This window comes from Maribellus mangrovi (assembly GCF_037646455.1).
Taxonomy (GTDB): Bacteria; Bacteroidota; Bacteroidia; order Bacteroidales; family Prolixibacteraceae; genus Draconibacterium; species Draconibacterium mangrovi_A.
Window position 1 is genome coordinate 230,685 of sequence record NZ_JBBIXN010000005.1, and the last position, 115,343, is coordinate 346,027.

The 115,343-nt window shown below is 42.0% G+C and carries 98 protein-coding genes (2 of these 98 cut by a window edge); 48 read left to right on the top strand and 50 right to left on the bottom strand.

Annotated features, from left to right (window positions below):
- From WFY05_RS18775 to WFY05_RS18800, 6 genes are all read right to left on the bottom strand, one after another.
- Window positions 1-790 carry the 5' portion of a DUF1735 domain-containing protein gene (locus tag WFY05_RS18775; protein ID WP_340114457.1) on the bottom strand. The gene continues 143 nt to the left of window position 1, outside the view, so the window shows 790 of its 933 coding nt (coding positions 1-790); its start codon is at window positions 788-790; the stop codon falls past the left edge of the window.
- Between the two features lie 28 nt (window positions 791-818).
- Window positions 819-2,396, bottom strand: a complete 1,578-nt coding sequence (locus WFY05_RS18780) for a SusD/RagB family nutrient-binding outer membrane lipoprotein (RefSeq protein ID WP_340114458.1) — start codon at window positions 2,394-2,396, stop codon at window positions 819-821.
- Window positions 2,397-2,415: 19 nt separating this feature from the next.
- A complete protein-coding gene (locus WFY05_RS18785; RefSeq protein WP_340114459.1) occupies window positions 2,416-5,556 on the bottom strand; it encodes a SusC/RagA family TonB-linked outer membrane protein in 3,141 nt (1,046 codons plus the stop codon).
- A gap of 509 nt (window positions 5,557-6,065) precedes the next feature.
- Window positions 6,066-6,788, bottom strand: coding sequence for a YjjG family noncanonical pyrimidine nucleotidase (locus WFY05_RS18790; protein WP_340114460.1), 723 nt, complete (start codon window positions 6,786-6,788; stop codon window positions 6,066-6,068).
- 30 nt (window positions 6,789-6,818) lie between these two features.
- Window positions 6,819-7,505 (bottom strand): 16S rRNA (cytidine(1402)-2'-O)-methyltransferase, encoded by a 687-nt coding sequence (gene rsmI / locus WFY05_RS18795; protein ID WP_340114461.1) that lies wholly within the window; start codon window positions 7,503-7,505, stop codon window positions 6,819-6,821.
- Window positions 7,498-8,349 carry a DUF8457 domain-containing protein gene (locus WFY05_RS18800; protein ID WP_340114462.1) on the bottom strand — a complete coding sequence of 284 codons (852 nt, stop codon included), beginning with the start codon at window positions 8,347-8,349 and terminating at the stop codon, window positions 7,498-7,500. Before WFY05_RS18800 ends, rsmI begins: the two co-directional genes overlap by 8 nt.
- A gap of 66 nt (window positions 8,350-8,415) precedes the next feature.
- Here WFY05_RS18800 and WFY05_RS18805 point away from each other — a divergent pair, with 66 nt between their 5' ends.
- Window positions 8,416-8,991: a thymidine kinase gene (locus WFY05_RS18805; protein WP_340114463.1), complete on the top strand. Its 576-nt coding sequence runs from the start codon at window positions 8,416-8,418 to the stop codon at window positions 8,989-8,991.
- 2 nt (window positions 8,992-8,993) lie between these two features.
- Window positions 8,994-11,462 carry a bifunctional UDP-N-acetylmuramoyl-tripeptide:D-alanyl-D-alanine ligase/alanine racemase gene (locus tag WFY05_RS18810; protein WP_340114464.1) on the top strand — a complete coding sequence of 823 codons (2,469 nt, stop codon included), beginning with the start codon at window positions 8,994-8,996 and terminating at the stop codon, window positions 11,460-11,462.
- Window positions 11,463-11,684: 222 nt separating this feature from the next.
- On the opposite strand, the gene WFY05_RS18815 is transcribed toward WFY05_RS18810, so the two are convergent.
- A complete protein-coding gene (locus WFY05_RS18815; protein ID WP_340114465.1) occupies window positions 11,685-12,386 on the bottom strand; it encodes a Crp/Fnr family transcriptional regulator in 702 nt (233 codons plus the stop codon).
- Between the two features lie 129 nt (window positions 12,387-12,515).
- A complete protein-coding gene (locus WFY05_RS18820) occupies window positions 12,516-14,159 on the bottom strand; it encodes an NAD+ synthase (protein ID WP_340114466.1) in 1,644 nt (547 codons plus the stop codon).
- A gap of 148 nt (window positions 14,160-14,307) precedes the next feature.
- Here WFY05_RS18820 and gldB point away from each other — a divergent pair, with 148 nt between their 5' ends.
- A complete protein-coding gene (gene gldB / locus WFY05_RS18825; RefSeq protein ID WP_340114467.1) occupies window positions 14,308-15,327 on the top strand; it encodes a gliding motility lipoprotein GldB in 1,020 nt (339 codons plus the stop codon).
- A gap of 57 nt (window positions 15,328-15,384) precedes the next feature.
- On the opposite strand, the gene WFY05_RS18830 is transcribed toward gldB, so the two are convergent.
- The gene (locus WFY05_RS18830) at window positions 15,385-16,143 is read right to left on the bottom strand and encodes a 3-keto-disaccharide hydrolase (RefSeq protein ID WP_340114468.1); all 759 of its coding nucleotides are present in this window, start codon (window positions 16,141-16,143) and stop codon (window positions 15,385-15,387) included.
- Between the two features lie 204 nt (window positions 16,144-16,347).
- On the opposite strand from WFY05_RS18830, the gene WFY05_RS18835 reads away from it, so the two are divergent.
- Window positions 16,348-17,391 carry an ATP-dependent 6-phosphofructokinase gene (locus WFY05_RS18835; protein WP_340114469.1) on the top strand — a complete coding sequence of 348 codons (1,044 nt, stop codon included), beginning with the start codon at window positions 16,348-16,350 and terminating at the stop codon, window positions 17,389-17,391.
- A gap of 58 nt (window positions 17,392-17,449) precedes the next feature.
- Here WFY05_RS18835 and rsmG read toward each other — a convergent pair whose 3' ends face one another.
- From rsmG to WFY05_RS18850, 3 genes are read right to left on the bottom strand one after another with little or no spacing between them, the layout of a single operon-like run.
- Window positions 17,450-18,070 (bottom strand): 16S rRNA (guanine(527)-N(7))-methyltransferase RsmG, encoded by a 621-nt coding sequence (gene rsmG / locus WFY05_RS18840; RefSeq protein WP_340114470.1) that lies wholly within the window; start codon window positions 18,068-18,070, stop codon window positions 17,450-17,452.
- Window positions 18,071-18,077: 7 nt separating this feature from the next.
- Window positions 18,078-18,686 carry an RNA polymerase sigma factor gene (locus WFY05_RS18845; protein WP_340114471.1) on the bottom strand — a complete coding sequence of 203 codons (609 nt, stop codon included), beginning with the start codon at window positions 18,684-18,686 and terminating at the stop codon, window positions 18,078-18,080.
- Entirely contained in the window at window positions 18,668-19,834 is a 1,167-nt protein-coding gene (locus WFY05_RS18850; RefSeq protein WP_340114472.1) for a glycosyltransferase, read from the bottom strand. The genes WFY05_RS18845 and WFY05_RS18850 overlap by 19 nt, the downstream gene beginning before the upstream one ends.
- Before the next feature lie 186 nt (window positions 19,835-20,020).
- Here WFY05_RS18850 and tgt point away from each other — a divergent pair, with 186 nt between their 5' ends.
- The 4 genes from tgt to WFY05_RS18870 all read left to right on the top strand — a co-directional run bounded on the left by tgt (window position 20,021) and on the right by WFY05_RS18870 (window position 24,333).
- Entirely contained in the window at window positions 20,021-21,148 is a 1,128-nt protein-coding gene (tgt, locus tag WFY05_RS18855; protein WP_340114473.1) for a tRNA guanosine(34) transglycosylase Tgt, read from the top strand.
- A gap of 4 nt (window positions 21,149-21,152) precedes the next feature.
- A complete protein-coding gene (locus WFY05_RS18860) occupies window positions 21,153-22,232 on the top strand; it encodes an LptF/LptG family permease (RefSeq protein ID WP_340114474.1) in 1,080 nt (359 codons plus the stop codon).
- A 215-nt stretch (window positions 22,233-22,447) separates the two neighbouring features.
- Window positions 22,448-23,992 carry an acyl-CoA carboxylase subunit beta gene (locus WFY05_RS18865; protein ID WP_340114475.1) on the top strand — a complete coding sequence of 515 codons (1,545 nt, stop codon included), beginning with the start codon at window positions 22,448-22,450 and terminating at the stop codon, window positions 23,990-23,992.
- 17 nt (window positions 23,993-24,009) lie between these two features.
- Window positions 24,010-24,333, top strand: coding sequence for an acyl-CoA carboxylase biotin carboxyl carrier protein subunit (locus WFY05_RS18870; protein WP_340114476.1), 324 nt, complete (start codon window positions 24,010-24,012; stop codon window positions 24,331-24,333).
- A 130-nt stretch (window positions 24,334-24,463) separates the two neighbouring features.
- On the opposite strand, the gene WFY05_RS18875 is transcribed toward WFY05_RS18870, so the two are convergent.
- From WFY05_RS18875 to WFY05_RS18895, 5 genes are all read right to left on the bottom strand, one after another.
- Window positions 24,464-24,802, bottom strand: a complete 339-nt coding sequence (locus WFY05_RS18875) for a hypothetical protein (RefSeq protein WP_340114477.1) — start codon at window positions 24,800-24,802, stop codon at window positions 24,464-24,466.
- Window positions 24,803-25,001: 199 nt separating this feature from the next.
- The gene (gene ispE, locus WFY05_RS18880) at window positions 25,002-25,805 is read right to left on the bottom strand and encodes a 4-(cytidine 5'-diphospho)-2-C-methyl-D-erythritol kinase (protein WP_340114478.1); all 804 of its coding nucleotides are present in this window, start codon (window positions 25,803-25,805) and stop codon (window positions 25,002-25,004) included.
- Window positions 25,806-25,870: 65 nt separating this feature from the next.
- Complete coding sequence (gene gcvP, locus WFY05_RS18885; protein ID WP_340114479.1) at window positions 25,871-28,750, bottom strand: aminomethyl-transferring glycine dehydrogenase; 2,880 nt, start codon at window positions 28,748-28,750, stop codon at window positions 25,871-25,873.
- Window positions 28,751-28,846: 96 nt separating this feature from the next.
- Window positions 28,847-29,485, bottom strand: coding sequence for an MBL fold metallo-hydrolase (locus WFY05_RS18890; protein WP_340114480.1), 639 nt, complete (start codon window positions 29,483-29,485; stop codon window positions 28,847-28,849).
- Between the two features lie 2 nt (window positions 29,486-29,487).
- A complete protein-coding gene (locus tag WFY05_RS18895; protein ID WP_340114481.1) occupies window positions 29,488-30,141 on the bottom strand; it encodes a protein-L-isoaspartate(D-aspartate) O-methyltransferase in 654 nt (217 codons plus the stop codon).
- A 160-nt stretch (window positions 30,142-30,301) separates the two neighbouring features.
- Between WFY05_RS18895 and WFY05_RS18900 the strand changes: the two genes are divergently transcribed.
- The gene (locus tag WFY05_RS18900; RefSeq protein WP_340114482.1) at window positions 30,302-31,162 is read left to right on the top strand and encodes a Gfo/Idh/MocA family oxidoreductase; all 861 of its coding nucleotides are present in this window, start codon (window positions 30,302-30,304) and stop codon (window positions 31,160-31,162) included.
- Window positions 31,163-31,368: 206 nt separating this feature from the next.
- Window positions 31,369-32,790, top strand: a complete 1,422-nt coding sequence (locus WFY05_RS18905; protein ID WP_340114483.1) for a sugar transferase — start codon at window positions 31,369-31,371, stop codon at window positions 32,788-32,790.
- 199 nt (window positions 32,791-32,989) lie between these two features.
- Here WFY05_RS18905 and WFY05_RS18910 read toward each other — a convergent pair whose 3' ends face one another.
- From WFY05_RS18910 to WFY05_RS18920, 3 genes are read right to left on the bottom strand one after another with little or no spacing between them, the layout of a single operon-like run.
- Window positions 32,990-33,307 (bottom strand): antibiotic biosynthesis monooxygenase family protein, encoded by a 318-nt coding sequence (locus WFY05_RS18910; RefSeq protein WP_340114484.1) that lies wholly within the window; start codon window positions 33,305-33,307, stop codon window positions 32,990-32,992.
- A complete protein-coding gene (gene thpR / locus WFY05_RS18915) occupies window positions 33,304-33,870 on the bottom strand; it encodes an RNA 2',3'-cyclic phosphodiesterase (protein WP_340114485.1) in 567 nt (188 codons plus the stop codon). The genes WFY05_RS18910 and thpR overlap by 4 nt, the downstream gene beginning before the upstream one ends.
- On the bottom strand, window positions 33,870-34,454 hold the full coding sequence (locus WFY05_RS18920) for a DUF4294 domain-containing protein (RefSeq protein ID WP_340114486.1): 585 nt from the start codon (window positions 34,452-34,454) through the stop codon (window positions 33,870-33,872). The genes thpR and WFY05_RS18920 overlap by 1 nt, the downstream gene beginning before the upstream one ends.
- A gap of 123 nt (window positions 34,455-34,577) precedes the next feature.
- On the opposite strand from WFY05_RS18920, the gene WFY05_RS18925 reads away from it, so the two are divergent.
- Genes WFY05_RS18925 through WFY05_RS18940 form a run of 4 tightly spaced genes read left to right on the top strand, consistent with a single transcriptional unit; the run spans window position 34,578 to window position 38,783 of the window.
- Window positions 34,578-35,837 carry an arginine deiminase gene (locus WFY05_RS18925; RefSeq protein WP_340114487.1) on the top strand — a complete coding sequence of 420 codons (1,260 nt, stop codon included), beginning with the start codon at window positions 34,578-34,580 and terminating at the stop codon, window positions 35,835-35,837.
- Between the two features lie 6 nt (window positions 35,838-35,843).
- A complete protein-coding gene (locus WFY05_RS18930; protein ID WP_340114488.1) occupies window positions 35,844-36,383 on the top strand; it encodes an RNA methyltransferase in 540 nt (179 codons plus the stop codon).
- A 48-nt stretch (window positions 36,384-36,431) separates the two neighbouring features.
- Window positions 36,432-37,718 (top strand): DUF2851 family protein, encoded by a 1,287-nt coding sequence (locus WFY05_RS18935; RefSeq protein ID WP_340114489.1) that lies wholly within the window; start codon window positions 36,432-36,434, stop codon window positions 37,716-37,718.
- 15 nt (window positions 37,719-37,733) lie between these two features.
- Window positions 37,734-38,783, top strand: coding sequence for a potassium channel family protein (locus tag WFY05_RS18940; RefSeq protein WP_340114490.1), 1,050 nt, complete (start codon window positions 37,734-37,736; stop codon window positions 38,781-38,783).
- Window positions 38,784-38,870: 87 nt separating this feature from the next.
- On the opposite strand, the gene WFY05_RS18945 is transcribed toward WFY05_RS18940, so the two are convergent.
- Both WFY05_RS18945 and WFY05_RS18950 read right to left on the bottom strand, forming a co-directional pair.
- Entirely contained in the window at window positions 38,871-39,884 is a 1,014-nt protein-coding gene (locus tag WFY05_RS18945; protein WP_340114491.1) for a dihydroorotate dehydrogenase-like protein, read from the bottom strand.
- A 227-nt stretch (window positions 39,885-40,111) separates the two neighbouring features.
- Window positions 40,112-42,406, bottom strand: coding sequence for a sodium-translocating pyrophosphatase (locus tag WFY05_RS18950; RefSeq protein ID WP_340114493.1), 2,295 nt, complete (start codon window positions 42,404-42,406; stop codon window positions 40,112-40,114).
- 724 nt (window positions 42,407-43,130) lie between these two features.
- Between WFY05_RS18950 and WFY05_RS18955 the strand changes: the two genes are divergently transcribed.
- The 4 genes from WFY05_RS18955 (at window position 43,131) to WFY05_RS18970 (ending at window position 45,211) form a co-directional block, all read left to right on the top strand.
- Window positions 43,131-43,832 carry a hypothetical protein gene (locus WFY05_RS18955; RefSeq protein ID WP_340114494.1) on the top strand — a complete coding sequence of 234 codons (702 nt, stop codon included), beginning with the start codon at window positions 43,131-43,133 and terminating at the stop codon, window positions 43,830-43,832.
- Between the two features lie 168 nt (window positions 43,833-44,000).
- Window positions 44,001-44,324: a hypothetical protein gene (locus tag WFY05_RS18960; RefSeq protein WP_340114495.1), complete on the top strand. Its 324-nt coding sequence runs from the start codon at window positions 44,001-44,003 to the stop codon at window positions 44,322-44,324.
- 90 nt (window positions 44,325-44,414) lie between these two features.
- Window positions 44,415-44,768 (top strand): DUF3088 family protein, encoded by a 354-nt coding sequence (locus WFY05_RS18965; protein WP_340114496.1) that lies wholly within the window; start codon window positions 44,415-44,417, stop codon window positions 44,766-44,768.
- 62 nt (window positions 44,769-44,830) lie between these two features.
- Complete coding sequence (locus tag WFY05_RS18970; RefSeq protein WP_340114497.1) at window positions 44,831-45,211, top strand: hypothetical protein; 381 nt, start codon at window positions 44,831-44,833, stop codon at window positions 45,209-45,211.
- Window positions 45,212-45,271: 60 nt separating this feature from the next.
- On the opposite strand, the gene WFY05_RS18975 is transcribed toward WFY05_RS18970, so the two are convergent.
- The 6 genes from WFY05_RS18975 to gcvT form a co-directional block, all read right to left on the bottom strand.
- Window positions 45,272-48,247, bottom strand: a complete 2,976-nt coding sequence (locus WFY05_RS18975; protein WP_340114498.1) for a PEP/pyruvate-binding domain-containing protein — start codon at window positions 48,245-48,247, stop codon at window positions 45,272-45,274.
- 114 nt (window positions 48,248-48,361) lie between these two features.
- Window positions 48,362-49,612 carry a DUF1015 domain-containing protein gene (locus WFY05_RS18980; RefSeq protein ID WP_340114499.1) on the bottom strand — a complete coding sequence of 417 codons (1,251 nt, stop codon included), beginning with the start codon at window positions 49,610-49,612 and terminating at the stop codon, window positions 48,362-48,364.
- A gap of 89 nt (window positions 49,613-49,701) precedes the next feature.
- Window positions 49,702-50,088 carry a four helix bundle protein gene (locus WFY05_RS18985; RefSeq protein ID WP_340114500.1) on the bottom strand — a complete coding sequence of 129 codons (387 nt, stop codon included), beginning with the start codon at window positions 50,086-50,088 and terminating at the stop codon, window positions 49,702-49,704.
- 79 nt (window positions 50,089-50,167) lie between these two features.
- A complete protein-coding gene (locus WFY05_RS18990) occupies window positions 50,168-51,088 on the bottom strand; it encodes an NAD(P)-dependent oxidoreductase (protein WP_340114501.1) in 921 nt (306 codons plus the stop codon).
- A gap of 129 nt (window positions 51,089-51,217) precedes the next feature.
- A complete protein-coding gene (serC, locus tag WFY05_RS18995) occupies window positions 51,218-52,285 on the bottom strand; it encodes a 3-phosphoserine/phosphohydroxythreonine transaminase (RefSeq protein WP_340114502.1) in 1,068 nt (355 codons plus the stop codon).
- 379 nt (window positions 52,286-52,664) lie between these two features.
- Window positions 52,665-53,750, bottom strand: coding sequence for a glycine cleavage system aminomethyltransferase GcvT (gene gcvT / locus WFY05_RS19000; RefSeq protein ID WP_340114503.1), 1,086 nt, complete (start codon window positions 53,748-53,750; stop codon window positions 52,665-52,667).
- 120 nt (window positions 53,751-53,870) lie between these two features.
- Here gcvT and WFY05_RS19005 point away from each other — a divergent pair, with 120 nt between their 5' ends.
- Together WFY05_RS19005 and WFY05_RS19010 are read left to right on the top strand one after the other, a co-directional pair.
- The gene (locus WFY05_RS19005; RefSeq protein ID WP_340114504.1) at window positions 53,871-54,224 is read left to right on the top strand and encodes an Hpt domain-containing protein; all 354 of its coding nucleotides are present in this window, start codon (window positions 53,871-53,873) and stop codon (window positions 54,222-54,224) included.
- A 10-nt stretch (window positions 54,225-54,234) separates the two neighbouring features.
- A complete protein-coding gene (locus WFY05_RS19010; protein WP_340114505.1) occupies window positions 54,235-54,522 on the top strand; it encodes a PQ-loop domain-containing transporter in 288 nt (95 codons plus the stop codon).
- Between the two features lie 39 nt (window positions 54,523-54,561).
- Here the strand turns inward: WFY05_RS19010 and clpB are convergent, their stop codons facing one another.
- Entirely contained in the window at window positions 54,562-57,150 is a 2,589-nt protein-coding gene (gene clpB, locus WFY05_RS19015; protein WP_340114506.1) for an ATP-dependent chaperone ClpB, read from the bottom strand.
- A gap of 629 nt (window positions 57,151-57,779) precedes the next feature.
- Here clpB and ppdK point away from each other — a divergent pair.
- A complete protein-coding gene (ppdK, locus tag WFY05_RS19020; RefSeq protein ID WP_340114507.1) occupies window positions 57,780-60,482 on the top strand; it encodes a pyruvate, phosphate dikinase in 2,703 nt (900 codons plus the stop codon).
- A gap of 415 nt (window positions 60,483-60,897) precedes the next feature.
- On the opposite strand, the gene WFY05_RS19025 is transcribed toward ppdK, so the two are convergent.
- The 5 genes from WFY05_RS19025 to WFY05_RS19045 all read right to left on the bottom strand — a co-directional run bounded on the left by WFY05_RS19025 (window position 60,898) and on the right by WFY05_RS19045 (window position 65,200).
- Complete coding sequence (locus WFY05_RS19025; RefSeq protein ID WP_340114508.1) at window positions 60,898-61,560, bottom strand: response regulator transcription factor; 663 nt, start codon at window positions 61,558-61,560, stop codon at window positions 60,898-60,900.
- Complete coding sequence (locus WFY05_RS19030; RefSeq protein WP_340114509.1) at window positions 61,547-62,335, bottom strand: sensor histidine kinase; 789 nt, start codon at window positions 62,333-62,335, stop codon at window positions 61,547-61,549. The genes WFY05_RS19025 and WFY05_RS19030 overlap by 14 nt, the downstream gene beginning before the upstream one ends.
- A gap of 103 nt (window positions 62,336-62,438) precedes the next feature.
- Window positions 62,439-62,942, bottom strand: a complete 504-nt coding sequence (locus WFY05_RS19035; RefSeq protein ID WP_340114510.1) for a hypothetical protein — start codon at window positions 62,940-62,942, stop codon at window positions 62,439-62,441.
- Between the two features lie 153 nt (window positions 62,943-63,095).
- On the bottom strand, window positions 63,096-63,758 hold the full coding sequence (locus tag WFY05_RS19040; protein WP_340114511.1) for a hypothetical protein: 663 nt from the start codon (window positions 63,756-63,758) through the stop codon (window positions 63,096-63,098).
- A 284-nt stretch (window positions 63,759-64,042) separates the two neighbouring features.
- Complete coding sequence (locus tag WFY05_RS19045) at window positions 64,043-65,200, bottom strand: hypothetical protein (RefSeq protein WP_340114512.1); 1,158 nt, start codon at window positions 65,198-65,200, stop codon at window positions 64,043-64,045.
- Window positions 65,201-65,413: 213 nt separating this feature from the next.
- On the opposite strand from WFY05_RS19045, the gene ruvX reads away from it, so the two are divergent.
- From ruvX to WFY05_RS19070, 5 genes are all read left to right on the top strand, one after another.
- The gene (ruvX, locus tag WFY05_RS19050) at window positions 65,414-65,839 is read left to right on the top strand and encodes a Holliday junction resolvase RuvX (protein ID WP_340114513.1); all 426 of its coding nucleotides are present in this window, start codon (window positions 65,414-65,416) and stop codon (window positions 65,837-65,839) included.
- A gap of 5 nt (window positions 65,840-65,844) precedes the next feature.
- Entirely contained in the window at window positions 65,845-66,402 is a 558-nt protein-coding gene (gene def / locus WFY05_RS19055) for a peptide deformylase (RefSeq protein WP_340114514.1), read from the top strand.
- Between the two features lie 52 nt (window positions 66,403-66,454).
- A complete protein-coding gene (locus WFY05_RS19060) occupies window positions 66,455-68,485 on the top strand; it encodes a ComEC/Rec2 family competence protein (protein WP_340114515.1) in 2,031 nt (676 codons plus the stop codon).
- A 192-nt stretch (window positions 68,486-68,677) separates the two neighbouring features.
- Complete coding sequence (trkA, locus tag WFY05_RS19065) at window positions 68,678-70,012, top strand: Trk system potassium transporter TrkA (protein WP_340114516.1); 1,335 nt, start codon at window positions 68,678-68,680, stop codon at window positions 70,010-70,012.
- A 56-nt stretch (window positions 70,013-70,068) separates the two neighbouring features.
- Entirely contained in the window at window positions 70,069-71,514 is a 1,446-nt protein-coding gene (locus WFY05_RS19070; protein ID WP_340114517.1) for a TrkH family potassium uptake protein, read from the top strand.
- Here WFY05_RS19070 and WFY05_RS19075 read toward each other — a convergent pair whose 3' ends face one another.
- Window positions 71,515-72,129 (bottom strand): L-threonylcarbamoyladenylate synthase, encoded by a 615-nt coding sequence (locus tag WFY05_RS19075; RefSeq protein ID WP_340114518.1) that lies wholly within the window; start codon window positions 72,127-72,129, stop codon window positions 71,515-71,517.
- A 70-nt stretch (window positions 72,130-72,199) separates the two neighbouring features.
- Here WFY05_RS19075 and mnmC2 point away from each other — a divergent pair, with 70 nt between their 5' ends.
- The 11 genes from mnmC2 (at window position 72,200) to WFY05_RS19130 (ending at window position 83,120) form a co-directional block, all read left to right on the top strand.
- Complete coding sequence (gene mnmC2, locus WFY05_RS19080) at window positions 72,200-72,868, top strand: tRNA (5-methylaminomethyl-2-thiouridine)(34)-methyltransferase MnmC2 (RefSeq protein ID WP_340114519.1); 669 nt, start codon at window positions 72,200-72,202, stop codon at window positions 72,866-72,868.
- Between the two features lie 314 nt (window positions 72,869-73,182).
- Window positions 73,183-73,698 carry an IS1096 element passenger TnpR family protein gene (locus WFY05_RS19085; RefSeq protein ID WP_340114520.1) on the top strand — a complete coding sequence of 172 codons (516 nt, stop codon included), beginning with the start codon at window positions 73,183-73,185 and terminating at the stop codon, window positions 73,696-73,698.
- A 106-nt stretch (window positions 73,699-73,804) separates the two neighbouring features.
- On the top strand, window positions 73,805-74,716 hold the full coding sequence (miaA, locus tag WFY05_RS19090; RefSeq protein ID WP_340114521.1) for a tRNA (adenosine(37)-N6)-dimethylallyltransferase MiaA: 912 nt from the start codon (window positions 73,805-73,807) through the stop codon (window positions 74,714-74,716).
- Window positions 74,709-75,188 (top strand): NUDIX hydrolase, encoded by a 480-nt coding sequence (locus WFY05_RS19095; RefSeq protein WP_340114522.1) that lies wholly within the window; start codon window positions 74,709-74,711, stop codon window positions 75,186-75,188. The genes miaA and WFY05_RS19095 overlap by 8 nt, the downstream gene beginning before the upstream one ends.
- Window positions 75,163-75,744 carry a D-sedoheptulose-7-phosphate isomerase gene (locus tag WFY05_RS19100; RefSeq protein WP_340114523.1) on the top strand — a complete coding sequence of 194 codons (582 nt, stop codon included), beginning with the start codon at window positions 75,163-75,165 and terminating at the stop codon, window positions 75,742-75,744. Before WFY05_RS19095 ends, WFY05_RS19100 begins: the two co-directional genes overlap by 26 nt.
- Entirely contained in the window at window positions 75,734-76,216 is a 483-nt protein-coding gene (locus WFY05_RS19105; RefSeq protein ID WP_340114524.1) for a D-glycero-alpha-D-manno-heptose-1,7-bisphosphate 7-phosphatase, read from the top strand. Before WFY05_RS19100 ends, WFY05_RS19105 begins: the two co-directional genes overlap by 11 nt.
- Before the next feature lie 29 nt (window positions 76,217-76,245).
- A complete protein-coding gene (locus WFY05_RS19110; RefSeq protein ID WP_340114525.1) occupies window positions 76,246-78,468 on the top strand; it encodes a RelA/SpoT family protein in 2,223 nt (740 codons plus the stop codon).
- A gap of 67 nt (window positions 78,469-78,535) precedes the next feature.
- Entirely contained in the window at window positions 78,536-78,979 is a 444-nt protein-coding gene (locus WFY05_RS19115) for a Fur family transcriptional regulator (protein ID WP_340114526.1), read from the top strand.
- Window positions 78,980-79,146: 167 nt separating this feature from the next.
- Window positions 79,147-80,424 (top strand): adenylosuccinate synthase, encoded by a 1,278-nt coding sequence (locus tag WFY05_RS19120; RefSeq protein WP_340114527.1) that lies wholly within the window; start codon window positions 79,147-79,149, stop codon window positions 80,422-80,424.
- A gap of 161 nt (window positions 80,425-80,585) precedes the next feature.
- Window positions 80,586-82,013: a nicotinate phosphoribosyltransferase gene (locus WFY05_RS19125; RefSeq protein ID WP_340114528.1), complete on the top strand. Its 1,428-nt coding sequence runs from the start codon at window positions 80,586-80,588 to the stop codon at window positions 82,011-82,013.
- Window positions 82,014-83,120, top strand: coding sequence for an alanine racemase (locus WFY05_RS19130; RefSeq protein WP_340114529.1), 1,107 nt, complete (start codon window positions 82,014-82,016; stop codon window positions 83,118-83,120).
- Window positions 83,121-83,179: 59 nt separating this feature from the next.
- Here the strand turns inward: WFY05_RS19130 and WFY05_RS19135 are convergent, their stop codons facing one another.
- On the bottom strand, window positions 83,180-83,989 hold the full coding sequence (locus WFY05_RS19135; RefSeq protein ID WP_340114530.1) for a hypothetical protein: 810 nt from the start codon (window positions 83,987-83,989) through the stop codon (window positions 83,180-83,182).
- Between the two features lie 87 nt (window positions 83,990-84,076).
- Here WFY05_RS19135 and WFY05_RS19140 point away from each other — a divergent pair, with 87 nt between their 5' ends.
- Window positions 84,077-84,499: a VOC family protein gene (locus WFY05_RS19140; RefSeq protein WP_340114531.1), complete on the top strand. Its 423-nt coding sequence runs from the start codon at window positions 84,077-84,079 to the stop codon at window positions 84,497-84,499.
- A 66-nt stretch (window positions 84,500-84,565) separates the two neighbouring features.
- Here WFY05_RS19140 and WFY05_RS19145 read toward each other — a convergent pair whose 3' ends face one another.
- Complete coding sequence (locus WFY05_RS19145; RefSeq protein ID WP_340114532.1) at window positions 84,566-86,029, bottom strand: aminoacyl-histidine dipeptidase; 1,464 nt, start codon at window positions 86,027-86,029, stop codon at window positions 84,566-84,568.
- A 215-nt stretch (window positions 86,030-86,244) separates the two neighbouring features.
- On the opposite strand from WFY05_RS19145, the gene WFY05_RS19150 reads away from it, so the two are divergent.
- Window positions 86,245-87,774, top strand: coding sequence for a peptide MFS transporter (locus WFY05_RS19150; RefSeq protein WP_340114533.1), 1,530 nt, complete (start codon window positions 86,245-86,247; stop codon window positions 87,772-87,774).
- 236 nt (window positions 87,775-88,010) lie between these two features.
- Here the strand turns inward: WFY05_RS19150 and WFY05_RS19155 are convergent, their stop codons facing one another.
- Window positions 88,011-89,120, bottom strand: a complete 1,110-nt coding sequence (locus WFY05_RS19155; RefSeq protein WP_340114534.1) for a DUF4831 family protein — start codon at window positions 89,118-89,120, stop codon at window positions 88,011-88,013.
- Window positions 89,121-89,236: 116 nt separating this feature from the next.
- On the opposite strand from WFY05_RS19155, the gene aat reads away from it, so the two are divergent.
- On the top strand, window positions 89,237-89,905 hold the full coding sequence (aat, locus tag WFY05_RS19160) for a leucyl/phenylalanyl-tRNA--protein transferase (protein WP_340114535.1): 669 nt from the start codon (window positions 89,237-89,239) through the stop codon (window positions 89,903-89,905).
- A gap of 17 nt (window positions 89,906-89,922) precedes the next feature.
- On the opposite strand, the gene WFY05_RS19165 is transcribed toward aat, so the two are convergent.
- The 4 genes from WFY05_RS19165 to WFY05_RS19180 all read right to left on the bottom strand — a co-directional run bounded on the left by WFY05_RS19165 (window position 89,923) and on the right by WFY05_RS19180 (window position 94,755).
- Entirely contained in the window at window positions 89,923-91,182 is a 1,260-nt protein-coding gene (locus tag WFY05_RS19165) for a radical SAM protein (protein WP_340114536.1), read from the bottom strand.
- 306 nt (window positions 91,183-91,488) lie between these two features.
- Complete coding sequence (locus WFY05_RS19170) at window positions 91,489-92,055, bottom strand: hypothetical protein (RefSeq protein ID WP_340114537.1); 567 nt, start codon at window positions 92,053-92,055, stop codon at window positions 91,489-91,491.
- 36 nt (window positions 92,056-92,091) lie between these two features.
- Entirely contained in the window at window positions 92,092-93,627 is a 1,536-nt protein-coding gene (locus WFY05_RS19175; RefSeq protein ID WP_340114538.1) for an NAD(P)H-hydrate dehydratase, read from the bottom strand.
- Between the two features lie 81 nt (window positions 93,628-93,708).
- Entirely contained in the window at window positions 93,709-94,755 is a 1,047-nt protein-coding gene (locus WFY05_RS19180) for a DUF481 domain-containing protein (RefSeq protein WP_340114539.1), read from the bottom strand.
- Between the two features lie 194 nt (window positions 94,756-94,949).
- Here WFY05_RS19180 and WFY05_RS19185 point away from each other — a divergent pair, with 194 nt between their 5' ends.
- From WFY05_RS19185 to WFY05_RS19195, 3 genes are all read left to right on the top strand, one after another.
- Window positions 94,950-95,759 (top strand): alpha/beta hydrolase, encoded by an 810-nt coding sequence (locus tag WFY05_RS19185; protein ID WP_340114540.1) that lies wholly within the window; start codon window positions 94,950-94,952, stop codon window positions 95,757-95,759.
- 16 nt (window positions 95,760-95,775) lie between these two features.
- A complete protein-coding gene (locus WFY05_RS19190; RefSeq protein WP_340114541.1) occupies window positions 95,776-97,173 on the top strand; it encodes an alpha/beta hydrolase family protein in 1,398 nt (465 codons plus the stop codon).
- A 61-nt stretch (window positions 97,174-97,234) separates the two neighbouring features.
- Window positions 97,235-98,539: an Nramp family divalent metal transporter gene (locus tag WFY05_RS19195; protein WP_340114542.1), complete on the top strand. Its 1,305-nt coding sequence runs from the start codon at window positions 97,235-97,237 to the stop codon at window positions 98,537-98,539.
- A gap of 107 nt (window positions 98,540-98,646) precedes the next feature.
- Here WFY05_RS19195 and WFY05_RS19200 read toward each other — a convergent pair whose 3' ends face one another.
- The 4 genes from WFY05_RS19200 to WFY05_RS19215 all read right to left on the bottom strand — a co-directional run bounded on the left by WFY05_RS19200 (window position 98,647) and on the right by WFY05_RS19215 (window position 102,943).
- Window positions 98,647-99,159, bottom strand: coding sequence for a hypothetical protein (locus WFY05_RS19200; protein ID WP_340114543.1), 513 nt, complete (start codon window positions 99,157-99,159; stop codon window positions 98,647-98,649).
- Window positions 99,160-99,180: 21 nt separating this feature from the next.
- Complete coding sequence (locus tag WFY05_RS19205; RefSeq protein WP_340114544.1) at window positions 99,181-99,594, bottom strand: hypothetical protein; 414 nt, start codon at window positions 99,592-99,594, stop codon at window positions 99,181-99,183.
- 85 nt (window positions 99,595-99,679) lie between these two features.
- Window positions 99,680-102,001: a glycoside hydrolase family 31 protein gene (locus WFY05_RS19210; protein WP_340114545.1), complete on the bottom strand. Its 2,322-nt coding sequence runs from the start codon at window positions 101,999-102,001 to the stop codon at window positions 99,680-99,682.
- A 273-nt stretch (window positions 102,002-102,274) separates the two neighbouring features.
- Window positions 102,275-102,943 (bottom strand): class II aldolase/adducin family protein, encoded by a 669-nt coding sequence (locus tag WFY05_RS19215; RefSeq protein WP_340114546.1) that lies wholly within the window; start codon window positions 102,941-102,943, stop codon window positions 102,275-102,277.
- 290 nt (window positions 102,944-103,233) lie between these two features.
- Between WFY05_RS19215 and WFY05_RS19220 the strand changes: the two genes are divergently transcribed.
- Entirely contained in the window at window positions 103,234-106,989 is a 3,756-nt protein-coding gene (locus WFY05_RS19220; RefSeq protein ID WP_340114547.1) for a hydantoinase B/oxoprolinase family protein, read from the top strand.
- A 272-nt stretch (window positions 106,990-107,261) separates the two neighbouring features.
- Window positions 107,262-108,545 carry a DUF819 family protein gene (locus tag WFY05_RS19225; protein WP_340114548.1) on the top strand — a complete coding sequence of 428 codons (1,284 nt, stop codon included), beginning with the start codon at window positions 107,262-107,264 and terminating at the stop codon, window positions 108,543-108,545.
- A 33-nt stretch (window positions 108,546-108,578) separates the two neighbouring features.
- Here WFY05_RS19225 and WFY05_RS19230 read toward each other — a convergent pair whose 3' ends face one another.
- Complete coding sequence (locus WFY05_RS19230; protein ID WP_340114549.1) at window positions 108,579-108,782, bottom strand: hypothetical protein; 204 nt, start codon at window positions 108,780-108,782, stop codon at window positions 108,579-108,581.
- 206 nt (window positions 108,783-108,988) lie between these two features.
- On the opposite strand from WFY05_RS19230, the gene WFY05_RS19235 reads away from it, so the two are divergent.
- Complete coding sequence (locus tag WFY05_RS19235; RefSeq protein WP_340114550.1) at window positions 108,989-109,999, top strand: NAD(P)H-dependent glycerol-3-phosphate dehydrogenase; 1,011 nt, start codon at window positions 108,989-108,991, stop codon at window positions 109,997-109,999.
- A 2-nt stretch (window positions 110,000-110,001) separates the two neighbouring features.
- On the opposite strand, the gene WFY05_RS19240 is transcribed toward WFY05_RS19235, so the two are convergent.
- The 3 genes from WFY05_RS19240 to WFY05_RS19250 all read right to left on the bottom strand — a co-directional run bounded on the left by WFY05_RS19240 (window position 110,002) and on the right by WFY05_RS19250 (window position 113,976).
- Complete coding sequence (locus WFY05_RS19240; protein WP_340114551.1) at window positions 110,002-110,574, bottom strand: CDP-alcohol phosphatidyltransferase family protein; 573 nt, start codon at window positions 110,572-110,574, stop codon at window positions 110,002-110,004.
- Window positions 110,575-110,695: 121 nt separating this feature from the next.
- The gene (gene pgi, locus WFY05_RS19245; protein ID WP_340114552.1) at window positions 110,696-112,342 is read right to left on the bottom strand and encodes a glucose-6-phosphate isomerase; all 1,647 of its coding nucleotides are present in this window, start codon (window positions 112,340-112,342) and stop codon (window positions 110,696-110,698) included.
- A 164-nt stretch (window positions 112,343-112,506) separates the two neighbouring features.
- Window positions 112,507-113,976 carry a right-handed parallel beta-helix repeat-containing protein gene (locus tag WFY05_RS19250; protein ID WP_340114553.1) on the bottom strand — a complete coding sequence of 490 codons (1,470 nt, stop codon included), beginning with the start codon at window positions 113,974-113,976 and terminating at the stop codon, window positions 112,507-112,509.
- A gap of 265 nt (window positions 113,977-114,241) precedes the next feature.
- Here WFY05_RS19250 and WFY05_RS19255 point away from each other — a divergent pair, with 265 nt between their 5' ends.
- Window positions 114,242-115,156, top strand: a complete 915-nt coding sequence (locus WFY05_RS19255; protein WP_340114554.1) for a DMT family transporter — start codon at window positions 114,242-114,244, stop codon at window positions 115,154-115,156.
- Between the two features lie 142 nt (window positions 115,157-115,298).
- Window positions 115,299-115,343 carry the 5' portion of an efflux RND transporter periplasmic adaptor subunit gene (locus WFY05_RS19260; protein ID WP_340114555.1) on the top strand. It continues 1,341 nt past the right edge of the window, so the window shows 45 of its 1,386 coding nt (coding positions 1-45); it begins with the start codon at window positions 115,299-115,301; the stop codon falls past the right edge of the window.

Sequence of the window (115,343 nt, forward strand, 5' to 3'; positions counted from 1 at the left end):
AGGCATCTTCTCTACCTTCTACTGTAACAGTAAATTTCATCGCACCTTCATGTCCTTCAATAGTTTGAGGATTATCCATATCAACCGTGATCAGGTAGTTATATCCCCATCCCGGATAAGTATACGATGTAATAATAGTACGTGAAGAAACTGTTCCAAACGCTAAATCATCAGTAGAACACAGGAATGAATAATCCGTTGCACCACCATATAACCAGTATGCATCCAAGGTATAAGAACCATGGAAAATATTGGTTACACCAATCTGTACGTATTGTGTTCCATAGTTTCCACTAATGAGAACATCAGGATTTGATGTAGATACAATCGAAAATGCGATCATGTATTTATCATCGGCCGACAGACCTGCCGGAGAAAAATCAACTGAAAATTCAACCTCCCGCTCACCTGCCGGAATAGTAACAGTAGTCTCTGAAAAATTATGTTTCGAAGCAGAAAGCACCTGGAATTCAGGATCCACATTCGCAATATATTCCTGAACAGCCTGTTCATCAAGTCTAACAGTTACCTGTAAATCTTCGTCCAATTGCCAGGGTGAAGATAAATTCACTCTAAAATTGGCAGAATATGTTACTGAAGGATCTGTAGTACCCTGAAATGACCTTTTTATATACCCGGCAGAATTCGGCAACTCGTTAAAATCAGCAATATAGGGAGAACCGGCAAAGTTCTCTACCTCAATATCAACCATACTATCGTCGAGGCACGAAGTAGTGACCATCAACGCAACAGCTGTCATTGCTATTAGTATTTTATTCAATGTCTTCATTTTATATTTCATTTTTTTTGTTCAATGATTAATTAACATCCCAGAAAATTTTTGCATCCATTATAAATTCTGAGTTATAAGTAACTCCTGTTTTATCGATGGCTGCATTTACATTTTCTGAATTAATATCGAGTTCCCGCTGAGGATAAAGCATCCGAACAGGAACCTGTGCACGTATAATGTTATTATAATAAGAGATCATCGATGTTTCAATTTCATTTGGATCACCTGGTTCAGGATAACCTGTCCGGCGGAAATCGGCATATGCCTCATAATGGTTTATTCCTACCATGGCTATGTATTTCTGATAAATAATAGATCTTATAGGATCTCCATCATTCCAGGCAGCATCACCGACAAGGTTTTCCAGATAAGTTGTAATTAAATCATCCGTTTCAACACCTTTTCTCTCTCCATAATATTCGATAGATGCAACAACTCCAGCTTCCCAGTATTCCTGTGCGGTACCGGTAACTCCTGCCGACGACAGATTGTAACCTCTTGCCAGGGCTTCTGCAATCAGGAAATCAGTTTCCATAATCGAAATCACCATTACATCACCGTTAGTGGTTCCACCGTAGATACCAGGTCCCATACGTACAGAACTATGTCCCCAGTGGTCTTCCGGAGCACCGTTTTGCCCTAACTGAAGCGCATGGTCATAATTTTCAGACTCAACACCCGGTTCCCAACACAGTTCGAGACGTGGGTCGTTTGATGATTTATATAAGGCTGACAAAAATACGTTAAGACCATATTGCTGGTTAGCACTGGTTAAATCGCCACTGGTGTTTTTACCATAGGCTGTATAAATCGGATTCATTTTACCTGATGTATTATCGATATACCCTGGATTTGCAGTTACAGAGCTTGTGATAAATCCTACTTCATCAAAACTCATATTACTGCTAACGTAACTGTCCCTGGCAAGCGACTGACGCATAAGTATACGAAGCTTAAAAGTATTGGCAATTTGCTTCCAGTACTCAAGATCACCACCACCAATAATGTCAGAAGTTTCATCAACGGTCTGTGAATTTTCAGCGGCTAAATTCAAATAAATAATTGCCGAATCCAATTTCATAACCAAATCATTATATACTTCCTGAGCATCGTCGTAAACAGGTGTTACATTACCATCGAAACCTCCAACAGCTTCGCTGTACGGAATATCGCCGTATGTATCAACTAATCTTTGATAAGTTACCGAAGATAATATATCGGCAATAGCCATGTATGCAAAGTTACCTTCTTCCATCGCTGCAGCTTTCACATACTGCAAGCTTTTGAGTTCTGCACGATAAGGATCGTTAAAATCGGCATTGTAATCAGAAGATGTCATATTATAACTTTTAACATTATTCCATCCTGACCATCCTCCGGAGTGCCCATAATATCCGATCCAAGCTCCATAAAGCGCATTGTATCCACCGCTGCTCCCGATTTGCTGACGTTCTGCGAATTGCTTTTCAGCACCGGTTAGCACTAATTCTTTTGTTGAAGATGTCAGGTTGTTTGGATCCTGATTAATATCCAACCAATCATTACATCCCGTGAATCCTGCGAACAGGATCATCATCACTGAGTATATAAGTATTTTTTTCATCTTATTCATTTTTAACTGGTTAGAATGTTACTGTCAAGTTAAAACCGTACGATTTTGTAGGAGGAATAGCTCCTGCAGGAGAATAACCCACTTCATTACCGCTTCCATTATTTGCTTCCGGATCTCCATAAACATTTGATTCTGGCAACCAGGTCCACAAGTTACGTCCAATAAAACCGGCTCTTATACCTTTAATGAATTCGCCGGTATAGTTATTAAGGAATGAACCAGGCACGTCATAATACAAGCTAACTTCCCTAATTTTGAGGAAGGCTGCGTTCACTACAAACGGTCTTGAAATATTACGATAAGTTTGTGTCCAGAAATCAACATTACCTTCAATGGTTGTGATATTGGTATTTTCAACATATTCCGGATTATCGGCTGTTCCAACATTAATGACCGAGTTAGGATAAACAAATCTTTCACGACCGGCTGAAGCAGAAACTGCATCAATTCCCGGGAACATCATGTCGTTACCAAGTCCACTACGCATTACGTGTCCGCCTCGGTATTCTGCTGATAAACCTGCTGTAAATCCGTTCCAACGAAGGTAAGTCTGAACACCTACAATATGTTTTGGTGTGGTTTGACCTGTAATGTGCAGATCGGTACTTTTAGTTGGCATACCAGTGCTGGCATCCACAATAACTCTTCCATAATACGGACTGGATTCATCCATTACACGGTCAAAATCAGATGCTTTATTCACCGGATAAGATTCACCAACAATCGCATATACAAAGTTATTTCCTAAGTACAATTCATCGAAAGCATCGGTTAAAGAAACAACCTCACTTTTTAAGTAGGCATAACTTACGTTAACATCCCAACGTAAATCGTTGGTTGAAACAGGTACTAATCCCAACTCCAGTTCAAGACCACTGTTTTTCATTTCACCAGAGTTAACATTCATGTTACTGTAACCTGATGAATAGGCAATTTCTGCCGGCAGTGTTTGGTTGGTAGTCGACATAGTGTAGTAGGTAGCCTCCAGATTAACTCTTGATTCAAGGAAGTTCAGATCGAGACCAATCTCTTTCGACAAGGTGAATTCAGGCTCCAGGTAACGGTTTTTCAATGAATTACTAATTGAGTGAGCAGTTAAACTTCCGTATGGAAATCCACCTGTGACACCAAATGTATTTTCAAGATCGTAAGGACTGATGTTGATACTACCTACTTTGGCAATACCTCCTCTGATTTTACCGTATGACAAAACTGAGTTGTCTTTTAATCCCGGAATAGCTTCGGTAAAAATAAACGATACATCAACTCCCGGGTAGAAGAATGACCAGTTGCTTGGATCCAAACGAGAATCCCAGTCATTACGGCCTGAAGCGTGCAGGAATAAGAATTCTTTATAACCTAAAGTTAAATCACCAAAAACACCCCAACGTCTGGTTTCGGTATAATATTGATCGCCGGTTAATTCCCCTAATCGGTTTCTGAGGTTGTATACTCCCGGTACTTCAAGTTCAGAAACATCGGTTCTTAAGTAGTTATAATAGGTTGAACGTGTTGAAGCACCGGCAATTGCATTCAGACTAAAATCGCCAAAGGTATGATCAACTGTTAAAAGGAAATCGTTGGTCCAACGCCAGCTCAAAGTAGAACCATCCTGAACATCGGCTTTAATATCGCCGGAGATAGACCTACCTGAATCATGAATAGCCCAATCGCTAAAATCCCAGGCTTCATAAGTCGTTTTCCAAACATTTGTCATCAAGTTCATCGATGTCCTTGCAGTGGCTTTTAACCATGGAGTAATTTGCTGACTTAAATCCAAAGTACCGATCAATTGATCGCGTCTTCTTTTTCTACGATCCTTATCAATTTGCGTATAAGGGTTGTCGTAGTATGCATTGTAATAGTGGTTAATATCGGCCCAGTTGGTCCATTCCGGAGTTGAAAGTGGTCTCCAGTCGGAATAAGAAGTTAATGGGATGTGCTGTGCAGTATTGTATACCGACCACAATACATTGTCAACTGTAACATCATCCTCTATATGCGTAAAGTTAACATTGGCTCTTGCAGTAAAGCCTTTGTATTTGCGGGTACCGTTAAAACGAACCGCATCGCGTCTTAATTCATCTTTTGGAATCAGACCTTTAACAACCGCATCCTGCAATGAAATAAAGAATGAGCCCTTATCATCACCAGCAGAAAACGAGAGGTCGTTCTGCATCGTTAAACCAGTATTAAAAAAGGCTTCTTTCTCTCCGGAAATAGGAGAGTAAGGTACTTCCTGAAAATTTCCATATTCATCATAAACACCAATCATAATGGGTTCGCCATCGAATTCGTGACCATATTGCTGGTTTTCGTACGATTCGTAAACCGGGTTACCATAAGCATCGCTCGATGAGCCTGAACCAAAACGATTCTGCATTTCAGGTAGATAAGCCAACTTGTCGAAGGTAGTTGAATTACTAAATTGAATCTGAATGTTTTGTTTGCTACCTTGTTTTGTTGTAACCATGATAACACCGTTAGCAGCATCAGAACCATAAAGAGCAGAAGCGTTAGCCCCTTTCAAAATACTGATGTCCTGAACGTCATTCGGATTCAACGAAGTTAAATAGCTCAGTGAAACCGGAACTCCATCTAAAACAAGAAGTGCCTGGTTATTACCAGTAAAAGAACGGTTACCACGAAGTGTTACCCTTTGATCGGGATTTACACCAGTACTGGTAGTAGAAATTTGCAAACCTGCAACTTTACCTTGTAAACCTGTTGCCAGAGTTGGCGACTTGGCCATAGTCAGCGTTTCCTCGTCTACTTTACTCATCGAGTAACCAACCTCACGCGCTGAACGCTCAATACCAATTGCAGTTACTACCACTTCATCGATACCAACTAAATCGGGTTCCATAGAAATAGAATAACTTGTTGCTTCGGTCAGAATCACAGTTTGATTCTTCATCCCTACAAAGCTAACAATCAGTTCTTTTGCATCCTCCGGAACTTTCAATTCAAAGTTTCCGTCGATGTCGGTAACTGTACCCAAGGTGGTACCCTTCACTGCTACCGAAACCCCGGGTATTGGCATCTCATCCTCAGAAGATACAACCTGTCCGGTTATGGTCTTCGTTTGAGCATTTACTACCAAATTACCCATGAAAAGGAGCATCGATAAAAAAATCGCAATTTTTTTCATAGAAATAATTTTTAGTTATTAATTAAACAGCTGTAAAAAATGTAAAATGTATTCATTGCATGAATTAATCTGGTTATGTTCTGTTAATCAACTGATTACTACCTATGCAAGGTGATAGAAAATGCCGGGAGGCCAAAATCCTACGAAGGGTAATCGTGAGTATATGTTGAGTGGGATCCTCCCGGCAAAGTATTTTGCCCTGAAAAATTATGATGTAATAAGCTATCAGGAAATAAACAGGTTGTACATATACTACCCCCCATAGAAATAGTTTTAAATTAATAATTAAACAGCATTTATAGTAAATTTCAATATGTCTTAATTTGTGACTGGATTCCCCCAAATCCGTCATGTCACAAATTACCCTTCCGTCATAATTCTTAAAGTTTGTTAAAATAACATTATGCAAATATCGAATAAACTTCAAATCTGCCAAACAAATTGTAAGTTTTTTGCCCTAAAAAGTGACAAACGCCGAATAAAATATCTGTTTGTATTTATTTTTGCTGCTATAATAGTTCTGCAATATCTTTTATATTAACAACCCTAAATGCCCCTTCCGGTGTGCGCTCCAAAGGTTTATGTTTATTACCGTCAGCCTGCCAAAAAGCTTGATAATGCACGGCGTCCATCCCAAAGCGAAGTGCTCCCAAAACATCCACCTCCCAGTCGTCGCCGATCATTAAACTTCTGCTCTTTTTTGCATTGGCCGATTTTAGTGCATATTCGAAGATTTCACGTGAAGGTTTCGGCGTACGAACTTCTTCCGAAATAAATACTTTTGTAAAATAGGACTCGAGCCCCGAACTTTGCAGTTTTTTATATTGCACTTCTTTAAATCCGTTGGTTATGATGAATAGCTTGTAATTTTTTGTTTTTAATATGTTTAGTAATTCAAGTGTTCCGTCAACCAATTGATTTTGCTTTGGCATTTCGTGCAAGTAAAGCTCATTCATTTTATTGGCATCAATTCCGCTTATGTTCAAATCATCGAAAGTGAATTGAAAACGCTGAAAAGTTAGCTCCTTCTTTTTTACCTGATTTTTACGGTAGGCGTCCCACAAGTCTTTATTGTGTCGGGAATAAGCAGCATAAAATTCTTCGAAACTTACATCGCCATTATCGAGCTTCAACAATCTGAATGCCGACTTCATGGCAATTTTTGAATTGGTTTTAAAATCCCAGAGGGTATTATCGAGATCGAAAAAGAGGTGTGTATATTTTCGTTGCATATTTCCTAATTGTGCCCTCTGGCAGCGCGGTTACTTCCCATTATTCCCTTCAACTACAATCACAATTTCGCCCTTTGGCGGATGTTCGGTATAGTAGTTTTCCAGTTCGTTCAGGCTTCCGCGTTTTACTTCTTCGAACATTTTGCTGAGTTCGCGGCAAACACAAGCCTGTCGGTCTTCTCCAAGAAAAGTGGCCAGCTGATTCAACGCTTTAACTAAACGAAAAGGCGATTCGTACAAAATCATCGTTCGTGTTTCTTCTGCCAGAAATTTCAGTCGGGTTTGACGCCCCTTTTTTTGCGGTAAAAATCCTTCGAATACAAATTTTTCGGTTGGGAGTCCGGAAACTGCCAATGCCGGGATCAGTGCCGTAGCTCCGGGCAGACACTCCACTTCAATCTGATTTTCCACACAACTACGCACCAGTAAAAATCCGGGATCGGAAATGGCCGGTGTTCCTGCATCGGAGATCAAAGCTACAAGACTCCCCATTTCAATCTGCTGAACAATGGAATTCACCGTTTTATGTTCGTTGAATTTGTGGTGCGAAACCAGGCGTTTTTCAATTTCGAGGTGTTTCATAAGTTTTGACGACACCCGGGTATCTTCGGCGAGGACCACATCGGCATTTTTAAGCACCTCGATCGCCCGCAAAGTAATATCCTGCAAATTGCCAATAGGAGTTGGTACCAATATTAATTTGCCGCTTTTATCCATTAGGGAAACGACGTTTTACCAGATTAACAAATTTCAGACTGGTTTCATTTTTTTTCCACCTGTAATTTTGCTGAAGATAGCTCACCGCCTCCTGAATGTTATTCAGTTGGTCGAGTTCGGTCACGGTTTTTACAAAATTATCGGCATCGCCATTAAACAATTCGCGAATGTACTGGTAACGATCGTTTATTCCGATGGCGCCCTGAATACTTACCACGGGACTGTTTGACAGTTTATTCTCCAACTTACCGCTGCCATTTGACAGTAGATCGTTCACTGATTTTTCTTTTAAAAAGCTATCACCCAAAGTTCGGCCATTCAGCTCTTCAGTTTCTTCTTCGAGTTCCACATCATCATTCGATACCACTTTATTTTCTTCGGGAGAAGAATCCGTTTCCAGAATCTCTTCTGTATCTGCGTTCTCATCTTCAGGTTCAGGCGCTTCATCCATAATTTCCTCCCTCTCCTCTTTCACTTCTTCAATCTCTTCTACAACAGTCTGAACTTCCGACACTTCTTCGTCCTCAGGCTTTTTTGCTGCTACAGGCTCTTCTATTTCAGGCGCCTGTGTATTTTCCTCCTTCGTGTCTGCTTTTTCATCCGAAGTTTCAATAAGCGTTTCCTGCTCCGACAGTGCATTCACCGGCTCTACCGAAGACGAATGATTCAACGATTTTCCCTCTTTATCTTCCAGAATCTGAATAATTTGTTTGGCTGCTTTAAAGCGACTTTGTAAAAATTCAAGCTCATAATCATCAAAACCCGTACTGCCCTTTTCTGCAAACAGTTCCTCAATCTTGGCAATGTCCTTCAAAAGAAACTTCAGTAGTTTTTTATTTTCCATTATGCGAAGAAAAACGTTTAAATTATACTTTTGTAAAAGTAGTAAAATCTATAAGAGTAACGTTTAATGTTTATTGAAAGGGATGTAAACGGCCACAAAAAAGTTGGCACCATTGAAGTTATAGCCGGTTCAATGTTTTCGGGAAAAACAGAAGAACTGATACGCCGGTTGAGAAGGGCGAAGTTTGCCCGTCAGTCGGTCGAGATTTTTAAGCCAACTGTTGATGTGCGTTACTCGGAGGATGAAGTGGTTTCGCACGACGAGAATACCATTCGGTCCACACCTGTGGAAAATTCAGCAAACATTTTGTTGCTTTCAGGAAATGTTGATGTTGTGGGAATCGACGAAGCCCAGTTTTTTGACAAAGGTCTTATTGATGTGGTTGCCAAACTGGCCAATATGGGCACGCGAGTGATCATTGCCGGTCTCGATATGGATTTTAAAGGTGTTCCTTTTGGCCCCATTCCCGGATTGATGGCCATTGCCGACTACGTAACAAAAGTGCATGCCATATGTGTTCGTTGTGGAAGCATTGCGCAATTTTCGCACCGCTTAACCGAACAGGAACAAGTTGTACTTTTAGGTGAAAAAGAAGCTTACGAACCGCTGTGCCGAAGTTGCTATAACAAAGCCGTAAAATAATTATGCTGAATCTTCCATTAAATCAAATAGCCACAGCAATCTATGGAAAAGTAAATGCCACAGAGGAAGAATTAGCCAGTAATATTTTGGGAGTAATTACGGATAGCCGTTTGCATTCTACCGAAAAAAATCCATTGTTTTTTGCACTTCAAGGTCCCGTGCACAACGGGCACCATTTTATTGCCGACCTGATCACTAAAGGTGTAAGGTATTTTGTCATTTCCGATAAGAAATTTATAAGCAACGATGCCGCGTTCATTTTAGTAAGCGATACCACTAAAGCGCTACAGCAACTTGCTGCATACGTTCGGCAACAATTTAATTACCCGGTTGTGGGAATTACTGGCAGTAACGGAAAAACCATCGCTAAAGAATGGTTATACGACCTTCTGGAACATGACCTAAAAATCGTTCGAAATCCTAAAAGTTATAATTCGCAGGTGGGTGTTCCGCTTTCGGTTTTACTGATGGACCGAAGTTACGAACTCGGGATATTTGAAGCGGGTATTTCACAACCCGGGGAGATGCAGAACCTTGAGAAAGTGATTCAACCGGAACTGGGCATCCTGACCAATATTGGTGATGCGCACCAGGAATTTTTTACTTCAGTAGAGCAAAAGCTGGATGAAAAATTGCTTTTATTTCGTAATGCAAAAAAACTGGTTTGCCGAATCGATGATCCGATAGTTGAATCGACTGTAAAAGCATTTTGCCACGCCAACAATGTTGAACCTGTTTTTTGGAGCACTAAAAACAAAAAGACTGCGATTCATTTTGAAGTTGAGAAGAAAGCAACAAATACAGAATTAGTGGCCCGATATAAAGCGAAAAAATATTCTTTCGAAATTCCGTTTAACGACGAGTCGGCCATCGAAAATGCCTGCCACTGCTTTGCGGCTATTGTTGCTCTCGAAAAAGATCCTGAACGATTCCTTTCCCGCTTTCGGCAATTGCAGCAGGTGGCCATGCGTCTGGAAATCAAACAGGGAAACCATCAAAACATTTTAATCAACGATTACTACAATTCCGATCTGAATTCGCTGTCGATTGCGCTATCGGTTTTGATGCAGCAAGCGGGCGAGAAACAGGAAAAGGTAATTATACTCTCCGATATTCAACAAACCGGATTGCCACTGCCAGAACTTTACAGCCGGGTAAATAATTTGCTGAAAAAATGGCGAATTGATCGATTGGTGGGCATTGGAAAAGACATCAGTGCCAATCGCGAACAGTTCAAAATAAACAGCGAATTCTACCGGGATATCCTGGATTTTGAAAGTCGTTTTAGCCGGTACTCCATTCAGAACTCGGCCATACTGATAAAAGGGGCACGTCAATTCCGTTTCGAACGGATCTCGGGATTGTTGCAGCAAAAGGCGCATCAAACCGTGCTGGAAATTAGCCTGAACGCTCTGGTGCATAACCTGAATATTTTCAGAGGGCTTTTAAAACCTAAAACCAAAATAATGGTCATGGTAAAAGCATTTTCCTATGGCAGCGGCGATGTGGAAATTGCACGATTATTACAGTTTCAGAAGGTTGATTACCTGGCTGTAGCAGTAGCCGACGAAGGCGTTCAACTGCGAAAAGCCGGAATTCATTTGCCCATTATTGTCATGAATCCCGAACGCGACAGTTTTCAGAATATGTTCGACCACCGGCTGGAACCGAATTTATACAGTACCGATCTGGTGAAAGAATTTGTGGATGCGATTTCAACCACCAACATTCTTGAATTTCCAGTGCATCTCAAAATCGATACGGGAATGAACCGGTTGGGTTTGAAAACAGATGCTGAGATTAGCACAAGCGTTGGACTGCTGACAAATTCAAACCGGGTAAAATTACATTCGGTATTTTCGCACCTGGCTGGCAGCGACGATGAAAATCTGGATGATTACACGCGCGAACAGTTCGAAAGGTTTGAACAATTCACTAAATTCATCGCTGAACGGATTCCTTATTCTTTTGATCGTCACATCCTGAATTCAGCAGGAATTGAACGCTTCCCCAATAAACAGTTCGAAATGGTTCGTCTGGGTATTGGACTTTACGGCGTTTCGCAAACCGGACTTCCGCTGGAAAACATTGGTACACTAAAAAGCACGGTTTCGCAGGTAAAAACCATTCAATCAGGCGAAACAGTGGGCTACAACCGAAAAGGAGAAGTTAAGGACGAAAGTAAAATTGCCATCGTTCCCATTGGATATGCCGACGGAATTGATCGGAAACTGGGAAACAAAAACGGAACTGCTTTTATTAACAGTAAAACAGTGCCCATTATCGGTAACATTTGTATGGACATGCTAATGCTGGATGTAAGCGCAGTTAAAGTTGAAGCGGGTGATCGGGTAGAATTGTTTGGGCCTAATATTACAGTGACCGAAGTTGCCGAAAAGGCAGGAACCATTCCATATGAAATACTTACCGGAATCTCGCAACGCGTGAAACGGGTTTACCTGCAGGAATAAAAAAATGCCACCCGGAAAACAACAGGTGACATTTCGAAAACTATATAAATCTTATATCTACTCTAGTGTCTTGTCATGTCTGAAATGACGTATAGGATGAAGTTATTTTGGATTTATACAAGGCAAAAAATATGCGCATAGCGGCGTTCTGTAAATATTTTTTAACGTCGAAAAAATTCAAAAGAACAAATCATTGTCCGTTAGAGCAGGCTTGACACGACACTAACCCAATTTGCTGATCCGTTCCAAACGATTTGGATCGAGGATCTTTATTTTTCGCCCGTCGATAGCTATCACTTTTTCGCTGGCAAAAGTCGAAAGCGTACGAATAGCATTCGAAGTGGTCATGTTTGAAAGATTGGCAATATCTTCTCTCGAAAGATAAGCGCGCAAAGTGGTGCCATCGTTTTCAAAACCGTATTTATCTTTTAACAAAATTAACGATTCTGCAAGCCTTCCGCGAATATGTTTTTGGGTTAGTGTGACGGTCCGGGCATTCGAGAATCCCAGTTCTTTACAAAGCTTACGAATGATTTTGTGTGAAAAATCGCTGTTCTTCAACGCACGGTTAAAAATAAAATCCGGACTTATCGTACAAATCAGAGATTCTTCAAGTGTAACTGCTGAACCAATATGATTTTCTTCGCCGAGCAATGCACGATAACCAATCAGTCCAAGTGGTTTCGACATGCGAATAATTTGCTCGCGGCCACCAACGCCTTCCTTAAAAATCTTCACTTTCCCATTTACGAGAATCATAAATCCGGCTGGTTTATCGCCTTCTTTAAAAACAAACTCGTTTTTCTTATAATGAGATAAGGAAATATGATGCTGCAGTTCCTCTTTTTCATCCGGAGATAAAAGGTAAAAAATCGACTTTTGATTCTCGACAATATCTTTCACTCCCATCTCTGTATTTAACATATTACCGTCTGTATGTTTTACAGCATCAAAGCTAAAAAAAAATGTTAATAATAGATTTTTTTTAACCTTTATTTTACACTACAGACATCGAATTCTGTAATTGTAAATCCAACACTTTAAAGATTTTATTTAATAGCGGGCAACCAGCGGCATCTTGCGGCCAAAGCCAAATGCTTTTGAACTTATCCTTAAAATAGGAGCCGCCTGAAAGCGTTTATATTCATTCATGTTCACCATGCGAACTACCTTTCGTACAACACTTTCATCAAAACCCATATCGGCAATTTCGCGCGGCGATTTGTTAAGTTCAATATAGTTAAACAACATCACATCCAGGTCTTCGTAATCGGGCAGCGAATCGGTATCTTTCTGATCAGGACGCAATTCGGCGGAAGGTGGTTTAACAATGGTATTTTCAGGAATGATCTCGCCGTCTTTATTCATGAATCGCGATAGTTTATATACATCCATTTTATACACATCGCCCAAAACGGCCAATCCACCATTCATATCGCCATACAACGTTCCGTAGCCCACAGCACTCTCACTTTTATTGGTGGTATTCAAAAGTATGTGCCCGAATTTATTCGAAATGGCCATTACAAAAATACCACGGGCGCGTGCCTGTATATTTTCCTCAGCCACATCAGGTGCACGATCTTCGAAAAGCGGCTTCAGTTCTTTCTCAAATGCGTCAACCGTTTCCTGAATATGCACAACATCGTAACGAATTCCGAGGTTTTCGGCCAAAATACGTGCGTCTTCCACGCTGTGCTCCGATGAATATTTTGATGGCATTAACAGTACGCGCACATTTTCAGGCCCGAGTGCACGAACAGCCAACACGGCAACTACCGCTGAATCAATTCCGCCGGAAAGGCCAAGAGTAGCCTGTTTGAATCCCATTTTCTGGAAATAATCAAGAATTCCAAGCACCAGTGCATCATGTATTTTTTCGATGTAATCAGTGTGTTTCTGCACTTGCTTTTGACCTAAATCTTCGGTATCAACAACCAGAGTATCTTCTTCGAAATACTTCAATTCTTTCACAATTTCGCCATCACGATCAATAAAAACCGATCCTCCGTCGAAAATCAATTCGGTTTGTGCGCCCACCTGGTTGCAGTATAAAATTGGGATACCGAAGTTTTTCGCTTTTTTTACCAATACATCTTTTCGCCAGCCTTCCTGGTTAAACGAAAACGGCGAGGCGGAAATGTTCACCACAAAATCGGGTTCGAGTTTGGCCAACTCTTCCATGGGCGAAATGGAATACAACTTATCTTTTCCAAACTCATTGGCAGTAGGTTGCTCGTCCCACAAATCTTCACAAATGGTTATGGCGATACGTTCGTTTTTATACTCCACAATCTGAAACTCGCGGTTGGGTTCAAAATGACGGTATTCGTCAAAAATATCGTAAGTCGGCAGCAGTGTTTTATTGTGCATGCTTTGGATCTTCCCGTCGCTCAAAAAGAAAGCTGAGTTGAAAAGTGTTTTACCGCGTTCGTTCTCATTGATGCGCGGTGCCCCTATAACGGCAGCCACACCTTCACACGACTTCGCAATAACCAAAACTGCTTCTTCAGCCTTTTTGATGAATTCCTTCTTTTCGAGTAAATCGTGCGGATAATATCCGGTTACCGATAATTCGGAAAAAATCACCAGATCGACCTGCTTTCTTTTTGCCCGTTCGATCGCATCGATAATTTTCTTTGAATTGCCTTCAAAATCGCCGATGGTATAATTTAATTGCGCGAGTTCAACTTTCATCCTTTAGAGTTTAACGTTCAGCGTTTAAAGTTCAGCATGGTCTTCGTCGCTTCAAACCTGAATGAATAACAATTGCAAAAGTTCAATTTTTAGTTCAATTTCGCAATATTAATCTGCAGCATGCGTATTGATTTAAAAATCTTGTAAAATGAAGCGACCAAAGCATCTTGTTTTTCTACTCATAATGTTAATTGTTGTGCTGTCGGCCTGTAAGCGAAATCCGTTGAAAGTTGACATTTCCGACATCCAATCGGAGGCCGAGATTGTACCTTTTGGCGAACTGCTTTTTAATATTGAAGAAGGCGACACACTTGAAGCGATAGCAAAATTAAGCAATGAATATCCCGATTTTTTTAACCTCTTCACTTATCGGATCATTCGAATAGGAGGAATTGGCGACCAGGATTTTCCGGAACTGATGAAAACATTTCTTGCTGACACCTTGATTCAGGAAGTAAAAGTTAAAACCGATTCGGTTTTCAATAATCCGAAAAAGCTGGATAAACAGCTGGTAAAAGCCTTCAAATATTTTGCCTGGCATTTCCCCGATAAAGAAATCCCGACCATCTATACCTACATCTCGGGTTTTAATCAGTCGATTGTTACGGCCGAAAACCTGGTTGGGATCAGTTTGGACAAATACCTTGGGCGCGATTGCAAATACTACCAGCAACTAAATACCACTCCGCAATACAAAATTCAGAACATGCACAAAGATCGCATCGTTCCGGAAGTGGCTTATGCCTGGGCACTTACAGAGTTTGAAGATCCGAATTCGGCCACCAACCTGCTGGACCATATTGTACAGAAAGGGAAACTGATGTACCTGGTTGATGCGATGCTCCCCGATACGCCCGATTCTCTTAAAATCGGTTACAGCACCGAACAACTCAACTGGTGCCAAATGAATGAAGTGCCAATGTGGACCTATCTTATCGAGCATAAAATGTTGTATTCGAACAAACGAATGGACATTGTACGATACGTGAACGATGCCCCTACCACCAGCGGTTTTCCATTAGAATCGCCGGGGAGAACAGGTGTATGGATCGGCTGGCAGATTGTTCGCCAATACATGAAAGAACATCCTGAAGTAACGCTGGAAGAATTAATGAACAACAAAGAATATCAGCAAATTCTGAACGAATCGGAATATGATCCGGGTTAGGAAACAAAAAGCCCGGTAAAATTTACCGGGCTTTTCGTAGTATCGTGTTTAGTTATTTTATTGTTCCAATATTTTTATGTTTCGGAACCAAACATCATCTCCATGATCCTGCAAAGCAATTACACCTGACTTCGCAACTTTAGCCCAGTCGGGATTCAAACCCGGGAATTTTGAGTCGGCAACCATTTTGTTCCAGGCATCAGTCCATAAATGATATTCCAAAACCGTTTCTCCATTCTGGCGGTGCCAAACACTTCCGCGGTATACTTCAATCTCAACTGTATTCCACTCGCCGGCAGGCTTTGCATTTTGCGGAACTGCAGGGATTAAATCGTACAGCGAACCTGCCATGCGGTTACCGTCTTTTCCTGCTCTTGCATCGGGATGGCGCTCGTTATCCAGCACCTGCATCTCGGGTGCGGTGTAATAAATCTGAGGCCATTTGGTGTTGTCTTGTCCCAGGTAGAAAATACCGGAATTTCCACCTTCCGAAATTTTCCATTCCAGTTTTAATCGGAAGTTGGAGTATTCTTTTGTCGTAACAATATCACCACCATCGCGGCCACCGGCTTCACCCTGGCCTGAACCTTTACAATGTAAAGTACCGTCAACAATTTCCCAACCGGTCGGGAAATGATCTTTATTATAACCTTTCCAACCTTCACTGGTTTTGCCGTCGAATAGCATTACCCAGCCTTCTTCTTTTTCTTTTTTTGTTAATTGATTTAATCCGGCTGATCCACCTGTTTTGGTACTTTTACACGACATGGTAAAAACAAAGGATGCTGCCAGCAGATAAAGGAAAATTCTTTTCATTTGATATTATTTAATTGGTTAAAGATTAAATGTCGTTTATTCGATTGAACGACTAAAGTACAAAAATATTAAATTCTATTCTTTCCCGTCTGTAAAAGGTAAAAATTAAGAAAAAACCGATTTAACCGACCTTCGGGCCGTTTATTAAAATCATCTTTTGTAAATTCGGGATATGAACTGGTAGTATGTCACAAATTAATAATTATGAATGATACCGTAAAACCAAAAAGAATTGGAATATTGACCGCCGGAGGAGACTGCCCCGGTTTAAATGCTGCGATAAGAGGTGTTGGTAAAACCGCAATAGTTGAATACGGAATGGAAGTATTAGGATTTCATGCCGGATATTCGGGACTGATCAGCGGGAAACACAACGTTTTAAAAGAATCGGCCCTGTCGGGGATATTGACGCTTGGAGGAACAATACTTGGAACCTCGAGAGAAAAACCCTTTAAGATGAAGAAAAACGGCGATGACCTCCATAAGCCGGAAAAAATAAAAAAGAATTATAAAAAACTGGGACTCGATGCCGTAGTTTGCATTGGGGGAAACGGTACCATGAAAACTGCTAACCTGCTTGCAAAAGAAGGCTTAAATGTTGTTGGAATTCCAAAAACAATCGATAACGATGTTTGGGGAACAGACGTAACCTTTGGATTCGATTCCGCCGTTCAAATTGCCACCGATGCTATCGACCGTTTGCACACCACAGCCAACTCGCACCAACGCGTTATGATCATTGAAATCATGGGACACCATGCAGGATGGCTGGCACTTTATTCGGGATTAGCCGGTGGTGGAGACATTATTTTATTGCCCGAACTGGAATACAACATCCGTTCGGTTTGCAAAAAAATCGAAAACCGTTACGAAGACAATAAACCCTACTCAATTGTGGTAGTGGCCGAAGGGATCGATCACCCAAAAGAAGTGTCGGCAGCTTCTCACATAGCGGAAGCCATTCAAACTTACACCGGAATTGAAACACGCGAAACCGTGTTGGGTTATATCCAGCGTGGTGGTTCGCCAACGCCTATGGACAGGATTCTGGCAACCCGTTACGGTGCGTTTGCGGCACAGTGCATTGCCGAAGGTAATTTCGGAACAATGGTCGCTATAAAAGACAACGACCTCACAACAGTATCGCTGGAAGAAGTTGGAGGAAAACTTCGACTGGTTGAACCGGAAAACGGACTTATTGCAAAAGCAAGGAAAATGGGCGTTTCGTTTGGCGACGAATACTTGTAATAAGGATAAATGACAGGATAAACAATTGCGTTCTTCGGATCTCTCGGGGAACGCTTTTTTACAGCGGTAAATGAACCACTTTTTTGGTTTCGAAAAACCGCTCCGAAAAATATGCCGACAATTCCTGCACAAAAACTTTTCGGCCAAATGGCTTCAGTTCATCTTTCAAATCGCCGCCTTTCAGGTAAAGAATTCCATTGGGCAGCGCATTTCTTTGTTGCCTCGAAACGTTAAAATTTATCCATTGCACAAACTCCGGTAAACGTGTAACAGCACGGCTGACTACAAAATCGTATTTGTCTTTTAACTGTTCAGCCCTGATCTGTTCGGCAGTAAGATTTTCCAACCCCAGTGCTTCGGCCACATTTTTCACCACCTTAATTTTTTTTCCTATCGAATCCACCAGATGAAACTGCACATCGGGGAACATTATTGCCAAAGGAATTCCGGGGAAACCACCACCGGTTCCAACATCGAGGATCCTTGTATTTTTTGTAAAACGAATGAACTTGGCAATGCCCAGCGAATGCAATACATGCCGTTCGTAAAATTCTGAAAAATCTTTTCGCGAGATCACGTTGATCTTTGCATTCCAGTCGGCATATAATGGCTGAAGTTGTCCGAATAATTCAATTTGTTTTACTGATAAATCGGGGAAGTATTTCTGAATAATTTCCATTTACACCTTAATCTTTTGGATTGATCTCGGTACTTTCAATCATTTTAAACAACATTTCGCGGGCCCTGAACAACTGGGCTTTAACTGTACCGAGCGGCAAATCTAAGGTTTTTGCAATTTCTTCGTACGAAAATTCTTTAAAATAACGCAACTCCACCAACACCTGGTAACGAGGCTTTAGTTTTCGCACCACATTCCGCAACAGAATGGCTTTTTGTTTTCTTATCAATTTTTCCTCGGGATCGGGTTCTTTCGATTTTAACCGCACCGAATCGGTGTTTTCGTTCTCCTCTTTGTTTTCGATGGATACATGCACACCCTTCTTCTTACGGAGAAAATCAATACAATTATTCGAGGCAATTTTGAACAACCAGGTGCTAAATGCGTAGGTTGGAGAATACTGATGGAGGCTTTTAAACGCCTTACCAAAGGCTTCTAAAGTCAGGTCTTCTGCGTCGCTGCGATTGTTCACCATTTTAAGCAACATGAAGTAAATCGCATCCTTGTACTTGTTTAATAAACGGGCAAAAGCTTTCTCGTTACCTTGCAAAGCCGACTTTACAAGCTCGTAATCCTGACGTGCCTTTTCCGATAATATTAAACGTTTGTCTTCCATACCTGCCTACGACTTTGCCGTTTAAAGTACCACTTGTAAACCATTTTAAAATAAGGCATTAGCAAAGCGTATACTAACGAAGGTATGAATATTTTACGTTCATTCAAACGATTTTGAGCGATTTTAATTATGATCAAATGAGCCAGGATTTTTAGCCCTGCCAACACCGTAATAAGTAACCATAGCTCGAAAAAATAAATCAGAATAAATACCAAAACAGGCAGATATATTATTTCAGTTAACGTTTCACAAGCAATGAAAACCCGCTTCCATAAGGGCAAGTCGTTTTCAATTCGAACACTGCGTTTTATCAGGTTCAAATAATCGTCTTTCTCGGTACATACGTTTCGGGTTAAGCGTGTTGATTCGTTAAATAGTATGGCGGTTTGTTTCTTCGTGATGAACTTATTGATAAGCAGTTCGAGATTGGCATAAGGCTCGCGTGTTTTCGATCCGTAACCTCCAATATTAAAATATTCCTGCTTTTTAAAAGCAATGTTCTCTTCGAAATAAATAAAAGGGATTCCGTTGGAAATATAACCCGCACTTTTTAACTGTTGCCAAAAAAATTCAATCCGGCAGAGGAGGTTGTATAAGCCCGGTTTTACTTGAATTCCATTGTAGCCTATCAGTACTTTACGATTTTTGGAGGTGGTGTTTGAAGTAAAGCCGCTAAGCCAGTCGCTTTTAACTTCGGTGCTTTCAACCGGAAAGAGCAACACCCAGTCGTACTGTGCTGCTTTTAACGCAATATTCTGGGCTAGTTTTACCGAAAACCGCGTTTCCTCATTCAGCGCAGAAATTCTAATATGCGGGTAATGTTGCTTAAAGTACCCCAAGATCGTATAGGTATTATCAAGCGAATAATCGTCAACCGCAATCACTTCGTATTTTACATTATTGATCTGAAGCAGCTGTGGCAAAATTCGCCGCAGATTTTCCTCTTCATTCCTCACGGTTGTAAATACCGAAATGGGTTGAGCGGCTTTTTCGTTCGAAATGTTTTCTTTTCGGCTTTTTATCACCTGGCTCCCGGTAAAAAACAGCAGGTAATAAATTCGTATCAGAAACAGAAAAAGTAATGAACCGATCAGGATCCAATCAACGGAATTGAGTTGATGCAGTTTATCTAAAATGTCGTGGTTCATTCAGGACGAAGATCAAATAATGAGATTTTTTAATTGATGACAAAAGTGGTAAATAAATAATGAATCCACTTATCAGGAGATACTAATTTTATTTACATCAATTAGTTTTTATTAACAGGACACGGTTGGTCTCAGCCTTATTCTATTCGAGTTAATTGGCTATATTTGCCCATCAATTTTGGGTATATGGATTTTCTCTTACAAAATACAGCTTCCAACTCACGCGCAAGGGCCGGAAAAATCACCACTGATCATGGAACGATTGAAACGCCCATTTTTATGCCCGTTGGCACGGCAGGTTCAGTAAAAGGTATTCATACTCGCGATATCCGTGACGATATTAAAGCCGAAATCATCCTCGGCAACACCTACCATTTATACCTGCGACCGGGATTGGAGGTGATTGAGCAAGCGGGCGGGCTACATAAATTCAACCGCTGGGACCGACCTATTTTAACCGACAGTGGCGGGTTTCAGGTTTTTTCGCTGGGCGATCTCCGAAAATTATCGGAAGAAGGTGCGCGATTTCAATCGCACATCGATGGTTCGTACCACATGTTCACACCCGAAAATGCGATGGATATTCAGCGAACGATCGGTGCTGATTTTATCATGGCTTTTGACGAATGTACACCCGGAGGCGCCGATTACGATTATGCCAAAAAGTCGCTTGAACTTACACAACGCTGGCTCGATCGTTGCTTTGTTCAGTTTAACAATACAAAACCCAAATACGGTTACCGACAAAGTCTGTTCCCCATCGTTCAGGGAAATACCTTTACCGATTTACGCCGAAAAGCTGTTGAGCATGTAAAAACCTTTAATGCCGACGGTTACGCAATTGGCGGTTTATCGGTGGGCGAAACCGAGGAAGAAATGTATGAAATGACGGAGATAGTAACCGCCGATCTGCCCGAAGACCGCCCGCGCTACTTAATGGGAGTGGGAACTCCGGTTAATATTCTGGAAGGAATTCACCGCGGAATTGATATGTTCGATTGCGTGATGCCTACCCGAAACGGGCGCAACGGAATGTTGTTCACCTCGGAAGGGATCATTAACATCCGAAATAAAAAATGGGAAAACGATCACTCTGTTCTCGACGAAAGCGGGACATCGTTTGTTGACCAATATTCGAAAGCTTACCTTCGGCACCTGATTATTTCGAAAGAAATGTTAGGCGCTCAAATTGCCAGCCAGCATAACCTGGCGTTTTATTTGTGGCTGGTAAAAACGGCACGCGAGAAAATAATAAACGGCGATTTTGTGAGTTGGAAAAACGAAATGGTCATCAAATTAAAAAACAGATTGTAGCAGAATGAAGTGGTACAAAACCATAGATGTTTATATTACAAAAAAGTACCTGGGTACTTTCTTTTATGCCATCGCTTTAATTCTGAGCATCGCCATTGTATTTGATATCTCGGAAAATCTTGATGAATTCATTTCAAAAGACATCCCTACCCGAGCTATTGTTGTAGACTACTACATGAACTTCATCCCTTATTTCGGGAACCTGTTCAGTCCGCTGTTTACCTTTATTGCGGTTATTTACTTTACTTCGAAAATGGCCTACAACACCGAAATTATTGCCATTTTAAGCAGCGGAGTTTCATACCGCCGGTTGATGCGGCCATACATGTTTTCGGCAGCTGTAATTACGATGCTCTCGTTTGTGCTGGGAAATTACGTAATTCCGCCTGCCAACAAAACCATGATCAACTTTAAGGACAAGTACATTAAAAGTCGATCTATAGGGACGGAAAGAAATGTACACCGACAAATTGAGCCGGGCACTTACGTATACCTGCAAAGTTTTACTCAAAACAACGTGGGCCATCGTTTTACTCTTGAGCGTTTTGAGGGTGCAAAACTCAAAGAAAAACTTACCGCACCGAATATTCGCTGGAAGGAAGAAACCGGTACATGGATTATAAATTCATACTTTAAGCGAACAATCCACGACGGCTATGATGAACTGGAAAGCGGTTACCAAATTGACACCATGCTGAATATGACACCAAAAGATTTTAAGGTGTTGAAGGATGAAATGGAGACCTATAAAACACCCGAATTACTCAAGGAAATTGACTTGATGAAAATGCGGGGTGTAAACTTTGTGGAGTGGGAAATTGAGAAACACAAACGAATTGCCAATCCCTTTTCAACTTTTATCCTCACTATAATTGGCGTTAGTCTGGCTTCACGTAAGGTTAAAGGAGGACTTGGTTTTCACCTTGGGCTGGGATTATTGCTGGCTTTTTCGTACATTCTGTTTTTGCAAATTTCAACGGTTTTCGCCATCAGCGGTTCTACTCCGCCGGTTGTTGCGGTTTGGATTCCCAACTTTCTGTATGCAGTTGTTGCCGTTTTCCTTTATCGATGGGCCGCCCGATAATTTTTAAATAGAACATCGAGCTGAAATCACACATTTTCAGAAAAACTTTTCAAACAAAAAATACCATAATTCGAATGTTGTGTATCCATGTTCCTTAATATTCGTAATACATAATTGTATTTACGAAGGGCAACCGGAAAAAATTATAATTTTGACAGCACAAAATAAAAAGACCCAACTATCACGGGTTTTACTGATAACTTAAATACTACTTTATGTCACTAAGAAGCAACGTACTTGATCTTCGTAAAAGAAAGAGAGAAGTACAAAAAGGTGGTGGAGATAAAGCCATTGAAAAACAGGCAAAGATGGGTAAACTCACGGCACGTGAACGTATACTGGCTTTGCTCGATAAAAATTCCTTTCACGAATATGATTTATTTGTAGAACACAGCGCCAAAGATTTCGGTATGGAATCGAAAGTTTTACACGGCGATGGTGTAATTATTGGTACCGGTACCATCTACAATAAACCGGTTTGTATATTTGCGCAGGACTTTACCGTTGCCGGTGGTTCGCTTGGCTTGATGCATGCACGCAAGATTACAAAAATAATGGACCACGCTCTTAAAATGAGGGTGCCGCTTATCGGTATAAACGACTCGGGTGGTGCGCGTATCCAGGAAGGTGTTAACTCGCTGGCAGGTTACGGAGAGATCTTTTTCCGTAACACCCTGGCTTCGGGTGTAATTCCACAAATATCAGTGATTCTTGGCCCGTGTGCAGGTGGAGCAGTTTACTCGCCGGCATTAACCGATTTTGTTTTTGTGGTCGAAAACATTTCAAAAATGTTTATCACCGGACCTTCAGTGGTTAAATCAGTTCTGGGTGAAGAAGTTTCGATGGAAGAATTGGGTGGTGCAAAAGTACACGCCGAAGTTACCGGAAATGCACATTTTTATGCTGAAACAGAGCTCGATTGTTTTGAACAAATCAAAACGCTGATCAGCTTCATTCCACGCAGTAACCTGAAAAAAGCACTGCCTCATAAACCAAAGAATCCGGTTAAAGGAGCAAAAGTTGAGGACATTGTTCCTGCCGATCCGAGGATTCCATACGATATGCGTGACCTGATCAAAGGTATCACCGATGGTTCTGAGTTTTTTGAAATCATGGAACGTTTTGCACCCAATATCATTATTGGTTTCGGACGCATGAACGGTGAAACCGTTGGTTTTGTAGCCAACCAGCCAATGGTACTTGCTGGAGTATTGGATATTGACAGTTCGGACAAAGCCGCACGTTTCATCCGTTACTGCAACGCCTTTAACATCCCGATTGTTACTATGGAAGACCTGCCGGGTTACCTGCCGGGAGTTGACCAGGAACATGCCGGTGTAATTCGTCACGGAGCCAAAATTCTTTATGCATACAGCGAAGCCACTGTTCCGAAAGTAACTGTAATTATTCGTAAAGCGTATGGTGGTGGTTATATCGCCATGAACTCGCGTCACTTACGTGCCGATTTCGTATTTGCATGGCCAACTGCTGAAATTGCGGTTATGGGACCTGAGGGTGCCGCGAATATTGTTTTCCGTAAAGAAATTGCAGAAGCGGAAAATCCGGAAGAGATGCGTCAGCAAAAGATTCAGGAATACAAGGAGAAATTTGCCAATCCTTACGTTGCTGCTGCACAAGGTTACATCGACGAGGTTATTGAGCCAAAAGAAACACGCGCACGCATTCTTCATGCATTGCAGGTTTCAGAGAATAAAACCGCTTCGATGCCGAATAAAAAACACGGTATCCCACCGTTTTAATCAACTAACTTTAAGCTATGGCAAAAGAAAAAGGATTGAAAAACCTGATCATTCAGGGTGCTATTTATAAAACAAACTATACCTGGAAATTCGAAAACAGGATAAATTACGAATCTCCCAACGAGAATCTGATCTACTCATTTATTCCGGGTACAATTGTTGACATTTTCGTTAAGACCAGGCAAAAAGTAAAAGAAGGAGAAACGCTTTTGTTACTGGAAGCCATGAAAATGGAAAACCAGGTGCGTATGCCTTTCGACGGACAGATTGTTAAAATCCACATAAAAAAGGATGAAATCATTCCGAAACGCCACTTAATGATTGAAATAAAACGAACTTAGATAAAGATTGATAATAATTAAAACCGCGCGTGTAAACATGTGCGGTTTTTTTGTGCATAAAAAAAGGGTTGCCAAATTCATGACAACCCCCTAAAAATTCAAATAAAACTAATCGCGCTGTTCTATTACTTTAGATTTTCCAATTGTTTTCATTTACCATCCAGTTCTCCAATTCCAAACCAGATTCGGGTTCCATGACGATCTCCAGAGTTACTTCCCAACTCTCAGGATTGATCATCCAGTCTTCCACTTCCAACTGACTGTCAGTTTCAACCGTAACAAATTCGGTGTTCGATGTATTCCAGATGGCTTCGTTAGTCATCCAGCTTTCCATCTCCAAAGTTGTTTCTACAGTAGTTTCAAGGCTCGAGGCAGTAATCGCTTTGTTTCCTTTGGCATTTACATTTCCTGCTAAAAATATGATGGAGAAAATGGTCAATGCTGCTAATTGTTTCATTCTTGCTTTCATGCTTTCTGTTGTTTAATTGTTTGTCTTTCTACTTGTTGTTGTTTTCTGTTTTGCCTTCGTTAAGGTCTTTTGTTTTCTTGTTGTTTTGTTTCTGATTACACTTTAATAGACTAACAACTTGGACAAAGGTTACATTACCTTTTGTTAAAAAGAATAAAAAAAATGTTAATGAAATACTAAGGTCGGTAAATGACCCTAACTATCGGTAAATAAAAATACCTTTTGGTAGGGAATTATCTAAATCCATCGGTAAATGGCGAAAAATACCAAACACCGCCGATCCGCTTCCCGACATGGCGGCATAAACTGCACCCAGTTCATACAGTTTATTTTTCAGTTCCTGAATTTGAGGATAGATCGGGAAAACGCTTTTTTCAAAGTTGTTTTTTATATTCTCTTGCCATTCTTCAACGGGAAGATTCGCTAATCCACGAAGATTGAAGTCCGGTTTCATCGGAACAATATTCCGATAAGCTTCAACTGTGCTTACCGAAAAACCGGGTTTTACAATTACAATGGAATACTCCGAAAGATCGAGTTCTACAGGCTCAAACTGATCGCCAATACCATGAGCAAAAGTTGCCCTGTTTCGAATAAAAAACGGACAGTCGGCTCCCAGGCGGGCTGCATAACTTATCAGTTGCTCATCAGTAAGATTTAATTCGTACCTGTGGTTTAGCATTTTCAATGTAAAAGCGGCATCTGCCGATCCGCCTCCAAGTCCGGCACCAAATGGAATGGTTTTGTGCAAATGAAACCGCAACTCAGGCAATTGAAAATCCTGCTTTAACAAGCTATAAGCCTTAAAAATTAAATTGTTTTCAGGATCGCCATCCACCTTTATCCCTGAAACGGAGAGCTCCGTTTTATCGGCTTCCACCAACTCGAGTGCATCTGACAGCTTAACGGGATAAAACACGGTTTCCAGGTTGTGGTATCCGTCGGGACGTTTTGCTACCACGTTTAGTCCAATGTTTATTTTAGCATTCGGAAAAGCGATCATGTCACAAAAATAAGAAAGCCACCTGATATTCTCGGATGGCTTCTTAAATATTTATTGTTGAGATATTATTCCTTCGAAAAAGCTTCGTATTCCTCCGGCGAGCCACAGGTACAAATCAGGTTCCGATCTCCCCAGGCATTATCAACCCGACCTACAGGCACCCAATATTTGTTTTCACGAACCCAGTCCAGCGGATAAGCCGCCTTCTCTCTTCCATAAGTGTGTGCCCATTCATCGGCACAAACACTTTTATCGGTATGAGGTGCATTTTTCAGCACATTATCGGTTTTATCTGCTGCACCACTTTCTACCTCTTTTACTTCAGCAAAAATTGAATTCAGCGCATGAATAAACCGGTCAAGTTCTCCTTTCGATTCACTTTCGGTAGGTTCGATCATTAAAGTCCCGTGAACCGGAAATGAAAGTGTTGGTGCATGGAAACCGTAATCCATCAGGCGTTTGGCAATGTCTTCTTCGGTAATTCCGGCTGAAGCTTTTAAATGCCGACATTCAAGGATCAACTCATGAGCTACCCTACCATTTTCTCCGGTATACAGAATACCGTAATTGTCTTTTAATGCGGTGGCTATATAATTGGCATTTAAAATGGCCACTTTTGTAGCTTCTGTTAATCCTTCGGCGCCCATCATTTTTATATAACCGTAGGTAATGGGTAACACCGATGCACTTCCCCATGGAGCTCCTGAAACAGCAGTAATTCCAACATGCCCATTGTTCATTACCGGATGCGAAGGAAGGAATTCAACGAGGTGAGCGGCCACTCCAATCGGACCAACACCAGGACCTCCTCCACCGTGCGGAATTGCAAAAGTTTTATGAAGGTTCAGGTGGCAAACGTCGGCACCGATCAACCGCGGATTGGTTAATCCAACCTGAGCATTCATATTGGCACCATCCATATAAACCTGACCACCATTATCGTGGATGATTTCGCACATTTCTACAATTGATGCTTCGAATACACCGTGTGTAGAAGGATAAGTAACCATAAAGGCCGAAAGCCTGTCTTGGTGCAATTCCGATTTAGCACGCAAATCTTCAACATCAATATTTCCTTTATCGTCGCAGGCAACAACCACCACTTTTTGCCCCGCCATTACAGCGCTGGCCGGATTGGTACCGTGTGCCGACGAAGGAATAAGTACTACGTCGCGCTGTCCTTCTTCACGACTTTTATGGTACTCCTGAATAACCATTAATCCGGCATATTCTCCGGCAGCACCAGAATTTGGCATTAAACTCACGTCGGCCATACCGGTAATTTCAGAAAGGTCGCGGCGTAATTCTTCCATCATTTCGTGGTACCCACGTGCCTGATTTTTAGGAATAAAGGGATGCAGCCCATTGAATTCGATCCAGCTTAATGGGAATAATTCAGTAGCAGCATTTAGTTTCATGGTACAAGATCCAAGTGAAATCATGGATTGTGTGAGCGAGATATCTTTTTTGGCTAGGCGTTTTATGTAACGCAGCATTTCGGTTTCCGAGCGATATTTATTAAAAACTTCTTCGGTCATAAACTCCGAAGTACGCCTGTATTTTTTGTCAATTTTAAATCCCGACGGATATTCTTTGGCGACCTGCCATTTTTTATTCGCTGCCTTGGCAAAAACTTCAATGATCCAACCAATGTCTTCGGGATTGGTGGTTTCATCGATGCTGATACCGACATCACCGTTTTCGAAATAACGGAAGTTCATTTCCAATTCGTGCGAAAGCCATTCAATGTCTTCGCGCATTACATGTTTAGGCAACGAAAAGCGAATGGTATCAAAATAATATTTATTTACCTGGGTGTAACCAAGCTTTTCAATCTCCACCGCCAGAAAGGCTGCAATGTTATGAATCCGTTCGGCAATGGCTTTAATTCCTTCCGGTCCGTGGTATACGCCAAAAAAGCCAGCCATAATGGCCAGCAAGGCCTGTGCTGTACAAATATTCGAAGTCGCTTTTTCGCGCTTAATATGCTGCTCACGGGTTTGCAAAGCCATCCTTAAAGCCCGGCTTCCGTGAATATCTTTTGTTACACCGATAATTCTGCCCGGCATATTTCTTTTGTAAGCTTCCCTGGCTGCAAAAAATGCAGCATGAGGACCGCCGTATCCCATCGGAACACCAAAACGTTGTGAGTTCCCAAATACCATATCGGCTCCCCAGTCGCCCGGAGGAGTTAATATAGCCAGCGAAAGCAGATCGGCAGCTACAGCAACTTTAATATCTTTTTCATGAGCTTTCTGCACCATTTCCGAATAATCGGTAATCTCACCGTCTGAATTCGGATACTGAACGATGATTCCAAAAACTGACTCATCCGGTTCAAATTCATTCATCGGTTGAATGACTAGATCAAAGCCGAGCGGCAATGCACGGGTTTTTAATACATCGATGGTTTGCGGCCACATTTTTTCATCGACCAAAACAGTGTTTACTCCGGCTTTTACCATTTTTCGCGAACGGAGATTGGCCATCATCACCATGGCTTCAGCCGCCGCAGTCGATTCATCGAGTAGCGAAGCATTTGCAATTTCCATTGCAGTTAACTCACACACCATGGTCTGAAAGTTCAGTAAGGCTTCCAGGCGACCCTGCGAAATCTCGGCCTGATACGGAGTGTACGAAGTATACCAAACCGGATTCTCGAGTACGTTACGAAGAATCACTGCCGGTGTTATGGTGTCGTAATACCCCATTCCGATGTAGGTATTGAACACTTTATTTTTGGAAGCCAATTCCAAAATGCGTCGGTAATATTTTCTTTCCGACAATCCCTCGTTTAATTTCAAGGGTGTTTTAAACCTGATATTAGCGGGAATGGTTTGCTCCAAAAGTTCTTCCATCGACGAAACGCCCACGGCTTTAAGCATTTCAGCAATCTCCTGATCACGCGGGCCAATGTGGCGGGTTACAAATCTATCCTGAGACATTTATAGCTTTTTTAATGTGATGATTAATTAAGGTGCAAGTATATAAACTGCATTGCATTGAAAAAATGATTTTAAACCATTAAGTGCAACGATTTTTCAAGTTAAAAAAGGATTTGAATTCTTCTCGAATCCAAGCGTTGTTTCCGGACCATGACCACTATAGACTTTTGTGTCGTCAGGTAACTTAAAAAGTTTTGTTTTAATCCCCGAAATCAAGGTATTGTAATCTCCTCCGGGAAGATCGGTACGGCCAATACTCCCGTAAAACAACACGTCGCCGGCAATGATAAAATTATCTTCGGCCGAATAAAAAACAACGTGACCAGGCGAATGACCCGGAACATGAATAATTTCCAGTTCGCTGTTGCCAAATTTTACTTTATCTCCTTTCTGAAAATGATGATCAAGTGGCGAAACACTGCTCATCTCCATTCCAAATGATTGTGCCTGCGTGGCTGCCCGTTCAATCAAAAAAGCATCGTCGGGGTGGCCATGGAAAGGAAGATTGTATTCCTGGCGGATAAACTCAACGCCCATAATATGATCGAAATGACAGTGCGTATTCGTAATTTTTACGGGTTTCAATTTTTTATCGGCAATGTATGTTTTTATTTCGTCGTGTTCTTCCTGGAAATAAAAGCCGGGATCAATAAAAATACACTCTCCGGTTTCATCAGAAAGAACATATGAGTTTTCACCCAGTGGATTCACCATAAACTTCTCTACTCTAATCATATCTAACTATTTACCACTCCTTTCAACATGGGAACAAACAAAAACTTCCCGCGTTTCTCGATTTTATATTCGTTTTCACTTATACGAATTACAACATACATTTCCTGCTTATTGTTGTTTCCAACGGGAATTACCATCCTTCCCCCAATTTTAAGTTGAGTTTTTAAAGTCTGGGGAACAGTAGTTGCACCTGCAGTTACAATTATTTTATCGAAAGGAGCAAAATCGGGCAGACCATTGTAGCCATCGCCAAAAAAGCAAGCCGGCGTATAACCGATCGATGGTAAAAACCGGTGGACTTTGTTGTACAGTTCTTTTTGACGTTCGACGGTAAACACGCTGGCTCCCATTTCAACCAGCACCGCTGCCTGATAGCCCGAACCGGTACCTACTTCAAGTACTTTATCGTTTTTTTCGATTTTTAAGAGTTGGCTTTGACAGGCTACCGTATAAGGTTGCGAAATGGTTTGCCCGGCACCAATCGGGAATGCCTGGTCCTTGTAAGCAAAATTGATAAATCCGCTGTCCATAAAGAGGTGGCGCGGCACTTTTCCGATAGCTGCCAAAACAAGCTCGTCGCGTATCCCTTTGATCTTTAATCCATCAACAAGTCGTTTTCGTAAGCCCTGATGACGCAGCGTATCGTTACTTTCCATAATGTTTAAATATCCGCAAAATTAATTGAATTGATGCCTCATCAAACACCGATAATGGCTTTCAATATTAACATTTAACGTTAATAAATAAATTACTAAAAGCTATTTTTTTTTAGGCTGAGAACTACATTTGTAAAGATAACTCAAAAATACCATGCCAATGATTAATGTTGGATTAATTGGAAACACCCGAATTCTGGAGCCACATGCACTCCGGTTAAAAGAAAATGTACGGGTAAATATTATTGGTAAAGCCTCGGTTGGAAGCAGTGATGCGCTGAATAGTTTTCATTATTCCATACCTGAATTTAACAAGGTTGAACTGGTTGAACGTGCCGATGTGATCCTGATGGATAACGCCACACCCAATCCTTTCAAACTGATGCAGGAAATCATCCGCAAGTCGAAACATATTTTTTGTACTGAACAACCTAAACTTAGCATCGACGAATGTACCGAACTGACTAAACTTTGCAACGAGTCGGGCTCGATCGTGCAGGTAACCAATCCGTATTACTATACACCGGCAATTCAGTGGATGAATGCGAACATACAAACGCCGGCTTTTATTGAATATTCGAATTTTGAGGCCGGCACAGCCAGTGAATCGCTTTACACCATGTTGCTGATGTTGCTGGGGATTACCGGGATCAGCCCAAAGAAAATTGGTGCAGTTACTTTCCCGGGTTACAATAACTCCAAATTTTCGAATGTGAGGCTCGAATTCAGTGATGGTTCGGTAATAAGCCTGAGTTTTGGCAAACTGGAGTCGCTAAAGGACTTCAAGATCAGGATTTATGCCGACAACCAGTTTGTTACATTCAATTTTACACAGAATACTTTTGTATGCGACAATAAAGCGATCGATGTTAAACCGCATAAAAACATCGACGAATTCGTTAGTTTCCTGGATACTATCGACCACAAAACAGAAAAAACCAGCAGCCTAGAAGATTACCTCATAGCGATGCATCTGGTTCAAAAAATAAATAAGAAATTAACGCTGTTCTCGTCGCACTAAACAGGATTTTTTTTGCAAGAAAAAACATAATATCCTCTTATACAGCGCAAAAGAAATCCACGCTAGAAGGTCTAATTTCTGCTTGCTAAAATCATGTTTGTTTCATCGGAATAAATCCCGGTAAAAACCTATTTTTACCGCAATAAAAATTCGGGGAAATCGTTTTTATCGTGAATTGCGTACGACAGAACCTGACTTAATCCTTCATGATGAATAAAAAGTGGCAAGTTGGCAAATACTTGTTTTTTGATTTTTTAGCAGCCGCCCTCTCCTGGACCATTCTTTTCATCTACCGTAAAGAAGTGATTGAGCCGCAGTATTTCAATGGCTGGAATGTACCCTTCGAATTTACGCCTCAGTTCTATTTGGCATTGATTATTATCCCATCGTTCTGGATTCTTTTCTACTACATTACCGGATTTTACAAAAACATTTACCGGCGATCGCGACTGCTTGAACTTGGGCAAACCTTCGCCACTTCGCTGGCCGGTGTTGTTGTACTGTTCTTTGTGTTTATTCTCGACGACTGGATTGAATCGTATAAGAATTATTACCAATCGGCGCTGGTTTTGTTTAGTGTACATTTTACGCTCACCTATTTGTTCAGGCTTATTCTTACCGCCCGGACGACAAGCCTTATCCACCGACGAAAAATCGGTTTTAACACCCTGATAATCGGAAGCAACGAAAAGGCATTAAAGCTGTTTCGCGAGATGGAGAACCAGGTACGGCCGGCCGGAAATAAATTTGTGGGGTATGTTTCGGTGGAGAATAAAACAGAAGATCCGCTGGGTGAATTTCTACCCAAACTGGGTGAAATAGATACAATTCTCGATATCCTTGAAGAAAACAGTATTGAAGAAGTAATTCTGGCCATAGAAACGCACGAGCATGAAAAGGCCAGCAATATTCTTACTGTAATCGAAAACCGGCAGGTTACGATTTGGGGCATCCCTGATCTGTACGATTTCCTTTCAGGAACGGTAAAATTCAATTCCATTTACGGCAGCCCCCTCATTAAAATCAGCAATGGCTTAATGCCTGCCTGGCAGGAAAATACAAAACGTTTACTCGATGTTTTGTTCTCGCTGATTGCCATGGCTATTTTTTTACCTGTTTTTATTGTTTTGGCGATTATCATAAAAGCCACATCAAAAGGACCGATTTTCTATAAACAGGAAAGGATCGGTCGCTATGGCGAACCATTTCATATTATCAAACTGCGGAGTATGGTACACGGAGCCGAGAACGGCAAACCTGCTCTTTCTTCTGATGATGATGAACGCATCACCCCAATCGGACGATTTCTGCGCAAAACACACCTCGACGAAATTCCGCAATTTTACAACGTACTGATTGGTGAGATGTCGCTGGTAGGACCTCGCCCCGAGCGGGATTATTACATAAAACAAATTGTGAAGAAAGCACCACATTACACGCACCTTCATAAACTTCGTCCCGGAATTACTTCATGGGGTCAGGTTAAGTACGGTTATGCCTCGAACCTGGAAGAAATGCTGGAACGTCTTCCCTACGATATGATGTACCTGAAAAACATTTCGCTTTACATCGACCTTAAAATTCTTATTTACACGGTTCTGGTTAGTATAAGAGGAAACGGGAAGTGAGTTCAGTGTTCAGTGTTCAGTGTTCAGTCTTCAGTCTTCAGTCTTCAAAATTAAGAGTTCCTTACAAATAAAACTTCGCTTTCACCCCATCAAACCTTCAGTCCCTCAATCTACTAGTAGGCGATCAGCAAAATACAGTTGGCAGTCGGAGTCTCAGTTTTCAGTTTATTCAAGCATTCCCGCATTAAAGCATTCTCCTTCAGGCGTTCATTCCGTAGTCACGCTCCACTTTCGCAATTCTAACTTTATAATTTTCATACCACTTTTCCTTCCCCAACTGCTGAGCTTCCAAATGATCGAGGTTCGACTTCCATGATTTTAAGGCCTCCGGCGAATCCCAGTAAGAAACAGTAATTCCTATTTCGTTGCGTGCGCTTTCAACACCGAGGAAACCGGGTTGCTTCTTGGCTAACTCCAGCATTTTGTCCGACATGGCATTGTAGCCGTTGTCTCCATCCTTTCGAATGGAAGTGAAAATTACAGCAAAATAAGGTGGTTGTGGTGTTTTTGCAATCATTGTAACTGAAATGTTTGAATCGGTTTATAGACGGGGCCTTCAGGACGAAGAATACTTTGATAAAGAACAAACTCTGAAACTTCAACCTGCTGGTACTCCTTTTCAGGTAATTCGTCAATGATGGACATAAATCGATTTCGGTTTTCAAGAAATTTAATCCGGCCCAAAGTCAAATGCGGTCTGAAGGATTTCAGCTCCGGGAAAAAACCTATGGAAGTTACAGCGGATTCCACCTTTTTGGCAAGCTGTTTCAGCGCTTCTTCTTCAGTGATCTTTACAAAAAGTACACGCGGATTTCCCTTGCTTTTAAAGTAACCGGCACCTTCAATTTTGAAACTAAAGCCAGCCTGTTCTTTTGTTACGTCCTCAAGTTTATCGACCAGATTATAAAGTTGCTCACGGGTTGTATTTCCTATAAATCGCAGTGTAAGGTGAAAATTATCTTCAGGCACCCAGTTGATGCTTTCATCTTTAAATAGCTTTTTAAACGTCCTCATCTGAGTGACAAGTTCCTGTTCGGGCTTGATTTTCAAAGCAATAAATGTTCTTATTTCTTTTTGCATTAATAGTATCCCAATTCAATTAATGTAACAATTTCCTCCAACATTTTATCGTCACCTTCCGGATCGTAGCCATCTTTCAGGTCGTTCTTAAACAATTTGGCAAGCGTTTGCCAGAAAGTGGCACTAAAACCTCCCCTGAAATCTTTGATCAGACTATAAGGTGTGCGTTCAGTTTCGCGGTTGATAAGCTTAAGCAAAATACGTCCATCCGAGATCGACCATTTTTTCAGTTCGTCCATGTGTTCATCGAGCAACTCTTTTTCCAGTTGCTTCATCAGTTTCCGTTTGTCGCGCTGATCTTCCAAAGCCTCATACTGGGGTTCGTATTCTTTTAATAGTTCACGGGCTTCAACAGCCAGCGGATATACCTTTTTTACCTTTCGGACATAGCGGGTATAACGGCGGTACTGTCGCTTGTTTTTAAATTCGCGTTCAGGAAAGACAACCACTTCCTTGATGTTTTTAAAGATCAAAGTGTCGCCATCCTGGACAATTCCCATGGTCACGTTACCCGTATCCTGTTGTTGCGCATCAACAGACACCACCCAAAACATCAGAAATAATATAAAAACTCCTCTTCTCAAATCCACCTTTTTCTAAACATATACGTAAATGTAAAACGTTTAATTGTTTATCCAATTATAGCCATTCAAAGTTTATATCTTTGCTTGTGATCTAATCAATATGCATTAAATACTTTACGATAAATGAAGACATGTGTTCAATCCGAGATTGGGAAACTAGAGGGTGTGATCATTCATACTCCGGGTTCTGAAGTGGAAAATATGACGCCTGAAAATGCTGAGCGCGCCCTGTACAGCGATATACTGAACCTGTCGATCGCTTCAACAGAATACGAGCAATTAAAAGGTGTTTTAGGTAAGGTATCAAAAGTGTTCGAGGTAAAATCGTTATTGCACGATATTTTAAAAACCGAAAGCGTAAAGGAAGAACTTTTAAAGGAGATCTGCTCCATTGAAAAAGTAGAGCAAAGCGATGACCTCTTCAATTTACCCGATTCCGTTTTATCAGATATTCTGATAGAAGGCGTGGCGCTTCAGCGCAACAACCTCACCAATTACCTGAGCAGCGAACGATTTTTGCTGAGGCCTCTACACAACCTTTTTTTTACCCGCGATTCGGCTATGGGAATGAACGAGCATATGTTGATCGGGAAAATGGCCAATCCCGTTCGCGAACGCGAATCGGTGATCATGAATGCCATATTTCGCTACCATCACGAAATCGATACACAAATTCTTAATCCCGTAAAACCCAACCGTGGAATCATCTCCAGTCCGAAATCGACGATTGAAGGAGGCGATGTTCAAATTGGTCGCGAAGATGTTTTTGTGATTGGAACCGGGATGAGGACAAGTACGCAGGGCATTGATTTTATCATCGAGAATGTTAAACAACTTAAGCAGGAAAAACATCATATCATCGTTCAGGAATTGCCGGAGTCGCCGGAGTCGTTCATTCACCTCGACATGGTATTCACTTTCCTGAACACCAACGAATGCATGGTTTATGCCCCGGTGATCTACGGAATGAGCCGTTATAAAACCATTCATCTTGAAATTGAAAACGGAGCAGTAACCCGCATCCAGGAACACCAGAATATTCCGGCTGCATTAAAAAAACTGGGCGTGGATTTAAAACCCATTTATTGTGGGGGCAACGGCGATCCATGGGTACAGGAACGCGAGCAATGGCACAGTGGCGCCAACTTCCTGGCGTTTGAGCCGGGAAAAGTTATCGGCTATAAACGCAATGTTCACACCGTTGAAGAACTCAGTAAAAATGGCTATGAAGTAGTGACGGCCGCCGATGTAATATCAGGAAAAGTGTCGCCCGACGATTACGCCAAATGTGTGATTACCATTGCAGGTTCGGAACTGGCACGCGGCGGTGGTGGTGCCCGTTGCATGACACAACCGATCAGACGAGCCAAAGTAAACTGGTAAAAAACGATGCGAAAACTACGAAATATAGAACTGAACCGGCTTTCGGTAGAAGAATTCAAACAAACAGAAAAAACACCGCTTGTTGTGGTTCTGGACAACATCAGGAGTTGCAATAATATTGGATCGGTTTTCCGGACTTCAGACGCTCTGCTTATTCATAAAATTTACCTGTGCGGAATTACGGCAACACCCCCCAATAACGAAATCAGGAAAACGGCTCTCGATGCTGAGAAATCGGTAGCATGGGAATACTTCGAACATACCGAAGAAGTGGTGGAAAAACTCAAAACTAAAGGTTTTAAAGTATACGCCATCGAACAGGTGGACAACAGTATTATGCTGCCCGATTTTCAGCCCGAAACAGGAGAAAAAGTGGCACTGGTTTTTGGGAACGAAGTAAAGGGTGTAAAACAGTCGGTGGTAAATCTTTGCGACGGAAGCATCGAAATACCTCAATACGGCACCAAACATTCTTTCAATATTTCGGTAAGTGCCGGCATTGTTTTATGGGATATATTTCAGAAGATGAAGCAGGAGAAATCCTGATCTTCTCAATTCAATAAATTTCCTTAATTTTATTGAAAATCAAACATTATGAGCTCCCCATTTAACATGCCCGAAGAATTCTTACAATACATTTGGGAGAACCGTCTTTTTATAACTGAGGTGAAAACGGAAGCCGGCGATCGTCTTGAGATTATCGATCAGGGCAAACGAAACACCGATGCAGGTCCCGATTTTTTCAATGCGCGAATCAGAATCGACAATACCATTTGGGCCGGAAACATCGAAATTCATCAAAAGGCAAGCGACTGGCTCAAGCATGGACATCAGAAAGATAAAGCCTACGATAATGTGATTTTACATGTTGTGGAAAGCCCGGATGTAGAAGTAAGCAGAACCGATGGCACACCGATTCCTGCACTGCACTTGCAATATTCCGAAAAGCTGGCAAACAATTACCGGCACCTGCTCGACTCAAAAACCTGGATTCCCTGCGAAGATCAATTTCACAAAATCGATCCTGTGCTTTTACAGCTTGGTTTTAATCGGCTGATGATCGAACGACTCGAAAACAAGACCGGGGAAATATTGGCTAAACTAAAGCAAAACAACAACGACTGGAACGAAACGTTTTACCAGATACTCGCCCGGACTTTTGGTTTTAAGGTAAATGCCCTGCCTTTCGAACTGCTCGCAAAATCTCTGCCGATCAGTATTCTCGGCAAACACAAAGACAATCTTTTTCAGTTGGAGGCCCTTCTTTTTGGGAACTCCGGGTTACTCAACCAACAGCTTTTAGGCGATGATTATTACATCCGGCTCCGTGAGGAATATTCATTTCTGTATAAGAAATACGGATTGAAAGCCATTGAAGGGCACCTGTGGAAGTTTCTGCGCTTGCGGCCGGTCAACTTCCCAACGGTTCGAATTGCACAACTGGCCGCTATCATTCATGGCTCCGACACATTATTCTCCAAGATTCTGGAAGCTAAAAACCTGCAGGAACTGACAGACTTATTCCGCGTCAAAGCTTCCGATTACTGGGACACCCACTATAACTTCAACAAGTTATCGAAACGAAAAGTGAGCAAAGAACTGGGCGACACATCCATTCAAATTGCAATTATTAATGTGGTGATCCCCATGTTGTTTGTTTACGGCGAACGGCAAAACAAACCGGCCTTAAAAAACCGGGCTCTCGAATTGCTGGAACAACTGCCTGCCGAGAAAAATTCGATCATCGGGAAATGGTCGGAGTTGGGGATTAAAGCACGTTCGGCTTTCGAATCGCAGGCTTTACTTCAGTTAAAAAACAATTACTGCGAACAAAAAAAATGCTTAAATTGCCAAATAGGTGCGAAGTTGCTTACTTCGTAAATACAAACAGCGAAAATGAATACAAGCGGCCAACCTTATAATAAATTTCAGGAAGTTTCGAGTCGGACTGTTAAAACAGGTCTCGCTTTGTTAATGCTGATACTTACAGTAGGCACTGTGGGCTATTACTACATTGAAAATCTAACCATACTTCAAAGTTTGTACATGACTGTGATAACCGTTTCTACGGTAGGATTCAGACATGTCGACCATGATCCTTCTGAGCTAGGAATGGCTTTTACTATTGTACTGATAATATTCAGTTTAGGAAGTTTGGCCTACGTAGGCTCGAACATGGCCAGGTTTATTTTTGACGGTGAATTAGCAAACTATATAAAAACGTACAGGGTGGACAAAAAAATTGCACAGCTCAAAGATCACGTAATCATTGTTGGTTATGGAAGAAATGGCGAACAGGCAGCCATGGAACTCGAAGAAAACGGGGTTGAATTTGTAATCCTCGATAAGCGCGACAATGTGATTTCGCGTGTACGCGAGAATCCTAACCTTCTTTATATCAGAGGAGATGCCACGCATGAGGAAGTGCTGGATCAGGCCGGAGTTTACCGCGCCCGGGCGCTGATTGCCACTACGCCCAACGATGCCGACAATGTTTTTGTAGTGCTGACAGCACGCAGTATGAACCCGGGACTGACAGTAATCAGTCGCGCCTCGGAATTGGAAAGCCAGATGAAACTAAAACGTGCCGGCGCCACCAACGTAATCATGCCCGAGCGTATCGGCGGACAACGGATGGCCAAACTCGTTCATCAACCCGATGTGGTTGAATTCATTGAGTACATCCTGCTACAGAAAACACAGGATGTGATCCTCGAAGAAGTATCCTGCAAAAATTTGGCCCAGCGTTTTGTTGGAAAGTCGATTGCCGAATTAAAAGTACGCGAACTTACCGGTGCAAATATTATTGGCGTTAAAATAAGTGGCGCCCGTTATGTGTTCAATCCCGATCCGAAGATGATCCTCTCACGAAACGACCAGTTATTTGTTCTGGGCAACCGCGATCAGATCAGAAAGCTGAAAGTTGTAATGGAATCGGAATCATAACTTGATGAATTTATCCACCTAATAAATGAAGAAAGGCTGCCAAAAATAAATTTGACAGCCTATCTTAATATTTCAATTCAAAATCAATTACACCATCGGGTATTTTTTAAAGATACTTTCCGAACGCATCAGAATATCAACATACTGTGCACGCTGATACGCAAACGGATCGTTCATTTTTTTACGCGAAAGCTTACCACGGAAATCTTCCAGCGATTTGTATCCTTTGTCGTCCATGTATTTGTTCATATCCATCAGAATATCGGAAACAACCGTAGGTGAATTGCGGTAAATAGTACTTACCATTTGCACTACATCGGCACCGGCCAAAATCATTTTAATCACGTCGTTGGCATCGTAAATGCCACGGCTGATACAAATACTGCCTTCAAGGTTTCCATGCAGCAAACCTGCAAAACGCAAACCTACCATGTGGTCTTTTGGATTGCTCAATTCCCATGGATAGTGGTATTCTTCTTTTTCAATGTCGATATCGGGTTGGAAGAAGCGGTTGAAAAGTACATAAGCATCCGCCCCGGCTTCATCAATCTTTTTAATAAAATTCAAAGGGTTGGTGTAAAACAAACTCATTTTTACACTCACGGGAATTTTAACCGCCTTCTTAACTGCTTTAACAATCTGCACCTGTTTCTCCTCAATCGATTCGCCGCTAACTTCGAAATACCCCGGTACAGCGTAGAGGTTCAACTCTAAACCCGCTACTCCAGTTTTCTCCAGTTCCTTTGCATACTCAACCCAGGTAGGTTCGTAAATCGCATTTAAACTAGCAAACACGGGAACGTCCACGCTTTTCACCAGCTTTTCAACATTATATAAATGTTCTTTGGGGCCTGCATGTTCCAAGCCCGGGAAAAGGCTTGTCATTTCTGCATTTCGCTCTTCATACTCCGAAAGCATTTCATCCATTTGCAGGTTTTCCAATTGAATCTGTTCTTCGAAAAGTGAGCGATAAACAATTGCTCCGATCCCGGCTTCTTCAATTTGTTTAATTACATCCGGTTTCGAAACCAGGTTGCTTGCTCCTAAAATCAGTGGGTTCTTTAACAGAACGCCCATGTAGGTTGTTGATAGATTTGCCATAGTGTATTGTTTTTTTGTTGATTATTATTGCTTTTTTAGTTTAACTGAAATTAGAATATTTTGTTCAAGGTAAGAAATTATTTCTGATGTAATTTCCATTATTTTTCGGTGTTGAACATTGGTTCACAGGAATAAACGTCTTCGAATAAAAAAAACCACCTGCCTTCCGACAGATGGTCTTTTCAAAATATTTTATCCGCTTCCCCTTAGGGGAAGAAGGGATGGATCTACAGCAAACTCAAAGTCACTGTTAATCCGGCCATTACAACTGAAACCATCGTCATCAGTTTTATCAGGATGTTCAGTGAAGGACCTGAAGTATCTTTAAAAGGATCGCCAACAGTATCGCCAACCACACCTGCTTTGTGTGCTTCGCTTCCTTTACCGCCGTAGTTTCCTTTTTCAATAAACTTTTTGGCGTTGTCCCAGGCACCACCGGCGTTGTTCATAAACACGGCCAGGGTAAATCCTGCAGTCAAACCACCGGCCAGCAGACCGATAACACCGGCAACTCCCATGGCTGCACCAACAATCACCGGCACAATAATAGCAACCAGCGAAGGCAACAACATTTCGCGCTGAGCACCTTTAGTCGAAATCTCAACACACTTGGCGTATTCCGGAGTTCCGGTTCCGTCGAGGATACCTTTAATTTCACGGAACTGACGACGTACTTCTTCTACCATTGCCGAAGCAGCACGCCCTACAGCTTTCATTGTCAATGCGCTGAAGAGGAAGGCCATCATCGATCCGAGGAAGATACCTCCCAGGAACATCGGGTTAAAAAGTGTAATATCGTAAGCAGCAGAAAAATCCTTTACCGAAGCTGCCGAAATTTTTACAGCGTGAAATCCGTCCTGAACGGCCGGAGCCACATCGTTGTAGAAAATATACTGGCCTTTGGTTACAAAACCTTCGCCGCCCTTGGCAATCTTACCAAACCACAAACGAACCTCTTCCATATAGGCTGAGATCAGTGCCATGGCAGTAAGCGCAGCCGAACCAATTGCAAAACCTTTTCCGGTTGCGGCAGTGGTATTTCCAAGCATATCCAAAGCATCGGTACGTTCACGAACTTCAGGATCGAGTTCCGACATCTCGGCGTTACCACCGGCATTATCGGCAATCGGTCCGAAAGCATCAGTAGCCAGTGTAATACCTAAAGTAGAAAGCATTCCAACGGCAGCAAAACCAATTCCGTAAACACCCATGGCAAATTGCGATGAACCACCGGCAGCATAGAAAGCTCCCAAAATACCCAGTACAATGGTCACTACCGGAATCCAGGTCGAGCTCATACCCACTGCAATACCATCGATGATGGTGGTAGCCGGTCCCTGCTGAGCCTGGTTGGCGATTCCTTTAGTAGGTTTGTATTCATCAGAAGTATAATATTCGGTTGCCTGACCAATGATAACACCGGCAGCCAGACCAATAACCACAGCTCCAAAAACTCCCCAGGTTACCCAGCCTGCATATGCCAAACCAACCATGGCCAGAAGAATAAGCGCCGAGCTACCTCCTGTTCCCAAAAGCAAGGCATTCAGCAGGTTCTTTTGTGTAGCCGATTCTTTGGTTCGTACCATGTAAATTCCAACAATCGAAAGTATGATACCCAATGCAGCCACGATCATCGGTGCGGTAACCGCCTGAATGGCCGAAATACCCGTTTTCTCCAGTGCAACGGCAGGAAGTGCTGCACCTAAAGCAGCGGTTGCAAGGATCGATCCTGCATACGATTCGTAAAGGTCGGCACCCATACCGGCCACGTCACCAACGTTGTCACCAACGTTATCGGCAATGGTTGCAGGGTTACGCGGGTCGTCTTCCGGAATACCGGCTTCAACTTTACCAACCAGGTCGGCACCCACATCGGCGGCTTTGGTGTAAATACCACCACCAACACGAGCAAACAATGCCTGGGTAGAAGCACCCATACCGAAGGTCAGCATCGTGGTTGTAATCTCAACCAGTTTTTGTTGCTCAGTAGTTCCGGCATGTACAAAGTCGAGACCCAGGAAATGCAGACCGTTCGCCATATTATCGGCGGTAAACACCACCTTGCTCAAAAACAGATACCAGGCTGCAATATCGAGAAGTGCAAAACCAACTACTACAAGTCCCATAACGGCACCACTGCGGAAAGCTACCTGCAATCCCTTGTTCAACGACTGAGAGGCACCGTGAGCGGTACGTGCCGATGCAAAAGTTGCAGTTTTCATTCCAAGGAATCCACACAGGCCCGAGAAAAAACCACCGGTAAGGAAAGCAATAGGAACAAACGGGTTTTGAACTTTAAAAAATGCCATAATGGCAAGTAGTATAAACAGCACCACAAATACTAGTGTTACTACTCTGTACTGCCGCTTTAAATAGGCCATTGCACCGTCGCGAACGTATTGTGCAATCTCCTTCATGCGATCAGTACCTTCCGAACTCTTCATCATCGATTTGAAGAAAATCCAGGCAAACACCAACGCCAGTACGGAGGCAATTGGTACTATAATAAAAATACTGCTCATAAGATGATAAATTTTGTGTAACCTCAGTTACGGTTTAGATTTATAGATATGATTTAAAAATTCTCTCTGGTTTTCGTTTCGGTTTAAAAAAATTTCGAGTAAACAAAGATAAATTTATTGCTGAATTACAATAATCCGCGCCACCTATTTCACAACAGTTTGTGCATTTGTTAACACTCCCGCACTCAGTTTATTCCGATATCCGGCCTTATATAAATTGGGTCTAAATTACAGGTCTCGAATTCGATCTTTCACGGGCAAATTTGGAGTTCATCACGGGTACTTGTAATTATTGGGCGTGCTACGGGCTGTACCTTATAGTTACCGCTTTGTTGCCGGGTTTCACAGGCGCTTTACCGGGGCTTTCTCCGGCAGCCCGCAAAGCACCGTTCAACCAACGGCACTAAAACGGCAAGCTGCCACTTCCATCCCTGCCCGAAACAGCTGCTCCTCAACGTTATAAAAAGCTCCGTTTAAAAATTTTATTGTTAATCAGCCGTGCCAAACATTTTTATTTTTAACTTCGGGTGAAACTAAAAATCATACGCTTACTAATGAAAATACTGCCCTCACAAAAAAAATCTGAAAAACTACATATACACACCCAACCTGGGATTATAAATACAGTTGATATTAAGGAAGTAAATACTGTTATATATCCACAACCGTTACAATCAATTTAAAAAGATAAAACCAAAACATTCTTAAACACAAAAGACTTAAAATGAAAAAAATAATTCCAATCCTTTCTGTATTACTGCCACTATTTTCTTTTTCCCAAAACGAAAAAGGTGGATTTTTTTTAGAAACAGGAGTTACAATGTTTGGAGGTGGAGATTATATGCCTTTCGTAGGAAAAACAGGTATCTCTTTTTGGCAATCAAAGACATTTGTTAACAGAGATGGAGAAGTTGTAGAGCTTGTTGGAGAAAAATATCATGTTACTTCTTTCTCAATTGCTCCCCGATTTGGATATTGTTTAACCAAGAAGTTATCTGTCGGTTTAGACTTCCAATATTTTAGAAATTATAATGCCTATAGAGGAGCCTATGACGATAAAGAAAATTACAGGAACATTATATTTGGTATATTTCTTAGATACTTTATTTTGGACAAAAAACACAGCCCTTTTCTAGAACTCGCTTCAGGTACAGGTTTTTCAAAGAATGTTGATAAAAGTGTCTCCTCCGGAGGAGGGCAATATGAACGTATCAAATACTATAATTTACCATATATTTCAGGCTCTTTAGGTTATTCATTTAGGATAAGTCCAAGGTTTAAATTAGGAATTGCAGCAACAGTGCAGAATACATTTGAAAAGCCAAAGGATAAAGGTAATGTGGAAACAGACATTGACAGAATTTCTATTCTCGAAACAGGATTAGTTGCCTCGATAACTTATAGTTTTATAAAGAAAAAAGAATAAAAAACAGTTTGTAACAAAATACATATTGCAGGGCGGGATTCAGTGGTGCCCTCGCTGCCGCGCGAATCCTTTCGCGTGGTGCTGGTTATATTTACCACGCGATACAATCGCGCGGGAACTCTGAGTTATAATCACTTATAAATACGATCAACAATAACAATTAAAACCATGAAAAACTGTCCGAATTGCAAGGCCGAAATCGAAGATAATTTCGAACTGTGCTGGAATTGTAATTACAGCTTCACCGAGCAAAAAATAATCGACATAAAAGATTTAAACGAAAACAAAAGACAAATCGACTGCTTACGATGCGATGTGCCCATGCTGTTTTCGGGAGAATATAAATTTCACGAAGGCCCGAAAATTGGAATTCTGGGAAATGTATTTGAAGCGTTTGTTAACCGGGAATCGTTTGATTTATACCTGTGCCCCAAATGCGGGAAAGTGGAATTCTTTGCTCCGATGAATAACAGTGAGTATAAATTTGAATAAAACAGAATTTAAATAATCAACTCCTCGCTGCGAACGATTCTTGCTACACACTGTTATTAGATCATAACGAATCGCAATAAAGAAGTTCTGATGGCAAAATTATTTTTACTCAATCCTGATTTTACCGATAAAAAACGCGATGATAACATCCGCTACTTTTGTCCGCATGCAGCGCAAATGAGAGGTGTACTGGAATACTACCCAAAATTGAAAGAACTGCTGGAAGTGGTATATGTTGATTTTGAGCGTCCGCGCAAAGTTTTGGTCGACCTGGTAGGTGAAGAGAACCAGGGTTGCCCCAACCTGTTAATTCCAAAATCAGAAGTAAGCTCCGGCGATGATCTCAGTTATTTTGATTCGTACGGCGATTATTATTTTACAAATTCCGAGGAGCTGATCTACCGCTACCTCTCGGAGAAATACGGGATTGGAATACCCCACTGAAAAGATACAAGCTGTTGCTTTCCTTCATAAAATAAGTTCACCATTAAACGAATCCATTGGATATGTTAGAAACTGTATTGGCCATAATTTTTAGCGCATTAACAGCTATCGTCATCCTTTTTCAGGGATGTTTGGCTGCCGGAGTGCCATGGGGACAAGCATCTATGGGTGGCCGGTATCCGGGAAAATATCCACCAAAAATGAGAATCGTTGCCGTTGTAAACATGCTTATTCTGGGCTTTTTTGCAGCGCTTGTATTAGCCGAAGCCGGCATTATGTTCCTCCAACTACATCCAATTTCCGGTTTTGGTATCTGGATTGTTGTTGCATTTTTTATCATCTCAACGGTTATGAATTCCATTACACCGAGTAAGATTGAACGTATTTGGGCACCGGTAGCTCTCGCTCAACTCATCACAAGTATCATTATTGCCGTTTCCTAACTTAAGAAAACGAAGCTCATCCTGCCCGGCGCAGCTTTGCCGTGCCTTCTGAATAAACTTTTAACAATGGATCATTGCTTTGCGTTCCCGGCCATCCATTAATATCGTTAGCGGCTTATTAAAGCGAACATGCTTGATAAATTCGGTTTCGTGCAATACTTCCTGTTGGCGCAATGCTTCCATTTTTAACTTTGAATTTCGTGCATTATGCGGAACCGAGAAATACCCCACATTCATGGAAGTAACATTATGGAAAAAATGCGAACCCAGCGAAGCATCGAGCGGGAAGTCGGGCAAACCCATTTCAATAATAATTCGTGCCCGCGAAATACCCGACCACAATACCGGAATACCGGTGTATTGATCGCGCGATCCCCAGCGCCCCGGACCAATTAAAATATATCCAATTCCGGCCTCGTCGAGTTGGTGGTTCAGGTGCTTGATCTCTTCGGCCATTTGCTTGGTCTGCATCCGGTCGAATTTATCCGGATCGACGTAAACCACATCCCTGATATCTTCGATTTTCCCGTTTCCCATGCCGCGTTCGGCATACATAAAAACCTTGTCCTCGTCAACTGCACTAATATCAACATCTACCTTTTCTTCAATCCTTATCAGTGGCTTAATCTGAAGGATATAAAGTGTTGGCAAGCCATTTTCAGCCGGCTCGATATCAAGGGCATATTCAATCTCAACCGGCGATCCCATGGCTTCCTTGAATAACCTCAGCATCAGATGCAAGGCATCGGCAAGCGGCAGGTGATTGTATTTTAAGATGTTGGCAAAATCGATGACTTTCGGTCCGCTTCCCTGGATACCCGGAATCAGGTCGTCGTTTTCCATGGAATACGTAGAAGCAGAATGTTCAAGTGTTCCGTCGGCTTCGGCTTCCTTGATGCGGTATTTTTTGATGGCAGCATCTTCGCCATCACTAACCAGGTCGAATTCAGGCTGCGATAGATCGATGGCATAAAATTGCTTTTGTGTATCGCGCAACTGATCTTTCAGCGCTGATGCGTTAAGGTTAGGATATTTCGGGCAAAAGCGAAACGAATTTTCGCCGCCTACCACGTACATTCCAAGTCCTACTGCTGCCACCGAAAAACCGTCGTTGGGTTCCATGTACGAAATGGGGTAATAATTGTAGGATTGCGCCACTCCCGAAATGGTCGGGTAAAATTTATCGTTGTAGTTGTGCCCCACCACTTCCTGAATGAGCACCGCCATTTTTTCCTCTTCAATCTTGTAATTCACGGCATCGAAATATGCCTGTGCCGAATCAGTAAAAATACTTGAATATACCAGTTTGATGGCCGTTTCCAGCTGGCGGTAGCGCACGTTGATGTCGTCGTGATTATTCGGGATGAGATAAGTAGCGTAAACCCCTGAAAATGGCTGCAGCAGCGAATCTTCAAACAATCCCGACGAACGAATAGCAAGTGGCCTGTCCATCACTTCCAGGTAACGCATCAGTTTGCTGCGGATCTGTTCGTCGAATTCCGAATCGAGAAAATGTTTACGAATGGCATCGTAGTCATTCAACGAGTAAATGTCGTCGTACAGGTTGTTCATCTCCACAAACTTGTCGAATTCCAGTGCCCCGATTATGGCTGTTGACGGAATGCGAATGTTCATGTTCGGGACCAGTTTCAGAAAATCGATGTTTTCAATAAAATTGCAGATAAAAGCCACTCCTCTTCCTTTTCCTCCCAGCGATCCTTTGGCCAGACGAACGATAAAGCGATTGGAATTCACCACATCGGGATCAAAGTTAACAATGGTACCTCGCAGCTTTTCGAAACGAACGGTTTTAAATACATCCAGACAAAACTGACGAAGCAATTCCGGCGAGTCAAAATCAGAAAGTTGAACCGGCCGCAATCTTTCTGCCATATTGATCTCGCCACGTGCCATCAACCAGGTTGAAAACGAGTTCCGGCTTCCGTGGTATTGAAGTGCTCCGGCAGGAACCACTTTTAATTTCTCCTGAAATTCAGTCAGATTGCGGGCTTCAGTAATCGGCAACCCGTCGATTCCTTTGAACACAAAATTACCAAAGCCCAAACGCCGGTAAAGAAAATTAAGAATGTCCATCGACAAACTTTCGGAGTTCTTATTGATAAAATCAGCGCCGATCTCTTTGGCCCGCTGTGCATTGGTAATGTCATGCGACTGCAGCAAAAGCGGGATCGGGAATTTCCTGTTGCGCTCGGTATATTTCAGCAGTTCAACTCCGGCATCTTCGTCTTCCACGCCATCCTTTTCGAATTTTACATCCGAAATTACACACAGCATATATCGACGGTAACTGTTAATGAATTTTACGGCATCTTCATAATTGTCGACCAGAATTACTTTTGGCCGTGCACGCATCCGAAGTATCTTGTGTAATTCATCCTTGGCATCTTCCTTCACCAGCACCTGGGTCTGGGTCATCACGGTTGTAAACAAAACCGGCAGGTAGCGCGAATAATACTGAATGCTGTCCTCCACGAGCAGGATTACCCGAACATTACCGTTCTGTGTGTCGCGGGCCACGTTTTTTATGTCCTCGATGTATTTGATCATGGCCATAAAAACATTCGAGTTACCATTCCACACAAAAATCCGATCGATAAAATCAAGCTTTCTCTTCTCGGCCTGAAAGAAACGCAGATCGGCGTTGTTGTTCACCAGCAGCAAGAGCGGAACGCGAGGCCGCATATTTCGAATAGCCTTAGATGTAGCAATCGGCGTATCTTTATCCACACCCACCATCACAATAATCAGGTCGAAATCGCGGTGTTCGAGCATCAGCAGTGCATCTTCCTTGGTATGTACGCTGGAAAAACGTGGTGCGGCATACAAATTTAACTGCAGGTACTCGCCAAAAATTTTATCGCTGAACTGGCCTTCACGAACAATGGAATATGAGTCGTACAAAGTAGCTACCAGCAATACCTCCTTCACTTTTGTAGGCATGAGTTCCTGGAAAATATCGCGGTCGGTTTTACGCTTTTTGTAAAGACGTGATAATGAAATATTGTCAATGTCCATCTGTTCGGATTTAGATTTTGAAGTTAGCCAATTTTTGTTTTTTCGCTGAAGTAAGTGCACAAAAAATCCCGATCCGTCAGCAGACGGACCGGGATTTTTATATCATGAACTCAATTAATCCAATTTATGAATCACCAACCCCGAACGCAACTTTGGTTCGAACCAGGTGGTTTTTGGCGGCATAATGTTTCCGCTGTCGGCAATGTTGATCAGTTGATCCATTGAAACCGGGTAAAGTGCAAAAGCAGCTTTCATTTGGCCTGCATCAACACGGCGTTTCAATTCAACTAGTCCGCGAATTCCACCCACAAAATCAATCCGTTTCGAGGTACGCAAATCCTTAATTCCGAGGATCGGTTCGAGCACCTGATTCGACAAAATGGTCACATCCAGAATACCGATCGGATCATTGTCGTCGTATGTTCCGGCTTTTGCTGTGAGTTTGTACCAGTTTCCGCCAAGGTACAAGCTGAATTCATGCAAGGCCGCGGGTTTGTAGATCTCGGCGCCCATGTTCTCTACATCGAATCCTTTGGAAAGTTCTGCCAGAAAATCGACATCTGACAATCTATTCAAATCGGTAACAACACGGTTGTAATCGATGATCTGCAACTGATTATCGGGAAAATGAACCGCCATAAAAAAGTTATACTCTTCGTTGCCTGTATGATTTGGGTTTTGCTCCGTTTTTTCCAGACCGATGCGTGCCGCTGCCGCTGTGCGGTGATGTCCGTCGGCTACATAAGTAAATGGCACTTTATCGGTGAAAAGCTGCTCAAGTTGTTTGTTGGTTTCTGCATCGTCGATGGTCCAGAAATGGTGGCCAAAACCATCTTCAGCCGTAAAATCGTACACCGGTTTTTGGTTCTTCACAATCGAATCAACAATGGCATCAATCTCGGTCACTGCTTTGTACGCAAAAAACACCGGCTCGATGTTCGCATCGAGGTAGCGGGTAAGCACCATCCGGTCTTCTTCCTTTTCAGGGCGGGTAAGTTCGTGCTTTTTTATGATGCCGTTTTCGTAATCGGCACAGGCAGCGGCCCCCACAATTCCGTATTGCGTTACTTCATTCATGGTTTGTGCATAAATGTAATATTTGGCTTCACCATCCTGTTGCAGCCAACCTTTCTCCTGAAAAGCTTTGAAGTTTTCTACAGCTTTGTTATACACTCTATCCGAATGAATGTCCTCCACATCGGGACACTCAATTTCAGCCTTGGTGATGCGCAGCAAGGATTTCTCCTTTCCGTTTGCCATTTCGGCAGCCTCTTCCGAGTTCATTACATCGTAAGGTAAACAAGCCAGTTCCTCAATAATTTCGCTGGGTGGCCTCAGCCCTTTAAAAGGTTTTATAATCGCCATACTAATTTTTACAGTTTTGTGTTAATGAGTAATGGAGTGAATGCGTAATTATCACTCTCCAACCTAACACTGATTTGAGACAAAAATAGTTATTTATTCAGTTTCCTATTTAAATACTTTTTGTATCCGGCCGCCATTTTAGACAGTTCGACTAAAAGTGTTCTTGACTCGATATATTTTAGTTCATCAATGTAATTCCTTCTAAAAGCAATTGTTGAACAAGCCAAACATTCCCGAACTGAACCTCGAACAATACGCAAATATCTTAAGGCCAAAGGAATACTCTCACCATATCCTTCCGCAATATTGAGAGAAATTGAAGTAGCTGCCCTGTTAAACTGACTTCCAAGTTCAAATCGTTCTTCTTTAGGAAACCGGATTATTAAATCGTAAACAAAATCTGAATAATCGAGTGATTTTTTGTACAATTCCAACGATTCAAAATCGAAGAGATTGGAATGAGGATAATTTTTCATACTAATTGATTTTAAGTTGAAAGCAAAAGTTACAAAAAAACCAACGATCCAACGTTTACTCAATTACCCAATTCCTGTTTTATTTATTTACCTGGTGAGTAGTATCGCCTTTTTCAAAAAAGTCGACAATCTGCTCGGCGGCTGCCAGACCTGCATTCAAATTGGCTTCTGCAGTTTGAGCCCCGGCTTTTTTAGGCGTAAAAAAGCAACGCCCCGGAAACTTCTCTACGAATTCGGCTTCAGCATCCGGAGTTAGGTCCGACATGTATTTAATGCCTGGCCTTTCCTCCATTATCCTTATAAGATCGGGCTCGTTGATTACTTCTTTACGTGCGGTATTCACGATTACACTATTGTCTTTCAGGTGTTGAAGAACTTCATAACTCACCGATTTTATGTGCTCACCACGAGCAGGAACATGGATGGAAACGATATCGCTTTTCTCGTATAGCTGTTCGAGCGAATTGGTTACTTTCAGTCCAATAGCAGCTGCAGCCCCTTTGCTGTAACGGGTGTAAACAATCACTTTCATTCCCATGGCCCGGGCAATACGAAAAACATTACGGGCCACGTAACCAAAACCGTGCAGTCCGAGCGTACGTCCGCGCATTTCGCCTCCGGCTTTTCCCGAGAACAATTCGCGCAAACCAAAAATGGCAAGACCAATAGCCAGTTCGGCAACGGCATTCGAATTTTGTCCCGGCGTGTTCATCACCACAATATTTCTTTTACTGGCAGCTTCCAGGTCAACATTGTCGTAACCGGCTCCGGCACGTACAACAATCTTCAAATTTTTCCCAGCTTCAAACACCTCCTCATCAAATTTGTCACTTCTGATTATGGCCGCTTCAGCATCAGCAATAGCACTGAGTAACTGCTCCTTCAATTCGTACTTTTCGAGCAGCGACAATTCGTAACCTGCTTTATTAAATATTTTACTGATTTTTTTTATTGCAACGGGAGCAAAAGGTTTAACAGTCGCAACTAGGATCTTTCTCATCTTATTGGTTTTTTATAATTAACTTGATTCGCTAACAACTCATAAAAAATCTTTTCACCGGGAGCTCCTGAAAAACTTCAGGTGAAAAAAATGCAGGACTTTCGCCCTGCATTTTCTGAACTATTTGAACTATTTCGTTTTTTCAAATTCCTGCATGGCCTCGATCAGTGCTTTTACACTGTCGATCGGCATCGCATTGTAAATTGATGCTCTGTATCCTCCCACTGAACGGTGTCCTTTAATACCGATCATTCCTTTTGAAGTGGCGAATTCGAGAAATTCTTTTTCAGCTTCCGCATATTCCGGAGCCATTACAAAAGTCACGTTCATGAACGAACGATCTTCTTTGGCCGGCACAGTGCATTCGAACAGTTTGTTCCGGTCGATCTCGTCGTACAACAAAGCTGCTTTCTCTTCGTTCACTTTTTCCATGGCTTCAACCCCACCATTTTCCTTCAGCCAGCGCAATGTCATTAAACTGGCATATACAGGAAGTGTAGCCGGAGTATTGAACATAGAACCACTGTTGATGTGAGTGTTGTAATCCAACATGGTAGGAATCGGACGATCGATTTTACCCAGCGCTTCATCTTTTACAATAACCAGTGTAGCTCCCGATGGTCCCAGGTTTTTCTGTGCTCCTGCATAAATCAGGTCGTATTTGGCTACGTCAATCGGACGCGAGAAAATATCGGACGACATATCGGCTACCAGTGGCACGTTTACATCCGGAGCATCCACCTTGGTACCAAAAATGGTATTGTTGCTGGTGTAGTGCAGGTAACTGGCATCGGCAGGCACTACGTACGATTTCGGAATGTAATTAAAGTTGGCATCAGCCGATGAAGCAACCTCAAGCACTTCACCAAAAAACTTGGCTTCTTTTATGGCTTTTTTCGACCACGCACCGGTGTTCAGGTAAGCGGCTTTTTTATCCATTAAATTGTATGGAGCCATTAAAAACTGGGTACTTGCACCTCCCTGTAAGAAAAGTACAGAGTAGCCTTCGGGTACTTTTAACAGTTCTTTTACCAGCGCTACTGCTTCGTCCATAACCGCTACGAATTCTTTGCTACGGTGCGAAACTTCCATTACTGAAAGCCCGGTTCCGGCAAAATTCATAACTGCTTCGGCCGTCTTTTCTATTGTAAATTCCGACAGAATTGATGGTCCTGCATAAAAATTGTGCTTCTTCATAAATACAACAATTAAGGTGAGTAATTTTTAATCCTTTCTTGTAAACACCTCTTCAAAGTTCAGGATAAATTGGTGTTTAGCAGATGAGAAAAATCAAGTTATTATCTATTCTTATGAGTTTTAAAACATTGATATACAACACAGAATCGATTGACAGAAATCATTTTAGCTCTCAATCGCAGGTTAACATTATCAAAATCAACCTGTTATTTTTAACAAAAATATTGGATTCTGACGATTATCACCCATTAAAGGCATGAGAAATATCACATTTCTGATTTATTTAAACAGAATTTAATCTGACCGAAGTAAGAGAGAGGAAATAAAAAAGGCTGCAATTTTGAAATGCAGCCCTGTAACTTTGATTCGTTTTATTGCTTTAGATAAAAGGTGTTTTTACAATTTCGGCGGGTATTTTCTTGTTTCTGATCTTCACAAAAATTTCGGTACCAAATGCCGAATATTCTTTGGCAACATATCCCATTCCAATTCCTTCGTTCAGCACCGGCGACATGGTTCCCGAAGTTACCTGGCCAATCACCGCATCTTCTGCGTTGATCAACTCGTAACCTTTTCTTGGAATTCCTCTTCCCAGCATTTTAAAACCACGAAGACGACGTGTTACGCCCTCATTCTTTTGCATGGTCAGAAACTCACGGTCGACAAATTCGCGACCATTGTTGAATTTGGTAATCCAGCCCAATCCGGCTTCAATCGGCGAAGTGGTATCATCAATATCGTTTCCGTAAAGACAGTAGCCCATTTCCAGGCGAAGCGTATCGCGCGCTGCCAATCCAATGGGTTTTATGCCCAATTCTTTTCCGGCATCGAAAATGGCATACCAGACATGTTCAGCTGTATCGTTATTAAAATACAATTCAAAACCACCCGCTCCGGTGTATCCCGTTGCTGAGATGATGACGTTATCAACTCCGGCGAATCGATTGACAGTAAACGTATAGAATTTAATTTCGGAAAGATTTACATCGGTAAGTTTTTGCAATACCGCCAATGCTCGAGGCCCCTGAACGGCCAACTGGCTCATGCTTTCGGAGGCATTTTCAAGTTCGGCGCCAATTGTTTCGTTTTGCTGAACGATCCAGTTCCAGTCTTTTTCGATGTTGGCGGCATTTACTACCAACAGGTATTTATCGGGCTCGTAACAATAAACCAGTAGATCGTCAACAATCCCGCCTTTACCGTTTGGCAGGCAACTGTACTGCGCCTGTCCTGGGGTAAGATTTCGTGGATCGTTCGAATTTATCTTCGCAATCAGATCGAGAGCTTTAGGTCCCTTCACCCAAAATTCGCCCATGTGCGATACATCAAAAACACCGACTCCCTCACGCACGGTCATATGCTCATCTTTTATTCCTGAATACTCGATGGGCATCTCGTATCCGGCAAACTCAACCATTTTAGCCTCAAGGTCTTTGTGTATCTTATTAAAAGCCGTTGTCTTCATTTTTTGCTTAGTAAATTTGCTGCAAAACTATGGATTCACTCACAGCATTCACATGAAATTTATCAGCCATTAACTGAATTATTCATCCATAAATTTGCAAATTTGCCCGAAAGTACAAAAATGAACGACAGGTTTCAACACATTCGTACAAAACAAGTGGAAGAAATTTCAGGGGGCGATCTTGAATTTCTTTCCGAATTGGTGGATATCTTTCTGGTGCAGATTCCTGATTTCGTTAGTAAAATGACCACCAACCTGAAGGCAGAACACTGGCTGCAACTGGCCAGAGAGGCACATACGGCAAAATCATCGGCCATGACTTTTGGCATGGATGAAACCGGAGTTTTGTTAAAAAATATTCAGCTGCGTTGCGAAGCAAACGAACTCGACGAGGTTCCAAAAATGGTAAAACAAGCTGTTGAACAGCTCGAAGGTGCCATTCCCGAACTGGAACAATTCAAACAATCGCTTTAAAAAATTCAAAATGATTAATGAAACCATTGGCTGGGTGGGCAATATTTTGTTTGCCATTTGCGGAATTCCGCAGGTGATAAAAACCTACCGCTCGAAAAGTGCGAAGGATCTGAGCCTTCTGTTTTTGTGGTTGTGGATGTCGGGCGAGTTACTCACGTTTGTCTACATCCTGATTGGAGACTGGGAAACAGGTATCGCCCATTTCCCCCTCTATTTTAATTACATCGCCAATATTTTTATGGCCACTTATTTGATCTGGGCCAAATATACCTATCCAAAAAAACATTCCACAAAGTAAGAATCCGATCCTTCAGAAAAATCGGATCCTCGTTTGTAGTTAATTCTTAAAGATCAACTCATTGTCAGCTATATCCACCACAATTGGTTTTTCTTTGTTCACCGTTCCGGCCAGAATACGTTTTGAAAGTTCATTCAGCACATTTCGTTGCAATACACGTTTTACCGGGCGAGCTCCAAAATGCGGATCGTAACCAATGGTTGCCAGGAAGTCTGTAGCTTCCGGGGTGATCGTAATTTTCACTTCGGAACCCGACATCCTTTTTACAACCTGATTGAACTGTACTTTCACGATCTCACGAATATCTTCTTTCGATAACGGTGTGAACACGATCGTTTCATCTATCCGGTTCAGGAACTCGGGCCGGATCGTTTTCCGCAACAGTTCGAGTAACTGATTTTGAGTTTTCTCCAAAACTACGGCCTCGTTCTCATCGCTCATATTCTCATAATTCGCCTGAATAATCTGCGAACCAAGATTCGAAGTCATGATTATAATCGTATTCTTAAAGTTCACCGTGCGACCTTTATTATCAGTCAATCGGCCATCATCGAGAACCTGAAGCAGTACGTTAAACACATCGGGGTGTGCTTTTTCAATCTCGTCGAACAGTACCACTGAATAAGGTTTATGCCGAACAGCTTCGGTTAGCTGTCCTCCTTCATCGTAACCCACATATCCGGGAGGCGAACCGATCAGTCGGGTCACCGAGAATTTCTCCTGGTACTCCGACATGTCGATCCTGGTGATCATGTTCTCATCGTTGAACAGGTATTCGGCGAGTGATTTTGCCAGCTCGGTTTTTCCCACTCCGGTAGTTCCAAGGAAAATAAAAGAACCAATCGGACGCTTTTCATCCTGCAACCCGGCCCGGCTTCTTCGAACGGCATCGGAAACCGCAACAATGGCTTCATCCTGTCCGATCACTCGTCTGTGCAGCTCTTCTTCCATGTGCAACAACTTTTCACGCTCGCTCTGTAACATTTTATTTACAGGAATTCCGGTCCACCGGGCAACTACTTCCGCAATATCCTCAGTGTCTACTTCTTCTTTAATCAGGCTCTCGCCTTTTTTCATTTCCTCCAGTTCCTGCTGCAAGCGTTCGATTTCTGCTTCTGCCTCCTTCACCTTACCGTAGCGAAGTTCTGCAACCTTGCCATAATCGCCCTGACGCTCGGCCTGCTCGGCTTCAAACTTTAGTTGATCGATCTCCTCTTTTCGTTTCTGTATGGCCTCGATCACCGATCTTTCCGATTCCCATTTAGCGCGTAAATGAGATTGTTCTTCTTTGAGGTTCGAAATCTCCTCATTCAAAGCCTCTAGTTTTTTCTTATCATTTTCGCGTTTAATGGCCTCACGTTCAATCTCGAGTTGTTTCACCTTGCGCTGAATTTCATCGAGTTCTTCCGGTACTGAATCGATCTCAAGACGCAGTTTGGCAGCTGCCTCATCCATCAGGTCGATAGCTTTGTCGGGCAGAAACCGATCGGAAATATAACGTTGTGAAAGCTCCACGGCAGCAATAATCGCATCGTCCTTGATCTGTACTTTATGGTGATTTTCGTATTTCTCCTTGATTCCCCGGAGAATTGATATAGCACTTAAAGTATCCGGTTCGTCCACATGAACGATCTGGAAACGGCGCTCCAATGCTTTGTCCTTCTCAAAATACTTTTGGTACTCGGCCAGGGTTGTTGCACCAATGGCGCGCAACTCACCTCTTGCCAGTGCAGGTTTCAGAATATTGGCCGCATCCATTGCTCCTTCTCCTTTGCCGGCACCCACCAAAGTGTGTATCTCATCGATAAACAAAACCACCTCGTTATTGGATTGTATCACTTCATTGACCACAGCTTTCAGACGTTCTTCAAATTCCCCTTTATATTTTGCTCCGGCCACTAATGCTCCCATATCGAGCGAGAAAACCTGTTTCGATTTCAGATTCTCAGGCACGTCGCCACGCACAATACGATGCGCCAAACCCTCTGCTATAGCAGTTTTACCGGTACCCGGTTCACCTAAAAGAATAGGATTGTTTTTGGTACGTCGGGACAGGATCTGCAAAATTCGTCGTATCTCATCGTCGCGACCAATAACCGGATCGAGCTTTCCGATTCGGGCACGCTCGTTCAGATTAATAGCAAAACGATTGAGCGAATTAAATTTGTCCTCGGCTGTCTGACTATCCACTTTCGAACCTTTTCGCAATTCTTCAACGGCATGCTTCAACTCCTTTTTAGTAATGCCGTTGTCTTTCATCAACTGACTGGTGGAATCTTTTACCTCGAGCAGTGCCATTAAAATATGCTCTACCGAAACATACTGGTCGCCCATTTCCTGGGCCAGTCCCAAAGCCTTTTGCAGCGCCTGGTTGGCTCCGGAAGCGAGATAAGGTTCTCCTCCGGAAACTTTTGGAAAAGACTCCACAATTTTATTTAGTGCCATTTGAAAAACCGAAGTATTTACACCCAGCTTTTTCAACAAAAATTCAGAAACATTTTCGGCAGAATGCATTACTCCGCGCAATAAATGTGCAGTTTCGATGGCTTGTTGATTGTTCGCTTGTGCAATTTTAAAAGCCTGTTGAATGGCTTCCTGCGATTTTATGGTAAAATTGTTCATATTCATAGCTAACTCCTTTTCTGTTTTTTTTAAGGAATTGCACAACAAACTACAAGCCATAACTTACTGAATGACAGAATGTCGAGCAGAAACAAAAAAGCATGAAACTATTTCCGGAAACGGGAATTTTACCAGGTAAATTTGGCAGATGAGCGCATAAAAAAACAGAGATGATTAACACCACCCCTGTTTCCTAACCTAACCAAATCTATTCTCTATGAAAAAACACTAAAACTATTCAAATTTCTTATGACAAAAATAAGGCGGAATTTAGTTAACTCATACCAACGGAAGTTAAAGAATGTTAACACTCAAAATCCATTTTTTGCATTGATTCTCTGAAAGCTCTGATAACAAATCGATCCGCGAAAAATAAACAATCTGACAGCACAATTTAACCGCCTGTTAAATGCATCGAATTTTTTATTGATCCATTCAAAAGATTCGAGAATAGCGGGCAAAAGTTAAAATCAAAATATGAAAACATTATACTACTTTCATATTGGATTATTTATATCTAAATGACAGTCACTTATGCCCCGAAAAACTTTCAATTTTTAAAAAATTGAAGTACTTTAGCAGCCCGTTTTTAAAACGTTTCTAATTCTAATTTATATAACTAAAAAATACATTTTATGGCAAAGCATGTATATACCTTCGGAGCTGGAAAAGCAGAGGGTAAAGCAGACATGAAAAACCTCCTTGGAGGTAAAGGTGCTAACCTTGCTGAAATGAACCTTATCGGGGTACCGGTTCCACCCGGATTTACCATTACCACCGAAGTTTGTACCATGTACAACGAGCAGGGTCAGAAAGCAACTTTCGATTTAATTAAGCCCGAGGTTGAAGCAGCAGTTGCATTGGTTGAAGAACTTACTGGAACAGAATTTGGAAGTAAAGAAAATCCTTGTTTGATGTCAGTGCGATCAGGTGCACGTGCATCGATGCCCGGCATGATGGATACTGTTCTTAACCTGGGAATGAACGAAGATGCAGTTGAAGGCATTGCTAGAAAATCAGGGAATTCCCGTTTCGCTTGGGATTCATACCGTCGGTTTGTACAAATGTACGGCGACGTAGTTATGGAAATGAAACCTGCAAGTAAAGAAGAAATTGATCCTTTTGAAGAAATTATTGAAGAATTAAAAGAAGAAAAAGGAATACAATTAGATACTGATTTCACTACTGAAGATTTACAAGAGCTAGTTACACGTTTTAAGGCAGCCGTTAAAAAAGTTACCGGAAAAGATTTCCCTACCGATCCATGGGAACAACTTTGGGGTGCAGTAGCTGCAGTTTTTGGAAGTTGGAACAACGACCGCGCCATATATTACCGCAGGATGGAGCAAATTCCTGACGAATGGGGAACTGCTGTAAACTGCCAGGCCATGGTATTTGGAAACATGGGTCTTACATCAGGAACAGGTGTTGCATTTACGCGTGATGCTGCAACCGGAGAAGATATTTTTAATGGTGAATACCTGATAAACGCCCAAGGTGAAGACGTAGTTGCAGGTATTCGAACTCCACAGGAAATTACTCTTGAGGGTTCAAGAAGATGGGCTGCACTGCAGGGAGTTTCGGAAGAAGATCGAGCAGCGAAATATCCTTCGCTGGAAGAAGCAATGCCTGAAATGTACCAACAGTTAAACGAGACTCAACAAAAACTGGAAGATCATTACAGCGATATGCAGGATCTTGAATTTACGATTCAGGAAGGTAAATTGTGGTTACTGCAAACCCGTAACGGGAAACGCACCGGAGCAGCCATGGTAAAAATGGCCGTCGATATGCTGGAAGAAGGCCGCATTGATGAAAAAACTGCATTGCAACGTGTTGATGCAGCTAAATTAGACGAATTACTTCACCCTGTTTTTGATACAGCGGCAATGAAAGCTGCAAAAGTATTAGCCAAAGGGTTACCTGCATCTCCCGGTGCCGCAACGGGACAGATTGTGTTCTTTGCCGACGAAGCTGCAAAATATCCGGAGTCAGTATTGATTCGCACCGAAACTTCTCCTGAAGATTTAGAAGGAATGAACATTGCTAAAGGCATTCTAACTGCTCGTGGAGGTATGACTTCACACGCGGCAGTTGTAGCCCGTGGAATGGGTAAATGTTGTGTATCGGGTGCAGGTGCTGTAAAAATTAATTATAAAACCCGCGTGATGACCATCGACGGAAAAGAATTCCGCGAAGGTGAATGGATTTCACTGAACGGTTCAACCGGTGAGGTTTATGAAGGAAAAGTAGATACAATGGATCCTGAGTTAAGTGGAAACTTTGCAAAAATTATGGATCTTGCTGAGAAATTCACCCGTATGAGTGTTCGCACCAACGCCGATACTCCTCACGATGCACAGGTTGCACGCGACTTTGGTGCAAAAGGTATCGGTTTGTGCCGAACAGAGCACATGTTCTTTGAAGGCGAAAGAATTAAAGCCATGCGCGAAATGATTCTTGCTAAAACAGAAGAAGCTCGTCGTAAAGCACTCGACAAACTGCTGCCTTTCCAGCGTGAAGACTTCGAGGGAATTTTGGAGGCAATGGCAGGCTACGGTGTAACCATCCGTTTGCTCGATCCGCCATTACACGAATTTGTTCCGCACGAAGAAGCCAACCAAAAAGAAATGGCTGACGAAATGGGAATCAGTGTTGACGACGTTAAAGCTTTGGTTGAAGACCTTCACGAATTCAACCCAATGTTAGGTCACCGCGGATGTCGTTTAGGAAATACTTATCCTGAAATTACCGAAATGCAGGCTCGCGCCATTATTGAAGCTGCCGTTAACCTGAAGCAAAAAGGTGTTGATGCCCGTCCTGAAATTATGGTTCCGCTGATCGGTACTGTGAAAGAATTGAAACTTCAGGCTGACATCATTCATAAAACTGCCAAAAAGGTATTCGACGAAAAAGGTGCCACTGTAGATTATATGGTAGGAACAATGATCGAGATCCCACGTGCAGCAGTAACCGCTGATATGGTTGCTGAAGTAGCTGAATTCTTCTCGTTTGGGACCAACGACCTTACCCAGATGACCTTTGGTTATTCGCGCGACGATGCCGGTAAATTCTTACCGGTTTACCTGCAAAAAGGTATCCTGAAAAACGATCCGTTCCAGGTGCTCGACCAGGAAGGTGTTGGACAGGTGGTTCGCATGGGTGTTGAAAAAGGCCGAAGCACTAAACCAAACCTGAAAGTGGGTATTTGTGGTGAGCATGGTGGTGAACCATCTTCAGTAATGTTCTGCGACAGTGTTGGAATGGACTACGTAAGTTGTTCGCCATACCGCGTGCCAATTGCACGTGTTGCCGCAGCACAGGCTAACTTGAAATAAGCTATTAGCACTATATTTAAGAAGAGCTGTTCCGCATGGAACGGCTCTTTTTTTGTGCCTTTAGGAAGCGACACGTAGAAATACGCATACAAATTCACGTAGTTCTACGTATGTATTTCACGTAGAAATACTCTTGACTGGAAGGTATTTCTTGTTGACCTTTGTAAAACAAATTTTGAACTGAATGAAAACTTTAAAACAAAATATTACACATCATCAAAATTTGTACTCAAAGACACCAAGCGTTCCTTGTTTCAATGTCACCGAGAATTACTCAATTTTTTTGTCCCACTCGATTACTGTCCCTCTTCCCTGAGCCCGGTGATAAAAAATAAGGAACGAATTTCCAACCAGGGGCCACTTTCTTTTTAAGTGCCCCTTTTTTTTGCCTAAAATTTTAAAGCTAATTTTTTGTTTAAACCGTCACCAAATGATTTTTGATGGCGAAAATAACCAGGCCGGCTACATTCCGGGTATTCGATTTAGCAAGCAGGCTGCGTTTGTACCCTTCAACGGTACGGGCACTCAGTGCCAATTGTTCAGCGATTTCGGAGGCCGTGAGTTCTTTGCAAATCAACTTAAGCACCTGCAACTCACGTTCTGAAAATTGATCGGATGCTTCAACTGAAGACTTGTTTGTTTTAAGTTTCGAGGATCGTAAAAATCCGTTGGTTAAACTCGATGAAAAATAGTATTCGTTCTTCATCGTCATGTGGATGGCCAATTCCAACTCTTCCGGATCAGCATTTTTTAGCAGGTAACCATCAACACCCTGTTCCACCAAGTGCGAAACCAGTTGCACATCTTCTTCCATACTGATAATAATTATGCGCATACCGGGATAACGGATTTTTAACTGTTTTGTCGCTTCAACGCCATCCATCACTGGCATTTGGATATCGAGCAAAACAAGGTCGGGAAGTTCATCTTTTGCAGCTAACAGATCAAGCAGTTCCTGTCCGTTTGCGGCTTCTTCCACCTCGTTGGTAAAATCGAAATCGTACAGCAGCGCGCAAATCCCCTTTCTGAAGAGTTTGTGATCGTCGGTAACTACAATATTTAATTTATCCTTGTTCATTGCCGTTCCAACAAATTATGGCACAAGTGCCTTTCCCGGGTTTCGATTTCAATTTAAAACGTGCACCCACCATTTCGGTGCGGCTCTCCAGATTTTTTAAGCCCAAGCCGGTTGCCATTTTTTTGGTCAGATCAAAACCTTTTCCATTGTCGCAGACCACAACCGAAACGCCGCTTGCAAACCTTAAATTCACAAAAATAGTTTCGGCCTGAGCATGTTTAATGGCGTTGTTCACCATTTCCTGTACTACCCTGAAAATAGCCAATTCGGTTTTAATGTCTATACGATAAGCTTCGCCGCTTTTCCAACACTCGACCTTTACCTCATCGGCTTTGTTCACCCAGTTGGCCATTTCCTCGATAGCACTGTATAAACCCAGTTTCTCGAGTGAAGGCGGTAATAATGAACGTGAAATTCCCCGAACCTGTGTGATCACTTCGTCGAGGTACGATTTTGTTTCGCCGGCCACTTTACGGGCTTTGTCCTCGCTTTGCTTTTCAATGCGGCCCACATTTAGTTTTACCACCGAAAGCATGGCCCCAACTTCGTCGTGCAGATCTTGTGCAATACGTTTTCGTTCTTTTTCCTGGGCCTGAATGGTATTCTTAATGATCTCTTTTTGCTGATCATGTTTTACCTGGTTTAGCTCCAATTGTTTCCGCAATAAGCGTTTCTGATAACTAATAAAAAAGAATACCAAACCACCAGCCAGTAGTAACATGCCTACCGTCCCGATAAAATACACCAGTACTATGTCAGAATTTCCCGCTCCCAATGCTCAAATTTTGTCCGAACAATAAAAGTACCAACAAAACTTGATTATCATATTATTGAGATTCACTTTTTTTAAAAAGTTACCATTTACTTAGCATGGTAAATTATGATGAAACTGTTTTTTTCTGTTTTCCGGCCTTCCAAAAACCAACAGCAATTAAGAAGTAAAATGTTACGTTTAAAAAGGCATTAAAGATTGCAGCTTGTTTAGCAATGTCATTAGAATATTCCAGTAATAGCGTAAACAAAATGTTGTAAAACAATACTCCGGAAAAATTAATCAGTATGGCAGTATTTATCCAGATCATGGGTTCATCGACTAACTTTTTTATATTCGCTTCTGTCATAATCCGATAATAATAAAGTATCGAAAAAACTATTAGTAGGATACTACTGAATGAACGCACATGAGAATACTGAGTAAATTTCTGTAAAAAAATGGGATTCAGAATGCAATACGCCATAAAAACAACAATGATTACCATCATCCACTTCTTCTTAACAATCCCAACCAGCACTTTCGAATAGAACAAAGCCAGAAATAAAAACTCTAATGGGAAATAAATTTGGCCCAGCCAGTGATTTCTTGTGATACCGAAAAAGTACATTATGAACTGTGTTGATTCAGTTAAGAAAGCCATGATTACAAATACATACAAAAACAGGAAACTATTCCTGATCTGTTTTAAAAAATAAGTACCTGTAATTATCGCCAACAATTCGACGAACGGACCCAAATAGAGATAAAAAGGCATTAATTTTTATGAATTATAGATGCTTCTTTCGTCACAAAATGGTGGGCATGGTGCTGTTAAATCAAAATCTTCCTGCTCTTCATCATCAGTGCTTGCAGCTGCTGCTTCCATTGTCGTTGTTGTTTTTACTCCGCTGATCATCACGCTCATGGTTTTTTCGATTCCATAATCAATCAAAGCCTCATCCCTTTTCTGAACCATAAATATTTCGTGCAATTCGAATTTGGTGAGCAAGTAAGCATTCGGATAAATGTATTGGCGATACACAGCACCCGGATCCTCGGCGTCGATTTCGCCACTTCGCCATTTGCGGTATAAATGTATGCTTTCGATCACTGCTTTTGTGTTGTTCGAAAAATCAACATTTTCCTTCTCCAGCTTAAACACCGGAGTTTCGTAATCGGCGTAAACGTCGCCGCTACCCAGTAAAAAAGCAGATACAGCAAATGCGCAAAGTTTATATTTACCATCATCTTTAGCGCTTTCCAGCCCCAGGTATATACGAACCCGATTTTCATTTTCGCCCGCTAAAGCCAGGTAAGTATCTTTTTGAAGGATAATTTTGGGAACTTTCAGATTAAAGGTTTTATCCTTTTCTGCTTTAAAATTTTCGCGCCAGTTTTTGGCTTTGGCAGCTGGGAGCTGATCTCTTTTCAATTTTTTAGTCATTTTATTCAAGCATTTGGTGGTTTAAAAATAGCTAAAAAATCACAGGGAAAAACAAATTCTTAAACATAAAACTGATTTAGGAGAAAAGCATTTCAAATTGCGGTGTTTTAATTTGTCTGCAGGTCAAAGGATCCGATCCTTTAGAAGCATCGGATCCTTTGCAAAAAAATCTACCCGCAAAAAGATTTACGGGTAGATGGTCGAACATTATATGAGGGGAAGGTTTAGTCTCCCTTACAAGGCAAAATCATACCATGCATTTTAGTTTCGAAAGCCAACACTCACTAATAAAAATCGATATCGAAATTGATATGAACACCCGGGCTTACATAACTGTCGTTGTATGCATAATACCTTTCGGGATAGTGGATAAGACGAAAACCGTAGTTCGTTGATTCAAAGAACAAATTTCCAATTCTGAAATACAGATAACCGTTAATGTAAACGCGTTCGTAGTAGTCGGTGGGTAAATAATCGAATGCAAAGCCGTAAGGCAGATCAACCAGGATAAAACCTATTCCCGGACGAAAGCGGAAAAAATGCCCGTTGTAACAATAATACCTGTTATGGTTGTGGTAAAACACAAGTGGTTGAACATCAAATCGGCGTATTACATGACCATATCGTGGATGATGGAAATAATACTTGTGGTACCTGTACGAATACGGATTGTATCCCATATAGTAATCGCGCCAGCTGCTGTGGTTCCAGCGATAGCGTTCCCACCTTCTGTCCCAGTGATTACTGTTATAATAGTTGTAATGCGAGTAATATTTTTTGCCCTTGTGGTTGTACCTCATGTCGCGCGGACGATAATTATCTTTCCAGTATTTATTGCTTCCACGGTAGTCGCGGTTAGGTGTATAACGTCGGTCCGATTTATCGATTCTGTAGAAATCGCGGTTTTCGCTTGTCGTTCTTCCGCCTCGACTGGCCGAATTTACACTTGCTGCCTCGCGGGAAGAAGCACTCCGAACCTCCCTGGTAGCTCTTTCATTTCTGTTAGAAACAGAATTCGCATTGTTTCTGGTACTGTAAGTGGTTGTTACCTGACGAGGAGATGAACTGTTCCTCTGACTATTGGTATTCGCCTTGGTTCTCTGATTGTGACTCGTGTTAACCGGTCTTGGCGCGCGGTAAACATTGCCTGAGGAACGCGTTGTACGTTTAGACGAATTTGATGACTTTGTTGCTACCTGCTGAGATCGGTTTCTAGGTGTGGTTACACGTCGGTTAACTGACGACCGATCGACTTTGTCGTAATTTTTATACGTGCTTTTTTTCTGGATAGTATTTTTTCGGTCGTTACTTCTTCGCGATTCATTGCTACGTGTTTCGCGCTGTGAAGAACGTCGTTGTGCATTCGCTGGAATTATACTTGCTGTAATAACTGCCGCCAGAGTAATCATCGTGGCAAACAGTCTGAATTTTGTTGTTTTCATGGCTTGAATCTTTAAAATTCAAAAAGTTGTTCGCTTCTCTCTTTTGGCGCCTAAATTATTTAAACCGGTAATTACGTTTCACTTTGCAAAGGCTGTGCCAAAGTCTGCAACAATTATTAACACTCCGCACTTACTCTCTGATAATGAGACAGGATAGCATATCTTTTTTTTCTTGACAATTCTCTCTACTTTTGCAGCGGAAAAATCAGAATAATGGCGAGGATTTTATGTTTAGACTATGGAAGGAAACGGGTGGGTATTGCAGTTACCGATCCGGGACAAATCATAGCCAGCCGTTTAACCACGGTTCCTACACACACTTTGTGGGAGTTTTTGAAAACCTATTTTGAAAAAGAAAATGTGGAGCTATTAGTGGTTGGGTATCCGCGGCAAATGAACAATGAAGCTTCAGAAGCTGTTCGTTACATAAATCCGTTTCTGAAGAAATTTCAGAAAGTTTATCCTGAAGTTAAACTGGAATTATTTGATGAGCGATTCACTTCAAAAATGGCTTTTCAAACCATGATTGACGGAGGCATAAAAAAGAAACAACGACAGGACAAAGCCATGATTGATGCAGTGAGCGCTACCATCATTCTGCAAAGTTATTTAGAACAAAAAAGGAATTTAAGGAGTTAACGAAAATGAAATATCCGGTTACCGTATACGGAGATCCCTTGCTTCGCAAAAAAGCGAAAGAAATAAGCAAAGATTACCCCAACCTGAACGAAGTGATCGAAAACATGTGGGAGACCATGTATTATTCCGATGGTGTTGGTTTGGCTGCACCACAGGTGGGCTTGTCCATTCGTATATTTTTGGTTGATGCCAGTTCGGGTGCCGACGAAGAGCCCGAATTGGAAAACTTCAAAAAGGTTTTTATTAATCCCGAAATTCTGGATACAGACGGCGAAGAATGGATTATGAACGAAGGCTGCCTGAGCTTGCCCGAAATACGTGAAGATGTTGAACGCCCCGATGAAGTAACCATTCGTTATTTCGACGAAAACTTTGTGGAACACGAAGAAACGTTCAAAGGTTTTGCCGGCCGCGTTATTCAACACGAGTACGATCACCTGGAAGGCATTCTGTTTATTGATTACTTAACGCCACTCAAAAAAAGATTGTTAAAAGGAAAGCTGAATAACATTGCCAAAGGCAAAGTGCAGCCGCACTACCGTATTAAAATACCCGTAAAATAGTAACCCTTTACGGTTTTTCACGTTTGAAGGATTAAATCCAACAAACATAACTTTGAAAAACCTTTTTCAGAACATACCCTCGTTAAGACTTATCATTGCAGTGGCAGTGGGTTTTCTTATTGCAGAAAAAATTATTGTTCCAGTACCGGTCCTGCTAATTGTCAGTATGTTGCTTTTGGCGGGTTTACTTATTCTGAACCGGAACTACCGTTTTCATCTGGAAGCTTTTTTTGGCAGCCTGGTATTTCTCCTTTTTATTCTGGTAGGCAGCATGTATTTTAACGTGTACAATTCCACGCCTCGATTTTTCGATGAAGGCATGTTTTGGGGAACAATACTGGAAGTTCCTGAAGAAAAATCCAATTCTTACAAATCGCTCGTTCAGCTTAATGCCGTTAAAGATTCGGAGAAAGTTTGGCAATGCAATGAAAAGTTACTGGTGTATTTCGAAAAAGATTCGACAGCTATGAATCTGAAACCGGGCAACACTATTTTATTTTCGGGAAACCCCGAAATGGTAAAAAACAACGGCAATCCTTATGAGTTTGATTACCGGAAATACCTGTCGCGAAAAAAGATCTATCGGAGCGTTTATCTTACAAAAAGCGACTGGACACTTAGCACACGACAAAAACAATCGTTTAAAACTGTGGCCGAAAATGTACGCGAACGCTTATTGAGAATCTACCGAAGTTACCATCTGGGCACCAAAGAAACAGAAATTCTTTCGGCATTAACACTCGGCTATAAACGTGGCCTCGATCCAGAAACAAAACGTACATTTTCGTCGGCAGGTGCCATGCATGTGCTGGCCGTTTCGGGATTACACGTTGGAATTATTTTTGGCATTTTTGCCTTGTTTTTCGGGTTTCTGAAAAATCAGAAAAGAGGCAAAATTCTTTATGTTCTGCTTGCGGTGGGAACACTTTGGGCCTATGCGTTTATTACGGGGCTGTCTCCTTCAGTAATGCGCGCAGCTGCTATGTTTTCGCTGGTTTGCATTGCAAGCGCCATTCAACGCCGAACCAACATTTACAACACGCTCACAGCATCAGCAATGCTTTTACTGCTAATTAATCCCAACAATCTCTTTGAAGTTGGATTCCAGCTGTCGTATACTGCGGTTTTTGGCATTGTTTATTTGCAACCCAAATTGTACGGATTGTGGCCTGCAAAAAACAAAGTGGCCAAATTCTTTTGGACACTTTTGACGGTTTCTGTTGCTGCACAAATTGCCACCTTTCCGCTCAGTGCTTATTATTTCAACCAGTTCCCAACTTACTTTTGGTTAAGCAACCTGCTTGTAATCCCTGCCGTTATTGTACTTATCTCGCTTGGTATGGCTCTGCTGATTTTTTCTGCGTTTCCAATACTGGCAACGTGGTTGGCAGTTGTAACCGGCTGGGCAGTAAAATTTGTTTACATTTTTCTGGCCTGGATCGAGAACCTGCCCTTTGCAGTTCAAAACATCAACCTCACAAAAATGGCTTTGTATTGTGTGATTGCTGTGCTTCTTTTTTCCTTTCTATTTATGGAGCAGAAAAGAATGCGCTACATAAAGTTTGTGCTATCGGCACTTATAATTCTCGCCGGATCGAATCTCACCTTAAAACTTCAGCAACAAAATAAGTCGGAATTAATTGTTTACAATAACTCACGAAACTTGGTTATCCAGCTCATAAGCGGCTCAAAAAACTATGTGATCTCGGAAGCGCCTCTCGATTCAACAGACTTTATTCTCCGTGCAATTCATAATGTCGAACTAAGACAAAGACTTGCAACTGCCGAATACTACACATTTCACGAAAATTATACTGATGAACTTCTCTTCCTTCAAAAAGAGTTTATTCGCTTTGGGGATAAAAATATATGGATCGATTGTTCCCAAAGCAACAGGCCAAAATTTATTAATCCCGATTTTATCATTTCTGCAAGCAATACATTGGCCGATCTGCCGGAATTTCCTTCTACAAGTTTGATCAGTAATGCCTACACTAAAAAATCGAACAATCCGAACGTTCATTTTTTGCGCTACGAAGGAGCTTACAAGCAGCAATGGAAAACCAAACAGGCAGTAAACTAACGAATAACGGGATTTATTTAAACAAAAAATAACTTCCATTTCTTTTATGATTGGTGAGTATGCTATTATTTCGAAACTTTGAGAATGTTAAATTTACAGAAACGCACCGGTTAAAAGTGCATTTTTCATATTGGATTCTGTAACTTAATACATTATTTTGTTGCGTTTTTTTGAATACAAAGACAGCAGACTATGAAAGTTGTAATTGCCGGTGCCGGCGAAGTTGGAACACATCTGGCCAGAATGTTATCGAACGAAGATCACGATATTGTTTTGCTCGATGATTCTCCTGAACGGCTATCAAGAATAAGTAACGAGGTTGATCTTATGACAATTGTAGGATCGGCGCATTCATTTAGCGACCTGAAAAAAACAGACCTCGCCAAAGCCGATTTGTTTATTGCCGTAACACCTTTTGAAGAACGAAATGTTCTGGCTTGTGCCATGGCGTCGTACCTGGGCGTTGGCAGAACCATAGCACGCATCAATAATCAGGAATATTTGCAGGAAAAATACCGGGCAAAACTGAATAACATGGGTATTCACGAATTGATTTACCCGGAAAGTCTTGCAGCCAAAGAAATTGTGGCTTCGGTAAAACAAACCGTTACGCGCCAAAGCATCGAATTCTCGAACGGGAAACTGTTGCTGCTTGGAATAAAAGTTCGCGACAATGCCCCGGTGCTCGACCAGAGTTTTGAAAACCTGGCGGTTGAACACCAGCACTTGTTGGTGGTAGCAATTAAGCGCAACAACGAAACCATCATTCCAATCGGAACCGACTCGATACAAAGCGGCGATGTGGTTTTTGTGGTTACAACTCCGGCAGAACAACACAATGTGTTCGACCTGATGGGGAAAAAACAGTTTGATGTTAAGAACATCATGTTTTTGGGTGGTAGCCGGATTGCACAAAAAGCCTGCGAAAAACTTGGTGAGCACTACCGGATAAAAGTAATTGAGAACGACCGTGAGAAATGCGAGCAGATTGCCGATAAATTTGGCCATGTTCTCGTGATAAACGGTGACGGCAGAAATCTCGATCTGCTGAAGGAAGAAGGTATTGAAAAAATGGATGCCTTTGTAGCCACCACCGGCAACTCGGAAACAAACATTCTTGGATGTAACCTGGCAAAAACGCTGGGCGTTAAACGTACCGTTGCCGAAGTTGAAAACCTGGCATACATGAAACTGGCCGACAATACGGGAATCGGTAGCATTATCAATAAAAAGCTGATTGCAGCAAGTTACATTTACCGTTTCACATTGAATGCAGAAATCTCGAAAGTGAAATGCCTGACGGCTTCTGAAGCTGAAGTTTTTGAATTCATCGCCAAACCGGGAGCGCGCATTACCCAAAAACCGGTTAAGGATCTCGATTTCCCTGCCGAATCAAAGATCGGAGGTATTATTCGTGGTAACATGGGATACATCGCACACGGATACACCCACATCCAGGAGGGAGACAAGGTGGTTGTTTTCACTCTTCCTGCAGGAATCAGAAAAATCGAGAAGTTCTTCAAATAAGCCCTCTTCAAAGGAATTATGAATAATCAGCAGCAACAAATAAAACACTCGAAAGGATGAATCTGAAGATCATTTTTAAAGTACTTGGATTACTCCTGCTTGTGGAAGGAATTGCGATGTTGCTGGCCATGGCAGTTGCACTGATTTACAACGAACACGATGTTTTGGCTTTTATAATTTCTGCCGGCATCAACCTTGGAACTGGCGGATTGATAACCGCACTCACCAGGAACGCCAAAAAAGACATTGGCAAACGCGAAGGATTTATCATCGTTTCGATGGTGTGGCTCGTATTTTCATTGTTCGGAAGTTTCCCATACATGATCAGCGGCTCCATACCAAATTTTACCGATGCTTTTTTCGAAACCATTTCGGGATTTACCACTACCGGCTCTTCAGTTTTGAACGACATTGAAGCACTACCGCACGGCATTCTGTTTTGGCGAAGCATTTCACAGTGGCTGGGTGGAATGGGAATAATTGTATTATCACTGGCTATCCTCCCTGTATTTGGGATTGGTGGTATGCAGCTTTTTATTGCCGAAGTTCCGGGACCCACACCAGATAAAATTAGCCCAAGAATAAAACAAACAGCAAAAACACTGTGGGGGATTTACATGCTCTTCACCGTTTCAGAAACCCTTTTACTCTGGCTTGGCGGAATGACATTCTACGACGCCATTTGTCATTCATTTACGACAATGGCCACCGGCGGATTCTCTACAAAACAGGCCAGCATTGCTTATTGGTCGTCGCCATTTATTCAATATGTTATTACATTCTTCATGTTTTTGGCGGGTATGAACTTTACGCTTTCCTACCTGGCTATAAAAGGACGTTTCAGCAACGTATTTAAAGATGAAGAATTCAGATATTACGTCGTTATTATCCTCAGCTTTACCGCACTAATTACCACCGGACTGCTGATTACAAGCCAGCTTGGATGGGAACAGGCATTTCGCGATTCACTTTTCCAGGTCGTCTCCATTGTAACCACAACCGGTTACGCTACAGCCGATTATCTGCTCTGGAAGCCGATATTAACCATGCTGATCTTTGCCTTATTCTTTTTTGGCGGCTCGGCAGGTTCAACTGGTGGAGGAATAAAAATTATGCGAATCGTGCTGCTGGCCAAAAACGGTTATTACGAATTAAAAAGGCTTATTCACCCGCATGCCATTATTCCGGTAAAATTCAACCGGCACTCAGTCGACTCCAAAATCGTTACCAATATCCTGGCATTTTTCATGTTGTACATGGTGATCTTTTTTGTGAGTACCATCATTTTTACGCTGATTGAACCCGACATGGAATCGTCGATGGGAGCAGTAGCCACCAGTCTTGGAAATATTGGGCCGGGACTGGGCAGTGTTGGTCCGGCCGAAAATTTTTACCACATCAAACCCATCGGGAAATGGTTCTTATCGTTTCTGATGTTGCTTGGCCGACTGGAATTGTTTACGGTGCTTGTATTGTTCTCGCCGTCGTTCTGGAAAGAATAATTAATACACCAACATTCCCTTGCCTTCGCGAATAACGGTCACCTGGTCGCCTGAGCAATCAACAATGGTTGACGGAATCAGCTCGCCATAACCTCCATCGATTACCACATCGGCAAAATCCTGGTATTTTTCATGAATCAATTCCGGATCGGCAGTGTACTCCAGCACTTCATCATCGTCGTGAACCGATGAGGAAAGAATCGGATTCCCCAATTCGGTGACAATTTCACGAATAATGTTATTATCCGGGATACGAATTCCAACCGTCTTCTTTTTGCCTTTAAAGTACTTGGGTACGTTATTATTCGCCTCCAGAATAAAAGTAAAAGGCCCCGGTAAATTTTTTCTAATGAGTTTGAAAAGTGGATTTGAAATGGGTTTGGTGTACAGAGAAAGGTGACTAAAATCGCTGCAAATGAACGAAAATTTGTTCTTTTCGATTTTAATTCCTTTCCAACGGGCAATCTTCTCCACCGCTTTTTGGTTGGTAATATCGCAGCCCAAACCATAAACAGTATCGGTTGGATAAATGATCACTCCACCCTCCCGAAGAATATCAACAATTTTTCGCACTTCCCGGGGATTAGGATTTTCATCGTACAGCCTTACCAGCATTATTTTCTAATTTTGCCCTCAAAAATACTTTTTTAAGCGTGAATTCAAACTTATTGTGCCGCATAAAGAAATGAAACGACAGGTGATACAAACAGCAGACGGATCAAAAACACTCTTTATTCCTGAGATGAACGAGCAGTACCATTCGGTGAACGGGGCTTTAACCGAATCGGAGTACGTATTCTTAAAACAAGGTTACTTTCATCATCCTTCTCCTTCTCCTGTAGTTTTTGAAGTGGGCTTTGGCACCGGCCTAAACGCATTAGTCACAGCGCTGAAAGCTGAGGAACAAAAACGAAGCACCACGTTTATCAGCATCGAAAAATACCCAATTAGCTCCAATGAGATTAAAAGCCTCGATTACGGAAAAACAATTTCGGGAAAAGCTGTCGACCTGTTTCAACAACTACATGCTGCGAGTTGGGGGAAAGAAGTTACAATCTCGGAATTTTTCACGCTGTATAAAATCGAAACCGACCTGACTACGTTTTCGCTAAAAAACCTGGAGCCATTCGATGTGATTTATTTTGATGCTTTCGCGCCCGATAAACAGCCTAAACTTTGGCAAGCTGAAATTTTTGACCGGATTTTTGAAGCCAGTAGAACAGGAGCAGTTTTTGTTACTTATAGTGCAAAAGGCAGTATCCGAAGGCAACTAATCAACTCAGGTTTTAGCATGGAACGTTTGCCCGGACCGCCAGGGAAAAGACAAATGCTTCGAGGAGTGCGACTTACGTAGCTTTTTGTCACAATTTGGACTAATTTCAAGAAACCACCTTCTGAACATATTGTGCGATTGTTCGAGAAAATATTCAACTTAATTTTTTTTAACATTTTTTAAAAACTCCAAAATCCTGACAAAAATCAATTAAAATCTGATTCGTCAGAATCGGTTTTAAACGGTTTTGTACCAAGCCTTTTAAAAAATATGATTGATAAATTTAACCGCTAGAAAGTTTCAGGCTGATAGATTTTTTCGAACAATAGAACAAAATGTTTCTTGGAATTTGTAAAAATTCCTGTAAAATTTGGAGGTCATTCAAAGTGAAAGTTATGATTTTTACATTTCAAATCGTTTCACAAGAATCCCAAAACTTCCGGCTGGAAGTAGCTCTCGGCTACAATCATTCATTTTTCGATTTCCATACCATTATTCAGAAAAGTGTTGGTTTTGAGTCGCATCAACTGGCATCGTTTTTTGTTTCCGACAAGCGATGGAAAAAGCTGGTTGAAATATCTATGCTTGATTTAGGTATAAATGGAGTGGCCTATTACATTATGCAGAAAACAAGACTTAGTGATTTGCTGCAGCAAGCGGGCCAAAAGTTGCTTTATACCTTCGATTTTTTGAACGACAGATCTTTTTTAATAGAACTAACTGGAATTATTATGGAAAAGAATCTTAATGAACCATTAGTCACGCTCAAACAAGGTGATGCCCCTGTTCAGGTTCTCGGAGAAGATGTTACCTCAGAGGAACAACAAGAGTTTAACCATGAAGAAGTCATCATGGATTTCGGCGAGCTCGATGACTATACTGAAATCTTTGGCGAGATGGACGATTTTTGATCATCAGCACGACAAGTGGTAATTAATCTTAAGAAATTCCAAGACTGTTCGATTCATTTTGAACAGTCTTTTTTTTGTCATTATTTTGTGCCAAACACTTGAATTTATGCCGAAAACGCTTGTGGTACTTACCGGCCCCACCGGAATTGGGAAAACAGCCATCAGTATTCAGCTTGCCCGTCATTTTCGTTCGGAAATTGTTTCTAGCGATTCGCGGCAGATATTTAAGGAACTTAGCATTGGCACAGCTGTTCCTTCGAAAGAAGAATTGCAAGCCATTCGCCACCATTTCATTCAAACACATTCGGTCACCGAAAATTACAACGCCAGTCGCTACGAAACGGAAGTACTGGAATTGCTGGGAAACCTTTTTCAAAAACACGACATTTTGTTTCTGGTTGGCGGTTCGATGTTGTATATCGACGCCGTATGTAAAGGCATAGACAGCATGCCCGATGCCGATCCTGAAATTCGGGCTACCCTGAAAAATCAACTTGAACAGGAAGGATTGGAGAGTTTGCGTCTTCAATTAAAAAAACTCGATCCCGAGTATTATCAAAAAGTCGACCTGAAAAATCCGGCACGAATCGTTCACGCCCTCGAGATCAGCTTGATGACCGGAAAACCCTACTCCTCATTCCGAACCAATCCGAACAAAGAAAGACCTTTTAATATCATAAAAATCGGATTGAACACCGACCGCGATGTGTTGCACCAACGCATCAATAAGCGGGTCGACATGATGATTAAAGAAGGATTGATAGAAGAAGCCAGGAAAGTATATCCTCAAAAGCAACTCGTTGCTTTGAACACAGTCGGCTATCGCGAACTGTTCGTCTGGTTCGATGGAGAAATCAGCAAAGAAAAAGCCATCGAACTGATCAAACGTAATTCGCGCCGGTATGCCCGCAAACAAATTACCTGGTTCAGGCGCGATGAGGAAATGCACTGGTTTTCACCGGGCGATACTAAAGAAATAATCGAGTACATCCAGAAACAAATTACAACTGATGAATAAAAAAGGAAAGTTCCTGCTTCGAGTTTACGGTCTTGTTATCAACGAAAAACTGGAGATTCTGATCTCAGATGAATTTGAGTTGAATATTAAAATGACCAAATTTCCGGGTGGTGGTGTTGAATTTGGCGAAGGTATTGTAGATGCACTCATCAGGGAATTCAGGGAAGAGTGTAACAACCAGGAGATCGAAAACATCCATCATTTTTATACCACCCACTTCCATCAGCCGGCTCAGTTCTTTGAAGACACTCAACTAATCAGTGTGTACTATCTCGTCGACCTGAAACAACCACTTAAATTTAAAATTTCAAAAGAAGCTTTCGATTTTGAAATTGGAGGCCGGCAAACACAAAGTTTCAGGTGGACAAAAATAAATACACTAAAAGAAGATGAAATTACTTTCCCGATTGATAAATTTGTTGTCAGTAAATTAAAACAGACAGTTAATGCCAAAAACCTTGGAGCAGATTAAAGAATTGACAAACCTCAGTGCCGGGATTCTGAATGATGCCGATATATTGAAACTCATCGGCGAGGTTTCCGAAAGGATGATAAAAGCCTACCGAAACGGAAGCAAAACGCTTTTTTGTGGTAATGGAGGTAGCTCGGCCGAAGCACAACACCTGGCTGCAGAGTTATCGGGGAAATTTAATTTAGAGCGAAAACCCATTCCAGCCGAAGCTTGTCACGTCAACTCGTCGTTTGTAACGGCGGTGGCCAACGACTACAATTTTACAAAAGTCTACTCGCGCTACATTGAAGGTTTTGGTCAAAAAGGCGATATTTTGATTGGGCTATCTACCTCGGGAACGTCGGCAAATATTGTTGAGGCATTTAAAACGGCGCACGAAATGGGCATCGTCACTGTTGCTTTAACCGGCAAAACAGGTGGTAAATTGGCTAATCTCAGCGACTACTGCCTCAAAGTTCCTTCAACAAGCGTTCCCCGCATCCAGGAAATCCATTTATTGATCGGACATATCTTGTGCGAAAATGTGGAGCAGGAGTTATTCGGAGATGAAAACTGAGCACCAACAAAAGGCACTATTCCTCGACCGTGATGGTACCATCAACGTGGACAAGGGATATGTTTTCAAGAAAAAAGATTTTGAATTTCTTCCCGGTATTTTTGAGCTGATCAGCAAATATGTTACCCAAGGCTATTTAATTTTTATCATTACCAATCAATCGGGAATTGCACGCGGTTTATACACTGAAAACGATTACCTTCATCTTACCGAATGGATGAAGGAAGAATTCCGAAAAAAGGGAATTCCTGTCGAAAAAGTATATCACTGTCCTCACCTGCCGGAAATTACCGGACCATGCGACTGCCGCAAACCAAATCCGGGAATGATTGTTCAGGCAATAAAGGAGTATAATATTGATGCAAAATATTCGGTACTTATCGGCGATAAAAAACGAGATATAGACGCCGGCATGAATGCAGGAATTGGAAAGAATTTATATATTCAAAACCTCATTAAATATGAGGCTTAAAAGGCAAAACAACATTTAATACGGCGAAGGTGCAACACTTTACACAAGCTGAATTACGACACATTGAAGACCGCTACCAGGACTTACGAAAAGTTTTGGAGGGGAAGTTTGATGAAGGACGGCTTGAACGAATTGAAAAGGCTTTTCGTTTTTCGAATGCGGCACACGACGGGATAAAACGAAAGTCGGGCGAACCTTTTATTATTCACCCGATTGCCGTGGCGAAAATTGTTGCAGTCGATCTTGGTCTTGGAGCCACATCCATTGTTTCTGCGCTGCTACACGATGTAGTTGAAGACACTGAATACCGGCTTTCCGACATCGAAAATATGTTTGGAGAACGCGTTGCCCGAATTGTTGATGGATTGACCAAACTTTCGGGCGATTTTGATTCCAGGCATGCCTTAACATTGAAGAAGATGTTGATGACGCTATCGGACGACGTACGCGTGATTCTCATCAAAATTGCCGACCGACTGCACAACATGCAAACGCTCGACTCGATGCTTCCGCAGAAGAAAATAAAAATTGCCGGCGAAACTTTGTTCCTCTATGTTCCGCTCGCACACCGCCTAGGCTTGCATGCTATTAAAAACGAACTTGAAGAACTCAGTTTTAAACACAAACACCCGGAAGAATACGACAAGATTCAATTGATGCTGCACGACCAGGAACAAAAACGAAATTACCTGATCAACGAATTTATTCAGCCCATTGTTGAGAAATTAAAGGGCGAGGAATTCGAATGCACGGTGACCCACCGTCTAAAATCTTCGTATTCCATCTGGCACAAAATGCAGAAGAAGTCGGTATCTTTCAACGAAATCTACGACATTCTGGCCATCAGAATCATCATAAAATCCGATCCTAAGATTTCGGAAAAACGACAGTGTTTCGATGTACTTTCCATCGTTACCGATATCTACAAACCCAAACCCGACCGGATCCGTGACTGGATTACCACTCCAAAAGCAAATGGATACGAATCGCTGCACGTTACAGTGATGGGTCCTCGTGGTAACTGGGTTGAGGTACAAATCAGGACCGACAGGATGGACGATATTGCCGAACACGGTTTTGCTGCGCACTACCGTTACAAAGATATCCGTACCTTCGAAAATGAACTGGATCCGTGGATCGAGCAAATTCGCGAACTTCTTCAAAGTGAAGATTCAGATGCTTTTGAATTTTTGGATGATTTTAAGCTCAACCTTTATGCGACCGAAATCAACGTATTTACGCCTAAAGGTGATATGATTTCGTTGCCACAGGGATCCACAGTACTCGATCTTGCATACGATATCCACACCGATCTGGGGAACAAATGCATCGGGGCAAAAATAAACCTGAAACTGGTACCGCTTAGCCATGAATTGCAAAACGGCGACCAAGTGGAGATCCTAACTTCTGAAAACCAGGTACCAAAACCCGAATGGCTAAAATTCTCATCAACGGCCAAAGCTCGCGGAAAAATTAAAAATGCTTTCAAGCTCGAAAAAAGCAAACACATCGAAAAAGGGAAAGAGATCATCGAGGAGGCTTTTCAGAAAGCAAATGCGCTGCTCAGCTCAAACAACCTTAAAAAGCTAACTGCCCATTACAACCTCAATAACAAAGACCAGTTGTATTCTGAAGTTGGTATGGGCCTCATCGAACTGAACAACATTAAGGAAATAATTGGTAAGAAATCGGAGAACAAACTGATTAAATACTGGAACATTACCTTTGGCGGTGGCGAGAAGAAGAATAACAATCAGGAAGAGGAAGAACCGCTTCAAAAAATCGACAAGAAAAAAACCTTTCTGCTTAAAGAAACCCAGGACAATGTAAGTTTTTCGTTGGCCAAATGCTGTAATCCTATTCCGGGCGATCCGGTTGTTGGCTATTTAAGCACCGAAGACCATGTAACCATTCATAAAACCGGCTGCCCCGAAGTAGCTAAATTCCTAGCCAATCAAGGCGATAAAATTATAAAAGCCGAGTGGAGTAAATTTAAACGGCAGTCGTACCTTACCCGCCTCAATCTTGAAGGTTTCGACCGCCTGGGCATTGTAAACGAAGTGACCAATATGATCTCGAAACGGCACAACATCAATATGCGGTCAGTAAAATTCGATACTCACGACGGTATTTTTAGCGGCGACCTGTTTCTTTACATTCACAATGCCGAAGATTTAAAAGAGCTGATCATTCGCCTGAAAACCATTAAAGGAATTGAAAACGTCACCCGCGTAGAAAACCTGAATGAATAATTTATAATCGTTCTAAAAGAATCAAAAAAATTTATATTTTTGAGTCCTATTTAAAATTGGTTTAATTATGAATAACCAGAAAACCAGGGAAACGGTAAGGAACATGTTTACCGAATATCTGGAACGGAACGGACACAGAAAAACACCGGAAAGGTTTGCTATTCTCGATGAGATTTACTGCCGTGATGGTCACTTCGACATCGAGTCGCTGTACATTTCGATGAAGAACAACAATTACCGGGTGAGTCGGGCCACTTTATATAATACCATTGATTTGCTGCTCGATTGCAAACTGGTTGTTAAACACCAGTTTGGTAAAAACATTGCACAATTTGAGCGCGCTTTTGCAAGCCTTCAGCACGATCACCTTATCGATTTAACAAACGGAGATGTGGTTGAATTTTATGATCCCCGGATCAGAGAGATCATTGAAGATGCCTGCAGAAAGCACAACTTTAAACTGTCGCACCACACCCTGTATATTTACGGGGAAAATATTAAACCGAAATAAGGCGAATGTTTTAAATAAAAGATAAGATCCTTCCATTGCGAAGGATTTTTTTATGCCTGTGCATTGAAATATTTACTACTTTTAACTGCTTAAACAGAAAGCCGTGAAAATTTATCGCTACAGATTAATTTTCACGGTTTTGCATGTAAAATAAAATCAAAATTCAAATGAAGGTAGATGTACTGTTGGGTCTCCAGTGGGGAGATGAAGGAAAAGGAAAAATTGTTGATGTATTTACTCCGAAATACGATGTTATTTCACGATTTCAGGGAGGACCCAATGCAGGCCACACATTGGAATTTAACGAGATTAAACACGTTCTGCACACCATCCCTTCAGGAATTTTCCGCGAGAATAAAATGAATGTGATCGGCAATGGTGTTGTTATCGACCCGGTTGTTTTCAAAAAAGAAATTGAATCGCTTCACAAAATCGGTATCGACATTTCGAAGAACCTGTACGTTTCGAAAAAAGCGCACATGATTCTTCCCACACACCGCATTCTTGACGCCGCATCGGAACAGAAAAAAGGAAAAACAAAAATTGGTTCAACCCTAAAAGGTATCGGACCAACATATAAAGACAAGATTGGCCGCGATGGCTTGCGCGTTGGCGACCTGCTGCATAATTTCGACGAAAAATATGCACAACGCATTGATAACCATAAGGTGATGCTCACCGAATTCTTTAAATTCGATTATACCGAAATGCTTGACGAATGCGAGAAAGACTGGTTCGAAGGCGTTGAGTTATTAAAATCGTTCAAGATTGTTGACAGCGAACACCTGATAAACAATGCCCTGAAAGATGGCAAATCGGTTTTGGCCGAAGGTGCGCAGGGAACTTTACTCGATATCGATTTTGGCTCGTATCCTTTTGTTACCAGTTCGAACACCATTTGTGCAGGTGCTTGTACCGGTCTTGGCATTGCTCCACAAACCATTGGTAAAGTTTTTGGCATTTTTAAAGCCTATTGTACCCGCGTTGGAATGGGACCGTTCCCCACCGAACTGTTCGACAAAACAGGCGATAAACTCCGGGATGCAGGAAACGAATACGGATCAACCACCGGGCGTCCGCGCCGTTGTGGCTGGCTCGATCTGGTTGCACTGAAATATTCAGTGATGCTAAACGGTGTTACAGAACTTATTATGATGAAAGCCGATGTACTGGATGATTTCGACATCATTAAAGTTTGTGTAGGATACGAAATTGATGGTGAAGTGGTTGAAGAATTTCCATTTGAACTGAACGATGATGTAAAACCGGTTTATGTAGAACTTCCCGGATGGAAAACAGATTTGACCAAAATCAAAAACCAAAACGAGTTCCCGGAAGAACTGAACAATTACATCAATTTCATTGAAGATGAAATGGGAATCCCGGTCACTGTTGCTTCTGTGGGGCCAAACCGTGAACAAACAATACTTCTGGAAAAGGAATAATATTTAACCAACATATAAAAGTTCTGATTCTGACCAGAGTCGGAACTTTTTAATTTCTGCCTCTCTGAGAAATTTACTCTAATTTTTGATGTCCTACCCTACATTTGTTTTATTTCCTGATTTATCTTAGTTATATTTAATGCCATTCAATTGAGTGGCGTATGATTTTCAACAACCAACATTTTGGCTTGTACACCGATTTCTACGAACTGACCATGGCGCAGGGCTATTACTCCTGCGGAAAACATCGCCAACAAGTTACTTTCGACTATTATTTTCGCACCAACCCTTATAAAGGTGGATTTACTGTTTTTGCCGGACTACGCGATTTTCTGGAACTTTTGGAGCATTTCTCATATTCCGATTCCGACATTGATTTTCTAGCCGGGCAGGGGCTCGACCGGGATTTTCTAAAGTATTTGAGTGAATTCCGTTTTCGCGGTACCATTTACAGTATGAACGAAGGTGAGATGGTTTTCCCCAACGAACCCATCTTGCGTGTTGAAGGGAACATGGTGGAATGCCAGCTCATTGAAAGTTTGTTATTGAATATTTTAAATTTCGAATCGCTGATTGCCACCAAGGCATTTCGGATCAAGCTGGTTTCAGGGAAAAAACCATTTGCCGATTTTGGACTACGTCGGGCGCAGGGACTAGGAGCATTGCATGCCAGCAGGGCGGCTTGTATAGGAGGTGCCGGTTCAACATCGAATGTAATGGCCGGAAAAATGTTTGATATACCGGTTAGCGGAACCATGGCTCACAGCTGGATTCAGAGCTTCAACAATGAATTGGATGCTTTTCGTGCTTATGCCAACACTCACCCTACCAACACCACTTTACTGGTTGACACCTACGATACACTGCGATCGGGAATTCCAAACGCCATTACCATTGCCCGCGAAATGGAGGCAAAAGGTCAGCGGCTGCAGGCTATTCGCCTCGATAGCGGAGACCTGGCTTATTTGAGTAAAAAAGCCCGAAAGATGCTTGACAATGCCAAGCTGCAATCGGTAAAAATAGTAGCTTCGAATCAATTGAACGAACATGTAATAAAAACCTTGCTCCAAGACCAGAACGCTGCCATTGATGCATTTGGAATTGGAACCGAACTAATTACTGGCAAAGAAAATGCTGCACTCGACGGCGTCTATAAACTCACAGAAATCGATGGAGAATCGAGGATGAAATTTTCCGAGAATATAGAGAAAGTAACACTCCCCGGGAAAAAACAGGTGATCCGCTATTTTGACGAAGAAGAAAAATTTTACCGCGACGGCATACTGTTGAACAACGAAAATCCGATAGAAGTCGATTTCCTGTATCATCCCGTATACCCCGAAAAAAACACAACGGTTAAGGGTATGAAATATGAATACCTTTATGTAAAAGCCTGGGAACACGGAAAATCATTACTCCCAGTGAAATACCCAACCGAAATACACGACTTTCTGGAAACAAGAGCACAATTATTACCCGAAGAACACAAACGATTTATAAGCCCGCATATATACAAAGTAGGCATATCGCATCAGTTGATGCAAAATCGGAATTCTCTTGCAAATAAAATAAAACGCTTTACCAACTAAATGAAGACGAACGATATTATCAGGCCTACTTTAGTACTTGACAAAGAAATATGTTTACATAACATCGAGTGGATGGCAGAAAAAGCAAAAAAGCACAATATGCGTTTTCGCCCTCACTTTAAAACCCACCAGTCAGCAGAAATCGGTGACTGGTTCAGGCTTTTTGGCGTTGAAGCAATTACCGTTTCTTCGGTACGCATGGCAGAATATTTTATCACTAACGGCTGGAAAGATGTGACCATTGCCATATCATTAAACATACACGAGATCGATGTTATAAATCGTCTGACGCAATCAGCAAAGATCAACGTTTTGATCGAAAATAAAGAAACTGCCACAGCATTGGCAAAAAAAGCCAAAGGTCGACTCGGTGTTTATTTTAAAATCGATACAGGGTACCATCGAACCGGGATTCCTTCGTCGCGAACCGGGACCATCGATAACATCCTGAACATTATTAAAACAAATAAGAAACTGACCTTCAAAGGCTTTCTTACTCATACAGGGCACACTTACACGGCACGATCGACCAACGAGATTTTCAGCCGCCATTTCGATGCTCTGTTGAAATTGAAATCCTTAAAAAATCAGTATAAAAAAGCCTATCCAAATGTCGAGATCAGCATGGGCGATACGCCATCTGCCAGTATTTGTGGGAATTTTGACAGTGTAGATGAAATACGCCCCGGGAATTTTGTTTTTTACGACCTGATGCAGCATAGCCTTGGTGTTTGTTCTCTGAGTGACATTGCTGTAAAAATGCAGTGTCCGGTTGTGGCGAAACACGTGTCGCGCAACGAAATAGTGATCTATGGCGGAGCTATTCATTTCTCAAAAGATACCATCCTGAATACTGACGGTAAACTACTTTATGGAAGAATTGCCATAAAAATAGATGGAGAAAAGGTATTGCTCGACAACAACAATTACCTGTCGAAACTTTCGCAGGAACATGGTATTATAAAACTTACACCGGCCAATTTCAAGCTTATTAACGTGGGTGATGTTATCGAGATCATCCCTGTTCACTCCTGCCTGACAGCTAACCTGATGGGACATTACATCACAACCGAAGGCGAAACCATTAGAATGATCCCTCGCTACTAAACAACACAAAAAAACCATACCTGTAAGGCATGGTTAATATTTGCTACAATGAAAATTTACTATTTGCGGTACAATGGCGAACGCTTAATAAGCCATTGCAAAGTCAGCGTATATGCATCCTGGGTTTGCCAAAACGAGGTATGTGAATTGGCATAAATATTCTGTCCCTGGTCGCTGTACATTTTCATGTCAACCTGCGTTTTGAAATTATCGGTTGAACTCGAAGAAGTTGAAGTGTACTTTGTATTATTCTTGTCATCTTTTTTGCTCGTCTGGCTCGATCCTGAATAATTGGTAGTACTTGTGTACATCACGCTCACTGTTCCCATAACAATGTACTCGGCTCCCACAACGTCGCACAACTCGGCGGGTGTAAAGCCATCGATATTGCTGGAATTTATCCCATTTTTAATTAATATGGCGTCAGTGGTGGTTGGATCCTGAAGCTTAAACTGGTCGGCAAATTTACTTAGCAACGTATAGCAATCCGACTGTACCTTTTTTTCCATGGCTTCGTCGTGTGCCCCATTGCTGCTCAAATACGTAAACGGCAGCACAGCCACCACATTATGATGATCCTGTAAATTGGATTCATCTCCACTCCCTTCAATTACTTTGTTGACAATCTCGATTCGACCGCTCGAAAACTGAATTTTGTTGATGTCGGCTTTTTGATAGGTGTACTCAAGCGATTCGTTTTTATGCACAAATTTTATGGTTTCGTTATCCATGGCAGTCACTTTGCCGATGTGTTCTTCACCATTAAGCATGGTCACTTTATCGAAAATTTCCTGAGCGTATACCTGAGGTGTTGAGGCACCAATGATCACAAAAGCCAGTAAAAAGGTAAGCATTACTGTTTTCTTCATAATCTGTTGATTTTAATCTTATTTTGTTAAAACCTGAAAACAGCTTAAGTCCCAATTTTGTTTATTTTTAATTCTAAAAATTTGGTTATGCAAACACGACTTCACATTGTTACGCTGGGTGTAAAAAACTTAAAACTTTCATGTAAGTTTTACCTTGAAGCACTGGGCTGGAAACCATCGGAATCGAGCGATGAGAATATAGCTTTTTATAACCAAACCGGAATTGTACTTGGTTTGTATCCGCTCGACAAACTTGCAGAAGATGCTCAGCTTTCACCTGAGAGGACGGGTTTTTCGGGAGTTACCATGGCAATCAATCTCAATTCGAAAGAAGAAGTTGATTCACTATACAGTCGGGTGATTGAGAAAGGCGGAAAATCGCTTGTAGAACCGCGGGAAACTTTTTGGGGTGGATACGATGCTTATTTTGCGGATCCCGACGATAATTCCTGGGAAATAGCCTGGAATCCATATGCACAGATCGACGAGCATGGTAACCTGCTGGTATAAAAAATTCCACCTGCCTGATGACAAATGGAATTTTAATTTAACTAGAATGCGAGTTTGCTGATTATCTTACTTTTCCGGAATATTCTCAAGTGTTGCCACCAGAAAATCCCAGAATTTCTGAACCGTTTCAATGTTCACTTTTTCATCGGGCGAATGCGGGAAACGGATGGTCGGACCAAAAGAGATCATGTCCCAATGCGGATAATTTTGCGCCAGAATACCACATTCCAGACCGGCATGAATGGCTTTTATTTCGGGTATTTTTCCCCATTTATTTTCGTACACATTTTGCATGGTTTTCAGGATGGGTGAATCCATATTTGGTTTCCAGCCCGGATAAGCACCTGAGAAAGTAACCTCAGCACCTGCCAGTTCGAAAACTGCTTTAATTCGTGAGCCAAGTTCATCTTTGGCCGAATCAACCGAACTACGCATCAGAAAGCCACCCACAATGGTTTTACTGTCGGCATCCGATTTTAGCGTAGCCATGTTTGTTGAGGTTTCAACCAATCCCGGCATGCTGTCACTCATGCGTATCACGCCATTTGGGCAGGCAACCACGGCTTTCACCAGTTTATCCTGTGTTGCTGCATCAATCAATTTTTCAGGCAACTCAGTACCCTCTGTTTTAATTACCAGGTCAGGTTCTGTAACCGAAAGTTCTGCTTTCACCGTATCGGCAATTTCATCAACCATACCAATAAAATCGGCTGCTCTGGCTTCTTCTACTACAACAACTCCAAAAGCCTCGCGGGGAATAGCATTTCGCAAGCTACCTCCATCAATTGATGCCAGCCGAACACCCAGATCTTTTGACACATTAATGATCCTAAAAAACGTTTTAATAGAGTTTCCCCTTCCAAGAATGATATCCATTCCCGAGTGGCCACCTTTCAAACCAGTTACACTAAGTTTCAAAGCAGTGTATCCCAGCGGCACTTCGTCTTCGCTATAATCAAATGAGATGGTTACATCTTCTCCTCCGGCACAACCCACATAAAGTTCGCCCTCATCTTCCGAGTCGGTGTTGATAAGGATTTCAGCATCCAGCATCCCTGCTTTTAGCCCATTGGCTCCATCCATTCCGGTTTCTTCGGTGGCAGTAAGCAACACTTCGATTGGTCCGTGCGTTAGTGTTTTCGATGCAAGAACCGCCATAGCCGCCGAAACGCCAATACCATTATCCGCACCCAATGTCGTTCCGTTGGCTGTAACCCAGTCACCATCAATAAAGGCTTCGATCGGATCGGTTTGAAAATCGTGTTTTTTATCGCTGTTTTTCTGCGGGACCATATCGAGGTGCCCTTGCAGAACAACAGTTTTACGATATTCCATTCCCGGACTTGCCGGCTTTTTGATGATCACGTTACCGGCCTCATCTTTCAATGTTTCCAACCCAAGTTTACGGCCAAAATTAACGGCCCAGTTTTGTATCTCCTCTTCATGATTTGAAGGACGTGGAATTTGGGTTAGTTCAGAAAATATTTCCCATACCTCCCTTGGATTCAGTGCTTTTATCTGTTCTGTCATAACAAAATATTTTATATGTTTTAAATTACCCTTGTTTCTTGATTTTATGTGCCGAAACTGTAACAATTAAAAAATCAAATTGTGCTGTTTGTATCCAATTTCTTCTAAAAACTGATAAAATTAGGCAGAAGAATACAAAAGCTGACATGTTTCACGGAAATCTTTGAAGATAATTGATATTTTAGCGAGCTTAGAAAATAAAACCTATAGTTATTATGAGTAGAGATGCAAATAAAGCCTTCTTTGGACATCCGATCGGGCTTTCAACACTGTTTGCCAGTGAGATGTGGGAACGCTTTAGTTACTACGGAATGCGGGCCTTGCTGGTTCTTTTTCTTACAGCAACTTTTGCTTCGGGTGGTTTTGAAATGGCAGAACTTGATGCCTTTACCATTTATGGTATTTTCACCGGTTTGGTGTATGTGACCCCAATTCTTGGCGGAATGCTGGCCGATAAAGTGCTGGGGCAGCGAAAATCGATCTACATTGGAGGTTTAACCATGGCGATAGGCCAGTTCCTTTTGGCCGGAAGTGCGTGGTTATATGGTTCTGATGCAAGTATCGAATTCCGTCAAACCATTTTTTATGCAGGATTAGGAATATTGATCCTGGGTAATGGTTTCTTCAAACCAAACATTTCAACCATGGTGGGCGAATTGTACGATAACAACGATCCACGCAAAGATGGTGGTTTCACGATTTTTTATATGGGTATTAACCTTGGAGCTTTCTTTTCTCCACTGGTTGCCGGTAAATTGGGCGAGCAGGTTGCCTGGCAATATGGATTCCTGGCAGCTGGTGTCGGAATGTTATTAGGTACAATTTGGTTTTTTGTACGCAGCCATACACTCGGGCACATTGGAATGCCTCCGAAAGTAAAGACAGAAAGAGTACGCTTAATTTTAAAAGACTGGTTTAGCATCTTGCTTTATGTTGTTGGCATTGTGGCATTAATTTTTGTGATAATTTTAGGATGGGGAGCTATACCATCAGCGGTAAGTAGTGCAATCATATGGATACTTGGCGTTGGTGGAGTAATCATACTTACCACCACAATATTCAAGGGGACCAATGGTAAGGCTGAATGGTCGCGTGTTGGAGTAATACTTGTTTTAGCCATCTTCAACATTTTATTCTGGAGTGGTTTTGAGCAAGCCGGAACAACCTTTAATATTTTTGCCCGCGACAATACGCAGCGAATGATCGGTAACTGGGAGATCCCGGCAACATGGTTTCAAAGTATCAACGCCATTTGGATTGTAGCATGTGCGCCTTTATTTAGTGTATTATGGATAAAGCTGGATAAAATAAAAATGAATCCCAATACACCAATGAAATTTGCCTGGGGATTGATTATGCTTTCTCTTGGTTTTGTAATAATGGCAATTGCCTACAGCCGATCAACCGGAGGCGATACAGTTCGTTTGGTTAGTCCATTATGGCTTATCGTGGTATACCTTTTCCATACTTTTGGAGAGCTTTGTCTTTCGCCAATCGGATTGTCGATGGTCACCAAATTGTCGCCACCGAAATTGGTCTCTACAATGATGGGAGTCTGGTTTGGTTCTATCGCTGCAGGTAACTTTGTTGCCTCACAAATGAAAGCCATCTCAATAAAACTTGAAAGTGCGCTTGGAACTGAAATCCAGGTGTTCTGGTTAATTGCCATTCAGTCGGCAATTATTGCTGTTATTGCAATCATTCTTTCTCCCTGGCTGAAAAAGATGATGCACGGAATCAAATAGAAAATAAGGTATTTTATAAATACAGGAAGTACCCGGCTTTTAAAAGGTCGGGTATTTTTTTGCCCAAAAAGGAGGCTACGAAGATGCAACGATTGAATGAACGGATTTCTACAAACACAAAAGATGGGAAAAGAGGATGGTTATATATGAATGAATAACTGGATAGGCTTTCAGGAAAATACCCTGTTTAAATGATTTAACAGGGTACTCTTTGCCCGAAAGGAACTGCAATAACTTTATTTCAGTTCAACCGATTTTAATGCACCCGTTTCGGGATGAAATTCTACTGCATAAGCTCCACCCAAAAGATCCTCGGGGAAAGGAGCAACAACGCCGAACTGCGCAATGGTAGCACGCGCAGTGGCCAGTGTATTCAATTCGTAGGTAATCTTAATTTTCGCCAATCCGGGCATGCGGTAATACACACCGCTGTTTCCTGCTTCCGGATTATCAGAAGCTGCCTCACTTTTATAATTAGCAGTGAGTCCCGATACTTCTTCAAATTCGATCATCACCGGCTTACCGGAAAGATCGGATGCCGGAACGATACCGTTCTCGTCTGAGATCCTGAAAATAACTGCCGTATTTTTATCTGCAGATCCCGGAACGTAATCAAAACTGTAGGTTTCGTTTTTATACGTTGTTCTTCCCACAAACAATTTTATGTAATTCTGTTCGGTGCGTTTTAGTTCTTCCAGACTCACCTCATAGGCTTTCCCGTCGGGGTATTCACCATCAATACGCAGCGCCGCCAGATCGTATTGGTTCATGCGGCAATCAAGCACGCGTTGTGCAGCTTCTGCGGCCTTTTGCTCTACACTTACCCGTGTCGGTCTGAAATTATTGGTGGAATCGCCCGGAATCACAAACGGGGTATCCGAGAAATAATCGAAGGAAAAACCATCATCGATATCGGGTTTCTGAAAAGTTTTGTTGGATGAGGTTTGAAGCGGCAATTCCGACTCAACCGAAGAGTTAATGCCGGCTAAGCAACCGTTGGCCGCCAGGTTAATTGTAAAAGCTCCCTCTCCCATGGCTTTGTATACCTGTTCCGGATCGGGTTCAGCAAACGTTTCTATCTTCATTTGGCTGATCGACCATTTTACCTCCGGCCGGGTTTTGGCATCTTTAATACCCAGCAACTGCTCGGCATAAGCCGCATAAGGACCCGGTTCAAATTTCTCGCGGATGGCTTCAACATGCACTTTAATTCCTGTACGCGGTAAAGCATACGCAATTCCTTCAACATAAGCAGGAGTTAAACCTTCTTCATCGTCCTTCTTTTTGCGCTGCCCGTAAGTCGGGATAACCAGCATTACCGCAATAATCAATGCTAAATACCTCATTGTCATAATTGTTTTTTGTAAAACCCAAAAGTATTAAAATTATTTTGTGTTCTGAATTGATTTTAGCCCCTTCCGGGCATGTTGTTTAAATTTTGTTGCGTATTATCTTTGCAAACATGATTCAATTTCCCGATCCGAACCAGGCGAATGATGAAGGACTGATCGCATATGGCGGCGAACTGACACCGGAGTATTTGCTGTCGGCATATCAGCAGGGTATTTTCCCGTGGTTTTGCGAAAACGAACCTGTTTTGTGGTGGTCGCCTAACCCGCGTATGGTTTTGCTGCCCACCGATTTCAAACTAAAAAAGAGCTTGCGCCAGGTGATCAACAAAGCCACTTTTGAAGTACGAATTGACACCGCTTTCCGGGAAGTAATTACCAACTGCAGCAAGGTTAAAAGAAGTCACGAAGACGAAACCTGGATCACCAACAACATGATCGAAGGCTATGTAAAACTGCACGAGCTGGGCTATGCGCATTCGTTTGAAAGTTATTTTGAAGGGGAATTGGTGGGTGGTCTTTACGGCATTTCGCTTGGAAATTGCTTTTTTGGCGAATCCATGTTCTTCACAAAAACCGATGCCAGCAAAGTAGCTTTTTACCACCTCGTACAATTTGCCCTTAAAAACAATTTTGCTTTTATCGATGCCCAGCAACCGACAGAACATTTAGCCAGTTTAGGCGCAAAACCCATCCCACGAAAAGACTTTCTGGAGATGCTTGAAAAGGCATTGCAGGAACAAACTTTACGCGGGAGATGGACCAAACTCGCTAAGGATTAACAGAATTGTTTTTACGCCTAATATTCCCTCAATCCTTGTTCAATATACTCCAGTTGCCAGATGCGAAACAGCAAGGGATCAACAGGAATTTCACCGGGTTCATTACTGATAAGTTCTTCCACTTTGGAGCGATATTCCGAATCCAGCGCTGTCCGTTTCATGACCTGTTCCTTCATAAAATAAAAACTCTTGCTTTGCAGAACAAATTCTTTTGTTGAATACAATTCAGGTTTTGTATCAAAAATCCTTATGGATGAATAAGCAATTGTATCGCTTGTAAATTCGCGGATATATCCGTTTTGAGTAAACACGGCATCAGGCTCGGCCAGCGAGTGTGCCAACCGGCTGCGAAAACCCGCCTTCTGAAAACGATTCTTAAAATAAAACGAACAGTAATTCACACCAATTTTCAGGTTTTGTTCACGGGCATATTCCAGAATTTCCATTGCCGCCAGTTCCGACTCCAGCACCAGCGGATGCTCGGCAAATAAAAAAGTATATTTCTTTTTCGACAGGTGTTTATAGTTGTGTTGGGTTAGTCTGAGCTGATGCAAATTCAGATTGCTGACTCCGGCGTCGATCATTTCAGGGAGAAGCTTTTTTATACGTTCCTTTTCCTCCGGAACAGCCGGAATTTCGATGCTTACATTGGGAATGATTCCTTTTGCCAGCCTCACTTTGTCGAGTTTGTAGGCCGTTGCACCGATATCAAATCGAATTTCATTCAACCCGGCAGCGGCCAGTTTTCTAAATTTTCGCTCGTCGGCAAGAATGCCGTTGGTATACATCCAGGTATACATTTCGGGATCACAGTGTTTCCGCACCTGCTTTAAGTATTCCAGTGTTCGGTCGAAGAAAAGCAGTGGTTCGCCACCGCTAAAACTTACACCCTTAAAATTGAAATGGTTAACGTATTCAGAATAAGATCGAGCATCCGGGAAACTCAGATTTTGAGTAGTTGGAACGTCATCGGTCAACTGCGATGCAGGACAATAAAAACATGAAGCATTGCATTTCCCGGTAATGAACAAACAATTCCACTGCCCCAATCCACAGAGTTTACACCCCTTTGAAATCTGATTGTAATACGGTTTGGTTTGTTTGAACAGCAGGCTGCCGTTCATATTTTTGATCAAATTATCCCGTTGTTGCTGCGCTTCGTTTGCGTTGTAACCATTCAGCCATCGAAGCTCGTCCCATCCTGCAATTTCCGCCTTGTTTTTATTCACCAGCGAATTTTGCCACTTTAAATACGCATCCATTTTTAACCATAGCATTAATAAAACCAATGATTTTAGGTAAGGGGCAACAGAAAAACGGATGTATCAGAGTTCGGAAAAGATGTACATGAACATCAGCATCTGTTCCTGCTTAAAAATAGCCGGACGCGTTTTTGCCGTATGTGAAGATGTGTTCATGTATCCTGTTTTGCACCATCAAAAATACGGAAAAGAAAAATATAAAATATGAATGGGATATACGAATATCAGTTTATTCGTAGATACTCCAAACTTTTAACACTTCACGATAACGTCCTTGATCCCCGTAAAGGATGCACCGCTGCGTACTAAGCAACAAAAAACCTAAAGCAATAAATATACTTTTTGAACACAAGGGCATGTACACATGAGGTAAAGACCACGATCGAAATAACGTAAAATGTGGCTTTCAAACTCCAAAATATCATCAATATAGAATTCAGTGAAAACTTCCTTCATCTTTTTATATACGGCGTAAGTAAAAAGTACATCTTTAAACTCTCTCTCGTAATCTTCCCAAAACGATTGTTCCAGCTCTGAATGATAATCCTCAGGTAATTGTTTTTTTAATTTCCCGAGTCGGCTTTTCGCTTTTTCCCTGGCGTCATTCGGCTTTGGTACCTCACTGAGCTCTGCCATTTTTCCACCGTTGCTATTTAACCAATGAACATGGTCAAATTCGTCCCAAATCTTCCTGGCAAAATCATGGCCCAATTCCAGCAGTTCTTCTTCGATTTTACGCCGATCTTTTACCCGTTTGTCCCAGTGCAAAAAAACCAATTCGGTGAGCGCCAATGCTATTTTTTTACTAAATCCTGAATAAAGTTGCTTATAATGCTCCTCCAGTTCTTCAAAGCGCTGTATGTGATTTTGAAATTCTTCTAACGACATTTGGAATGAGGTGTTTATTCTTATTATAAGTGTATGCTACAAATTATCAAAGTCCTGTTCCGAAATACCGAGCTTCTTAAAAGCTTTTCCCAAATGATTGATCAAATCGCCGGCTAACATCGAAAACTCAGAAAGTTCTTTTGCAGCGATATCCCCGGCCAGGCCGTGAACATAAACACCGATCAACGCAGCTTCTTCCGAAGATAATCCTTGCGCCAATAGTCCCAGAATAATCCCGGTCAAAGCATCGCCGCTGCCACCGGTCGCCATGCCCGGGTTGCCTGTTGAGTTAAACCAAAGCTTTCCGGAAGGCGATGAAATGCTGGTAAAAGCCCCTTTCAACACCACCACGCAATTATGGTCTTTTGAAAACTGAATTTGCTTTTGAATGTACTGGTATGAATTTTCGGCTTCACCGACAAGGCGTCTGAATTCGCCCGGATGCGGCGTCAATACCGAGCCTTCGGGCAATTTTTCGAGCCATTCTTTTTGTAACGAAAGAATGTTTAGCGCATCAGCATCAATTACCAGTGGAACCTGTGCAGTTTCCAACAAATAACAAAGTGCTTTTCGTGTATTTTGCTTTTGATCGATTCCCGGTCCTACACCAATGGCCGAATAAGGATCGGTTTTTGGGAATTCGGTAATGACCGAGTAGTGTTGATCGACACTAGCCATGGCCTCGGGAACCGCAGTTTGAAGAATCGGATATCCCAAACGCGGAATATGGGCAGTGAGCAAACCAACGCCCGCACGCAAACAAGCTTTCGAAGCCAGAACAGCTGCGCCCATTTTACCGAAACTGCCAGCAACCAGCAAGGCATGACCAAGTGTCCCTTTGTGGTCGAACCTTGAATGAACCGGAAGAATTTCACGAATATCATCTTTTTCGAGCCAGCTAAAATCTGACTTCTCCTGTTCAATTCCGTCGGGATGCAACCCTATGGGTAACACTTCCCACTGGCCCGCGTATTGCTCGTTTTCGGCAAAAAAGAAACTCAGCTTTGGAAACTGAAAGGTAAGTGTAAAATCAGCCCGAACGATGTTTTCCATGTTGTTCCCCGTGTTGTCCTCGCCCATTAAACCGCTGGGAATATCGATGGCAACGATTGTATTTGTGGTTCTATTGATATCAGATACGATCAGCGCCGGAAGTCCTTCCAACGGCCTGCTAAGCCCCGAACCAAACAACCCGTCGACAACAACATCGTTTTCACCCACCTCTGGAAAATCATCAATCGAATGTATTTTTTTAAGTTCAACTTTATCCTGCTCTTCCAAACGCTTCCAGTTCATCGCCGGCGATCCTTTTAATCCTTTCCCAAAATCCAGCAATAAAACTTCACACTGAAAGTCGAGATCGGCCAGCTGCCGCGCAATAGCCACCGCATCGCCGCCATTATTACCCGGCCCGGCAAAAAAGATAAATTTACGTTCGTTGCAAAAACGCTGTACGATCCAGTTCGTGATTTGCAGTGCGGCGCGTTCCATCAGATCAATATCTTCGATGGGCTCGTTTTCAATGGTATATTTATCAAGTTTTGCGATTTGTCTGGTTGTAAAGAGCTTCATATTGTTGATATCTATTTTCAACTAAATTTACGAAATTAGCTCCACTCCCGACAAGCTTTCACCGAAATTAGGAGCTTTCGATCAATCCCATTCCCAGCCAATGCTGGTTTGAAATACGAAGTCGGATTTAGAAACATCGATTGCCGGATCGCTGTCGTAGTCATGAGTAAAGCTCAATTTGATATAAAACTCGAGTGGAAGATCGTATTTCATTGAAAATTCTGAATTCACACGAACGCCTTTGGAAGTTATGCCCGGATAAAAATTAAACTTTGCTTTTAAATCCAGATCTCCAATATCGTAAGCATTTATATCAAAAGCTCCCATTCCTTCGAAATTTCTATCTGATGTTGGCGTGTCTCCCCCATACTTTTCATACGAGCGCGCCAGTCCAACACCAGTACCTAAATACCATCGATTGGTACGAAAAATGTAATAACCCAACCCTGTTTTCGAGGTACGTCGCAAATCCAGTTTTTGCTCACTGTTACTTAAAAAATCCATTCCGGCAAAAACAAACAATTTTCCTTTCAAAAAATAATTCAAGCTCGATCCACCCGAAGTGCGTGTTGACGGATCAATTTGATCCTGATATGTTCCTACCTGGTTATAATCTGCCTCCCACAGCCATTTCTCGGTCTGATAATTCACTTTCGCACTTGCTGATAGCTGGTGGGTGGTATTGGCTTTTGCAAATGAATAACCCGCATCGATATATACTTTTAATCGATCTTTAAACTTCGACTCCACCGGTTTTATTTCCACAATCTCGTACAGCGAAACAGAGATGCTGGTGGTAAAAGTAATCACTCTAACAATGCGCTCGGCACCTTCTACATATTTTATACTGCCTATTAACTGTCTTCCATCGCGGGTATAAACCACAAAAAACCGGTTCGATTCAAGACCTTCAACTTCCAGCCATTCAATCTTAAATTCATTGTCGGCATAATCTGTGTCAAAAGTGAGTACACCAAGCTTCATCGAAATAATCTCTCCCACCAATACATCTCCCGTCACGGTGTATAGTGTATCGTTTTGCGAAAATGCCGGAAAACTGAGCAAAAATAGCGCAAGTCCAAGGATTAGCTTTCGAAAAAGATGGTCAATTTTTTTGTTCAGATCCATTTAAAAACTTATTTGATCTAATTTACTGCAAAATATAAAGGATTATACTTTTTCAATATTTATCCGACACCTTTTATTCAACATCTTGTGTTAAAGGAAAGAGAGAATCGGCACCAAAACCAAGTTTTTGATTTGCTTCTTTTTACTGAATGGTATTATTTCCTTTATCTTTAGTCGACGGAAAATTATTATCAATGAGATACCATTTAGCCTTACTATTATTTCTTCTGGCAGGAAGCCTGCTTGCCCACACCAATTACAAGCTAATTCAAGATATCCCATACCGGACCGACTCTGAACAAGCTGACGATGAATACATTACCGAACGTTGTCGGCTTGATCTGTACTATCCCGAAAATTTGAAGGATTATACAACTGTGGTATGGTTTCACGGAGGCGGACTGACCAGTGGCGAAAAATTTATTCCTGAAAAACTAATGGATAAAGGCATTGCTGTTATCGGCGTGAATTACCGCCTGTATCCTAAAGTAAAATGCCCGGTTTATATCGAAGATGCGGCAGCAGCTGTTGCCTGGGCCTTTAAAAACATCGAAAAGTATGGTGGAAATAAGGGAAAGATCGTGGTTTCAGGGCATTCGGCAGGAGGCTATCTAACATCAATGATCGGACTCGATAAACATTACCTGGCGGATTACAACATCGATGCTGATGATATTGAATTACTTGTACCTTTCAGCGGCCATACTATCACACATTTTACGGTGCGCGATGAGCGCGGAATTCCAGGTACTCAACCGATTATTGACAACTTTGCTCCGTTGTATTTTGTAAAGGCCGAGGCTCCACCGCTGGTATTGATCACCGGTGACAGAGAGTTGGAAATGCTGGGGCGCTACGAAGAAAATGCCTACATGTACCGCATGATGAAAGTTGCCGGACACCAACAAACCAAGCTGCTGGAACTCGATGGTTTCGATCATGGAGGAATGGTTTCACCTGCAATTGAACTTTTGCTGAAAGAGATTCATGCGCTCAACCGATAATTTAAAACCAAAGAAAATGACACGTAAATTCCAATTGTTGTTTCCCCTTATACTTTTTTTCCTGGTGTCCGGATATACTTTTGCACAGGAGAGCGATATTTCCGGCAACTGGTCAGGAAACATCTCAATTCCGGGTGGAGAACTGGAAATGATATTTAAGATTTCGAAAGCTGAAGGAAAGTACGAAGCTAAAATGGATGTACCCAAACAGGGAGCAACAAACCTTCCTGTGGGCGAAGTACTTTTTACAGGCGACAGCTTAAAGATTGCAGTACCGGCCATTCTTGGAAACTATGCTGGAAAACTCATCTCCGCAGATTCGATTTCAGGAAAGTGGAAACAAAGCGGAATGTCCTTCGACGTAAACCTCAGTCGGACTGAAGAAATTATTGAATTGAAACGTCCGCAGCTGCCTGTTCCTCCTTTTCCTTATTTGGCCGAGGAGGTAGAATACACTAATCCAAAATCGGGGCTTAAAATCGCAGGCACCTTAACCTTACCTAAGGATGAAAAAAATTGTCCCTCTGTTCTTCTGATTACGGGTTCGGGAGCCGAAGACCGTGATGAAACCGTATTCGGGCACAAACCATTTGCTGTAATCGCTGATTACCTGACAAGGCACGGAATCGCCGTTTTGCGTGTCGATGACCGTGGTGTGGGCGGTTCGGAAGGCGATGTAAACTCGTCAACCAGCCAGGATTTTGCAGGAGATGTGCTTGCTGGAGTGGAATTTTTAAAAACACGGAAAGAGATCGATCCCAAAAAAATAGGACTGATCGGACACAGCGAAGGAGGATTGATTGCACCAATTGCTGCGGTTGAATCTGATGATGTGGCATTTATAATTATGATGGCAGGGCCGGGAGTCACCGGCGAACAGATAGTTCTTGAACAAAGTGCACTGGTTTCAAAAGCTGCCGGACTTCCTGAATATGCCATCGAACAGGGCAGATTAACCAATCAAAAAATATTCGACATTGTTAAGAGCGAGCCGGATTCCGCAACAATAGTGGACGAACTCCGCCAGATTTTGGCTCAGGGAATGTACGACGGAATGAATGATGACATGAAGAAGATGATAGATGCCAAAATTCAGGGAGTAAATTCGCCCTGGTTTCGCTATTTTCTGACCTATGATCCTCAACCCACGCTGACGAAAGTAAAATGCCCAGTGCTTGCGATTAACGGAACAAAGGATCTGCAAGTGCCTGTATCAAACCTCAAAAATATCATTGAAGCGGTAAATTCGGGAGGTAATATGCAGGTTGATACCATCAGTTTTAAAAACCATAATCACCTGTTTCAGCAATGCGAAACCGGTGCAATTAGTGAATATTCGCAGATAGAAGAAACCATCGATCCCGAGGTTCTTAAAACCATGAAAGACTGGATCCTGAAAACCACTACAAATTAGAAAGGTCATCCTGAGCGAAGTCGAAGGATGAAACTTCAACATGCTCTAATCTTTCATTAACATGTCCACAAAAAAACGCATCCTAAATATTTTATTCTGGTCGGTGGTTTCGGCAGCATTTATTGGTCCCGGCACTATTACCACTGCCGCCAAATCGGGAGCTGCTTTTGGCACCGAGCTACTGTGGGCATTGCTTTTTTCAACACTTGCATGCCTGTTATTGCAGGAGGCTGCTGCGCGTTTAACCATCGTTTCAGGGAAAAATCTTGGTCAGGCCATTGTTCAGCAGTTCGAAATCAGCACAGCCAAAATACCGATTTTAATTTTGGTTTTGGGTGCCATTGTAGTGGGAGCAGCTGCCTACGAAATGGGAAACCTGCTGGGCGCAGTTGCCGGATTCCGATTGATCTTTGATCTCCCAGCATGGATTTTGGTGCTGATCATCGGAACAGTGGCTGCAGTAATTTTAAGCATCCCTTCACTAAAAGTCATATCTACCATTATGGGATTTGCCGTGGTATTAATGGGCCTTGGTTTTCTGATTGTTGCAGTTTTAATAAAACCGGAAATCACCCCAGTTTTAAAAGGAATATTTATACCAAAGTTTCCCAAAACCACGGAAGCCGGAATCCTTGTTTTAGGATTGATCGGGACCACCATTGTCCCCTACAACCTGTTTTTAGGATCCGGGATTTCAAGCAATAAACAATCGATAGGCGACATGCGTTTCGGACTGGCAGTGGCAATTTTACTGGGTGGACTGTTTTCAATGGCAGTGCTGATCGTAGGGACGGCTGTTCTTACAGAGTTTTCATTTGAAAGCTTTTCGCTGGCCTTGCAACACAAAATTGGACCAGCCGGGAAATACCTGCTGGGTTTTGGATTATTTGCTGCCGGATTTACCTCATCGGTTACTGCGCCATTGGCAGCTGCCATCACTTTAAAAAGCCTCTTCGGAAATAAAAATCCTGAAAAATGGGAAACCGGTTCACTGAATTTTAGATTGGGCTGGCTTGCCGTATTGCTGATCGGAATCGGATTTGCCGCAGTAAATGTAAAACCAATTCCGGCCATAATTCTGGCGCAGGCACTAAACGGATTTCTTTTGCCGTTTGTAAGCATCTTCCTCTTTATTGTCATCAACAATAAAAAAATCACCGTGCATCAAAGCAATCCCTTACTGTTGAATTTGCTGATGATCGTTGTTATTTTTGTGACACTTGTACTGGGGTTGAACAGTGCAACAAAGGCATTTTTTGGCGTTTTTATAACAAACAATATTCCCGGAAATTCGGTGCTTTGGGGAATTGGAATAGTAGCCGTAATTATTTCAGTTTGGGTTTGGATGAAAGGGAGCAGAAAGTGAAATGGCACCCAACTGGATGCCATCTTCTATAATCATTAGCACTTATCCTTTCTCTCTGAAATCTCGTTTCTAAAGTTCCTGAATTCCAATCATGGTGCAATTTGAGGTTACAAAGAAGACATTACATACCTGTTTACTTTTCTGAAAGTCAGAGAATCACCTTCCCTTTTAATTACATAAATCGCCAAAGTGTCCATTTTATTAAAGTAACCATCCCAGAATTTTCTCACTTTTACCGTATCTGAAAAAAACTGGGTGTTGTAATAGGTAATTGAATCCAAGTAAGCAGGATCCTTTACAAAAACGGTGTCAATCCCTATATTGTGTCTAAGCTCGAATTGCTCTCCATGAAAACGAATACTATCCAAAAGAAATATGCTCTTTTTTGCGTATGTGCTAACGCGATGCCTTACTGCTTCTAATGAATTCATTAGTTCTCCTATCCTGGCACTATCTGGTGGATATGAATATGTGTAACACAAGCGATTGTCAAAGGTCCGATATTCCCAGGGTTTTTCATATAAAAAATAATAGGTAGCCTTTTCTTTCGGTTCTTCCTGCTTTTTGTTACAACTTAGCTGTAGGAAAATGACCATCATAATTATTACTACTCTTTTCATTCCGGACAGTTATTGGGTGAATTATTCAATTATAAAATGAACTTCCTCAATTGGCAGAATATAAGCTTCTTGATTTTCGCTCTTGAAAAAAAATAACTTAAATCGAGATAAATCGGGAATTAATTCTCGATTCCATCCAAAATTATTAGTTATAAAATATGTGGAACAAGTTACATGACTACTCATATCTCCAATATTAACCTTTTTTATCTTTGCCGTATCAATGTCAAATTCATATCGCTGGTAAGATAGTTTTCCTTCTTGATTTAGAATGATATGATCAATATTCTGAGTAACAGAATCACTTAATTGAAAATTATAGCCATCTATATTCTGCAAACTTATATAGAGGTTTGTTTTCCTGTTAAATTCCAAGATCAACAAAGCAGATAACGATAAAATTAACAGAATATGTACTAAAATTATTTTTTTCATTTTAATATAGTTTAATCGCACAATAGTCCTAACTGACGGAAATAATTTTGCGCATCGAGTAACGCATTAATCTCCTCCTGAGAAATCACAGCTTATATTCTGCATGCACGCCCTTGTATATCACTTTTTTAGTTTCTCCTTCCGGCAAAACAAGTATCCTGTAAACCTTTTCAACTGACTCTGTCGAAGAGGTTGATTTTTTGGGTTCAATAACCAATTTTCTGCTATCATCCTCCCAGCTAAACCTCGTCAGGTTATAGTCTCCATCGAGATATGCATTACTAATTCCATCATCTTCATAAAGCGTGTAGCTGCCGTCGTTACCTGAATATATTCTTATTGTCGTAGTTTCAGTAACCTCCTCGTCAACATATTCCCTTACCGGATCAATGGGAATGATCGCACCAGCCCTCACATATATAGGCATAACAGACAGTTTTACCTTCTTCGTTATTGTTTGAGAACCATCATGAACGGTGTTTGTAAACCAGTCATACCATTTGCCTTCAGGCAGATAAACTTCCCATTGTTTTGCATCGGGCTCGAATACGGGAGCTATAAGCAGATCCCTTCCCCACAGATATTGTCTGCCATTACGTTTTGCGATATCATCGTCGGGGTAATGCAACCACATGGCCCTCATAAATGGCATTCCTGTTTCACGGGCTTCCCATGCAAGTGTGTAGTTATATGGAAGGAGTTGATAGCGCAATTCATCATATTTCCTGCAAATAGTTTCAATTGCCGGATTGTTAAGCTCGGTTATGCTGGGTTCTTTTCCATGGTTTTCCAGGGGACCCATTTCGCTAAGTCCAAAACCCCATGGCAGAGAAGTCCACCATGTTCTGCCATGCGAACGGAATGATGGGCAGAATGCACCAAATTGAAACCACCGGGCATACATTTCACCTGTATATTTTTCGCCCGGATAAAAACCACCTATATCAGAACCCCAATAGGGAGACAGGCTCAGGGAATGATTTATGCCAACGGCAATTTGTCCTTCCAGGGTTTTCCACGAGGATTGAGTGTCGCCCGACCAAACCCAGCCACCCCACCGAGCCACACCGAGATAACCGTTCCTGTGCAGACTCCATGGCCTCAAGTCCGGATTGGTATAGACCGGCCCTTCATAGTACATCTGATGTCTCTTCATCCTTTCATGTAAATTAAACCAGTCTCCTTCATCAGGCCACCAGGCATCAACACCAGCATTTACCAGTCCAAGATGCTGATTCCAGTAATTTAAAATATGTGATTCATCAACCAATTCATCAGGTCCGGGAGGAATTGAACCGTGCAGTGTTGGCAATTTATCGCGGTCCCATGGAACAATGTGTAATGATACCTTAACATTTAAATCATGAAGGTCATCAATAACTTCAGAAGGCTCCCTCTTAAATACCTCGGGATTAAAATCAAATGAAGGCTGTTGGGTATTCCATCCCCGTGGACAAAATCCGGTTCCAAGGTATATCAAGGCATCTACAGGTATTTGTTTTTCCCTGAAAGTTTCAACAATATCAATCATTTGGTCTTCATCTTCCAATGTTCTGTGAGATTGCATGTATCCAAGTGCCCATTTGGGCGGCAGAACAGCTTTACCACTTATTTCTGCAAGCTCTTTCATCAGGTTTTCAGGTTTGGCAGCATCAAAAATCAAAATATCATAAACCCCGGGGATTTCATATTTCGCAGGTGGTATTCCTTTTCCCGTATTTTGCTGTTGGTTTGTCTGTGTTTGGGTTTCATTACCGAGATTCAATAAATTTCGCGGGATAAACTTTCCCTGTTCTTTATTTCTGAGATCAACCTGCACCCATGGTGTGGCGACAAAAACGCCCCATCCTCCAGTGCCGACGAGCATTGCAACCGGATTGCGCGAACCATATGCATTGGATTGCCAGCGTGGTTCCATTTTGTGGTATCTACCTCTACGGTCAAACTCTATTTTTTCGTTTTCCCAGTCTTTACCCATCCTTGGACCACCTTCTCCCATGCCGAGGATGGGATTGTCATCGATATCGAATAACACACTTCCATCATCCAGAAAGGTTAGTCGCTGAATAATTCGTCCCTGTTTGTCCGAAACCTGAACTTTAAGAGGGTCATTTGTAATCACCACAGACATATTTCCAACCTTCTTATTCATTGTTCTTCCCAACTTGGTTATACGGAAAGAAGTACCGGAATATTCCCTTTCAATAAGAGCCGGAGTATATGGAAATTCGTTTTCAAAATCGGTAGGTGTAATAGTAATCCTAACACTGTGATCTCCGGTTTCCCGGACGTTTAATCTTACTTCCTGATCAAGAATTTCTAATCGTTGACCGCATGAACTTAACAGGATTAAGAGCAAATAACTAAGGAAATAAGCAGGAAAGAACAGCCCAATTTTTTTCTTCATAATTACAAGTTTACTTAATGAATAACGTTTTTCAACAAAGTTGACATGTAATCATCAAATTTGAATTACACCAAATATAGCAACCAATTGCTAATTATTCATTTGCTATACAAATTGGGTTATCCTGAATATTATACTGAACATCCCAAATTAAGTTAAACTCAACGGTAAATCATCCTTATCTTTATCCGAAGTCTTTAATGCATTTTCGCATTCCAAAAGAATGAAAAACCAGGAACAAGTTAGAATGAGAAAGATTGAATTAAATAAGCTTTACTTCTTCTTTTTAGCAATTTTCGAATACTTCTTCAGGTAGACCTGATGCATGGCCCAGGCTTCAAATTTTTTGAGGTGTTTTGCCTCACCAAGGAATTTTGCTTCAATAAATGCTTTACACCCTTTTTCGAGCACCTGGCAAACAGCAAAAGCTTCATCGAGGTCACGCCCCGCACAAACTGCTCCATGATTGGCCATCAGAGCCGCATTTCTTCCGCGCAGCGCTTTGACTGTTTTGCGAACAATTTTTTTACTCGAAGAAGGTGCATATTCAGCGCAGCGCACTGAAGGTCCTATGATTTGAGCAAGGTCGTCAAGTACAGCTGGTACTTCAATGCGCGCAGCAGCACAAGTTGAGGCATTCATCTGATGGGTATGAATTATGGCACTGAACTCTTTTCTGTCGTTGTATATGCCTGAGTGCAATTTAAATTCCGAAGACGGCTTTATTCCTGTTTTATCGTAAGTATTTGTTTTAAAATTTACGAGTACCATATCGGATGGAGTCAGGTCTTCATAAAATCTGCCACTGGGAGTTATCAGCATTTCTGCCTCACTTATTTTTACACTGATGTTGCCCCAGGTTCGTGCTACCAAACCTTGTTCTACCAGTTTCAGGCCTGCCTGTACCAGTAACTCCCTCTCACGCTGATGTGCTATTTGCATCCTTTTCCTGTAAGTGTATCGTATTGCACCCGAAATTAATTTTTATTAATCGATTTTCAAATATAACCGCTAATTGCACTTCTTTGTAATGCCGAACTCACTTCAGAAGACGGCAGCAGATTCCTTTGCTGGTTCGAATACTCCCTTCGAGTGAAAAAGTAGCAAATTACATCATTGAGCAAATGAAAAATGTATACGTTAAATGTATAAACCGTTTTAAATTTTAAAGAAGACTTTTTTCATCCTTATATTTATCCATTGACTTTAATGCATTTTCACATTCAAAAAATATGCAAAACGAACACTTCCAGCTTTTTGTAGATACCGGAGGTACTTTTACCGATTGTATTGGCATCGACAAAAACGGCAAACAATACCGGCAAAAAGTACTAAGCAGCAGCAGCTTGCGCAGTACCATCACAAACGTGATTTCAGAAACCACTTGCGAAATTGCAGATTCCTGGAACATTGAACGTGATATATTTAAGGGATTTACGATTCGCTTGCTGGGAGAAAATAACATCGAAGTTAAGATTGCATCATTTGATTCAGCAACAAACATTTTAAAAGTCGAGTCTCCTTTTTTTAAACCTGAAATGAAGGGTAAAAATTTCGAGCTGACCTCTCATGAAGAAGCACCGGTTTTAGGTGCCCGGCTGATCACACAAACGGCATTGCACGAAACTTTTCCTGACCTTCAGTTAAAACTGGGTTCAACAAAAGGCACCAACGCCTTGCTTGAAAACAAGGGGGCCAAAACACTGTTCATCGTCACCAAAGGCTTTGCCGATCTGCTGAAAATCGGCAATCAGGCACGTCCTGATATTTTTGCACTGAACGTGGAAAAGCCGCGTCAGCTTACCCATCACGTATTGGAAGTAAATGAACGCATCGACGCCAAAGGAAATATCCTGAAAGCCATTGACCTTGAAGCCTTCAAAAAACAAATTTTGGCGCTTGATAAAAACGAAATTGAGTCGGTGGCCATCGGTTTGATGAACTCCTACATTTACCCGGTACATGAGAAAGAAATTGCAAAAATTTTACAGGAACTTGGATTTGAATTTGTTTCCACTTCCACCAGCTTGTCTCCGCTGATTAAAATACTGAACCGCGCCGAAACCACAGTAGTAAATGCCTACCTCTCTCCCATCATCTACAACTACGTGAACCGGATTTCCAAAAGCGTCGGTGACCAATCCTTTCAGATCATGACCTCGGCAGGCGGACTGGTTTCTGCCAAAAAGTTCCATCCAAAAGACAGCTTGCTTAGCGGCCCGGCCGGAGGCGTTGTTGGTGCTAAAATAATTGGCGAACAAAGTGGTTTTTCAAAACTAATCACGTTCGATATGGGAGGTACCAGTACCGATGTTTCACGCATCGACGGCGAATTCGATTATCGTTTTGAATTGCAGGTGGGCGATGCAAAAATCAACAGCCCGGCCATTGCCATCGAGACCGTAGCGGCAGGCGGCGGCTCCATTTGTGGCTTCGATGGCTATAAACTTTTTGTGGGTCCCGAGAGTGCTGGTGCGCATCCCGGCCCGGCATGTTACGGCGCGGGTGGCCCACTTACCATTACCGACGTGAACCTGCTGTTGAACCGACTCGACACCAGTCAGTTCGGCATTCCGGTCTTTAAAAGCGCTGCTGAAAACCGACTGAACGAACTGATCGCAGAAATCGAACAAGCAACAGGCAAAAAGCAAATTCCGGAGATCATTCTGAATGGCTTTATCGACATTGCCAACGAGATTATGGCAGGTGCGATTCGGAAGATTTCCATTTCAAAAGGATACAACCCCACCGATTTTATGCTGGTGGCTTTTGGTGGAGCAGGTGGTTTGCATGCCTGCGATATTGCCGAAATATTGGGCATCAAAACAATACTGCTACCGGAAGATGCAGGATTACTCAGCGCCTACGGAATTGGAAACGCCGCTGTAGAACGCTTTGTGGAAAAACAGATCTTGCAAAATCTGGATTCAGTTCAGGAAAAACTCATGTCCTGGTTTAGCGAATTAGCGGAAGAAGCCACTCAGAAATTAGTTGGTGAAGGGTTCCCGCCGGAGAAAATACAAATCAGACAGCAAATGGTTTTTCTTCGTTTTAAGGGCCAGGATTCTAGTCTTGAAATTCCATTTTCTTCGTATCAGGAACTGCTCGGGAATTTTCATGCTCAGTACGAAAAACTTTATGGTCACCGCGTGAAGAACCGTGAAATTGAAGTGGAGACTTTGCGCGTGATCGCATCAGTACAAAGTAATCCGAGAGACAAAACAACAAATACTGAAACGAATTATCTCCCTGAACCGGACCATAAAATGGAAAATCTAACGCCTGTTTTTATTCGGAAAGGACTAAAGCGGGGAGCAAGTTTTCAAGGCCCGGCACTTTTCCCCGACAGTTTCTCGACGACCTATGTAAAACCGGCTTGGAAACTGGAAATCGACTCCAATCGCAGCGGTGTGTTAATATTTACCGGAACTGGTTCTGAAATTCAACATGAACAAACCCGAGAAACCGAATTGGAATTATTTACCAACCGTTTTATGGCGATCGCCGAAAATATGGGCGCACTGCTTCAACGCACTTCGCTGTCTGTGAACATCAAGGAACGACTCGATTTTTCGTGCGCTTTACTCGATGCCGAAGGACGCCTGGTTGCCAATGCACCACACATTCCGGTGCATTTGGGCGGACTGGGTGTTTGCGTGCGCGAATTGATCAAACATTTCAATTTTGAAGAAGGTGATACGATTGTAACCAACCATCCGAAATATGGAGGCTCGCATTTGCCGGATGTAACGTTGGTGACACCTGTTTTTTACGAGGGTGAACGCGTGGGCTTTGTGGTAAATCGTGCGCACCACTCCGAAATAGGTGGGATCAGCCCGGGATCGATGCCGCCAAATGCCACAAAACTGGAAGAAGAAGGAGTAACAATCTCTCCTTTTCACTTGGTGAAAAACGGAAAACCCAACTGGGAAGGAATGCGCAATATTCTTTTGTCAGCAAAATATCCCACCCGCTCGGTAGAGGATAACCTGGCCGATCTGAATGCTGCTCTGGCAGCCAATAAAAACGGTTCGGAGGCATTGATCAGCCTGATTAAAACACAAGGAAAAGAAACCGTGCAAACTTACCTGAATTTGCTGCGTGAACATGCCGCAGCAAAAATGCAGGCAACACTGCAAAAATTCGAGAACGGTATTTATTCTGCAGAAGAAAAACTGGATGACGGTTCGCCTCTGAAAGTGCAAATCAATTTAAATGATGGAAATTGCCTCATCAATTTTACAGGCAGTTCGGAAGTTCATCCGGGAAATATGAACGCTACCGAGGCAATCGTAAAAAGTGTAACGATTTACGTATTGCGCTTGCTGTTGAATGAACCCATTCCTTTGAACGACGGGTTGCTGGAACCGGTAGAATTTATGTTGCCCAATGGTTTGCTGAACCCGGTTTTTGACGATGATCCCGAAAAGTGCCCCGCAGTGGTTGGTGGAAATGTAGAGATAAGTATGCGACTGACTGACACGCTGCTAAAAGCTTTTGGTGTGGTAGCTGCCAGCCAGGGAACCATGAACAACACCCTGTTTGGAAACAAACATTTTGGCTATTACGAAACCATTTGTGGTGGTTGCGGTGCCGGCCAGGGATTTAATGGTGCCAGCGTAGTTCACCATCACATGACCAATACGCGCATTACCGATCCGGAAATTATGGAACACCGTTACCCGGTACGGCTGGAAGAATTCTGCATTCGTGCGAACTCAGGTGGTAAAGGTAAATGGCACGGAGGCGACGGGATAAAACGCGTACTAACGTTTCTGGAGCCGGTGAATCTTTCGGTGCTTTCGCAACGCAGGAATTCGGGACCTTTTGGGTTAAATGGCGGTGAAGACGGCTTACCCGGATCTCAAAAAGTAATCCGTAAAAACGGCGAGGAAATACAACTGGATTCCATTCAGAATATAAACATTGAAGCGGGCGATCAGTTTATAATTGAAACACCGGGAGGCGGGGGATTTGGTGAACAATAAATACAGTGATCATTTCAACCAGTGCCCTGATTTGCTCACCACCTTTTGTGCCGGTAGTTGCCGGAGCCTTAAAAAAACCGACATGTGATTCTGACCGGACTGGTAGTAGGAATTGCAGGTTACGCAGTCGGAAATTACCTCGGCGTTTTAGTCGCCTACCTTCTGAAATAGGCCTTAGTATGACTCTTCGGTTGATAAGTTAGAAAGAGGTGTACTTGCTTATTCAGCATATAATTCTAACTTTACTTGTATATAAACCGAACTTGTGAAAGATGGATACGCATTTTTTTGTAATTGTCTTCTTGTTCGTTATCGCCCCAATCATCATCATTTATCTCGAAAGCAAATATTCGCTGGCCAAAAAAATCGGAGCCGTTTTGATTTGTTACGGCTTTGGAATTTTTATCGGAAATGTTGGGATCCTGCCTGCCATGTCGGATGCCTATCACAACCTGCTGGGAGGTGAAGTTTTTATTCCATTTGCAAAAATGAAGGAGTACCTCGCAGCAGGTATGGTTACTGAGCAGGATGTTTCGAGAAATGCTATTGCTTTTATTCAGGACACATTCACCAATATCACAATATTACTTTGTTTGCCCCTGATTTTATTTTCGCTCGATGTAAAAAAATGGATTTCGCATGCCCGAGCTGCAATGGAGTCCCTCCTCATTGGGCTGTTTACTGTTTTGCTGATGATTTTTTTAGGGTATTGGATATTCAATGGCAGCATCGACGAAATTTGGAAAGTTTCGGGCATGCTTGTCGGTGTGTACACCGGCGGAACGCCAAATATGGCCGCCATTAAAACAGCGCTCAATGTTTCGCAGGAGATTTATATTCTTACCCACACTTACGAAATGACTCTGGGTGCCATTTACCTGGTTTTTATTTTTTCGGTGGGGCAAAAAGTATTTTTGTGGTTCCTGCCAGCTTATAAATCGAACGAAAAACTGCCCGGTGAAGGAGATCCAAAAATAGAGGTGCCCACCATTGACCTAAAGGAAGAATACGAATCATACAGCGGCTTTTTCAAGAAAAACACTTTTTGGCCCCTAATGGGTGCTTTCGGATTGTCGGTGCTCATTCTTGGTACAAGTTTTTTATTGAGCAAACTATTTAACGAAGATTTTGCCAATGCTGCCGTGGTAATATTTGTCACTACATTTGGCATTGCTCTATCGTTTGTCCCAAGGATAAGACGGATCAAAAAAACCTTTCAACTGGGAATGTATCTCATCCTGATTTTCTGTGTTTCGGTAGCTTCGATGGCTGATATCAGTAAACTGGCCAATGTCTCCATATCGCTGTTTTATTATGTTGGAATTGCCATGTTTGGTTCACACATTCTGCATGCATTTATTGCACGTTTCTTTAAAATTGATGCCGATACGGTTATTATTTCCGGTAGCGCTTTAATCTGTTCGCCACCATTTGTACCAGTTGTAGCATCGGCACTTAAAAACCGCGAGGTAATTCTTACCGGAATGTTTGTGGGGATTGCAGGTTACGCCATAGGTAATTACCTGGGCGTAATTGTGGCTTACATTCTAAAATGACAGCAGCCAACTTTTCTTTTCTGTTTAACTCAACTAGATCACAAAACAAACTTCTTTTTCTTCGATCATTTGCTGCAATTCGCTGAGCAAGGCCTGCTCGTGCCGATCGATAAAACCATCTTCAGCCGCAATGTTCAGAATCTTGTCGTATTCCTCCCGTGTTATTTTATGGTCCTCAATGGCCTTTTCAATCATAGCCCTCAATCGCATGGCGCTTTCACTTACTTTGTCGTACATTGTCGTAATTTTGTTGTAATATATGAAATTTTGCATCAACTGTAAACAAGCAAAACACAAATATTCAGACAAATTTATCCATTTTAATTCCGGCTGTTAGAAATGCTGAACTTCGGTTGACTAGCTGATTTTGCTTATATTTGCGAGTCGAACCGGTGACAGGACCTTATTTTTTAGGGATAGGAAGTCGCTTTATCAAAATCAATATGAATATTAAAACGGATAAAGTTGCAGTAATTGGTAGTGGGAGCTGGGCAACAGCAATTTCGAAAATGTTGCTTGAAAATGTAAACGAAATCAACTGGTTCTTCCGCAAACCTGAAATCGTAGAACAATTTATTAGAGACGGTTACAATCCGCGTTACCTGCGTGATGTTGAATTTGATACTTCACGAATTACGTTTTATAACGACATCAATAAAATTGTTGAAGAATCCGATATCCTGGTCCTGGCTATTCCTTCTGCATTTTTACCCACCATTTTTGGCAACCTCAAGCACGACCTTAAAGACAAGTACATTCTTTCGGGAATTAAAGGCATTGTTTCGGAAGAAAACCTGTTGGTAGTTGAGTACCTGAACCGGCATTTTAATGTTTCTATCGATATGATCGGAATTATATCGGGGCCATGTCATGCCGAGGAAGTTGCACAGGAGAAATTGTCGTATCTGACCATTGCGGGAATGGACGAGAGCCGTGCTGCTAAATTTGCCCAATTGATAGAGAGCGATTACATATACACCACACTTTCCGATGACATTTGGGGTACGGAGTATTCAGCAGTAATAAAAAATGTTATTTCCATTGCCGCAGGCATAGCGCACGGTTTGCGTTACGGCGATAATTTTCATGCCGTGCTGATTTCGCGTGCCATTCAGGAAATAAAGCGCTTTGTTGATGCCGTGCATCCGATTAACCGCGACATTAAAAGTCCCGCTTATCTGGGTGATCTTTTGGTAACTTCGTATTCACAGTTCAGCCGAAACCGAATGTTCGGAACTATGATCGGTAAAGGATATTCGGTAAAAGCAGCACAATGGGAAATGAACATGATCGCCGAAGGTTATTATGCGGCAAAATCCATTCACGCCATTAATAAAAAATATGGCGTTTACATGCCTATTTCTGATACCGTTTACCATATTCTTTACGAAGATATGGCACCACTTCGTGCCATCTCAAAACTTACAAAGAAGCTCGGGGAGAATTCACACTAATGCTAAAGGCTTTTTTCTTTTAATACCCAATACAAACCCCGCGCATTCGATCGTGTTTTGCGGAGCATGAGCGTTAAAATGATCGACTCTGTTTCTGCCAAAATTCCAAAGCCCATTGCAAAGTAGTAGTAGGCCGGATAAAATCCTACAAAAAACCAGAGGGTAAAAAGCAATCCGTGAAAATATCCGGTTGTTTTAAACGAATACAAATGATAACTTGAAAACGTTCCGAACCGATAATAGTGAATCGCCTGCGTTAGTAACATCATAATTATAAAAAGATAGAATATCCATCCGTTTCCTGCCAGGTCGGCCTTTTTAAAAACTATAACTCCGTAAAACGCCAGAAAATATGTTCCGTAATCAGCCAACGAATCAAGGCGGGCTCCCAGGCGGGTAACCAGATTAAACGTTCGGGCAATAAAACCATCGAGGAAATCGGTAATAAGATTAATGCACAAAAATAGGGCAAACAGTTTTTCATTGCCGCTTATTACAAGGTACAGGATAAAAGGGAATATCAGTATTCTGTATAAACTCAGCGCATTTGGCACATTAACAACTTTCTCCCCCATTGCAGCGATTTTTGGTTGAGTTAAATTTAGTCTTTTTCAGACTTCATAAGTTCCTGAGCGTAAAAAAAATGCCACCGATCAGCTGACAGGTGGCATTTCATATTTTATGCTGAAATTTCTTTTATTTCATTGCTTTCCAGGCATTGATCAGGCCATTGGTCGATCCGTCGTGGCCGGTCACTTTATTGTCGCCTTCCAACTCGGGAAGAATGGCATTGGCCAGCTGTTTACCAAGTTCAACTCCCCACTGGTCGAAACTGTAAATGTTCCATATCACACCCTGAACAAATATTTTGTGTTCGTACATGGCAATCAACGATCCAAGAACATGAGGTGTGAGTTTTTTAACCAGGATTGAATTGGTTGGAATATTTCCGAGGAAAACTTTAAACGGCAACAAGGCTGCAATTTCCTCATCCGATTTGCCGGCGGCTTCTAATTCAGAAGTAACCTGTTCTTCGGTTTTCCCCACCATCATGGCTTCGGTTTGCGCAAAGAAATTGGCTAATAATTTTTTATGATGATCGCCCAACTGATTGTGATTGATTGCCGAAGCGATAAAATCACAGGGAATAAGTTTGGTGCCCTGGTGAATCAACTGATAAAAAGCATGCTGACCGTTTGTACCCGGCTCGCCCCAAATTATGGGTCCGGTTTGGTAGTCCACCTGCTCCCCGTTCCGATCGACATATTTCCCGTTACTTTCCATATTCCCCTGCTGGAAATAAGCCGAAAAACGGTGCATGTATTGATCGTACGGCAAGATCGCCTCTGTTTCGGCACCATAAAAATTGTTGTACCAAACTCCTATCAGCGCGAGAAGCACCGGTATATTTTTGTTAAAATCTTCGTTTCGGAAATGATTATCCATCGCATGAGCGCCTTCCAGCAACTCGATGTAATTCTCGTAACCGATTCCCAGTACAATCGACAAGCCAATTGCCGACCACAAGGAATAACGACCTCCTACCCAGTTCCAGAAACGGAACATATTTGCAGTGTCGATACCAAAAGCAGAAACGGCCTCGGCATTGGTCGAGACGGCAACAAAATGTTTGGCAACTTGCGCAATATCTTCTGCCGAAGCCAGGAACCAGTCTTTTGCCGAATTGGCATTGGTCATGGTTTCCTGCGTAGTAAAGGTTTTCGAAGCCACAATAAACAAAGTAGTTTCCGGATCAACGGCCTTCAAGGTTTCAGCAATATGCGTTCCGTCGACATTGGAAACGAAGTGCAGATTCAGGTGATTTTTATACGGCTTCAAAGCTTCTGTCACCATCAACGGACCTAAATCAGATCCTCCTATACCAATGTTCACCACGTCAGTAATGGCCTTTCCGGTATATCCTTTCCATTCTCCCGAAATCACTTTTTCGGAAAATGCTTTCATCTGAGCGAGTACTTCGTTCACTTCGGGCATTACATCTTTGCCATCGACCAGAACCGGATTGTTACTGCGGTTTCTTAATGCAGTATGCAGCACCGCACGATTCTCGGTAGCGTTAATTTTTTCGCCCGAAAACATACTATCGATCGCACCTTTTACACCACACTCTTTGGCCAGTTCGAACAATACTGATTTTACCTCATCATTAAGGATATTCTTCGAGTAATCCAGAAGGATATCACCAAATTTCAGCGAGTATTTTTCAAAACGATCGGCATCGTCCTCGAAAAGTTCTTTCATATGTTTGCCCTCGAACTCGAAATAAATTTCTTCAAGCTTTTTCCAGGCAGTTGTTTCTATCGGATTAATTTTTGGCAACATAATTTATGCTTTAGTCTGAAAACCGGCAACGAAGTGCTGCGGTCATCTGTTGTTTATGAATACTTTAACCTTGCACAAAGATAATGGAATTAAAAAATTGACTGTTACTTCGAAATAAAGGTTAATGGTGGTTTAATAATTTTTAATGGATTGTGAAATGCTGCTTAATTTTTAACCAGTTTTTTGGATGTCCTCGATTCGCGATATACAAATTCAGCAATATAAATACCCGATTTTAAGGAAGAACAATCCAACGAAGTATTGCCAAAGTTGCGTGCAGTCTGCAACAAAACCTGACCACTTACGGAATAGATATTCACCCGGTATTCTGAATTTTGATCTGCCGACAATTCTATTCGTAGTTTATTGTTGGCAAACCACATTTTTACCGAAGTCTCGGGCATGGTATTTATTGCTGTAGCATGCTCATATTCGAAAGCGCCAAGATCGGGTGCAGTTCCTGAGAATTCCAAGCCAACATCGGTTCCGGCATCGATCAGGTCGCTGCCTTCAGCCAGTTTCAGAAAAGAAACATCGGGTAAACTGCCATCGGCTTTTCTTGGGCCACCTATACCGGTAGTGTCGAGGCTTTGAAAATCATCAGCTGTAACTGTAAATTGGTCCATCCAACTGTTAGTGGCCTGAATGGCAAAATCGCCCAATTCTACTAATCCGTCATACGAAACACAGTTTTTAACTTCCAGCGTTTTCCCGGCAGCCAAATTACGTGTAATGCGATAATTGGCGGAAAGATTACCATAACCGGTGCAATTCAGCAGTTGCATGTTTCCGGTATTGTTATTCTGATCGAAACCTTTTGCTTTATTGTAAAATGATACACAGTTGGTAAGTACAAAATTGTGGCTCAGGTTCCTGTCGTCGCTGCCACCCATTTTAAATCCGTTTCCGTTGGCTTTTGCCCCGGGATCGGTTCCGTCTTTCAGGTAGCCGTTTCCCCAGGTCCAGCAGTTTTCAAGTATGGTCGTCACATCATCTGCTCCACGCATGTATCCGTCCCAGCCATCGTCGCAGTTACCCCAGGCCCGGCATCCTACAAACTTGTTGTTGCTTCCCACATCCAATTTTGGGGCAAAACCATCGGCGTCGCCATAATCCTCGGGATCGGCATTGTAATACGAATCGCAATTGATAAATGTATTGTCGTGAGCACCGCCGCCAAGTTGGGCACCGGTATCCTTATTTTCGTAGAATCGACAAAATTCAAAAACATTAAAGCCTCCGCCTGAAATGTTCAATGCATTGTCACCGGAATAACAAACATCGATGCCTTTTACGTACCAGTAACTTCCAGTTAGGCTGATTCCACGGTCACCAAAATCCTGTCTCGAAAAATCAAGGATCGGGCGTTCATCTCCATAGGCCAACAAATAGCACTTCGCTTCTGCAGTTCCGCTTTTCGAAATTCGAATGGTGGAATAATTGATGTAAACACCTCCGCGAACGAGAATTGTATCGCCGGGCTCCATTACAGAGATAGCTTTAGTTATCGTTTTAAACGGAGCATCGATCGATGTACCGGCATTTCCGTTATCACCATCGGTAGCCACATAATAAGTTTCGGCAGCAATGCTGCCTGCAAAAAATATTAGGATAAGAAATAGGATTATTTTCATTAGATATTTCATCTCATTAAAATTGTCATTCTTCAAAGGTATTCGATGGAACTCGCTTATAATATTTATCGTGTGAACGATAAATTTTACAGCCTCGTTTCATTATTTGCCTCTAAATAAATCATATTTTCCATGAAACCACTGAAGCAGCATAAAGCAAGTACTGTTTTTAAGAAATTCATAATGGAAAAAGCAGTACATTTTTATCGATCAGGAAACAGGAGATAAAAGCAACTCAAATTCCATTTTTTCTATCTTTGCTGGCATGAGATCGAACATACTTAAAGGCTATTTTTTCGCGCTGGTTGCCACACTGGCCTTCTCCAATGTATACATATTCAGCAAAGCCGCTTTAAACGAGGTACACCTCACACAATTCGGGGTTTACTGGTTTGCCATCGGTTTTCTGGTCAGCCTTGGTTTTGCCATTAAAAACAAAAAGCTGGCGCAAGTTCGCATACTTTCCAAACGTCAGGTTCGAACCCTCATCATTCTGGGAATACTCGAAATTCTTACCACCACCACTTTTTTTCTTTCCGTAAACATCATCCCCGATCCGTCGGTCACATCCTTCCTCGGAAACATGTTTCCGGTAATGGTTACTTTGGGTGGAGTTGTACTTTTACGCGAACGATTTGGCTGGATTGAAGCCATCGGCGTGTTTCTGGCACTTGTTGGTGCATTTTTGATCAGCTACACAGGCGGAACAACACTAAAAACGCTGTTTATCAGCGGAACGGGAATCGTTTTCCTGAATGCCATACTGGCCACTTCGGCCACACTTGTTGTAAAAGTACATGTCAAAAAACTTAGCCCCGAATTGCTGGGACTCAACCGAACAGCCTGGCTACTCGTGTATAGTCTGATCATGTTCTTAATCTACAAACAATCTTTTATCATTCCGGTTTCGGCGCTTAAAAATATTGCCGTCGGATCAATACTTGGGCCTTTCCTGGCCATTGTTTCGGTATATTATTCGTACACCTACATTGAAGCTTCACGTTCGGCCATCGTTCAAAGTTTAAAGGGAATATTTGTGCTGATCGGTGCTTTCCTGTTTTTTCACACTTTCCCGGTAAGGCATCAGTTTATTGGTGGAATGATAACGGTAATCGGTGTTTTGGTGATGACACTTGCCAAGGCCGGCCTCTTTCGAAAATCAAAACAGAATGAAAACTGAAATTTCAGTTAAGAAACTATAATTTTAGTTCTTTTTGCATTTTTTTAACACCCTTTCTGAATATAAATTTTAATATTGCAACAATATGTTTCGCAAGGCATAGTTTTTGTTAAATAACAAACATCACTCAAAAAAAAACCATATGAAACGAAAAACCTGGATAACGGCAATTATTCTTGTTGCAATT

Excerpts from the sequence above, each read along its gene's own strand:
- WFY05_RS19100 (WP_340114523.1), top strand. The coding sequence starts at position 75,163 with ATGCCAAAAACCTTGGAGCAGATTAAAGAATTGACAAACCTCAGTGCC.
- serC (WP_340114502.1), bottom strand. The coding sequence starts at position 52,285 with ATGAAGAAGCACAATTTTTATGCAGGACCATCAATTCTGTCGGAATTT.
- WFY05_RS18910 (WP_340114484.1), bottom strand. The coding sequence starts at position 33,307 with ATGATTGCAAAAACACCACAACCACCTTATTTTGCTGTAATTTTCACT.
- WFY05_RS18960 (WP_340114495.1), top strand. The coding sequence starts at position 44,001 with ATGAAAAACTGTCCGAATTGCAAGGCCGAAATCGAAGATAATTTCGAA.
- WFY05_RS19070 (WP_340114517.1), top strand. The coding sequence starts at position 70,069 with ATGAATCTGAAGATCATTTTTAAAGTACTTGGATTACTCCTGCTTGTG.
- WFY05_RS19115 (WP_340114526.1), top strand. The coding sequence starts at position 78,536 with ATGAATAACCAGAAAACCAGGGAAACGGTAAGGAACATGTTTACCGAA.
- WFY05_RS18820 (WP_340114466.1), bottom strand. The coding sequence starts at position 14,159 with ATGAAAGTTGAACTCGCGCAATTAAATTATACCATCGGCGATTTTGAA.
- trkA (WP_340114516.1), top strand. The coding sequence starts at position 68,678 with ATGAAAGTTGTAATTGCCGGTGCCGGCGAAGTTGGAACACATCTGGCC.
- WFY05_RS19255 (WP_340114554.1), top strand. The coding sequence starts at position 114,242 with ATGAGATCGAACATACTTAAAGGCTATTTTTTCGCGCTGGTTGCCACA.
- WFY05_RS19155 (WP_340114534.1), bottom strand. The coding sequence starts at position 89,120 with ATGAGGTATTTAGCATTGATTATTGCGGTAATGCTGGTTATCCCGACT.
- WFY05_RS18815 (WP_340114465.1), bottom strand. The coding sequence starts at position 12,386 with ATGTTAAATACAGAGATGGGAGTGAAAGATATTGTCGAGAATCAAAAG.
- clpB (WP_340114506.1), bottom strand. The coding sequence starts at position 57,150 with ATGAATATGAACAATTTTACCATAAAATCGCAGGAAGCCATTCAACAG.
- WFY05_RS19205 (WP_340114544.1), bottom strand. The coding sequence starts at position 99,594 with ATGAAAAAAATAATTTTAGTACATATTCTGTTAATTTTATCGTTATCT.
- WFY05_RS18800 (WP_340114462.1), bottom strand. The coding sequence starts at position 8,349 with ATGGAAAATAAAAAACTACTGAAGTTTCTTTTGAAGGACATTGCCAAG.
- WFY05_RS19170 (WP_340114537.1), bottom strand. The coding sequence starts at position 92,055 with ATGTCGTTAGAAGAATTTCAAAATCACATACAGCGCTTTGAAGAACTG.
- ispE (WP_340114478.1), bottom strand. The coding sequence starts at position 25,805 with ATGATCGCTTTTCCGAATGCTAAAATAAACATTGGACTAAACGTGGTA.
- WFY05_RS19145 (WP_340114532.1), bottom strand. The coding sequence starts at position 86,029 with ATGACAGAACAGATAAAAGCACTGAATCCAAGGGAGGTATGGGAAATA.
- WFY05_RS18870 (WP_340114476.1), top strand. The coding sequence starts at position 24,010 with ATGGCAAAAGAAAAAGGATTGAAAAACCTGATCATTCAGGGTGCTATT.
- WFY05_RS19225 (WP_340114548.1), top strand. The coding sequence starts at position 107,262 with ATGGATACGCATTTTTTTGTAATTGTCTTCTTGTTCGTTATCGCCCCA.
- WFY05_RS18835 (WP_340114469.1), top strand. The coding sequence starts at position 16,348 with ATGAATGATACCGTAAAACCAAAAAGAATTGGAATATTGACCGCCGGA.
- WFY05_RS18950 (WP_340114493.1), bottom strand. The coding sequence starts at position 42,406 with ATGAGCAGTATTTTTATTATAGTACCAATTGCCTCCGTACTGGCGTTG.
- WFY05_RS19175 (WP_340114538.1), bottom strand. The coding sequence starts at position 93,627 with ATGAAGCTCTTTACAACCAGACAAATCGCAAAACTTGATAAATATACC.
- WFY05_RS18905 (WP_340114483.1), top strand. The coding sequence starts at position 31,369 with ATGATGAATAAAAAGTGGCAAGTTGGCAAATACTTGTTTTTTGATTTT.
- WFY05_RS18975 (WP_340114498.1), bottom strand. The coding sequence starts at position 48,247 with ATGGACATTGACAATATTTCATTATCACGTCTTTACAAAAAGCGTAAA.
- WFY05_RS19250 (WP_340114553.1), bottom strand. The coding sequence starts at position 113,976 with ATGAAAATAATCCTATTTCTTATCCTAATATTTTTTGCAGGCAGCATT.
- WFY05_RS19220 (WP_340114547.1), top strand. The coding sequence starts at position 103,234 with ATGCAAAACGAACACTTCCAGCTTTTTGTAGATACCGGAGGTACTTTT.
- ruvX (WP_340114513.1), top strand. The coding sequence starts at position 65,414 with ATGGCGAGGATTTTATGTTTAGACTATGGAAGGAAACGGGTGGGTATT.
- WFY05_RS18900 (WP_340114482.1), top strand. The coding sequence starts at position 30,302 with ATGATTAATGTTGGATTAATTGGAAACACCCGAATTCTGGAGCCACAT.
- WFY05_RS18985 (WP_340114500.1), bottom strand. The coding sequence starts at position 50,088 with ATGAAAAATTATCCTCATTCCAATCTCTTCGATTTTGAATCGTTGGAA.
- WFY05_RS19025 (WP_340114508.1), bottom strand. The coding sequence starts at position 61,560 with ATGAACAAGGATAAATTAAATATTGTAGTTACCGACGATCACAAACTC.
- WFY05_RS18940 (WP_340114490.1), top strand. The coding sequence starts at position 37,734 with ATGAATACAAGCGGCCAACCTTATAATAAATTTCAGGAAGTTTCGAGT.
- def (WP_340114514.1), top strand. The coding sequence starts at position 65,845 with ATGAAATATCCGGTTACCGTATACGGAGATCCCTTGCTTCGCAAAAAA.
- WFY05_RS19005 (WP_340114504.1), top strand. The coding sequence starts at position 53,871 with ATGAACGACAGGTTTCAACACATTCGTACAAAACAAGTGGAAGAAATT.
- gcvT (WP_340114503.1), bottom strand. The coding sequence starts at position 53,750 with ATGAAGACAACGGCTTTTAATAAGATACACAAAGACCTTGAGGCTAAA.
- WFY05_RS18790 (WP_340114460.1), bottom strand. The coding sequence starts at position 6,788 with ATGCAACGAAAATATACACACCTCTTTTTCGATCTCGATAATACCCTC.
- WFY05_RS19075 (WP_340114518.1), bottom strand. The coding sequence starts at position 72,129 with ATGCTGGTAAGGCTGTACGATGAAAATCCTAATCCCCGGGAAGTGCGA.
- rsmG (WP_340114470.1), bottom strand. The coding sequence starts at position 18,070 with ATGGAAATTATTCAGAAATACTTCCCCGATTTATCAGTAAAACAAATT.
- WFY05_RS19195 (WP_340114542.1), top strand. The coding sequence starts at position 97,235 with ATGTCCACAAAAAAACGCATCCTAAATATTTTATTCTGGTCGGTGGTT.
- gldB (WP_340114467.1), top strand. The coding sequence starts at position 14,308 with ATGAAGCGACCAAAGCATCTTGTTTTTCTACTCATAATGTTAATTGTT.
- WFY05_RS18865 (WP_340114475.1), top strand. The coding sequence starts at position 22,448 with ATGTCACTAAGAAGCAACGTACTTGATCTTCGTAAAAGAAAGAGAGAA.
- WFY05_RS18955 (WP_340114494.1), top strand. The coding sequence starts at position 43,131 with ATGAAAAAAATAATTCCAATCCTTTCTGTATTACTGCCACTATTTTCT.
- WFY05_RS19230 (WP_340114549.1), bottom strand. The coding sequence starts at position 108,782 with ATGTACGACAAAGTAAGTGAAAGCGCCATGCGATTGAGGGCTATGATT.
- aat (WP_340114535.1), top strand. The coding sequence starts at position 89,237 with ATGATTCAATTTCCCGATCCGAACCAGGCGAATGATGAAGGACTGATC.
- WFY05_RS18965 (WP_340114496.1), top strand. The coding sequence starts at position 44,415 with ATGGCAAAATTATTTTTACTCAATCCTGATTTTACCGATAAAAAACGC.
- WFY05_RS19125 (WP_340114528.1), top strand. The coding sequence starts at position 80,586 with ATGATTTTCAACAACCAACATTTTGGCTTGTACACCGATTTCTACGAA.
- WFY05_RS19010 (WP_340114505.1), top strand. The coding sequence starts at position 54,235 with ATGATTAATGAAACCATTGGCTGGGTGGGCAATATTTTGTTTGCCATT.
- WFY05_RS18780 (WP_340114458.1), bottom strand. The coding sequence starts at position 2,396 with ATGAAAAAAATACTTATATACTCAGTGATGATGATCCTGTTCGCAGGA.
- WFY05_RS19035 (WP_340114510.1), bottom strand. The coding sequence starts at position 62,942 with ATGTACTTTTTCGGTATCACAAGAAATCACTGGCTGGGCCAAATTTAT.
- WFY05_RS19135 (WP_340114530.1), bottom strand. The coding sequence starts at position 83,989 with ATGAAGAAAACAGTAATGCTTACCTTTTTACTGGCTTTTGTGATCATT.
- ppdK (WP_340114507.1), top strand. The coding sequence starts at position 57,780 with ATGGCAAAGCATGTATATACCTTCGGAGCTGGAAAAGCAGAGGGTAAA.
- WFY05_RS19215 (WP_340114546.1), bottom strand. The coding sequence starts at position 102,943 with ATGCAAATAGCACATCAGCGTGAGAGGGAGTTACTGGTACAGGCAGGC.
- WFY05_RS19130 (WP_340114529.1), top strand. The coding sequence starts at position 82,014 with ATGAAGACGAACGATATTATCAGGCCTACTTTAGTACTTGACAAAGAA.
- WFY05_RS18860 (WP_340114474.1), top strand. The coding sequence starts at position 21,153 with ATGAAGTGGTACAAAACCATAGATGTTTATATTACAAAAAAGTACCTG.
- tgt (WP_340114473.1), top strand. The coding sequence starts at position 20,021 with ATGGATTTTCTCTTACAAAATACAGCTTCCAACTCACGCGCAAGGGCC.
- WFY05_RS19235 (WP_340114550.1), top strand. The coding sequence starts at position 108,989 with ATGAATATTAAAACGGATAAAGTTGCAGTAATTGGTAGTGGGAGCTGG.
- WFY05_RS18850 (WP_340114472.1), bottom strand. The coding sequence starts at position 19,834 with ATGAACCACGACATTTTAGATAAACTGCATCAACTCAATTCCGTTGAT.
- WFY05_RS19180 (WP_340114539.1), bottom strand. The coding sequence starts at position 94,755 with ATGGATCTGAACAAAAAAATTGACCATCTTTTTCGAAAGCTAATCCTT.
- WFY05_RS18810 (WP_340114464.1), top strand. The coding sequence starts at position 8,994 with ATGCTGAATCTTCCATTAAATCAAATAGCCACAGCAATCTATGGAAAA.
- WFY05_RS19150 (WP_340114533.1), top strand. The coding sequence starts at position 86,245 with ATGAGTAGAGATGCAAATAAAGCCTTCTTTGGACATCCGATCGGGCTT.
- WFY05_RS19200 (WP_340114543.1), bottom strand. The coding sequence starts at position 99,159 with ATGAAAAGAGTAGTAATAATTATGATGGTCATTTTCCTACAGCTAAGT.
- WFY05_RS19190 (WP_340114541.1), top strand. The coding sequence starts at position 95,776 with ATGACACGTAAATTCCAATTGTTGTTTCCCCTTATACTTTTTTTCCTG.
- WFY05_RS19045 (WP_340114512.1), bottom strand. The coding sequence starts at position 65,200 with ATGAAAACAACAAAATTCAGACTGTTTGCCACGATGATTACTCTGGCG.
- WFY05_RS19185 (WP_340114540.1), top strand. The coding sequence starts at position 94,950 with ATGAGATACCATTTAGCCTTACTATTATTTCTTCTGGCAGGAAGCCTG.
- WFY05_RS18925 (WP_340114487.1), top strand. The coding sequence starts at position 34,578 with ATGAAGACATGTGTTCAATCCGAGATTGGGAAACTAGAGGGTGTGATC.
- WFY05_RS19240 (WP_340114551.1), bottom strand. The coding sequence starts at position 110,574 with ATGGGGGAGAAAGTTGTTAATGTGCCAAATGCGCTGAGTTTATACAGA.
- mnmC2 (WP_340114519.1), top strand. The coding sequence starts at position 72,200 with ATGAAACGACAGGTGATACAAACAGCAGACGGATCAAAAACACTCTTT.
- WFY05_RS18875 (WP_340114477.1), bottom strand. The coding sequence starts at position 24,802 with ATGAAAGCAAGAATGAAACAATTAGCAGCATTGACCATTTTCTCCATC.
- WFY05_RS19085 (WP_340114520.1), top strand. The coding sequence starts at position 73,183 with ATGATTTTTACATTTCAAATCGTTTCACAAGAATCCCAAAACTTCCGG.
- WFY05_RS18945 (WP_340114491.1), bottom strand. The coding sequence starts at position 39,884 with ATGGCAAATCTATCAACAACCTACATGGGCGTTCTGTTAAAGAACCCA.
- pgi (WP_340114552.1), bottom strand. The coding sequence starts at position 112,342 with ATGTTGCCAAAAATTAATCCGATAGAAACAACTGCCTGGAAAAAGCTT.
- WFY05_RS18935 (WP_340114489.1), top strand. The coding sequence starts at position 36,432 with ATGAGCTCCCCATTTAACATGCCCGAAGAATTCTTACAATACATTTGG.
- gcvP (WP_340114479.1), bottom strand. The coding sequence starts at position 28,750 with ATGTCTCAGGATAGATTTGTAACCCGCCACATTGGCCCGCGTGATCAG.
- WFY05_RS18785 (WP_340114459.1), bottom strand. The coding sequence starts at position 5,556 with ATGAAAAAAATTGCGATTTTTTTATCGATGCTCCTTTTCATGGGTAAT.
- miaA (WP_340114521.1), top strand. The coding sequence starts at position 73,805 with ATGCCGAAAACGCTTGTGGTACTTACCGGCCCCACCGGAATTGGGAAA.
- WFY05_RS19095 (WP_340114522.1), top strand. The coding sequence starts at position 74,709 with ATGAATAAAAAAGGAAAGTTCCTGCTTCGAGTTTACGGTCTTGTTATC.
- WFY05_RS18830 (WP_340114468.1), bottom strand. The coding sequence starts at position 16,143 with ATGAAAAGAATTTTCCTTTATCTGCTGGCAGCATCCTTTGTTTTTACC.
- WFY05_RS19120 (WP_340114527.1), top strand. The coding sequence starts at position 79,147 with ATGAAGGTAGATGTACTGTTGGGTCTCCAGTGGGGAGATGAAGGAAAA.
- WFY05_RS19165 (WP_340114536.1), bottom strand. The coding sequence starts at position 91,182 with ATGCTATGGTTAAAAATGGATGCGTATTTAAAGTGGCAAAATTCGCTG.
- thpR (WP_340114485.1), bottom strand. The coding sequence starts at position 33,870 with ATGCAAAAAGAAATAAGAACATTTATTGCTTTGAAAATCAAGCCCGAA.
- WFY05_RS18930 (WP_340114488.1), top strand. The coding sequence starts at position 35,844 with ATGCGAAAACTACGAAATATAGAACTGAACCGGCTTTCGGTAGAAGAA.
- WFY05_RS18980 (WP_340114499.1), bottom strand. The coding sequence starts at position 49,612 with ATGGCGATTATAAAACCTTTTAAAGGGCTGAGGCCACCCAGCGAAATT.
- rsmI (WP_340114461.1), bottom strand. The coding sequence starts at position 7,505 with ATGGATAAAAGCGGCAAATTAATATTGGTACCAACTCCTATTGGCAAT.
- WFY05_RS19105 (WP_340114524.1), top strand. The coding sequence starts at position 75,734 with ATGAAAACTGAGCACCAACAAAAGGCACTATTCCTCGACCGTGATGGT.
- WFY05_RS18990 (WP_340114501.1), bottom strand. The coding sequence starts at position 51,088 with ATGAGAAAGATCCTAGTTGCGACTGTTAAACCTTTTGCTCCCGTTGCA.
- WFY05_RS19040 (WP_340114511.1), bottom strand. The coding sequence starts at position 63,758 with ATGACTAAAAAATTGAAAAGAGATCAGCTCCCAGCTGCCAAAGCCAAA.
- WFY05_RS18805 (WP_340114463.1), top strand. The coding sequence starts at position 8,416 with ATGTTTATTGAAAGGGATGTAAACGGCCACAAAAAAGTTGGCACCATT.
- WFY05_RS18895 (WP_340114481.1), bottom strand. The coding sequence starts at position 30,141 with ATGGAAAGTAACGATACGCTGCGTCATCAGGGCTTACGAAAACGACTT.
- WFY05_RS18970 (WP_340114497.1), top strand. The coding sequence starts at position 44,831 with ATGTTAGAAACTGTATTGGCCATAATTTTTAGCGCATTAACAGCTATC.
- WFY05_RS18890 (WP_340114480.1), bottom strand. The coding sequence starts at position 29,485 with ATGATTAGAGTAGAGAAGTTTATGGTGAATCCACTGGGTGAAAACTCA.
- WFY05_RS18845 (WP_340114471.1), bottom strand. The coding sequence starts at position 18,686 with ATGGAAGACAAACGTTTAATATTATCGGAAAAGGCACGTCAGGATTAC.
- WFY05_RS19210 (WP_340114545.1), bottom strand. The coding sequence starts at position 102,001 with ATGAAGAAAAAAATTGGGCTGTTCTTTCCTGCTTATTTCCTTAGTTAT.
- WFY05_RS19140 (WP_340114531.1), top strand. The coding sequence starts at position 84,077 with ATGCAAACACGACTTCACATTGTTACGCTGGGTGTAAAAAACTTAAAA.